The sequence below is a fragment of the Gordonia sp. NPDC003422 genome (assembly GCF_053588675.1).
The window spans coordinates 112,818-228,160 of the sequence record NZ_JBSFQL010000003.1 but is presented as its reverse complement, the minus strand read 5'-3'; the positions used below and the strand labels follow the sequence as shown (position 1 = coordinate 228,160).

Annotated in this window: 110 protein-coding genes and 4 tRNA genes (2 of these 114 cut by a window edge); 51 read left to right on the top strand and 63 right to left on the bottom strand. The window is 67.1% G+C overall.

The features are described from left to right. The 5 genes from ACWDTF_RS04485 to alaS form a co-directional block, all read right to left on the bottom strand. Positions 1–258, bottom strand: partial view of an A24 family peptidase gene (locus ACWDTF_RS04485; RefSeq protein ID WP_240858481.1) — the 5' portion only. The gene continues 126 nt to the left of window position 1, outside the view; only the first 258 of its 384 coding nucleotides appear in the window; its start codon is at positions 256–258; its stop codon lies beyond the left edge, outside the window. Positions 259–391: 133 nt separating this feature from the next. Continuing rightward, a complete protein-coding gene (locus tag ACWDTF_RS04480) occupies positions 392–1,261 on the bottom strand; it encodes a shikimate dehydrogenase (protein WP_374247080.1) in 870 nt (289 codons plus the stop codon). Positions 1,262–1,272: 11 nt separating this feature from the next. After that, positions 1,273–3,177, bottom strand: a complete 1,905-nt coding sequence (locus ACWDTF_RS04475; protein WP_449754006.1) for an endolytic transglycosylase MltG — start codon at positions 3,175–3,177, stop codon at positions 1,273–1,275. A gap of 19 nt (positions 3,178–3,196) precedes the next feature. Beyond that, complete coding sequence (gene ruvX, locus ACWDTF_RS04470; RefSeq protein ID WP_240858503.1) at positions 3,197–3,628, bottom strand: Holliday junction resolvase RuvX; 432 nt, start codon at positions 3,626–3,628, stop codon at positions 3,197–3,199. Further along, positions 3,625–6,303 (bottom strand): alanine--tRNA ligase, encoded by a 2,679-nt coding sequence (alaS, locus tag ACWDTF_RS04465; protein WP_240858518.1) that lies wholly within the window; start codon positions 6,301–6,303, stop codon positions 3,625–3,627. Before alaS ends, ruvX begins: the two co-directional genes overlap by 4 nt. 283 nt (positions 6,304–6,586) lie before the next feature. On the opposite strand from alaS, the gene ACWDTF_RS04460 reads away from it, so the two are divergent. Beyond that, positions 6,587–7,078 carry a hypothetical protein gene (locus ACWDTF_RS04460; RefSeq protein WP_355275181.1) on the top strand — a complete coding sequence of 164 codons (492 nt, stop codon included), beginning with the start codon at positions 6,587–6,589 and terminating at the stop codon, positions 7,076–7,078. Between the two features lie 12 nt (positions 7,079–7,090). On the opposite strand, the gene ACWDTF_RS04455 is transcribed toward ACWDTF_RS04460, so the two are convergent. The 6 genes from ACWDTF_RS04455 to aspS form a co-directional block, all read right to left on the bottom strand. Then, positions 7,091–8,464, bottom strand: a complete 1,374-nt coding sequence (locus ACWDTF_RS04455; protein WP_355275179.1) for a replication-associated recombination protein A — start codon at positions 8,462–8,464, stop codon at positions 7,091–7,093. An 11-nt stretch (positions 8,465–8,475) separates the two neighbouring features. After that, positions 8,476–9,615, bottom strand: a complete 1,140-nt coding sequence (locus tag ACWDTF_RS04450; RefSeq protein ID WP_240858548.1) for a phosphotransferase — start codon at positions 9,613–9,615, stop codon at positions 8,476–8,478. Positions 9,616–9,766: 151 nt separating this feature from the next. Continuing rightward, positions 9,767–10,684 (bottom strand): transglutaminase family protein, encoded by a 918-nt coding sequence (locus tag ACWDTF_RS04445; protein WP_240858550.1) that lies wholly within the window; start codon positions 10,682–10,684, stop codon positions 9,767–9,769. Continuing rightward, positions 10,681–13,392 carry a circularly permuted type 2 ATP-grasp protein gene (locus ACWDTF_RS04440; protein ID WP_355275214.1) on the bottom strand — a complete coding sequence of 904 codons (2,712 nt, stop codon included), beginning with the start codon at positions 13,390–13,392 and terminating at the stop codon, positions 10,681–10,683. Before ACWDTF_RS04440 ends, ACWDTF_RS04445 begins: the two co-directional genes overlap by 4 nt. A gap of 26 nt (positions 13,393–13,418) precedes the next feature. Next, positions 13,419–16,886 carry a transglutaminase family protein gene (locus ACWDTF_RS04435; protein ID WP_355275176.1) on the bottom strand — a complete coding sequence of 1,156 codons (3,468 nt, stop codon included), beginning with the start codon at positions 16,884–16,886 and terminating at the stop codon, positions 13,419–13,421. A 143-nt stretch (positions 16,887–17,029) separates the two neighbouring features. After that, a complete protein-coding gene (aspS, locus tag ACWDTF_RS04430; protein WP_240858556.1) occupies positions 17,030–18,874 on the bottom strand; it encodes an aspartate--tRNA ligase in 1,845 nt (614 codons plus the stop codon). 196 nt (positions 18,875–19,070) lie between these two features. On the opposite strand from aspS, the gene ypfJ reads away from it, so the two are divergent. Together ypfJ and ACWDTF_RS04420 are read left to right on the top strand one after the other, a co-directional pair. Then, positions 19,071–19,934, top strand: coding sequence for a KPN_02809 family neutral zinc metallopeptidase (gene ypfJ / locus ACWDTF_RS04425; RefSeq protein WP_355275174.1), 864 nt, complete (start codon positions 19,071–19,073; stop codon positions 19,932–19,934). Between the two features lie 5 nt (positions 19,935–19,939). Then, entirely contained in the window at positions 19,940–21,598 is a 1,659-nt protein-coding gene (locus ACWDTF_RS04420) for a DUF885 domain-containing protein (RefSeq protein ID WP_449754018.1), read from the top strand. 307 nt (positions 21,599–21,905) lie between these two features. Here the strand turns inward: ACWDTF_RS04420 and hisS are convergent, their stop codons facing one another. Together hisS and ACWDTF_RS04410 are read right to left on the bottom strand one after the other, a co-directional pair. Beyond that, positions 21,906–23,174 carry a histidine--tRNA ligase gene (gene hisS, locus ACWDTF_RS04415; protein ID WP_240858574.1) on the bottom strand — a complete coding sequence of 423 codons (1,269 nt, stop codon included), beginning with the start codon at positions 23,172–23,174 and terminating at the stop codon, positions 21,906–21,908. After that, positions 23,171–23,923, bottom strand: a complete 753-nt coding sequence (locus ACWDTF_RS04410; protein WP_240858579.1) for an MBL fold metallo-hydrolase — start codon at positions 23,921–23,923, stop codon at positions 23,171–23,173. The genes hisS and ACWDTF_RS04410 overlap by 4 nt, the downstream gene beginning before the upstream one ends. 120 nt (positions 23,924–24,043) lie before the next feature. On the opposite strand from ACWDTF_RS04410, the gene ACWDTF_RS04405 reads away from it, so the two are divergent. Next, positions 24,044–25,186: a peptidylprolyl isomerase gene (locus tag ACWDTF_RS04405; RefSeq protein WP_449754005.1), complete on the top strand. Its 1,143-nt coding sequence runs from the start codon at positions 24,044–24,046 to the stop codon at positions 25,184–25,186. A 21-nt stretch (positions 25,187–25,207) separates the two neighbouring features. On the opposite strand, the gene ACWDTF_RS04400 is transcribed toward ACWDTF_RS04405, so the two are convergent. The 25 genes from ACWDTF_RS04400 to ACWDTF_RS04280 form a co-directional block, all read right to left on the bottom strand. Further along, positions 25,208–27,583: a RelA/SpoT family protein gene (locus ACWDTF_RS04400; protein ID WP_449754017.1), complete on the bottom strand. Its 2,376-nt coding sequence runs from the start codon at positions 27,581–27,583 to the stop codon at positions 25,208–25,210. A gap of 333 nt (positions 27,584–27,916) precedes the next feature. Then, a complete protein-coding gene (locus ACWDTF_RS04395) occupies positions 27,917–28,492 on the bottom strand; it encodes an adenine phosphoribosyltransferase (RefSeq protein WP_355275167.1) in 576 nt (191 codons plus the stop codon). Between the two features lie 39 nt (positions 28,493–28,531). Further along, positions 28,532–30,199: an ABC transporter substrate-binding protein gene (locus ACWDTF_RS04390; protein ID WP_355275165.1), complete on the bottom strand. Its 1,668-nt coding sequence runs from the start codon at positions 30,197–30,199 to the stop codon at positions 28,532–28,534. Positions 30,200–30,208: 9 nt separating this feature from the next. Further along, positions 30,209–31,438, bottom strand: coding sequence for a protein translocase subunit SecF (gene secF / locus ACWDTF_RS04385; RefSeq protein ID WP_355275163.1), 1,230 nt, complete (start codon positions 31,436–31,438; stop codon positions 30,209–30,211). Further along, on the bottom strand, positions 31,435–33,114 hold the full coding sequence (gene secD / locus ACWDTF_RS04380) for a protein translocase subunit SecD (protein WP_355275161.1): 1,680 nt from the start codon (positions 33,112–33,114) through the stop codon (positions 31,435–31,437). The genes secF and secD overlap by 4 nt, the downstream gene beginning before the upstream one ends. 196 nt (positions 33,115–33,310) lie before the next feature. Beyond that, positions 33,311–33,733: a preprotein translocase subunit YajC gene (yajC, locus tag ACWDTF_RS04375; RefSeq protein ID WP_240858611.1), complete on the bottom strand. Its 423-nt coding sequence runs from the start codon at positions 33,731–33,733 to the stop codon at positions 33,311–33,313. A 163-nt stretch (positions 33,734–33,896) separates the two neighbouring features. Then, complete coding sequence (ruvB, locus tag ACWDTF_RS04370; protein WP_240858615.1) at positions 33,897–34,997, bottom strand: Holliday junction branch migration DNA helicase RuvB; 1,101 nt, start codon at positions 34,995–34,997, stop codon at positions 33,897–33,899. Further along, positions 34,998–35,591 carry a Holliday junction branch migration protein RuvA gene (ruvA, locus tag ACWDTF_RS04365; RefSeq protein WP_240858621.1) on the bottom strand — a complete coding sequence of 198 codons (594 nt, stop codon included), beginning with the start codon at positions 35,589–35,591 and terminating at the stop codon, positions 34,998–35,000. Beyond that, on the bottom strand, positions 35,588–36,157 hold the full coding sequence (ruvC, locus tag ACWDTF_RS04360; RefSeq protein ID WP_240858627.1) for a crossover junction endodeoxyribonuclease RuvC: 570 nt from the start codon (positions 36,155–36,157) through the stop codon (positions 35,588–35,590). Before ruvC ends, ruvA begins: the two co-directional genes overlap by 4 nt. 196 nt (positions 36,158–36,353) lie before the next feature. Further along, positions 36,354–36,980, bottom strand: coding sequence for a DUF5701 family protein (locus tag ACWDTF_RS04355; RefSeq protein WP_240858629.1), 627 nt, complete (start codon positions 36,978–36,980; stop codon positions 36,354–36,356). Between the two features lie 628 nt (positions 36,981–37,608). Continuing rightward, entirely contained in the window at positions 37,609–38,364 is a 756-nt protein-coding gene (locus ACWDTF_RS04350) for a YebC/PmpR family DNA-binding transcriptional regulator (protein ID WP_240862721.1), read from the bottom strand. Between the two features lie 117 nt (positions 38,365–38,481). Next, the gene (gene pdxT, locus ACWDTF_RS04345) at positions 38,482–39,096 is read right to left on the bottom strand and encodes a pyridoxal 5'-phosphate synthase glutaminase subunit PdxT (protein ID WP_240862720.1); all 615 of its coding nucleotides are present in this window, start codon (positions 39,094–39,096) and stop codon (positions 38,482–38,484) included. Then, positions 39,093–39,947 carry an acyl-CoA thioesterase gene (locus ACWDTF_RS04340; RefSeq protein WP_240862718.1) on the bottom strand — a complete coding sequence of 285 codons (855 nt, stop codon included), beginning with the start codon at positions 39,945–39,947 and terminating at the stop codon, positions 39,093–39,095. The genes pdxT and ACWDTF_RS04340 overlap by 4 nt, the downstream gene beginning before the upstream one ends. A 102-nt stretch (positions 39,948–40,049) precedes the next feature. Beyond that, the gene (locus ACWDTF_RS04335) at positions 40,050–40,532 is read right to left on the bottom strand and encodes a helix-turn-helix transcriptional regulator (RefSeq protein WP_240862716.1); all 483 of its coding nucleotides are present in this window, start codon (positions 40,530–40,532) and stop codon (positions 40,050–40,052) included. A 215-nt stretch (positions 40,533–40,747) separates the two neighbouring features. Further along, entirely contained in the window at positions 40,748–41,449 is a 702-nt protein-coding gene (locus tag ACWDTF_RS04330; RefSeq protein ID WP_240862725.1) for an FHA domain-containing protein, read from the bottom strand. A gap of 117 nt (positions 41,450–41,566) precedes the next feature. Further along, positions 41,567–42,520: a PP2C family protein-serine/threonine phosphatase gene (locus ACWDTF_RS04325; protein ID WP_240862714.1), complete on the bottom strand. Its 954-nt coding sequence runs from the start codon at positions 42,518–42,520 to the stop codon at positions 41,567–41,569. A 103-nt stretch (positions 42,521–42,623) separates the two neighbouring features. Continuing rightward, positions 42,624–43,541: a pyridoxal 5'-phosphate synthase lyase subunit PdxS gene (gene pdxS, locus ACWDTF_RS04320; RefSeq protein ID WP_240862712.1), complete on the bottom strand. Its 918-nt coding sequence runs from the start codon at positions 43,539–43,541 to the stop codon at positions 42,624–42,626. A 194-nt stretch (positions 43,542–43,735) separates the two neighbouring features. Then, entirely contained in the window at positions 43,736–44,263 is a 528-nt protein-coding gene (locus tag ACWDTF_RS04315) for a LemA family protein (RefSeq protein WP_240862710.1), read from the bottom strand. Further along, positions 44,263–45,387 carry a glycosyltransferase family 4 protein gene (locus ACWDTF_RS04310; RefSeq protein WP_240862709.1) on the bottom strand — a complete coding sequence of 375 codons (1,125 nt, stop codon included), beginning with the start codon at positions 45,385–45,387 and terminating at the stop codon, positions 44,263–44,265. The genes ACWDTF_RS04315 and ACWDTF_RS04310 overlap by 1 nt, the downstream gene beginning before the upstream one ends. Continuing rightward, positions 45,384–46,343: a phosphatidylinositol mannoside acyltransferase gene (locus tag ACWDTF_RS04305; protein ID WP_355277928.1), complete on the bottom strand. Its 960-nt coding sequence runs from the start codon at positions 46,341–46,343 to the stop codon at positions 45,384–45,386. The genes ACWDTF_RS04310 and ACWDTF_RS04305 overlap by 4 nt, the downstream gene beginning before the upstream one ends. Next, positions 46,343–47,011 (bottom strand): phosphatidylinositol phosphate synthase, encoded by a 669-nt coding sequence (pgsA, locus tag ACWDTF_RS04300; protein WP_355277925.1) that lies wholly within the window; start codon positions 47,009–47,011, stop codon positions 46,343–46,345. The genes ACWDTF_RS04305 and pgsA overlap by 1 nt, the downstream gene beginning before the upstream one ends. 33 nt (positions 47,012–47,044) lie before the next feature. After that, positions 47,045–47,596, bottom strand: coding sequence for an HIT family protein (locus tag ACWDTF_RS04295; protein ID WP_240862704.1), 552 nt, complete (start codon positions 47,594–47,596; stop codon positions 47,045–47,047). Next, positions 47,589–49,661, bottom strand: a complete 2,073-nt coding sequence (gene thrS / locus ACWDTF_RS04290) for a threonine--tRNA ligase (protein WP_240862702.1) — start codon at positions 49,659–49,661, stop codon at positions 47,589–47,591. The genes ACWDTF_RS04295 and thrS overlap by 8 nt, the downstream gene beginning before the upstream one ends. Positions 49,662–49,757: 96 nt before the next feature. Then, on the bottom strand, positions 49,758–50,171 hold the full coding sequence (locus ACWDTF_RS04285; protein WP_240862723.1) for a TIGR02611 family protein: 414 nt from the start codon (positions 50,169–50,171) through the stop codon (positions 49,758–49,760). A 60-nt stretch (positions 50,172–50,231) separates the two neighbouring features. Beyond that, the gene (locus tag ACWDTF_RS04280) at positions 50,232–51,635 is read right to left on the bottom strand and encodes a glycosyltransferase 87 family protein (RefSeq protein ID WP_355277921.1); all 1,404 of its coding nucleotides are present in this window, start codon (positions 51,633–51,635) and stop codon (positions 50,232–50,234) included. 252 nt (positions 51,636–51,887) lie between these two features. Here ACWDTF_RS04280 and ACWDTF_RS04275 point away from each other — a divergent pair, with 252 nt between their 5' ends. Then, complete coding sequence (locus ACWDTF_RS04275; RefSeq protein ID WP_240862698.1) at positions 51,888–52,481, top strand: recombinase family protein; 594 nt, start codon at positions 51,888–51,890, stop codon at positions 52,479–52,481. Then, entirely contained in the window at positions 52,478–52,744 is a 267-nt protein-coding gene (locus ACWDTF_RS04270) for a hypothetical protein (protein WP_240862696.1), read from the top strand. The genes ACWDTF_RS04275 and ACWDTF_RS04270 overlap by 4 nt, the downstream gene beginning before the upstream one ends. A 60-nt stretch (positions 52,745–52,804) precedes the next feature. On the opposite strand, the gene ACWDTF_RS04265 is transcribed toward ACWDTF_RS04270, so the two are convergent. From ACWDTF_RS04265 to ACWDTF_RS04255, 3 genes are all read right to left on the bottom strand, one after another. Then, on the bottom strand, positions 52,805–53,296 hold the full coding sequence (locus ACWDTF_RS04265; protein ID WP_240862694.1) for a hypothetical protein: 492 nt from the start codon (positions 53,294–53,296) through the stop codon (positions 52,805–52,807). Positions 53,297–53,392: 96 nt separating this feature from the next. Beyond that, positions 53,393–54,820, bottom strand: coding sequence for a carboxylesterase/lipase family protein (locus ACWDTF_RS04260; protein ID WP_355277918.1), 1,428 nt, complete (start codon positions 54,818–54,820; stop codon positions 53,393–53,395). A gap of 42 nt (positions 54,821–54,862) precedes the next feature. Next, positions 54,863–54,937, bottom strand: a tRNA-Val gene (locus ACWDTF_RS04255). A gap of 214 nt (positions 54,938–55,151) precedes the next feature. On the opposite strand from ACWDTF_RS04255, the gene ACWDTF_RS04250 reads away from it, so the two are divergent. The 6 genes from ACWDTF_RS04250 to ACWDTF_RS04225 all read left to right on the top strand — a co-directional run bounded on the left by ACWDTF_RS04250 (position 55,152) and on the right by ACWDTF_RS04225 (position 57,669). Beyond that, positions 55,152–55,224 (top strand) — tRNA-Gly (locus ACWDTF_RS04250). Between the two features lie 22 nt (positions 55,225–55,246). Beyond that, positions 55,247–55,320 (top strand) — tRNA-Cys (locus ACWDTF_RS04245). Positions 55,321–55,339: 19 nt separating this feature from the next. Continuing rightward, positions 55,340–55,414 (top strand) — tRNA-Val (locus tag ACWDTF_RS04240). Positions 55,415–55,486: 72 nt separating this feature from the next. Continuing rightward, complete coding sequence (locus ACWDTF_RS04235) at positions 55,487–55,678, top strand: hypothetical protein (protein WP_240862690.1); 192 nt, start codon at positions 55,487–55,489, stop codon at positions 55,676–55,678. Between the two features lie 69 nt (positions 55,679–55,747). Next, positions 55,748–56,317, top strand: a complete 570-nt coding sequence (locus ACWDTF_RS04230; protein WP_355277916.1) for a GNAT family N-acetyltransferase — start codon at positions 55,748–55,750, stop codon at positions 56,315–56,317. A gap of 119 nt (positions 56,318–56,436) precedes the next feature. Beyond that, the gene (locus tag ACWDTF_RS04225) at positions 56,437–57,669 is read left to right on the top strand and encodes a DUF222 domain-containing protein (protein WP_449754004.1); all 1,233 of its coding nucleotides are present in this window, start codon (positions 56,437–56,439) and stop codon (positions 57,667–57,669) included. 288 nt (positions 57,670–57,957) lie between these two features. On the opposite strand, the gene zapE is transcribed toward ACWDTF_RS04225, so the two are convergent. Beyond that, a complete protein-coding gene (gene zapE / locus ACWDTF_RS04220) occupies positions 57,958–58,971 on the bottom strand; it encodes a cell division protein ZapE (RefSeq protein WP_355279772.1) in 1,014 nt (337 codons plus the stop codon). Positions 58,972–59,006: 35 nt separating this feature from the next. On the opposite strand from zapE, the gene ACWDTF_RS04215 reads away from it, so the two are divergent. The 17 genes from ACWDTF_RS04215 to ACWDTF_RS04135 all read left to right on the top strand — a co-directional run bounded on the left by ACWDTF_RS04215 (position 59,007) and on the right by ACWDTF_RS04135 (position 71,848). Further along, entirely contained in the window at positions 59,007–59,798 is a 792-nt protein-coding gene (locus tag ACWDTF_RS04215) for a pyrimidine reductase family protein (RefSeq protein ID WP_240857045.1), read from the top strand. A gap of 155 nt (positions 59,799–59,953) precedes the next feature. Further along, positions 59,954–61,498: an alpha/beta hydrolase gene (locus ACWDTF_RS04210; RefSeq protein ID WP_355279775.1), complete on the top strand. Its 1,545-nt coding sequence runs from the start codon at positions 59,954–59,956 to the stop codon at positions 61,496–61,498. Positions 61,499–61,709: 211 nt separating this feature from the next. After that, positions 61,710–62,618: a tyrosine-type recombinase/integrase gene (locus ACWDTF_RS04205; protein WP_449754003.1), complete on the top strand. Its 909-nt coding sequence runs from the start codon at positions 61,710–61,712 to the stop codon at positions 62,616–62,618. Beyond that, positions 62,618–62,959: a hypothetical protein gene (locus ACWDTF_RS04200; protein WP_449754002.1), complete on the top strand. Its 342-nt coding sequence runs from the start codon at positions 62,618–62,620 to the stop codon at positions 62,957–62,959. Before ACWDTF_RS04205 ends, ACWDTF_RS04200 begins: the two co-directional genes overlap by 1 nt. Positions 62,960–63,104: 145 nt before the next feature. After that, positions 63,105–63,341 carry a hypothetical protein gene (locus tag ACWDTF_RS04195; RefSeq protein WP_449754001.1) on the top strand — a complete coding sequence of 79 codons (237 nt, stop codon included), beginning with the start codon at positions 63,105–63,107 and terminating at the stop codon, positions 63,339–63,341. A gap of 106 nt (positions 63,342–63,447) precedes the next feature. Then, entirely contained in the window at positions 63,448–65,271 is a 1,824-nt protein-coding gene (locus ACWDTF_RS04190; protein WP_449754000.1) for an AAA family ATPase, read from the top strand. Further along, positions 65,271–65,438 (top strand): hypothetical protein, encoded by a 168-nt coding sequence (locus ACWDTF_RS04185; protein WP_449753999.1) that lies wholly within the window; start codon positions 65,271–65,273, stop codon positions 65,436–65,438. Before ACWDTF_RS04190 ends, ACWDTF_RS04185 begins: the two co-directional genes overlap by 1 nt. Then, positions 65,435–65,602, top strand: a complete 168-nt coding sequence (locus tag ACWDTF_RS04180; RefSeq protein ID WP_449753998.1) for a hypothetical protein — start codon at positions 65,435–65,437, stop codon at positions 65,600–65,602. Before ACWDTF_RS04185 ends, ACWDTF_RS04180 begins: the two co-directional genes overlap by 4 nt. Then, on the top strand, positions 65,595–65,861 hold the full coding sequence (locus ACWDTF_RS04175) for a hypothetical protein (protein WP_449753997.1): 267 nt from the start codon (positions 65,595–65,597) through the stop codon (positions 65,859–65,861). The genes ACWDTF_RS04180 and ACWDTF_RS04175 overlap by 8 nt, the downstream gene beginning before the upstream one ends. Positions 65,862–66,309: 448 nt before the next feature. Further along, a complete protein-coding gene (locus tag ACWDTF_RS04170) occupies positions 66,310–67,779 on the top strand; it encodes a terminase large subunit domain-containing protein (protein WP_449753996.1) in 1,470 nt (489 codons plus the stop codon). After that, positions 67,776–69,113 carry a phage portal protein gene (locus ACWDTF_RS04165; protein WP_449753995.1) on the top strand — a complete coding sequence of 446 codons (1,338 nt, stop codon included), beginning with the start codon at positions 67,776–67,778 and terminating at the stop codon, positions 69,111–69,113. Before ACWDTF_RS04170 ends, ACWDTF_RS04165 begins: the two co-directional genes overlap by 4 nt. Beyond that, positions 69,110–69,643 (top strand): hypothetical protein, encoded by a 534-nt coding sequence (locus ACWDTF_RS04160; RefSeq protein WP_449753994.1) that lies wholly within the window; start codon positions 69,110–69,112, stop codon positions 69,641–69,643. Before ACWDTF_RS04165 ends, ACWDTF_RS04160 begins: the two co-directional genes overlap by 4 nt. Then, entirely contained in the window at positions 69,640–70,092 is a 453-nt protein-coding gene (locus ACWDTF_RS04155) for a hypothetical protein (protein ID WP_449753993.1), read from the top strand. The genes ACWDTF_RS04160 and ACWDTF_RS04155 overlap by 4 nt, the downstream gene beginning before the upstream one ends. A 17-nt stretch (positions 70,093–70,109) precedes the next feature. Beyond that, positions 70,110–70,274: a hypothetical protein gene (locus ACWDTF_RS04150; protein ID WP_449753992.1), complete on the top strand. Its 165-nt coding sequence runs from the start codon at positions 70,110–70,112 to the stop codon at positions 70,272–70,274. 121 nt (positions 70,275–70,395) lie between these two features. After that, positions 70,396–71,229, top strand: a complete 834-nt coding sequence (locus ACWDTF_RS04145; protein ID WP_449753991.1) for a phage major capsid protein — start codon at positions 70,396–70,398, stop codon at positions 71,227–71,229. After that, positions 71,229–71,543 carry a hypothetical protein gene (locus ACWDTF_RS04140; protein ID WP_449753990.1) on the top strand — a complete coding sequence of 105 codons (315 nt, stop codon included), beginning with the start codon at positions 71,229–71,231 and terminating at the stop codon, positions 71,541–71,543. The genes ACWDTF_RS04145 and ACWDTF_RS04140 overlap by 1 nt, the downstream gene beginning before the upstream one ends. Then, positions 71,540–71,848 (top strand): hypothetical protein, encoded by a 309-nt coding sequence (locus ACWDTF_RS04135; RefSeq protein ID WP_449753989.1) that lies wholly within the window; start codon positions 71,540–71,542, stop codon positions 71,846–71,848. The genes ACWDTF_RS04140 and ACWDTF_RS04135 overlap by 4 nt, the downstream gene beginning before the upstream one ends. Positions 71,849–71,927: 79 nt before the next feature. Here ACWDTF_RS04135 and ACWDTF_RS04130 read toward each other — a convergent pair whose 3' ends face one another. Continuing rightward, the gene (locus ACWDTF_RS04130) at positions 71,928–72,089 is read right to left on the bottom strand and encodes a hypothetical protein (protein WP_449753988.1); all 162 of its coding nucleotides are present in this window, start codon (positions 72,087–72,089) and stop codon (positions 71,928–71,930) included. Next, positions 72,086–72,268 (bottom strand): hypothetical protein, encoded by a 183-nt coding sequence (locus ACWDTF_RS04125; protein ID WP_449753987.1) that lies wholly within the window; start codon positions 72,266–72,268, stop codon positions 72,086–72,088. The genes ACWDTF_RS04130 and ACWDTF_RS04125 overlap by 4 nt, the downstream gene beginning before the upstream one ends. Positions 72,269–72,355: 87 nt before the next feature. Here ACWDTF_RS04125 and ACWDTF_RS04120 point away from each other — a divergent pair, with 87 nt between their 5' ends. Both ACWDTF_RS04120 and msrB read left to right on the top strand, forming a co-directional pair. After that, positions 72,356–73,612 (top strand): glycosyltransferase family 87 protein, encoded by a 1,257-nt coding sequence (locus tag ACWDTF_RS04120; RefSeq protein WP_449753986.1) that lies wholly within the window; start codon positions 72,356–72,358, stop codon positions 73,610–73,612. Positions 73,613–73,683: 71 nt separating this feature from the next. Further along, positions 73,684–74,106 (top strand): peptide-methionine (R)-S-oxide reductase MsrB, encoded by a 423-nt coding sequence (msrB, locus tag ACWDTF_RS04115; protein ID WP_240857018.1) that lies wholly within the window; start codon positions 73,684–73,686, stop codon positions 74,104–74,106. A gap of 30 nt (positions 74,107–74,136) precedes the next feature. Here msrB and hemQ read toward each other — a convergent pair whose 3' ends face one another. The 3 genes from hemQ to hemE form a co-directional block, all read right to left on the bottom strand. Continuing rightward, positions 74,137–74,829 carry a hydrogen peroxide-dependent heme synthase gene (hemQ, locus tag ACWDTF_RS04110; protein WP_355279780.1) on the bottom strand — a complete coding sequence of 231 codons (693 nt, stop codon included), beginning with the start codon at positions 74,827–74,829 and terminating at the stop codon, positions 74,137–74,139. A 63-nt stretch (positions 74,830–74,892) separates the two neighbouring features. Further along, positions 74,893–76,293 (bottom strand): protoporphyrinogen oxidase, encoded by a 1,401-nt coding sequence (gene hemG / locus ACWDTF_RS04105; protein WP_449753985.1) that lies wholly within the window; start codon positions 76,291–76,293, stop codon positions 74,893–74,895. After that, a complete protein-coding gene (gene hemE, locus ACWDTF_RS04100) occupies positions 76,293–77,357 on the bottom strand; it encodes a uroporphyrinogen decarboxylase (RefSeq protein WP_240857015.1) in 1,065 nt (354 codons plus the stop codon). Before hemE ends, hemG begins: the two co-directional genes overlap by 1 nt. Before the next feature lie 100 nt (positions 77,358–77,457). Between hemE and ACWDTF_RS04095 the strand changes: the two genes are divergently transcribed. After that, entirely contained in the window at positions 77,458–78,087 is a 630-nt protein-coding gene (locus ACWDTF_RS04095) for a DUF3000 domain-containing protein (protein WP_240857014.1), read from the top strand. Continuing rightward, complete coding sequence (locus tag ACWDTF_RS04090; protein WP_240857013.1) at positions 78,084–79,352, top strand: HRDC domain-containing protein; 1,269 nt, start codon at positions 78,084–78,086, stop codon at positions 79,350–79,352. The genes ACWDTF_RS04095 and ACWDTF_RS04090 overlap by 4 nt, the downstream gene beginning before the upstream one ends. Before the next feature lie 11 nt (positions 79,353–79,363). Here the strand turns inward: ACWDTF_RS04090 and dxs are convergent, their stop codons facing one another. The 3 genes from dxs to ACWDTF_RS04075 all read right to left on the bottom strand — a co-directional run bounded on the left by dxs (position 79,364) and on the right by ACWDTF_RS04075 (position 84,964). Beyond that, complete coding sequence (dxs, locus tag ACWDTF_RS04085; protein WP_433259186.1) at positions 79,364–81,403, bottom strand: 1-deoxy-D-xylulose-5-phosphate synthase; 2,040 nt, start codon at positions 81,401–81,403, stop codon at positions 79,364–79,366. 187 nt (positions 81,404–81,590) lie between these two features. Then, on the bottom strand, positions 81,591–82,949 hold the full coding sequence (locus ACWDTF_RS04080; protein WP_449753984.1) for a class I SAM-dependent RNA methyltransferase: 1,359 nt from the start codon (positions 82,947–82,949) through the stop codon (positions 81,591–81,593). Beyond that, positions 82,946–84,964, bottom strand: coding sequence for an APC family permease (locus ACWDTF_RS04075; RefSeq protein ID WP_355277529.1), 2,019 nt, complete (start codon positions 84,962–84,964; stop codon positions 82,946–82,948). Before ACWDTF_RS04075 ends, ACWDTF_RS04080 begins: the two co-directional genes overlap by 4 nt. A 148-nt stretch (positions 84,965–85,112) precedes the next feature. Here ACWDTF_RS04075 and ACWDTF_RS04070 point away from each other — a divergent pair, with 148 nt between their 5' ends. Both ACWDTF_RS04070 and ACWDTF_RS04065 read left to right on the top strand, forming a co-directional pair. Beyond that, on the top strand, positions 85,113–85,775 hold the full coding sequence (locus ACWDTF_RS04070; protein ID WP_240857009.1) for a potassium channel family protein: 663 nt from the start codon (positions 85,113–85,115) through the stop codon (positions 85,773–85,775). A gap of 61 nt (positions 85,776–85,836) precedes the next feature. Continuing rightward, positions 85,837–86,493: a potassium channel family protein gene (locus ACWDTF_RS04065; RefSeq protein WP_240857008.1), complete on the top strand. Its 657-nt coding sequence runs from the start codon at positions 85,837–85,839 to the stop codon at positions 86,491–86,493. Between the two features lie 16 nt (positions 86,494–86,509). On the opposite strand, the gene ACWDTF_RS04060 is transcribed toward ACWDTF_RS04065, so the two are convergent. Together ACWDTF_RS04060 and ACWDTF_RS04055 are read right to left on the bottom strand one after the other, a co-directional pair. Further along, on the bottom strand, positions 86,510–87,190 hold the full coding sequence (locus ACWDTF_RS04060; protein ID WP_240857007.1) for a DUF3159 domain-containing protein: 681 nt from the start codon (positions 87,188–87,190) through the stop codon (positions 86,510–86,512). Next, positions 87,174–87,548 carry an OB-fold nucleic acid binding domain-containing protein gene (locus ACWDTF_RS04055; RefSeq protein ID WP_240857006.1) on the bottom strand — a complete coding sequence of 125 codons (375 nt, stop codon included), beginning with the start codon at positions 87,546–87,548 and terminating at the stop codon, positions 87,174–87,176. Before ACWDTF_RS04055 ends, ACWDTF_RS04060 begins: the two co-directional genes overlap by 17 nt. A 123-nt stretch (positions 87,549–87,671) precedes the next feature. Between ACWDTF_RS04055 and ACWDTF_RS04050 the strand changes: the two genes are divergently transcribed. Beyond that, positions 87,672–88,400 (top strand): alpha/beta fold hydrolase, encoded by a 729-nt coding sequence (locus ACWDTF_RS04050; protein ID WP_240857005.1) that lies wholly within the window; start codon positions 87,672–87,674, stop codon positions 88,398–88,400. Positions 88,401–88,403: 3 nt separating this feature from the next. Here ACWDTF_RS04050 and ACWDTF_RS04045 read toward each other — a convergent pair whose 3' ends face one another. Next, entirely contained in the window at positions 88,404–89,282 is an 879-nt protein-coding gene (locus ACWDTF_RS04045) for a DUF3710 domain-containing protein (RefSeq protein ID WP_240857004.1), read from the bottom strand. 141 nt (positions 89,283–89,423) lie between these two features. Beyond that, positions 89,424–89,927: a dUTP diphosphatase gene (gene dut / locus ACWDTF_RS04040; RefSeq protein ID WP_240857003.1), complete on the bottom strand. Its 504-nt coding sequence runs from the start codon at positions 89,925–89,927 to the stop codon at positions 89,424–89,426. Positions 89,928–89,949: 22 nt separating this feature from the next. Here dut and ACWDTF_RS04035 point away from each other — a divergent pair, with 22 nt between their 5' ends. Further along, positions 89,950–90,483 carry a DUF3093 domain-containing protein gene (locus ACWDTF_RS04035; protein WP_374246669.1) on the top strand — a complete coding sequence of 178 codons (534 nt, stop codon included), beginning with the start codon at positions 89,950–89,952 and terminating at the stop codon, positions 90,481–90,483. A 71-nt stretch (positions 90,484–90,554) separates the two neighbouring features. On the opposite strand, the gene ACWDTF_RS04030 is transcribed toward ACWDTF_RS04035, so the two are convergent. Beyond that, a complete protein-coding gene (locus ACWDTF_RS04030; RefSeq protein ID WP_240857002.1) occupies positions 90,555–90,854 on the bottom strand; it encodes a DUF4193 domain-containing protein in 300 nt (99 codons plus the stop codon). A gap of 444 nt (positions 90,855–91,298) precedes the next feature. Here ACWDTF_RS04030 and cei point away from each other — a divergent pair, with 444 nt between their 5' ends. Further along, a complete protein-coding gene (cei, locus tag ACWDTF_RS04025) occupies positions 91,299–92,009 on the top strand; it encodes an envelope integrity protein Cei (protein WP_240857001.1) in 711 nt (236 codons plus the stop codon). A 43-nt stretch (positions 92,010–92,052) separates the two neighbouring features. Here the strand turns inward: cei and ACWDTF_RS04020 are convergent, their stop codons facing one another. Further along, positions 92,053–92,958, bottom strand: a complete 906-nt coding sequence (locus tag ACWDTF_RS04020; RefSeq protein ID WP_240857000.1) for an inositol monophosphatase family protein — start codon at positions 92,956–92,958, stop codon at positions 92,053–92,055. Positions 92,959–93,102: 144 nt separating this feature from the next. Between ACWDTF_RS04020 and ppgK the strand changes: the two genes are divergently transcribed. The 5 genes from ppgK (at position 93,103) to ACWDTF_RS03995 (ending at position 97,287) form a co-directional block, all read left to right on the top strand. Continuing rightward, on the top strand, positions 93,103–93,906 hold the full coding sequence (gene ppgK / locus ACWDTF_RS04015) for a polyphosphate--glucose phosphotransferase (RefSeq protein ID WP_240856999.1): 804 nt from the start codon (positions 93,103–93,105) through the stop codon (positions 93,904–93,906). Between the two features lie 191 nt (positions 93,907–94,097). Beyond that, a complete protein-coding gene (locus tag ACWDTF_RS04010; protein WP_355277540.1) occupies positions 94,098–95,546 on the top strand; it encodes an RNA polymerase sigma factor in 1,449 nt (482 codons plus the stop codon). Between the two features lie 126 nt (positions 95,547–95,672). Then, complete coding sequence (locus ACWDTF_RS04005) at positions 95,673–95,777, top strand: putative leader peptide (protein WP_355277543.1); 105 nt, start codon at positions 95,673–95,675, stop codon at positions 95,775–95,777. 96 nt (positions 95,778–95,873) lie between these two features. Next, positions 95,874–96,824: a sulfite exporter TauE/SafE family protein gene (locus ACWDTF_RS04000; protein WP_240856997.1), complete on the top strand. Its 951-nt coding sequence runs from the start codon at positions 95,874–95,876 to the stop codon at positions 96,822–96,824. A gap of 256 nt (positions 96,825–97,080) precedes the next feature. Further along, the gene (locus ACWDTF_RS03995) at positions 97,081–97,287 is read left to right on the top strand and encodes a DUF7455 domain-containing protein (protein ID WP_240856996.1); all 207 of its coding nucleotides are present in this window, start codon (positions 97,081–97,083) and stop codon (positions 97,285–97,287) included. Between the two features lie 82 nt (positions 97,288–97,369). On the opposite strand, the gene ACWDTF_RS03990 is transcribed toward ACWDTF_RS03995, so the two are convergent. After that, entirely contained in the window at positions 97,370–99,133 is a 1,764-nt protein-coding gene (locus ACWDTF_RS03990) for a DEAD/DEAH box helicase (RefSeq protein WP_449753983.1), read from the bottom strand. A gap of 346 nt (positions 99,134–99,479) precedes the next feature. On the opposite strand from ACWDTF_RS03990, the gene ACWDTF_RS03985 reads away from it, so the two are divergent. After that, positions 99,480–100,577 carry a YihY/virulence factor BrkB family protein gene (locus ACWDTF_RS03985; RefSeq protein WP_240857042.1) on the top strand — a complete coding sequence of 366 codons (1,098 nt, stop codon included), beginning with the start codon at positions 99,480–99,482 and terminating at the stop codon, positions 100,575–100,577. A 734-nt stretch (positions 100,578–101,311) separates the two neighbouring features. Here ACWDTF_RS03985 and ACWDTF_RS03980 read toward each other — a convergent pair. Continuing rightward, positions 101,312–101,587, bottom strand: a complete 276-nt coding sequence (locus ACWDTF_RS03980) for a DUF3039 domain-containing protein (protein WP_355277546.1) — start codon at positions 101,585–101,587, stop codon at positions 101,312–101,314. A gap of 121 nt (positions 101,588–101,708) precedes the next feature. Between ACWDTF_RS03980 and ACWDTF_RS03975 the strand changes: the two genes are divergently transcribed. Further along, complete coding sequence (locus ACWDTF_RS03975) at positions 101,709–102,191, top strand: DUF3099 domain-containing protein (protein ID WP_240856994.1); 483 nt, start codon at positions 101,709–101,711, stop codon at positions 102,189–102,191. A 166-nt stretch (positions 102,192–102,357) separates the two neighbouring features. Continuing rightward, positions 102,358–103,389 (top strand): sigma-70 family RNA polymerase sigma factor, encoded by a 1,032-nt coding sequence (locus tag ACWDTF_RS03970; protein ID WP_276614708.1) that lies wholly within the window; start codon positions 102,358–102,360, stop codon positions 103,387–103,389. A gap of 19 nt (positions 103,390–103,408) precedes the next feature. On the opposite strand, the gene ACWDTF_RS03965 is transcribed toward ACWDTF_RS03970, so the two are convergent. Further along, positions 103,409–106,234, bottom strand: a complete 2,826-nt coding sequence (locus tag ACWDTF_RS03965) for a bifunctional acetate--CoA ligase family protein/GNAT family N-acetyltransferase (protein WP_240856993.1) — start codon at positions 106,232–106,234, stop codon at positions 103,409–103,411. After that, positions 106,227–107,471, bottom strand: a complete 1,245-nt coding sequence (locus tag ACWDTF_RS03960; RefSeq protein WP_240856992.1) for an acetoin utilization protein AcuC — start codon at positions 107,469–107,471, stop codon at positions 106,227–106,229. Before ACWDTF_RS03960 ends, ACWDTF_RS03965 begins: the two co-directional genes overlap by 8 nt. Before the next feature lie 152 nt (positions 107,472–107,623). Between ACWDTF_RS03960 and ACWDTF_RS03955 the strand changes: the two genes are divergently transcribed. Continuing rightward, positions 107,624–108,307 (top strand): metal-dependent transcriptional regulator, encoded by a 684-nt coding sequence (locus ACWDTF_RS03955; RefSeq protein ID WP_240856991.1) that lies wholly within the window; start codon positions 107,624–107,626, stop codon positions 108,305–108,307. Between the two features lie 12 nt (positions 108,308–108,319). Here the strand turns inward: ACWDTF_RS03955 and ACWDTF_RS03950 are convergent, their stop codons facing one another. Both ACWDTF_RS03950 and ACWDTF_RS03945 read right to left on the bottom strand, forming a co-directional pair. Beyond that, positions 108,320–109,411 carry a DUF4192 domain-containing protein gene (locus tag ACWDTF_RS03950; protein WP_240856990.1) on the bottom strand — a complete coding sequence of 364 codons (1,092 nt, stop codon included), beginning with the start codon at positions 109,409–109,411 and terminating at the stop codon, positions 108,320–108,322. 123 nt (positions 109,412–109,534) lie between these two features. After that, a complete protein-coding gene (locus tag ACWDTF_RS03945) occupies positions 109,535–110,221 on the bottom strand; it encodes a hypothetical protein (RefSeq protein WP_240856989.1) in 687 nt (228 codons plus the stop codon). Positions 110,222–110,455: 234 nt separating this feature from the next. On the opposite strand from ACWDTF_RS03945, the gene ACWDTF_RS03940 reads away from it, so the two are divergent. Together ACWDTF_RS03940 and ACWDTF_RS03935 are read left to right on the top strand one after the other, a co-directional pair. After that, the gene (locus ACWDTF_RS03940; protein WP_240856988.1) at positions 110,456–111,484 is read left to right on the top strand and encodes a PAC2 family protein; all 1,029 of its coding nucleotides are present in this window, start codon (positions 110,456–110,458) and stop codon (positions 111,482–111,484) included. Then, positions 111,481–113,610 (top strand): DEAD/DEAH box helicase, encoded by a 2,130-nt coding sequence (locus tag ACWDTF_RS03935; protein WP_240856987.1) that lies wholly within the window; start codon positions 111,481–111,483, stop codon positions 113,608–113,610. The genes ACWDTF_RS03940 and ACWDTF_RS03935 overlap by 4 nt, the downstream gene beginning before the upstream one ends. On the opposite strand, the gene ACWDTF_RS03930 is transcribed toward ACWDTF_RS03935, so the two are convergent. Continuing rightward, entirely contained in the window at positions 113,572–114,513 is a 942-nt protein-coding gene (locus tag ACWDTF_RS03930; RefSeq protein ID WP_449753982.1) for a hydrogen peroxide-inducible genes activator, read from the bottom strand. The genes ACWDTF_RS03935 and ACWDTF_RS03930 overlap by 39 nt on opposite strands. Before the next feature lie 135 nt (positions 114,514–114,648). On the opposite strand from ACWDTF_RS03930, the gene ACWDTF_RS03925 reads away from it, so the two are divergent. Both ACWDTF_RS03925 and ACWDTF_RS03920 read left to right on the top strand, forming a co-directional pair. After that, positions 114,649–115,236, top strand: a complete 588-nt coding sequence (locus ACWDTF_RS03925; RefSeq protein ID WP_449753981.1) for a peroxiredoxin — start codon at positions 114,649–114,651, stop codon at positions 115,234–115,236. A gap of 11 nt (positions 115,237–115,247) precedes the next feature. Then, positions 115,248–115,343, top strand: the start of a protein-coding gene (locus tag ACWDTF_RS03920; protein WP_449753980.1) for an alkyl hydroperoxide reductase. The gene runs 438 nt beyond the window's last position; only the first 96 of its 534 coding nucleotides appear in the window; the start codon lies at positions 115,248–115,250; its stop codon lies off the right edge, out of view.

Below are 115,343 nucleotides of genomic sequence, written 5' to 3'. Positions count from 1 at the left end.
TGCGGCATCCCAGTGCGCCGCGAGGCCTCCACACACCAGGGCGAGCTTGACGTCTCCTCCCCCGCACCAGCCCGCGCGATGGCACCACAGGTACGGCGTCAGGGCGACCGCCGCCGCGACGCCGACCTGCGGGTGCACGACCGCGGTGGCCGATACCGCACAGATCCCCGGCCACACGAGAACATTCGGAATCCGACGAGTGCGGCGATCATGCTCGCCGATGCTCACCAGCCAGATCAGGACCGCCCAGGAAGCCATCGCCTCAGCATGGGGGCACGGTCGACCTCTGGCGTTCGACCATCCACAGGGTTCTCCCGACGCCGCGCACTCTGTGTTGAATCGGGCCATCTGTGTGCTGCAGCACACAGATTCTCCAACAGGACACAGAGTGTCAGGGGTCGAGCGCGGCGGTCATCGCCTCTCGTGGGGCGGGCAGGCCGGTGAACTGTTCCACCTGGCTGAAGGCCTGGTTCAGCAGCATCACCAGGCCCCCGACGACCTGCCCGCCCGCGGCGGTGACCGCCTGCGCCAACGGGGTCGGCCATGGGTCGTAGATGACGTCGACGACGCGGCTCGCATGCGCCACCGAGGTGGCCACGGTGGCCGCCCCCGAGGCCGGGACGGTCGACACCGCGACCCCCGCGTCGCGACACCGCTCATCCAGCGTCGGCGTCGGTTCGAAGGGCAACACCGTGGTCGCGATTCCCAGCCGATCGCACAACTCGATCACCGACCGGGCGCGGGCCGCGTCGCGCGCCACCACGGTGATCTCCTCGAAGCCCGTGGCAGCCAACGCGGCCACCGTCGGGAGTGCGGTGCCACCGGCGCCGACGAGTACCGCAGTAGGCTGCGCCGCATCGACATCCAGTGCGCGCAGCGCGCCCAGCATTCCGTCGATGTCGGTGCAGTCGGCACGCCAGCCGTCCGCGGTCCGCACCAGGGTGTTGGCCGAGCCGACCAGACGCGCGCGCTCGGTACTGACGTCGGCGTGGTCGAGCGCAGCCAGCTTGCCGGGCATCGTCACCGACAGGCCGACGAACTCGGCGTCGAGTGCGTCGACCAGAGCCGGCAATTGCTCCGCCGTGCACTCGATGCGCTCATAGGACCAGTCCGGCAGACCGAGAGCCCGATACGCGGCGAGGTGCAGATCGGGTGATCGCGAGTGCGAGACCGGTGATCCGAGCACCGCCGCACGACGAGCGGTGCGGCCGCCGGCCGGGTCGCTGAGGTCGGGACGCCCGAGTACCACCGCCGAGTCCATGTGTCGTCCGGTCAGTTGCACGTGATGAAACCGTTCGCGCAAGCGCGACCGATGTTGCGGCGATGCTGGTTGAAGTCCGCGGTGAACAGCGTGGTGCCGTTGGAATCGATGGTCACGAAGTAGAGCCAGTTTCCTTGTGCCGGACGCTCCATCGCCTCGAGCGCCTGCTCATCCACCGCGCCGATCGGCGTCGGCGGCAATCCCTTGTGCACGTAGGTGTTCCACGGCGTGTCGCCCTTGAGAACGTCGCTGTGCACATTCAGATCGGTGACCTTGGCCGCATAGTTGGCGGTCGAGTCGAACTGCAGCCGTTGGCCTTTGTCGAGGCGGTTGATGATGACGCGGGCGACCTTGGCGTAGTCGTCGGGCTGACTCACCTCACCCTGCACCAAGGACGCGGCGATCAGCGTGTCGTACGGCGAGAGGCCGGATTGGATCTGCCCCGGCAGACCCCACTGGGCGAACTGACGGGCGCTCTGCGTGATCATGTCGTGCAGGATCTGGAGCGCGGAATGAGACGGGTCGATCCGCTCCCAGGCGATCGGCACGATCAGACCCTCGATCCGCCGATGGTCGCCGGTGAGTGCGTTCACCGGTTCACGGGCCCAACTCGGCACGCCGAGGGCTTCCGGAGATGCGGTCGCCGCGGTCTGCTCGAGTTCCTCGACGGTCACACCCTCTTGCACTCCGTTGACCGTGACACCCGTTGCGGTGGCGATCATCTGGAAGATGCCCGGCGTCACCATGCCGTCGGCGCGGGTCTTCGTATCGAGTTGCCGGCCGGCGGGAATCACCACACGGCCGACCCGGTTCTGGGTGCCGTCGGTCAGCATGTCGACGGCGGTGGCGGCCGGGATCTCGGTGCGCAGCTTGTAGATTCCGCCCGAGATTGCTTGTCCGTCGGCGGCTTTCGTAAAAGCACGGACACTCCCGACAACATTCTTGTCGACGAGGATTTCTCCGAAGTCCTGCAGCGTCGAGTTGTCCGGGATGTCGACGATGACGTCCGCCGTGCCGGCCGCATTGGTGTAGTCCTTGCGCGAATCGAGCAGCCCGAAGCTGCGCGCTCCGACATAGCCCACGCCGATCACCAGGACCAGCATGCAGGCGAGCGCGAGAGCGATCACCACACGCCGACGCTTCCGCTTGCCCCGCCGACGCGGACGCCCTGCGAGCAACGTGTCGGCCTCTGCGACATCGAGATCAGCGGCGTCGAGATCAGCAGCGTCGGGTGTGGCGGCGTCGAACGTGTGAGTTGCGTGCGGATCTGCGTCCACATCGTCATGTCCGAAGTACTCGGTGTCATGTCCGAAGTACTCGGTGTCGAGCAGATCGGTGTCGTGCAGGTCGAGGTCATGCAGGTCGGTGTCGGTGACGTCGGCATAGACAGCACCGTTGCGAGGACCCGTCACGGTACGGGCGTGTGTGGCATCCACCTGTTCGGTGTCGGCGGCGACAACGTCTTCGGTACGCGGTTCGACAAGCGGCCGCGACCGCTCGCGCATGCTCGTCGTCTCCGGCGTCGCGATCCGGCCGGTTTCGGCGACGGGCACAACCGTGGGGCGGTTGTCGACCGGCCGGGTTTCGACAGTCTGGGTGTCGGCGGGCTGTGCCTGGGTGTCGAGCTGATCTGTGACCGCACTCGGCTCACGATCTCGACGCGGTTCGGGAGCGGACGGCTCGGCGGGAACGGGCGGCTCGACCGTCGGCGGCCGCGGCGGAATCCGCTGCGGCATGGCCCGCTCGGTGGGCCGTACCACCGGCACCGGACCGGTGGTGGCAGAGCCTCGCCTGCGCCGATGGCGCGTGTGGGACGTCCCGGCCGCCGGCTGGGTGAAATACCGCATCCGTTCGAGGTCCACGCCCTCCTGGTCGGCATGCTCGCGGTGTCGGCTGCGACGCCGCTCTTCGCTCACCGGATGGTCCCTCCCCCGATCATCGTCGCGCATCCAACCACCCCTGCAGAATAGCGACCGCCGCAGCCTGGTCAATCACCGCGCGAGACGATTTCGCATTTCGGCCGCTGGCCCGCATGGCCTGATGTGCGGTGACCGTGGTCAGCCGCTCATCGTGATATTCGACGCCGACCGGCGCGATACGGGCCGCGAGCCGGTCACCGAAGTCCTGTGCGGCGACGGCCGCGGCGCCGGTCTCGTTGCGCAGGGTCTTCGGCAGCCCGACCACCACCCCGACCGCCTCGTACTCGCCTGCCAACGCCGCTATCCGTGCCACATCTGCATCGCCGTCCGGGGTCCGCGCCACCGTCTCCACCGGGGTGGCCAGGATGCCGTCCGGGTCACACACGGCGACACCGATGCGGACGCTGCCCACATCGACGCCCAGGCGACGTCCGCGAGTCAAGGTCATCGGGCGATGAGCTCCCGCACCCGGGCAATGGCGGCGTCGATACCGCCCGGCTCGGTTCCGGAGCCCTGCGCGAGATCGGGCTTACCGCCGCCCCGTCCGCCGACCAGGGGCGCCGTCTCCCGCACCAGGTCGCCGGCCTTGATGCCCTTCTCGCGCGCGCCGGCCGTGGTCGCGATCGCGAACGGCACCTTGGCCGCAGCGGCGTCACCGTCGCCCGTCGCGGAGAACAGTGCGATCACCGCAGCACGATCACCGATCCGACCACGCAGATCCGTCGCGATGGTGCGCAATCCGTTGGCGTCGAGCCCATCCGGCAGCCGACCGCCCACCAGCAGCGTCGAACCGAGCGTCTCAGCGGTGTCGAGGAGTCCACCCGCCGCCGATCGTGCCGCCTCGGCACGAACCTTCTCGAGTTGCTTCTCCGCGTCCCGCAATCGGGTGACGAGTTGTTCGACCCGGCCCGGCACCTCCTCCGACGGCACCTTCAGCGACGACGCGAGGCCGGCGAGCAGGGCGCGTTCCTTGGACAGGAACCGGAACGAGTCCATGCCGACATAGGCTTCGACGCGGCGCACACCCGAACCGATCGACGACTCGCCGATCAGGGTCACCGGACCGATCTGCGCGGAGCTCGCGACATGGGTGCCACCACAGAGCTCCATCGAGAACGGACCGCCGATCTCGACCACACGCACCACATCGCCGTAGTTCTCGCCGAACAGTGCGAGCGCGCCCATCGCCTTGGCCTCGTCGAGGCCGGTCTCGAAGGTGTGCACCGGATGGTTGGCCTCCACTGCGGCGTTGGAGATCTCCTCGATCTCACGCTTCTGACTCTCGGACAGCGGCGACGCCTGGTGAAAGTCGAAGCGCAGGTAGCCCGGACGATTGAGCGAACCGGCCTGGGTGGCCCCGGGACCGAGTACTTGACGCAGGGCGGCATGCACCATGTGCGTGCCGGAATGGCCCTGTGTCGCACCGTGCCGCCAGTGCGCGTCGACAGCGGCGATGACCTCGTCGCCGACGGCGACCTCGCCCTCCTCGACGACCACCTTGTGCAGCCACACCGACTTGCCGAGCTTCTGCACGTCCTTGACGCTCAGCCGTACTCCGGAGCCCGTCGTGATGGTGCCGATGTCGGCGATCTGACCACCCGATTCGGCGTAGAGCGGAGTGCGGTCGAGGATGACCGTCAATTCCTGGCCCGGGGTCGCGACGGGCACCGTGACACCGTCCGAGACGAGGCCGAGAACCTTTGCCTCCGAGATCAATTCGTCGAAGCCGGTGAACTCGGTGGGTCCGCGGTCGAGGAACTCTCGGTACACGGCCGCGTCGGCGTGGCCGGTCTTGCGGGCGGTCGCGTCGGCCTTCGCGCGCTGCTTCTGCTCGGCCATGAGGTCGGTGAACCCGGCCTCGTCCACGTCGAGACCGGCCTCCGACGCCATCTCGAGCGTCAGGTCGATGGGGAATCCATAGGTGTCGTGCAGCGTGAACGCATCGCTGCCGCTGATCGTGGCCTTCTTGGCGGCCTTGGTGGCCGCCGCCGCGTCGGCGAAGAGTTTGGAGCCGGCCGCGAGAGTCTTGCCGAAGGTGTTCTCCTCACCCACCGCGACGTTCACGATGTGGTCACGCTGCGCGGCCAGTTCCGGGTACGACGGCGACATGAGCTCGATTGCCGCGCCGATGAACGCACCCATGGTGGGCTGGTCTGCCCCCAGAAGTCGGGCCGATCGCACGACGCGACGCAACAACCGCCGGAGAACGTAGCCGCGCCCGTCGTTGCCGGGCAGCACTCCGTCGCCGATGAGCATCGCCGCGGTCCGCGTGTGGTCGGCGATGACCCGGAACTTCACGTCATCATCGTGCTGTTTGCCGTAGGCGCGACCGGTCACCTCGGCGGCCAGGTCGATGATCGGTTTGAGCAGATCGGTCTCGTAGACGTTGTCGACGCCTTGCAGCAGGCACGCGACGCGTTCGATACCCATGCCGGTGTCGATGTTCTTCTTCGGCAGCGGGCCGAGGATCTCGTAGTCCTCCTTGCCGCCGCCTGCCCCGCGCTCGTTCTGCATGAACACGAGATTCCAGATCTCGATGTAGCGATCCTCGTCGGCCTCGGGACCACCCTCGACACCGTATTCGGGGCCGCGGTCGTAGAAGATCTCCGAACACGGACCGCACGGGCCGGGTACGCCCATCGACCAGTAGTTGTCCTTCATCCCGCGACGCTGGATCCGCTCGGCGGGCACACCGATCTCGTCACGCCAGATGGCCTCGGCCTCGTCGTCGTCGAGATAGACGGTCGGCCAGAGCTTCTCGGGGTCGATGCCGTAGCCGCCGTTCTCGACGCTGCCGGTCAGCAGGGTCCAGGCGAAGGTGATCGCCTCTCGTTTGAAGTAGTCACCGAACGAGAAGTTGCCGGCCATCTGGAAGAAGGTGTTGTGCCGGGTGGTGATGCCGACCTCGTCGATGTCGAGGGTGCGCACACACTTCTGCACGCTGGTGGCGCGGTCGAACGGCGGTGTCTGCTCGCCGAGGAAGTACGGCTTGAAGGGCACCATTCCGGCGTTCACGAACAGCAGGTTGGGATCGTCGAGCAGCAGCGATGCGCTCGGCACCTCGGTGTGACCGGCCTTGATGAAGTGATCCAGGAATCGCTTGCGGATGTCATGCGTCTGCACTGGGTTGTCTTCCTCGATCGGTGTGGTGCGTGTGGTCTCGTCGTCGGCTCGCCGGCTCGTTCACCAGCTTGAACACTTGATGTCGAACATGCATGCGGGCCGGGAACTGCGACTCACCAGAGTACCGCCACGCCGTCGATCCACCCACGACGCACCCGGCGTCGGCGCGGTCGACGTGGGCGTGACCGCCAACTTCGCGGCAAATCCCGTAAACGCTCGGCGAGGTACAGCGATACGGTTAGCAGAGCTAATAAGTCTCGTAGGCCGCAACGATAGGACTGCCATGACCCAGCGCAAACGACTTCTCACGTCCGTTCTCGCCGTTCTGTTCACCGTGACCGTCTCCGCACTCGGAGTCGGCGCCGCCACCGCCAAGACCTATTCGATGCCAAGCCCGCGCACGCTCTGGCAATACTCCACCAACCGCTGCAACGCACTGAGCCCCAACATCGTCGACAACACCTACTCCGGTGGCATCTCCACCACGCAGAACCTGCGTAATCGTGGAGTGATCGACATCTCCGTGACCGCCAGCCAGAGCTTCTGGGGGTACAACAACCGAGTCGCCCTGCGCTGGGACAACCTGAACACGCACCGGTCGGGCGTCCTGCGGACGTCCATGCGCACCACCGGGGCGTCCGGTGGTTCGATCCACGACTTCCGAAGAGTACGCACCGGCGCCGGCAAGGTGCGTATCGCACTGGCGCCCGTGAACCACGGCGCGTTCCTGACGCTGTCCGGCGGCAACTGCTCGGACGTCTTCATCGTGAGGTAACCGACCGGAGGCTCAGCGCCGCTTCGAGACACGCCGGATGATCGAGCGCAACTTCACCAACCGCGGACCGAGTTCACGCTCGAACCCGTGATCGGTTGGCCGGTAGTAGTCGATGCCGACGAGATCGTCGGGCGGATATTGCTGTGCCAGCACCCCATCGGGATCGTCGTGCGGATACCGATACCCGACCCCGCTGCCCATCTTGGTGGCGCCCGGGTAATGACTGTCGCGCAGGTGCGCAGGGACCGCGCCCGCCTTGCCGGCCTCGACGTCGGCAAGCGCGGCACCGATCGCGGACACGACCGCACCGGATTTGGGGGCCGTCGCGAGGTGAATGGTCGCCTGGGACAGCGCCAGTTTCGCCTCCGGCATCCCGACCAGCGCAACCACCTGGGCGGCCGCGACCGCGGTCTGCAGCGCGGTCGGATCGGCCATCCCGATGTCCTCGCTGGCGTGGATCATGAGCCGACGCGCGATGAATCTCGGGTCTTCGCCGGCCGCGATCATCCGGGCCAGGTAGTGCAGCGCCGCGTCGACATCCGATCCGCGAATCGACTTGATGAACGCACTCGTGACGTCGTAGTGCTGATCGCCGTCGCGGTCGTAGCGCACCGCGGCGCGGTCGATCGCGGCCTCGACGTCGGGCAGGTCGATGACGGCGGTTGCATCGCCCTCGGTCGACAGTTCGGCACCGTCCGCGCTCGCCTCGAGCGCCGTGAGCGCACGACGCGCGTCGCCCCCGGACACCGCGACCAGATGGTCATAGGCCGCGTCGGTCAGCTCGAATCGGCCGTCGAGCCCGCGCGGATCGGCGACAGCTCGCGCCAGGACCTCACGGACGTCGTCATCGGAGAGCGACCGCAGTTGCAGCACCAGCGACCGGGAAAGTAGCGGCGCGACGACCGAGAACGACGGGTTCTCCGTGGTCGCGGCCACGAGGAGCACGATCCGGTTCTCCACGGCGTCGAGCAGTGCGTCCTGCTGTGTCTTGGAGAATCGATGGACCTCGTCGATGAACAGCACCGTCTGCTGACCGTCGATCAGCCGCCGACGCGCGATGTCGATCACGCCGCGCACCTCTTTGACACCGGCGGACAGCGCCGACAACGCCTCGAAACGCCCTCCCGTCGCACGCGAGATCAGCGAGGCCATGGTGGTCTTACCGGTGCCGGGTGGTCCATACAACAGGACCGACGCCGCACCGGAACCGCTGATCAGACGCCGCAGCGGCGACCCGGGGCCCAGAAGGTGCTGCTGCCCGACGATCTCGTCCAGCGATTGCGGCCGCATCCGCACCGCCAGCGGGGCCGACGGTGAAACGACTCCTGGTTGCGCCGTCGCGCTGCCGTCCGCGGCGTCACCGGGCGGATCGAACAGTCCGTCCATGGCGGGTCCCGTCAGGACAGCCAGGTGCGCTGCAACGCAGACCCCACCGCCACGGAGAACGCCGCGATGGCCTCATCGCCGCCGCGTCCCGCTGCCGCGGCGAGGTCGGTCCATCGCGCGACGATGACGCGCGGGTCGTTGGTGTGCAGGGCCCAGTCGTGGGCGTAGCCGGGATCGGAGATCGACACCTCACCGGGCAGCATCCACACCGTGGACAGCCAGACCCAGAGCAGCCGGGCGATCAGCACCTTGTGCTGCATCTCGCGTTCGTGGCCCAGCGCAGGCCAGATGCCCATGACCTCCGACCGCCACGCGTCCACCATCGACACCTCGAGATCGGTGGCCCGGGCGACGCCGCTGGGCCCGAGCTGGGCGGTGAAGGTGACCAGTGCGTACGCGATGTCGAGCGTCGAGTCGCGGAAGCCACCCCACTCGTAGTCCATGAACTGCACGCCATCCTCGTTGAGCAGGATGTTCTCCGGACCGACATCCGACGGGCTGAAGGCACGGTGGTCGCCCTCGTCGAACAGGTCAGACGCACTGCGCAACGCTGCGACGACCGGGTCGGGCAAGTCGACGTCGATCAGCGCGGTGTCGCGGCCGACCTCGGACACGGCACGACGTGCGGTGTCTCGGACGATGTCGTGCTTGTCGGCGCCGGACGGTCCGCGACGCAGCAGGGCCAAGAAGTCGCCCTCACCGCCGACCGTCGCCGCGTGCATGCGGCCCAGCGCCTGACCCCACGCGCTCACCGCGCGAGACGTCTCGACCGGATCGACGCCCGAGAGCAGGCTCGTCATCGACTTGCCATGGCCCAGATCGGACAGCACCATCAGCCGGATGTCGGAATCGGAGGCGATGAGTTGCGGGCCCGGGCGGGATTCGTTGGGCAGCGCGGTGGCGTACTTGTAGGACGCGATCTCCCGGTGGAAGGCGTGCGGATCCTCGTGTTCGGGGAGCGCCTTGATGACCAGGGAACGGTCGAGGGAAAGCGGGTTCTGGGCCACTCGAACCCGAACCACCGTGGTTCGCCCGCTGCCGCCGAGATCCTCGGGATCGTCGAGTACAACCGCTGATCCGGCGCGATGTGACAGCAGCGCCTCTGCCGCCCGCACCACGCTCATGATGCGGCTTTCTGTTAGGACCGTCATGTCGCCTTCCAACCTACCCAATCGGTCCGACGGACGTCACGACTGTTGTCCCAACTGCAATATGGTTGCCGGTGGTAAAGCCCGGTCGGCACCGGAACCGCAACGCGCACAAAGCCGGTCATGTCCGTCGAACGATCGACAACCGCGCTGATCACCGGCTCTCGCCGAGTTCGACCACCCCTGCAGGGTCGTCCTGCGAAAGGGGGCTGACGTCGACGGAGACGTCGATTCGACTCTTCTTGGACTCGGTGTAGATGACACCGCGCAGGGGCGGCACATCGTCGTAGTCACGTCCCCACGCGAGGGTCACGTGTCGTTCGTCGACCAGCTTGTCGTTGGTCGGATCGAAGGCGATCCAGCGATCGCCGGGCAGCCACACGGCAGCCCACGCGTGACTCGCGTCGGCACCGAAGATGCGTTCGCGTCCCGGCGGCGGATCGGTGGCCAGGTAACCCGACTCGTACCGCGCGGCGAGGCCCACCGATCGCAGACAGGCGATGGCCACGCGAGCGAAGTCCTGACAGACGCCCTCGCGCCGTGCCATCACCGTGTCGACCTTGGTGCTGATGGCGGTAGAACCGGACCGGTAGGTGAAGTCGGTGAAGATACGGGTGGTGAGGTCGGTGATCGCCTCGATCAGCGGACGCCCCGGGGTGAACACCGATGCCGCGTAGGCGACCACGGCCGGGCTGATCTCCGGCGGGTCCAGATCCAGGACGAACTCGGCCGCGAGACCTCGCTCGGGACGCGCGGCCTCCCATGGTCCTCGGGCGGCGTCGGACAGCAGCAGCTGCGGATCCACCGGGTCCACGTCGACCAGTGATTCCGCGGTCACCTCCAACGCTCGATGCGGCGATCGGACGTGGAAGTAGGTGTCGTTGTTGCCGTACACGTCGACGCCGGTCGAGCGGTCGTCGGGCTCCGGATCGATCTTCACGCTGCTGGTGTGCACACGCTGATGCGGCAGCTCGCGCGGCGTCAGATAGCAGCGCCCGTACGACGAGGACACCTCGTCGTCGTAGGTGTAGCAGGTTCGGTGCAGTACGCGGTAGCGGCGGGGCGCGGTCACGATTCCCCACCACCCCAGATCGGCTGCGCCTGGCGAGGCGGCGCGAAGCGCGTCCGCGTCAGCAACTCGGACAGCTCCTTGGCACCGTCGCGCAGTGTCGTCATGAGCTCGACGAGATCGCCACGACGCCGCGCGGTGTCGACGTGCACCAGGTCGGCCGGGTCGCTGCGGCGCAATCCGGCGATCATCTCCTCCACCGACCGCTCACAGCCCGCCGAACGCAGGGTTTCGGGCACACCGGCCAGATCGCGTCGAATCCGGTCGAGCTGGTAGATCATCGACCGGGGGTTGGTCTCGTCGAACAGCAACAACTCGGCCACCGACGCCAACTGATACATACCGCGATTACGTCGCCGGTAGATCACCGACGACTCGCTCGCGGTGAGATACGACTCGAGCAGTGCCTGTTCGATGTCGATGTCGCGGGCCTGTCCGAACATTGCGACGGTCAGATCGGCGAGGGTGATGACACGCTCGATGCGCCGGCCGACGTCCATGAACATCCAGCCGGCGTCGTGCACCATCGACTCCGACTGCAGACCCGACAGCGCCAGCACGCCGTGCAGGATCTCCTCGTGGGTGCGGGCGAGGTCCGGGCCGAGATCGAGTGCGGCGTCGCCGAGAATGCCGCCCGGGGCGGTCGGCTCCGAGCGGGCACGCGTGACCTGACGCGTCAACGCCTCGACCGCCCGCTCCACCGGTGTGAGCACCATCCACGTGCTCGTCGACATCTGGTCGCGGACGGCGCGCACGGTCCCGACCAGCCGGTCCACCGAGTGGGCGACGGTGCCCGGGATCGCCCGGGCGATGGTGAGATCGGCGATCTTCACGATCGCCTCGTTGACCTGCTCCGGCGATGGCGGAGTGTCGGTCCCGGAGCTCAACAGATCCGCGGTTGCCAGGTAGCCGGCAGTGCCGGTCACCGTCGCGACCGCGTGCAGCAGCAGTGGTACGGCGGCGGTTCCGGTCATCCACGGGCGGTACTGGAAGTCCTGATAGCGCTCGCGCGACACCTTGGCCATCCGCGTGACCAGTTCGGTGCGTTCCCCGTACCGGCCGAACCAGAACAGGTCGGCGAGAACGCGCGGGCTCGCGGCGGCGGCCACGTCGGAGTAGCCGATGGCTGCCGGACGGTTGGTGCGGATGACCGCCATTTCCTCGGCCGGTTCGGTCCGCGACTCCGGTCGGCGCGACACGTGCCCACCGACCTCGGCGCTGGTCACCCAGACGTCCTTGGCGGCGACCGCTTGATGAGCGGCACCCGCCACACCGTCGGCGAGTACCGAACCGAGCCCGCCGGGCATCACCGCATAGCTCGGGCCCTGGGCGACGCTGAAGACGCGCAGCGAGACCGGCGCAGCCCGGACCGGGGACCCCGGAGGGCCGGGCAGGATTCCGGGCGTCATGGTCGGTGCCACCGAGTACTGCTCGAGCGCTCGGCCGACCCACTGCCAGGACTCGACGTCCAGGCGGGCGGCGAGGTCCTCCCGGGTGGCGTTGTCGGCATAGGCCCCGATGTGTTCTTCGCCGGTCCGGATGTTGGTGAGCACCAGGCCACCGAGATCGGCGAGCATCTTCGATCGTTCTCGGTCGTCGCCGGCCCAGTACGTGGTCACCGAGCCGAGCGCGAGTTCCTCGTCGATCAGTGCCGGCGCAATCCGCTCGAGCACGGTGTGCAACGCCGGATTCTCGAGCACACCACTGCCGAGCGTGTTGAGGACGGTCACATTTCCGCGGGAGATCGCCTCCACCAGACCGGTGACCCCCAGCCGGGAGTCGGTGCGCAGATCGAGCGGATCGGCGAACGCAGCGTCGAGGCGTCGGAGCAGGACGTCGACCCTCTTGTAGCGACCCATCGACCGCATGTACACGGCGCCGTCCCGGACGGTCAGGTCGGCGCCCTCCACCAGAGGGAAACCCAGCACGGAGGCGAGGTAGGCCTGATCGAAGGCCGTCTCGGACATGCTGCCCGGGCTCAGCACCGCCACGGTCGGGTCGTCCACCCCCGGCGGCGCGTAGTCGAACAGCGCCAACCGCAGGGTGCCCGCGAACGTCGTCATCGGGCGGGGCGCACACGACTGGAACAGCTGCGGATAGGTGCGCGACACCAGCCGGCGGTCGACGATGGCAAAGCCGATGCCCGACGGCGCCTGGGTGCGGTCGCCGTACACCACGAACCGGCCGTCGGAGGTGCGGGCGATGTCGGCAGCATGCATGAACAAGGCGTGCGGACCGGACACCTCGAGTCGGGCGGCCTTCCGGATGTACCCCGGATGACCGAAGACGATCTCCGGGGGGATCAGTCCGGTGCTGATCGTGCGCTGGTCACGGTAGAGATCACGCAGCAGCAGGTCGAGAAGCATCGACCGCTGCGTGAGGGCCTTCTCCAACTCGGCCCACTCGACACCGTCGATGATCAGCGGGACGGCGTCGACCTGCCAGTCGCGGGTGACCGTCTGCCGGCCGTCGAAATCGTTGTAGACGACACCGTCGTCGCTGACCGCGGTCGCCAGACGCGCCGCGGCAACCTGGAGTCGGGAATCTCCGCGCAGCCGATAGCCGGATGCCAGTTCTTCCCACGCGGGTCGCACACCGCCGGTCGGGTCCAGCATCTCGTCGTAGTGCCGGCCGCTCGTGCCCGATGCCGGCGCGCCGAACTGTTCGACGTCGAACAGGGTGCCGCCATCGGTGCGATACCGATCGAACACCCCGGGCGTCTCGCCCGACGAAACAGTCACCGGAGAACTGTACGTGCCCGCCGCAGATCAAGAATCCCGGGGACCCCGAAGTCGGTGGCCAGGCGTGCTTGTCGCTCACGGAGCAGTCCGGTGTCGACGGTGCCCGAGGTGTGTCCCGATGCCTCGAAACGCCCGTTGCGGCGCGATTCCGCCTCGACCGCGTTGACCGGCGGACGGTCGTAGGCGCGACCGCCGGGGTGGATCACGTGGTAGGTCGCGCCACCGATCGACCGGCCGTTGACCGTGTCGACCAGGTCGAAAGTCAACGGGGTGTCGATCGAGATCGTCGGATGCAGGGCACTCGGCGGCTGCCAAGCGCGGAACCGGATGCCCGCGACCCGCTCGCCGGTTCGCCCGGTGGAGCGCAGCGGGATGGGATATCCGTTGCAGGTCAACAGGAATCGGTCGTCCTCGCCACCGAGTACGCGCACCTGCACCCGCTCGATCGAGGAGTCCACGTATCGTGCGGTGCCGCTGCCGGTCGACTCCTCGCCCAGGGTGTTCCACGGCTCGATCGCACCGCGCAGCTCGACCTCCTGGTCGCGGATCTGCACGGTACCCAGCCGGGGGAACCGGAATTCGGTGAAGGGGTCGAGCCACGATGTGTCGAAGGCATAACCCGCGGCACGCAGTTCTTCGGCGACCGCGGCGATGTCGGCGATCACGTAGTGCGGCAGGAGATGTTTGCCGTGCAGGTCGGCGCCGTGCCGGATCAGCCGGCTGCGGTACGGGTTCTCCCAGAACCACGAGACCAGGCTGCGCACCAGCAGCGACTGCACCATCGCCATTTGGTGATGAGGCGGCATCTCGAACGCGCGCAACTCGAGCAATCCGAGTCGGCCACGAGCCGAATCCGGACTGTAGAGCTTGTCGATGCAGAACTCGGCGCGGTGCGTGTTGCCGGTGATGTCGGTGAGCAGGTGACGCAGCGCCCGGTCGGTGACCCACGGATTCGGCGGTGCCTCGGTCTCGCCGCCGAACGCGCCCTTCGCCGACAGCCGGTCGATCTCGGCGAAAGCGATCTCCAGCTCGTAGAGCGACGATTCCCGGCCTTCGTCGGCCCGGGGTGCCTGGGAGGTGGTGCCGACGAACTTGCCCGAGAACAGATAGGACAGCGAGGGGTGCCGCTGCCAGTACGTGAGCATCGAGACGAGCAGATCGGGGCGGCGCAGCATCGGTGAGTCGGCCGGGGTGGTGCCACCCAGGGTGATGTGGTTGCCGCCGCCGGTGCCGCCGTGGCTTCCGTCGAGGTCGAAGGTCTCGGTGCCCAGGCGAGCGTGCCTCGCGTGGTCGTAGAGCGATTCCAGCAACTCCGACTGCTCGGCGAAACTGCTGGTCGGCTGGATGTTGACCTCGATGACACCCGGATCGGGGGTCACGGTGAGACTCGTCAGTCGACCGTCTGCGGGTGGACCGTAGCCCTCGATGACGACCGGCGTGCCGGTGGCCTCGGCCGCCTCCTCGACGATGCCGATGATGGCGAGGAACTCCTCGAGTTCCGAGGTCGGCGGCATGAACACGTGCAACACGTCACCACGCACCTCGGCGACGAGCGCCGTCCGCGGAAGGAACTCCTTCGGGTCGGCCTCGACGACCTTGTGGCCGAGTGCCGCGGCGGGATCGGCAGGTAGATCGTCGGGGCGCGCGGTCGGATCGGCCTCGAAGAATGTCGGGGCCGGCCCCCACGAGAGCGAGTTCAGCGGCAGACGCAGGCCGGCCGGCGACGTGCCGGGGGTCAACACCACACGTCCGCGGCGGGTGGTCCACTTGGCGCTCTGCCATGCGGTTCCGTCCTCCGAACGGCTCAGCGGCAGGAGATATGCGGTGGGCTGATTGACCGCGGCGTCGAGCTTGGCCAGGAGCTCTTCTCGTGCGGCGGTCGAGTCGGCGGGTGGGTCGATGTCCTCGTCGTCCTCCGCCTCCGCTGCGGCCTCGGCCAGTGCGGCCGCACGGGCCGTCTGCACGGTCGGATCGGCGCTGGGCTTGCCCGGTGGCAGGGCGACGAGCTCCCCCATCCGGACAAGTGGGTCCTCGTAGGCGGCGAGCACCTGCTCGGTCGGCAGGCCGAGGGCTTTCGCGAACGCCGTCAGCAGCTTCTGCGCCGGTGTCGCGTCACCGGGCGAATCCGGCGACGGTCCACTGGTCTCCACGTCGATGCTGCGGGCGCAATCCTCGGCGGTCGCCCACGGATCGGCCAGCAGGTCGGGGTTGCGCCAGATCGGCTCGCCGTCCTCGCGCCACATCAACGCGATCTGCCAGCGCGGCAGGGGTTCACCCGGATACCACTTGCCCTGGCTGCGCTGGACGAGTCCGGACGGCGCGTATGCCTCGCGAAGTCGTTCGGACAGCCGCGAGGCCAGCAGGCGCTTGTGCGGACCGTCTGCGGCGGTGGTCCACTCCGGGTCCGTCTGGTTGTCGATCGATACGAACGTCGGTTCGCCGCCCATCGTCAGCCGGACATCCCGGCGTTTCATCAGCGCATCCACCTTGGCGCCGAGTTCCACCACCCGATCCCACTGATCGGGGGTGTAGGGCAAGGTGACCCGCGGATCCTCATGGAACCGGGTGACCGTGTTGGAGAAGTCGAGGGTGGCGTGGCACGGACCGGTCGCACCCGTGATCGGCGCCGCACCGCCCGGATTCGGTGTGGCGGCCAGCGGGATGTGGCCCTCACCGGCGAACAGACCCGACGTCGGATCCATGCCGACCCAACCGGCACCGGGCAGGTACACCTCGGTCCAGGCATGCAGATCGGTGAAGTCCGCGTCGGGACCCGACGGGCCGTCGAGGGATTTGACGTCGGAGGTCAGCTGGACCAGGTATCCCGAGACGAACCGGGCCGCCAGACCGAGCTCACGCAGCAGCGCGACCAGCAGCCAGGCCGAGTCGCGGCACGACCCGATGGCACTCGACAGCGTGAATTCCGGTGTCTGCACACCGGACTCGAGTCGAACGGTGTACCCGACAGCGTCGCGAACCGCCTGGTTGAGGGCGACCAGGAAGTCGATGATGCGGACCTTGCCGACCGGCTTGTGCTCGGCGGCGAACGCGGCTATCGACGGGTGGACGGGGGCCCCGGCGAACTCCCCTTCGGTCACGCCGACGGGCCTCAGGAAGATCTCGAGATCTGCGTGCAAGTCTTCGGGATACTCAAACCCGTAGTGCTCGGCCCAGTCTTCGATGAAGAAGTCGAACGGGTTGATGGCGGTCAGGTCGGCGACCAGACTCACGGTGATGCTCAGCGTCGTCGAGGGGTCCGGGAACACCAGGCGCGCCATGTAATTGCTGAACGCATCCTGCTGCCAGTTGAGGAAGTGATCGCCCGGTTCGACCTTGAGCGAGTAGGCCTCGATGGGCGTGCGCGAATGGGGTGCCGGCCGCAGCCGCACCACATGGGGGTGGATCGTCGTCGGGCGGTCGAATGCGTAGCTCGTCCGATGTTCCAACGCAACCTTGATCGTCACCTGATCGCCTCCCGACTCGAGCCCCGAAACCTACTACCCATGGTCTGAAATCTCATCACACATGAGACGCAGATGCCGAGTGGACAGGGTCCGGCTCGCGGCCGGGTGTACCCAAGATCACCGTCGAAGTCAGGAGCCCGACATCAGGCCGTCGGCTCGGCTCCAGGCGCCTTCTCCCCTGCCGCTGCACGGACCACCGGCTTGGCGTCGATGCCCGACTCCTTGCGCTGCTCCGGCGTGATGGGGGCCGGCGCGTCGGTGAGCGGGTCGACGCCACCGCCGGACTTGGGGAACGCGATCACCTCGCGAATCGACGATTCGCCGGCAAGCAGGGCGGTGATGCGGTCCCAGCCGAAGGCGATGCCGCCGTGCGGCGGCGCGCCGAACGCGAACGCGTCGAGCAGGAAGCCGAACTTCTCCTGCGCCTCGTCGTGGTCGATCCCCATGATCGCGAACACCCGTTCCTGGATGTCGCGACGATGGATACGAATGGAGCCGCCGCCGATCTCGTTGCCGTTGCACACGATGTCGTAGGCGTAGGCCAGCGCAGATCCGGGATCGGTCTCGAGCGCATCCACCGACTCCGGCTTGGGTGCGGTGAACGCGTGGTGCACCGCGGTCCACGCCCCCGAGCCCACCGCGACATCGCCGGATGCGGTGGCGTCGCCGGCCGGCTCGAACAGCGGCGCGTCGACGACCCACGTGAATGCCCAGGCCCCACTGTCCGTATTCGGCCCGCTCGCTTCGCTCCCGGCGCCGGGGATCAACCCCAGACGGGACGCGATCTCGCCGCGCGCGGCACCGAGCAACGCTCGCTGGGCATTGGCGGGGCCCGCTGCGAAGAACACACAGTCACCCGGGGCGGCGCCGACGTGGGCGAGGAGACCGTCGCGCTCCGCGTCGGACAGGTTCTTGGCCACCGGTCCGCCCAACGTGCCGTCCTCCTGCACGAGGACGTAGGCGAGCCCCTTGGCCCCACGTTGCTTGGCCCACTCCTGCCACGCGTCGAGCTGCCGGCGCGGTTGCGAGGCACCACCCGGCATGACGACCGCACCGACGTAGGGGGCCTGGAAGACGCGGAAAGGGGTGTCGGAGAAGAACTCCGTGCACTCGACCAACTCGATGCCGAAGCGGAGATCGGGCTTGTCCGAACCGAATCGGCGCATGGCGTCTGCGTAGGTCATGCGCGGGATGGGTGTGGTGATCTCCACCCCGATCAGCCGCCACAGCGCCACCAGGACGTCTTCGGCCAGCGCGATCACGTCGTCTTGGTCGACGAAGCTCATCTCGATGTCGAGCTGGGTGAACTCGGGTTGGCGGTCGGCGCGGAAGTCCTCGTCGCGGTAGCAGCGCGCGATCTGGAAGTAGCGTTCCATGCCCGCCACCATCAGCAACTGCTTGAACAGCTGCGGGCTCTGTGGCAGGGCGTAGAAAGTGCCGGGTTGCAGACGTGCGGGCACCAGGAAGTCGCGGGCGCCCTCCGGCGTCGACCGCGTCAGGGTGGGGGTCTCGATCTCCACGAAGTCGTGTGCAGCGAGCACGCCACGCGCGGCCGCATTCACCTTGGAGCGCAGACGGATCGCGGCACTGGGCCCCTCCCGGCGCAGATCCAGGTAGCGGTAGCGCAGGCGGGTCTCCTCACCGGGCGTCTCGTCGAGCTGGAACGGCAGCGGCGCCGACTCGTTGAGCACCTCGAGGGAGGCGGCGTTGATCTCGATCTCACCCGACGCGAGGTTGGGGTTCTCGCTGCCGTCGGGCCGCACCTCGACGACGCCGGTCACCGCGACACAGAACTCCGCACGCAGCCGGTGCGCCGCGGCGGCCACCGCCTCGTCGCGGAACACCACCTGCACGAGTCCGGTGGAATCGCGCAGATCGATGAACACCACACCGCCGTGGTCTCGACGCCGCGCCACCCAGCCGGCGACGGTGACGGTCTGCGTCGCGTCGGCGCGACGAAGCGAACCTGCGGAATGCGTGCGAAGCACTGAAGGGTCCTTCCCCAGAGAGATCAAAGCGGGCGCGGCGGCGCACGACACTCGTGCACCTGACCGGTAGTCCATGGTGCCCCATCCCCGCAGGCACGCCACACCCGGCCACCGGAAACGACGCTCGCCGCGGCGCGGGGAATCGGCGTCGCGACAATCTCCGGGGAAACCGAGTCGCACGTGCCAGAATCAGGAGGTGACCTTCCAAGGCAGTGGATCGATCGAGGGTGCCGACGTCTCCGGTGGCGGAGGTGGCGGCGGCGGTGGGCGCATCGCACTCGGCGGCGGCGCCGGCCTGATCATCACAATCGTCGCCCTGCTGTTCGGGGTGAACCCCGGACAGATCCTGGGCAACTCGACCAACGACCAGAGTTCGACCACGTCGTCGCAGACCGCGATCGATCAGCATCTGGCCTCCTGCACCTACGAGATGGCCAATCAGGGGGACGCGATCTGCCGGATCAAGGCGACCGCGGCCAGCCTCAACGTCGTGTGGCCGAACCTGATGGACGGCTACACCGCCCCGCGCACCAAGGTCTTCTCGGGCTCGGTGAACACCGGCTGCGGTGCCGCGACGTCGGCCACCGGTCCGTTCTACTGCCCGGCCGACCAGACCGTCTACGTCGATCCGACCTTCTTCGACGATGTTCTCGTCGGTCAACTCGGTGGCAGCAACGACGCCCTGTCCCAGGAATACGTGATCGCCCACGAGTTCGGACATCACGTCGAGAACCTGACCGGCGTGCTGACAAAGGGACAGCGGATGGGCAACAACGGGTCGGTACGCATCGAATTGCAGGCCGACTGTCTGGCCGGGGTCTGGGCCAACCACGCCGACGATGGCAGCGGAGATGCCTTGCTCAAGCCACTCACTCCGGCCGACATCCAGCGTGTCGGGCAGACCGCCAAGGCCATCGGCGACGATTCCATCCAGGGAGCCAACTCCAACCGAGAGGGCTGGACCCACGGGTCCGCCGAGCAACGGTCCCGCTGGTTCGGAATCGGTTACCAGTCCGGTGACCCACGCAAATGTGACACCTTCGCCACCAACGACCTGTGACGACGATCCCGGCTCCTGAGGATGCCAGACGCTCACCCACCGCGGTCGACGCCGTCGCCGAACGTCACCTGTACCGGCTGGCCACCCTGGATCCGCTGTTCGCCACCGAGGTCGGCATCGCCGAGCACGATCATCTACTCACCGATTTCTCTGCCGCCGCGCAGGCCGGCCGTCGGGCCGCGGCCGCCGACACCCTCGCAGCGCTGGGCGTGGCCCCGATCGCCGACCATGTCGACGCCGTGACCGTCGCCACGATGCGCGCGACCCTGACACGTGAGATCGCGCTGGCCGACGCCGGCGAGAGCACCGGGGTGTGCAATGTCATCGCGTCGCCGCTGCAGGCGATCCGCGACATCTTCGACCTCATGGCCACCGATACCGAGGAGCAACGCGAGGTGTTCGTCGAGCGCGTCGCAGGGATTCCGGCGTGCCTCGAATCCGTTGTCGACGGTCTCGAACACCGGCGCAGATTCGGGCCGCCGTTGGCCCGCAGACAGGTCGAACGAGTCGCCGAGCAGGCCGTCGGCGCCGCGCGGGCGATTGCCACGAACACGTCGTCGATCGCTGCTGATCCGGCGATGTCGCATTCCCTTCGCCGCGCACTCGACGCAGCCGACGATGCGTTCCACCGGTTTGCCGACCATCTTCGATCCGACGTATTGCACGATGCCCAGGTCGCCGACGGCGTCGGCCGCGACCGGTACCTGCTCCATCTCCCGGTCTATCTCGGCGCCGACATCGACCCGGACGAGGCGTATCACTGGGCGTTCGACCGGCTCGACGCGATCGTCGCCGAACAACGCACCATCGCAGCGGATCTCGTGACGAGCGGCGAGGTCGCCGAGGCGCTCGAGCACCTGGACACCTTGCCGCAGTACCAGATCAACGATCGTCACGCCTTCGTCGCGTGGATGCAGGAGACGTCGGACGCCGCGGTGGCGGGCCTCGCCGGACGTCATGTGGAGATACCCGAACGACTCACTCGGCTCGAATGCCGTCTCGCCCCGTCGGCAACCGGGATCATCTACTACACCCAGCCGACGGCCGACCTGTCACGCCCGGGCCGCATGTGGTGGTCGGTGCCCCCGGGTCAGACGGTCTTCCACACGTGGCGCGAGAAGACGACCGTCTACCACGAGGGTGTGCCCGGCCATCACCTGCAACTGGGTTCGTCGATTGTCGATCCCGATCTGAATTCCTGGCGCAAACTCGCGTCCTTCACCTCGGGCCACGGCGAGGGATGGGCACTCTATGCCGAACGTCTGATGGCCGAACTCGGCTGGCTCGACGATCCGGGCGACCGCATGGGCATGCTCGACGGTCAGCGGTTCCGTGCCGCCCGGGTTGTGGTGGACATCGGCGTGCACTGCGGACTACCGGCTCCCGCGTCGCTCGGCGGCGGTGTCTGGGATGCCGAGAAGGCATGGGTGTTCCTCAACAACTCGGTGGCGATGGACGCCGCGGTGCTCCGGTTCGAACTCGACCGCTACCTCGGGTGGCCCGGCCAGGCCCCGTCCTACGCACTCGGACAGCGGGTGTGGGAACAGGCCCGGACCGACGCACTCGCCGCCCACCCCGACTGGACGCTCAAGGACTTCCACACTCGCGCACTGGTATTGGGCGGCGTGACCCTCGACGTCCTGTCGGCCGAGATGGCCCGCTGACGGCCGCCCCCGGCGTCGTTCCGCCGCTTCGCTCGCACCTCGGCCCCGATCCGTGGAAGGCAGAGCTGAGCCCGAAATTCCGCTGCCTGAGGTGCGACGAGCGCTGGCGAGGAGCCTCGAAGGCCTGGTGACCGTCGCTACTTGGTCACCGAATTGCCCTGTCTCACCAGCCCTTCGAGGCTCTCGACTAGCGCCTCGAGCACCTCAGGGAGCGGAGGTGGGCCGGTCTGCGTCGTTGCGGACATCCTTCGAGACGCTTCCACGGATCCAGGCGCAGGGAGCGGGAGAGGCAGACGCGTTAGCGCGGTCAACCGGCGAGCGCGCCGACCACCTCGTCGACGATTCGGTCGAGCGACACCCGACGCTGCTCCCCGTTGGTGAGGTCCTTGACCTCGACCACCCGTTCCTCCAGTTCACGGTCCCCGAGCACCAGCGCCAATCGCGCACCGGAACGGTCCGCGGCCTTCATCGCGCCCTTGAGCCCGCGGTCGCCGTAGGCCAGGTCGACGCTGACTCCGGCGGCACGCAGTTGTCCTGCGACGCCGACCAATTCGGCCTTGGCGGCCGCTCCGAGCGGCACACCGAAGACCGCGCATCGCGCGGCCTCGACACCGGCCACACCTTCGGCCTCCAAAGCCAGCATGGTCCGGTCGACACCGAGACCGAAGCCGATCCCGGACAGGTCCTGTTTGCCGCCGAGTTGCTTCATCAAACCGTCGTAACGTCCGCCGCCACCGATGCCGGACTGCGCACCGAGTCCATCGTGGACGAACTCGAAGGTGGTCTTCGTGTAGTAGTCGAGGCCGCGCACCAGACGAGGGTTGAGTTCGTAGGGCACCCCGAGACGGTCGAGGTGGGCCAATACGAGGTCGAAGTGGGCCCGCGCGTCGTCGGTGAGGTAGTCGATCAGCAGCGGCGCGTCGGCGGTCGCGGCCTTGATCTCGGGCCGTTTGTCGTCGAGGACCCGCAACGGGTTGATCTGTGCCCGCTGCCGGGTCGGTTCGTCGAGGTCGAGCCCGAAGAGGAACTGCTGCAATGCTTCTCGATAACGAGGCCGACTCTCGTCGTCCCCCAGCGAGGTGATCTCCAGGCGGAAGCCCGACAACCCGAGCCGCCGGTACCCTTCGTCGGCGATCGCGATCACCTCGGCGTCCAGCGCCGGATCGTCGACGCCGATCGCCTCGACGCCCACCTGCTGCAGTTGCCGGTAACGACCGGTCTGCGGCTTCTCGTAGCGGAAGAACGGGCCGGCGTAGCTGAGTTTCACCGGCAGTTGCCCGCGGTCGAGGCCGTGCTGGATCACCGCGCGCATCACGCCGGCGGTGCCCTCGGGGCGCAGCGTCACCGAACGGTCGCCGCGGTCGGCGAAGGTGTACATCTCCTTGCTCACCACATCGGTGGACTCGCCGACGCCGCGGGCGAACAACGCGGTGTCCTCGAACACCGGCAGTTCGATGTGGCCGTATCCGGCACGACGCGCCGCGTCGGTGAGGGTGTCGCGCACGCGCCGGAAATCCGCGGATGCCGGCGGGTAGTAGTCGGGAATGCCCCGAGGCGCCTGAAAGCCTCCGCTCACAGTCCGAATCGTCCCTTCTTGATTGCCGCCGACGACGACGGGTCGCCCTGTGGTGCGAGATCGACCAGGAACGGGTTGGTGGCCCGTTCCGCACCGATCGACGTCTGGGGTCCGTGCCCGGGCAACACCTGGGTGTCATCGGGCAACGGCAGCAGCTTCGTCGCGATCGACGTCAGCAACTGCTGATGATCTCCCCCGGGCAGGTCGGTGCGCCCGATGGACCCCGCAAACAAGACGTCACCGGCGAAGCACACCCCGATCACTTCCGGGGTGGAGTCGGGCGCCGCGTCCTGCGCCACGACCGGCACATCGAGACCCAACAGGACCGAACCCTGTGTGTGGCCGGGCGCGAGGTCGACGGTGAAACGCAGGCCGGCCAATTCGACGGGCTCGCCGTCGACGAATTCGATCACCTTCTCCGGTTCGCGAAAACGCAGTGCACCGACCATCGGAGCCAGGGCGCGTCCGAGACCCTTGCCGGGATCGGCGAGCATCGGCCGATCGGCCGGATGGATGTAGGCCGGGATCGAATACTCGTCACACAACTCCTGCGCATTCCAGGTGTGGTCGAGATGCCCGTGAGTGAGCAGGACCGCGACGGGCGTGAGATCGTTCTCGGCGAGCAACTCGCGCACCCGGGCGGCCGCATCCTGGCCGGGGTCGACGATCACCGCGTCACTCCCCGGACCTGACGCGACGATGTAGCAGTTCGTCTGGAACATCCCCGCGGGGAATCCGGTGATCAGCATGTCGACCATTGTGTCATTCGACCCGGTGCGCGAAGTTCACAGGCAGTGCTGGCAGACTGCATGGGGTGTCCGGCGCCACTGCCCGGTCACCGTCGCAGCGCATCAGGAGGGCGTTAGAGCGTGTCGAGCAACAAAGAGCCGAGCGATCCGACCGATCCCAAGGACAAACTGGACCCCGACAGCGACACCCCGGACAGCGTCACCGACGATGACGCCACCACGGTCGACGTCAGTAAGAAGGACGTCAGCAAGAAAGACGGCGGGGACACCGACGGCGGGGATGACAAGAAGGACACGGCGGACGCCGACACCGTCGTCGCGGCGAGTACCCGCACGACGACCAACACCGAGCGTCGCGAGGCGGCCAAGCGCAAGCTGAAGGCACGCCTCGACGCCGAACAGCGGGCACGCAAGAAGCGCAAGATCATCATCTCGTCGGTGTCTGCTGCAGTGGTGATCGCGATCGTCGGCACCGCGACCTACTTCATCGTCGACAAGATCCAGACCGACCGGTTCAACGCCGCTCACAAGGACTGCACCTACACCGACAAGCCGAACAACCTGCAGACCGTCCCGGTGCAGCCGCCGCCGCAGGTGCAGCCGAATCAGTACGAGCTGTACCGCAAGTTCGCGACCGAGACCAACGAGGCCGTCCGGCTGGGCCAGGCCAAGATCCGCACGGTGCCGAAACCCGATGACAAGCAACCCAATTCGGGTACGACGCAGGGCTCGTTCAACACCAATCAAGGCGCCATCCCGGTCACCTTCGACCACGCGTCGGCACCGTGCAACACCGGTGCGGTCATCTCGCTGATCGACGACAAGTTCTACGACGGCACCCCGTGTCACCGCATGACCACCGGCGCATCGCTGAAGGTGTTGCAGTGCGGCGATCCCACCGCCACCGGGCAGAGCGGCCCAGGATGGGCGAGCCCCGACGAACCGCCGACGAACCTGCAGCCCGCAGGGCCCCCGAGCCCGTACGGCGGTGCCGGACCGGTGATCTACCCGCGCGGCACGATCGCGATCGCGAACAGCAACAACAGCGGACAGGCGTCCAACACCGGCTCCAGCCAGTTCTTCCTGGTGATCCAGGACAGCCAGCTCGCCGCGGATTACTCCGTCGTCGGCAAGGTCGACGAGGCGGGGCTGGCGGTGCTCGACAAGATCTACGCGGGCGGCATCACCCCGGGTCCGGCCGGTCAGGCACAGGACGGGCGACCCAAGTTGCCGGTCGAGATCCAGACCGCCACAGTCGACTGACGCCGCCGTCACCTCGGCCGTTCAGGCGGCCGAGGTGACCCGGTAGACGTCGTAGACACCCTCGACGTTGCGCACGACGTTGAGCACGTGACCGAGATGCTTGGGGTCGCCCATCTCGAAGGTGAACTTGCTGATGGCCACGCGATCGCGGCTGGTCGTGACCGAGGCCGACAGTATGTTCACCCGTTCGTCGGCGAGCACCTTGGTGACGTCGGAGAGCAGGCGGTGGCGGTCGAGGGCCTCGACCTGGATGGCCACCAGGAACACCGACTCAGGTGACGGCGCCCACGCGACGTCGATGATGCGTTCGGCCTGCTGGCGCAGCGATTCCGCATTGGTGCAGTCGGTCCGGTGCACGCTGATCCCGCCGCCGCGGGTCACGAATCCGAGGATTTCGTCGCCGGGGACCGGCGTGCAGCACTTGGCGAGCTTGATGACGACGTTGTCGACACCTTCGACGACGACGCCCGCGTCACCGCCCTGCCGCGCGCGTGTCGGCATGGTCGACGGGGTGGACCGTTCGGCGATCTCCTCGGCCGCGTCGTCGATCCCGCCGAGTGCCGCGACCAGCCGGTTGACCACGTGCCGTGCCGACACGTGGTTCTCCCCGACCGCCGTGTACAACGCGGTGACGTCGTTGTAGCGCAGTTCCTTGGCGATTGCGGCCATCGATTCGGCGCTCATCAATCGCTGCAGCGGAAGGCCACCGCGGCGGACCTCTTTGGCGATCGCGTCCTTGCCGGTCTCCAGGGCCTCTTCGCGACGCTCCTTGGCGAACCACTGCCGGATCTTGGCCTTGGCGCGTGGTGACACCACAAACGACTGCCAGTCCTTGGACGGTCCGGCGTTGGGCGCCTTGGAGGTGAAGACCTCCACCACCTCACCGTTCTCCAGCTGCCGCTCGAGGGCGACCAGACGACCGTTGACGCGGGCACCGATACAGCGATGACCCACCTCGGTGTGCACCGCGTAGGCGAAGTCGACCGGCGTGGAACCGGCAGGCAGCGTGATGACGTCGCCCTTGGGGGTGAAGACGAAGATCTCCCGCACCGCGAGGTCGTAGCGGAGCGACTCCAGGAACTCGCCCGGGTCGGCCGCCTCCCGCTGCCAGTCGAGCAGTTGCCGCATCCAGGCCATGTCGTCGATCTCGGTGATGTCGGAACGACGCTTGCGGTCTTTGTAACCGCCCTCCTTGTAGCGCCAGTGCGCGGCGATACCGAACTCTGCGGTGCGGTGCATCTCCTCGGTCCGGATCTGCACCTCGAGAGGTTTTCCCTCGGGTCCGATCACCGTGGTGTGCAGCGACTGGTACACGCCGAACCGCGGTTGGGCGATGTAGTCCTTGAACCGGCCGGCCATCGGCTGCCACAGCGAATGAACGACGCCGACGGCCGCGTAGCAGTCGCGTACCTCTTCGCACAGAATCCGCATGCCGACCAGGTCGTGGATGTCGTCGAAGTCGCGGCCCTTGACGATCATCTTCTGGTAGATCGACCAGTAGTGCTTGGGGCGACCTTCCACCGTCGCGTTGATCCGTGCCCCCGACAACGCGTTGTTGATGTCGGCGCGCACCCGCGCGAGATAGGTGTCCCGGGACGGGGCGCGATCGGCCACCAGACGCACGATCTCCTCGTACCGCTTGGGATGCAGGATCGCGAAGGACAAGTCCTCGAGTTCCCATTTGACGGTTGCCATCCCCAGCCGATGCGCAAGCGGCGCAATGACTTCCAGCGTTTCACGCGCCTTGCGCGCCTGCTTCTCGGGCGGCAGGAACCGCATCGTGCGCATGTTGTGCAGTCGATCGGCCACCTTGATGACGAGCACCCGCGGATCCCGCGCCATCGCGATGATCATCTTGCGGATGGTCTCGGCCTCGGCGGCGCTGCCGAGTGCCACCTTGTCGAGTTTGGTGACGCCGTCGACGAGGTGGGCGACCTCGGGCCCGAAGTCCTTCTCGAGTGCGTCGAGCGTGTAGCCGGTGTCCTCCACGGTGTCGTGGAGCAACGCCGCCACCAATGTGGTGGTGTCCATCCCGAGGTCGGCCAGGATGGTGGCGACGGCGAGCGGATGGGTGATGTACGGGTCGCCGGACTTGCGGCGCTGACCGCGGTGGCGTTCATCTGCGACGTCGTAGGCGTGCTGCAGCAGCGCGACATCGGCCTTCGGGTAGATCTCGCGATGCAGCGTCACCAGCGGTTCGAGGACCGGTCTTACCTGGCTGCGGGTCGCCGTCATCCGGCGGGCGAGTCGAGCGCGGACCCGCCTCGACGCCGACGACGTCTGCGACGCCTGCGGTCGCGCAGGCGGCGTGTCGGCGGTGTCGGCGCCCGGGGCCGTTGCCGGTGGCGACACGGGTGCCACAGCCTGGTCTGGCCCTGTCTTGTCCGGCCCTGTCATGTCCGGGCCTGTCTTGTCGGACTCGGTGGTCGTCGCGTCGTTCGACCGTCGGCCGTCACCGCCAGGTGTGTCCAGGCCAGAGTGGGCGCCGAGCTCGGTGTCGGCGGAAGCACCGTTGCGGACGACTGTTCCGGAGTCCCGCGCGACGATGTCGGGTTCGTCGGTCATCGGCTGCTCCTCCCGCTGCGGTCGTTGTCGATCGGTCCAGTCTATTCGCCATGTCACACCGTTGGATCTCTGTACCCCTCAGCCCGACCATGTGCACCATGCACGTGGTCGGGCTTCCAGGTACAGATTTCCGACGGCCGGCGGGTCGGTCACGCACTCCGGGGATCAGTCGACCGCGACCGAATGCACCGGGAGGTCGGTCCCCAGCCCGCGCGCGATGGTGCCGCGGCCGTCGAGCCCGCCGAGTTCCATGATCACCGCGACCCCGACGACACGAGCCCCGGAACCGTTCAGCAACTCCGCGGCGGCGACGGCCGTTCCGCCGGTCGCCAGGACGTCGTCGACCAGGAGCACTCGTAGTCCGCTGATGTCGATGCCGTCCGCCGGGATCTCCAGGGTTGCCGTGCCGTACTCGAGGGTGTAGCTCACCGACTTCACCGGAGGGGGAAGTTTGCCGCCCTTGCGAACGGCGAGGACACCGACACCGAGCTCACGAGCGACAGCGCCGCCGAGCAGGAACCCGCGCGCATCGATACCCGCGACGAGCTCGATGTCACGGCAGCCGTGGGTCAACGCGGTGACGATCGACGACAAGCCGGCGGCGTCGGCGAGTACCGGTGTGAGGTCCTTGAACGCGATGCCCGGGCTCGGGAAGTCGGCCACCCGTCGGGCGTGACGATCGATGGCCGCACGCGCCCGGGTGAGCGCAGGCCCGGTCGTATCCGGAGATGACGTGCCCATCAACGAACCCCCGCGCATTGATCACTCATCATCGATCACTCACCGCAGAAACCACCGATCCATATTCCAGCCGGTACCCGAACGTCCGAGCCCGGCAACCACATTGCCCACCCGATCATTCCACCGGTACACGCGGGGAGCAGCGAACAGCGGGATCGACGGGAGGGCCGTCCACGCAGCGTTCTCGATCGCCCGGATCAGTGGCAGACGCTCGGTGACCGAGTCCGACACCGCGAGTTGGTCGACGGCCCGACTCACCTGCGGGTCACGGAAGTCGGACAGGTTGAGCGGGTCACCGCCGCGCAGGGCATAGGCGTCGCGTGTCGGATCTGCGGCTCCGGCCGCAGCCGACGTCGCTCCCGACGCGACGAGCAAAGCGTCCGCGGTTCGACCGAGTTCCGTCGGACCCATCTGGGGTGTCGACACATCCTCGACGGTGATGTTGGCTCGTGCACAGGAGTCGGCGATCACCCGAACCATCTGCTGCCACCGGGCCGTCGGGCCGAGATAGCCGATCCGCACCCGCACCGCCCCTGCGCCCTGCCGACGCTGCTCGAGAAGGTTGCGGGCGCGAGGAAGGTCGGGCCGCTGGTAGGCGCGGCCGAATTCGTTGTTTATCTGGCCGGCGAGATTGTCGGCGGGTGCGAGGATCCGCTGATTCCACATCCGTGCACCTGCCCCGAACTGTCGCGCCAACCCATCGCGCGGGACGCACGACGCGAATGCCCGACGGACACGCACGTCGGCGAAGACTCCGCGATCGGCCAGGACCAGTTGTTCCACGGCGAGCGCTCGAGCGGGATTCGTCGGACTCGACCCGGACACCTCCGCGTCGACCATGCCCGTGGTGATGTCGGCGATGTCGAATCGGCCGTCGGGGAGCCTCCGCGTGGCGTCCGTTCCGCGGCCCCACACGACGATGCGCCCGGCTTTGGGGCGATCCCCCCACCATTTCTCGTTGGGGACGAGCACCAACCCGTCGGTCCGCGAGTACCGGTCGACCCGGAAAGGTCCAGACGCAGGCAGGCGGGCCGCGTCGATCGGCCCTGGCACGAGCGGGAATCCGTTGTTCCACGCACCGGCGATCCGCCGGATGACGTCGTCGTTGCCCGCTCGGATGGGGTCGACGATGTCGGCGATGCCGGCGTCGCTCGCAACCACATGGGCGGGCATCATCGTGCCGGCACCGAACAGCGCCGCCCAGTCCTGGTACTCACGACCGGGCTTGAAGGTGACGGTCGCGGTCCGCTCCCCGGCCGCGCAGTCGACCGATTCGATGTCGCGATAACCCGCGGTGGTGGCGGGGGTGAAGCCGTCGAACCGCCCGCTCATCGCCGCCCACGCCAGCAGCAGGTCGTCACAGTCGAGAGCGACGCCGTCGGAGAACGCCGCCTCGGGGTCGAACTCGTAGCGCAGCGTCAGACGAGAGCCGGGTACGCGGGTCACCACGCCGACATCGCGGTCGGGCACCACCTGCCCCTGCGGGCCGAGCAGACTGAACCCGGGCAAGAGACGACCGGTCACCATGAGGGCGCCGTCGGAGTTGCCCGACACCGTGTTGGCGTTGTAGGTGATCACCCGCGCGTCGACGACGTAGTTGATGGACGGCGGCCCGTCGTCGCCACATGCCGAGACCAATCCGGCAAGGAGCGACAGGCCGAAAAGCACCGAAACCGCGCGCACCAACGACCTGGACCTCGTCACCACGAGCCGAGACTAGCGCGCGCGCCGGCGTTTTCCGGTGGGCCGCGCGTCGTCCGTGTCGCCCGCGCCCGATCTGGCCTTCGCGCCGGCCCGGCCCGGCGCACCCGAAACCTTGCTGGTGCTGACCCGACCAGCACGTCCGCTGCGCGGACGGAACTCCTCTGCAGGTTCCACCCCGGCACGACGGTCGAGCACCTTCTTGGTGTGCCGGGCGATCTCGGGGCGACGCTCCTTCAGCGTCACCAGCAGGGGCGCGGCGAGGAAGATCGACGAGTAGGCGCCGACGACCACGCCCACGAGCTGGATGAGGGCGAGGTCTTTCAGCGTGCCGACGCCGAGCAGCCACACCGCGATCACCATGAGCGCGATGATCGGCAGCACGGAGATGACGGTGGTGTTGATCGAACGCATCAGGGTCTGGTTGATCGCCAGGTTCGCCTGTTCGCCGTAGGTGCGACGCGTGGTCTGCAGCACCGACCGCGTGTTCTCGGACACCTTGTCGAACACGACGACGGTGTCGTACAGCGAGAAACCGAGAATCGTGAGCAGTCCGATCACGGTGGCGGGCGTGACCTCCCAGCCGACCAGCGAGTACACACCGGCGGTGCAGAGGATGTCGAAGAACAGCGACGCCATCGCCGCTATCGACATCTCTCGATCGAAGCGCACCGCGATGTAGACGAACACGATGACCAGGAACACCGCGAGCGCGATCAGCATCTTCTCGGTGATCTCGCGACCCCAGGTGGAACTCACGTCCGAGATGCTGATCTCCTCGGTGGTGAGTTCGGGCCCGAACTCCGCCACGAGAGCCTGATTGACGGCCTCGGCCTGCTGCAAGGACAGCGTCTCGGTCCGAACCTGCACCGTCTCGCTGCTCCCCGAACCCGCGGTCTGCACCGACTCCGGCGCACCCCCGAGGGTGTCGCCGACGATCTTCTCGACCGAGTCGGCATTGACCCCGGTCGACACCGGGATCGAGATCTGGGTGCCACCCTCGAAGTCGATGCCCAGGCTGAACCCGCGCACACCGATGGACAGCGCACAGATCAGCAGGATGCCGGCGGTGATGCCGTACCACATGCGGCGTCGGCTGACGATCTCGAACGCACCGGTTCCGGTGTAGAGCCGGGACAGGAAGGAGCGGCGAGTGTCGGCGACGAAGTCGGCGTCACTGCCTGCCGCCGGCTCGATCACATCGGTCTTGCCGTCGCCCGCGGAACGGTCGGTGGGTTTGGTCATTTCGCCGATCCTTTCGCCGCGGTGGTCGTGTCCTGCCTGCCGTCACTGGTCTGATCCGTCGCACGGGTGGAGACCCGACGCTGGCGGGCGACCTCGGCCACCGCGCCCAGACCGTTCACGCTCGGCTTGGACAGGAAGCTGTTCCGCGAGGCCAGCACCACCAGCGGGTGGGTGACCAGGAACACGACCACCACGTCCAGGATCGTGGTCAGACCCAAGGTGAACGCGAAGCCACGGACCTCACCGACGGCAAGGATGTAGATCACCGCGGCTGCGATGAAGCTGACCGCGTTACCCGACCAGATGGTGCGTCGAGCACTCGCCCAACCCCGCGGGACCGCGGACCGGAAACTTCGGCCCTCGCGCATCTCGTCTTTTATTCGTTCGAAGTAGACGACGAACGAGTCCGCGGTCATACCGATACCGATGATCAGACCGGCGATGCCCGCGAGATCAAGGGTGAAGCCGATCCAACGCCCGAGCAGCACGATGATGCCGTAGACCATCAGCCCCGAGAGCACCAGCGACGCGAACGTGAGGATGCCGAGCATCCGGTAGTAGGCCAGCGCGTAGATGAGCACCGCCAGCAGACCGATGGCACCGGCCAGCAGGCCCGCCTTCAGCGACGACAAACCGAGTGTCGCAGAGACGGTTTCGGCGTTCGACGCGGTGAACGACAGCGGTAGCGAACCGTATTTCAGCACGTTCGCGAGGTCGCCTGCGGACGCCTCGGTGAACGGGTCGGCGGTGCCGCCGCTGATCCGGGTCGACCCGCCGGGGATGGCGTCCTGGATCACCGGTGCCGAGACGACGCGGGTGTCGAGGGTGAACGCGGTCGCCGTGCCCCGATGGGTTGCGGTGTACTGCGGCCAGAACTTGGCGGCGTCGCCCTTGAACTCGAGGGTGACGATCCACTCACCGGTTTGCGGGTCGGTCGACGCGCTCGCTTCCTTGATGTCGCGGCCGTCGATGATCTCCGGACCCAGCAGATAGACCTGGGTGCCGTCCTGGGAGCACGCCACCAGGTACTGGTCGGGCAGATCGTTACCCATCAGCGGGTCCGACGTCGTCTTCGAGCAGTCCATCTTGGCCATCTGCGCCTGGAGCGCGGCGATGGTCTTCTGGTCGGCGTTGCCAGGGGCCTGGCGGAGCTTGCGCTGCTCGGCGATCGCGGCCTGCACCTGCTGAGATTGCGGTGTGTTCGCCGGGTTCTGGTTCTGATCGTCGGGCTTGCGCGGCTGCGGCGTGGCCGGCACCGGTTGACCGACGACGGGCCGGACGTAGAGGCGCGCGGTCTGCCCCAGCGACTTGGCCTGCGAGCCGTCCTTGCCGGGGACGGTGATGATCAGGTTGTCACCGTTGATGACAACCTCTGATCCGGACACGCCCAGGCCGTTGACGCGCTGCTCGATGATCTGCTTTGCCCGATCGAGCTGTTCGCGGTTGGGTTGTTGACCGTTCTCGGTGCGAGCGGTCAGCGTGACGCGGGTGCCGCCCTGCAGGTCGATACCCAGCTTGGGTTCCAGGGTTTTGGCACCGGTGAAGAAGATGAGGCCGTACACGACGGCCAGCAATCCGAGGAAGACGACAAGCGGCTGCCACGGCGGGATCTCACGGCTGGGTCCCGACCGCTTCGCCCGCCGTGAACCTGTCGCTGCGCGGCGAGTTGTTGTCACTGCTCTTCGAGTCTCCTTTGACTGCACGGCCAACCGGCCGGGTGGACAGTCGCTAACGTATCCGGGGGCCAACTTATCGGGGGCCGACGTACCGGGGGCCAACCGTACCGGCCCATACCACCGCGGGTTATATCCGACCTCGCAGTGGTGTCCGTGTCGTGCTGTTTGTCAGGTGAGCCGGGGATGGCTCGCCGGGCTACTTGTCGCCGTCGCGCTTCTGATCGGCGGTGTCCGGGGCGGCGTCGGCGTCGTCGACGTTCTTCTCGAGGTCGATGCCCTCGGCCTCGAAGTCGTCTGCGTCAAAGTCGTCTGGATCGGCCTCGGGCTCGATGTAACCCGCGTAGGTCGCCGCGGCCTCATCGGTCGGGACGACGCGCATGATCGCGAGCCGGTTCCAGCGCGTCACCACGCCGGTCGCGATCTCGACGTCCACGGTGTCCGAGGAGGTCGCGTCGATCACGGTGCCGAACAGACCGGAGGTCAGCTGGACACGGGTGCCGGTGGCAACGGCGCTCTGCATCTCCTGCATCTCGGACATGCGCTTCTTCTGCTTGCGCATGGTCATGAACATGAAGACCGCCAGCATGGCCAGCAGCAAGGGGAAGAGCAGAGACTCCATGGTGAAACGTCAGTCCTTTGTCGGTGTGGTGGCCGACGGGCGTACCCGGCGGTCTTGTTGCGTCGACCTCGGTGGACTGCGCCCACAACACGGACGCGCTGGTCGACGGCGCTCCTCCCAGTGTGCCATGCCGCCCGGGATGCCCGATCTCGCAGGTCACCGATCAGAGGTCGTCGAAGAGGGTGCCGTTCCCCAGATCACGTGGACGAACCCCGAATGTCGCGTTGAGGGCGCCCGCAGGCGGGGTCAGCCCGAGATGGTGCCAGGCAGCGGCGGTGGCCACTCGACCGCGAGGTGTACGCGCGACCATGCCCGCACGGACCAGGAACGGCTCGCACACTTCCTCCACCGTCGCCGGTTCCTCGCCGACGGCGACCGCCAGCGTCGACACCCCCACCGGACCGCCGCCGAATGCCCTGATCAACGCATTGAGAACGGCGCGGTCGAGGCGGTCGAAGCCCAGTTCGTCGACGTCGTACACGGCAAGGGCGGCGCGTGCGATGTCGACGGTGATCGTGCCGTCGCCACGCACCTCCGCGTAGTCGCGGACCCGGCGCAACAGCCGGTTGGCGATGCGCGGGGTGCCGCGGGACCGGCTTGCGATCTCCGACGCGGCGTCGTCGCGCAACACGATCCCGAGAATCCCCGCCGACCGGCGCAGCACGAGGACCAGTTCGGATGTGTCGTAGAACTCCATGTGTGCGGTGAAGCCGAATCGGTCGCGCAGCGGGCCGGTCAGCGATCCGGAGCGGGTGGTCGCGCCGACCAGGGTGAAGGGCGCGACGTCGAGCGGGATCGAGGTGGCACCCGGCCCCTTGCCGACCACGACGTCGACCCGGAAGTCCTCCATGGCGAGGTACAGCATCTCCTCGGCGGGTCGTGCGATGCGGTGAATCTCGTCGATGAACAGCACGTCGCCCTCGACCAGGTTGGACAGCATCGCGGCCAGGTCACCGGCCCGCTCGAGGGCGGGGCCGGAGGTGACGCGGATGGCTGCCCCCATCTCGGCGGCGATGATCATCGCGAGAGAGGTCTTGCCCAGACCGGGTGGTCCGGACAGCAGGATGTGGTCGGGCGTGCCGCCGCGGCCCTTCGCTCCGTGCAGAACGAGTTCGAGTTGCTCACAGACCCTCGGCTGCCCGATGAAGTCGGCCAGCGAGCGGGGCCGCAGTCCGGCGTCGAGATCGCCGTCGGACCGCACGGGCAGTGCGCTGACCTCCCGCTCCTGCTCCTCGGACGAATACCCGCCGTCTCGATCCGTCATCTACGACGCCTTCCCGAGCATCGCCAACGATCGGCGAAGCGCTGTGGATGCGTCGGCGTCGGGGGTGTCGGCGAGCACCGCGGCGACCGCCTTCTCCGCAGGCCCCGCGGTGAAACCGAGTCCCACAAGGGCGTCTGCGACCTGCTCTCGAATCCCACCGACCACTGCGACCGCCGCCGTGTTGTCGCCGGTTGGGCGGTCCACCTTGTCGCGCAACTCGACGACGAGGCGTTCGGCCACCCGTTTGCCGATCCCCGGCACCGAGGTCAGCGCCTTGGTGTCGGACTCGGCGAGCGCACGACGCAGCGACTCGGGTTCCAGAACGGCCAGGGTGGCCATCGCCAGCCGCGGTCCGACGCCGGTCACGGTCTGCAGCAGCGCGAAGAGCGCTCGTGCGTCGGGTTCGGTGAAGCCGTACAGGGTCATCGAGTCCTCTCGCACGATCATCGATGTGAGCAGCGTCGACTCGTCGCCGCGATGCAGCCTCGACAGCGTCGCCGGCGTGGCCAGCACCCGGTAACCCACACCGCCGCAATCGATCACGGCGTGGTCGAGGGCAATCTCGAGGACCGGACCCCGAACTGATGCGATCATGCGTCCCTTCCTGCGCGCGCGGCCGCCACGCGTCGGCGGTGCCGTGCGGCAACCTCGTCGGCCTGCCGTTGTGCGGCCGCCATACGTTCCATCATCGGTCCGCGCCAGCAGTGACAGATCGCCAGCGCGAGTGCGTCGGCGGCGTCGGCCGGGCGCGGTTTGGTCTGCATTCCGAGAATCCGCGTCACCATCGCCGTCACCTGCGCCTTGTCGGCCCGGCCACTCCCGGTCACCGCGGCCTTGACCTCCGACGGTGTGTGAAACCGGACTGGCACGTCCCGTTGCCCGGCGGCCAGCGCGATCACTCCACCCGCCTGAGCGGTGCCCATCGCGGTGGACACCTGATTCTGCGCGAAGACCCGTTCGATCGCGACCACGTCGGGCTGATGGACATCGAGCCAATGGCACGCCGCGGTGTACACGGCGAGCAGCCGATCGGCCAGGTCCATGTCACCGGGCGTGCGGACCACGTCGACGTCGAGTGCCGTCACCGCGCGGCCACGCCCCGATTCGACCAAGGCGATGCCGCACCGGGTCAGTCCCGGATCGACCCCCATGACACGCACACAACCTCCCGGAATACTGCCGAACAGTTGTTCGAGATTCTAGCGGCGGCGACGGACATTTCCGCGGACCAACACGGCGTCGGTCCCCTCCCGCGAGCCTCGTAGCCCCGTTCGGTCGTCATCAGGTGGTCATCGATAGCGGCGAGCGCGATCCGTGTGACGTTGAGTCCGGAATCCGGACACAACTTCATACGGATCAACCCACCGCTAGTCGTGCGGTACCCGACGCGAATCCGAGCCAGGTGTGCCGGTTGCCCGCCCAACACCAGCCCACTTTCGGGGCGTCGCGCCGCTGGGTCCCGTCGCGCCCGGTGCCTCCGGAGATCCAGATGCCCGGCGTTCGTGCATCGAGTTTCCCGTTCGGCTTGACGCGCCGCGAACCGATCGTCATGAAGCAGTGGTTGGGTTCGAGCAGTTCGGGCTGCTGCAGCAACCAGCAGATCCCCTCGCTCAAGGTCAGCGGGGTGCGCCCAACCCGCTCGAATTCGACGATGGCCTCGTTGGGCGAGGCGTTTCGGAGGTGATCGCCGCGGTCGAGATCGGTCACCAGGTAGAGCGCTGTGTCCGGCAACTCGACGGGAGCAACCGGTGCGAACAGGTCCACGTCGGTCATGTCCTCGACCACGAAACCGGGCTTGTCGGCGCGGCGCAAGAACCCGGACAGGACCGACGCCGGCACCACATCGGGACTCAGCGCGAGCAGCGAGCCCGGTGGAGTCGGGCCCGCCAGGGTCAACTCCGCAGGCATGCCCGGAACACCGAGGTCGGCGAGGCGGCGAAACTGTGTCTGCAGATCAGGGAGCGTCGTCGTCGCGATGGTCATGCGGGGCCTCCTCGGTTGGGTGCCACGCAGTAACGGTCGAGCGGCGTCGTTGGTTCCCGTCGCCCCTCACCCGACGCCCTCCCCTCAACCGTCACAGAGACCTCGCTTCTGGTCAGAAACCGTCGCCAGTTCCGAAGGTCTCTGACCAGAAATGAGGTGCCTGTCGCAGTACACGTCCTCGGACCTCGGGGTCCGGCGCGGGTGCGAGCCCCGAAGCCCAGGCGAGACGACACCGTCGTCTCACCAGCAGTACTCCTCGGATCAGCGGCCCACCCCGCCGACGGCGTCGGCGATCGTGGAGGCGGGAAGGCGGGTCGGGCCGGTGGCCAAGATCGGGCCCCTGAGGGTGGTCCTCCGGGAATGTCCCGGAAGCGGACGCTGACGGGCCCGATCTCAGTCACCGCTTGTCGGTCGTCGCGTTCCGCCGAACTCGATGCCAGGCACACGCGCCCACAAAAAGTAGGGGAAGAACTCTCTTCCCCTACCCTTGGTGTCCTCCCCGCGAAGATTCTCGCGGAAGACTACGAACCTCGCGGAAGAAACTTCCTCCCCTATTTTTGGTGGAACGACCACGGCTGGTTCCTCGGCATCTACCCAGGTCAGAGCGGCGGTCACCAGACTCTTCGGATCAGTCCGCGTCGAGCTCCGCAAGAACCTCGTCGCTGATGTCGACGTTGCTGTACACGTTCTGCACGTCGTCGGAATCCTCGAGCGCATCGATGAGTTTGAAGACCTTGCGGGCCCCGTCGGCGTCGACCGCGACCTCGACGGACGCACGGAAACTGGCCTCGGCGGAGTCGTAGTCGATGCCGGCGTCCTGGAGTGCCGCGCGCACCGCGACGAGATCGGTGGGTTCGCTGACCACCTCGAACGACTCACCGAGGTCGGTGACCTCCTCGGCGCCGGCGTCGAGGACCGCCATCAGGACGTCGTCCTCGCTCTGACCGTTCTTCTCGAGGGTCACCACGCCCTTGCGTGTGAACAGGTAGGCCACCGATCCCGGGTCGGCCATGTTGCCGCCGTTGCGGGTCATCGCGGTACGGACCTCACCGGCCGCGCGATTGCGGTTGTCGGTGAGACATTCGATGAGCACGGCCACCCCGTTGGGGCCGTAGCCCTCGTACATGATGGTCTGCCAGTCGGCGCCGCCGGCCTCTTCGCCACCGCCGCGCTTGCGAGCGCGTTCGATGTTGTCGTTGGGCACCGACGACTTCTTTGCCTTCTGGATGGCATCGAACAGCGTCGGGTTGCCGGCCGGGTCACCACCGCCGGTCCGGGCGGCCACCTCGATGTTCTTGATGAGCTTCGCGAACATCTTGCCGCGCTTGGCGTCGATGACCGCCTTCTTGTGCTTGGTGGTGGCCCATTTGGAGTGGCCGCTCATGACCTGGTGATCCTTTCCACACGCCCGGTGCCGCCGCGGGTGTCATCACCCGCGCCGACGATGATCCCACGGCGCCGTTCGTTGTCGAGTGCACTTGCACCTGTCGCTCGATCGATCTTACCGACGCACCATCGTCACGAAATATTCGTGTACGCGACGATCGCCGGTGACCTCGGGATGAAACGACGTCGCGAGCACGTCGCCCTGCCGAACCGCGACGATACGGCCGGCCGCCGGACCGTCGGGTACGCGGGCCAGCACTTCGACCTCCGGTGACACCGACTCCACCCAGGGCGCGCGGATGAAGACGGCACGCATGGGTTCGGCCGTCGCGACATCGGTGATCCCGCGGAACTCCAGGTCGGTCTCGAAACTCTCCACCTGACGCCCGAAAGCGTTGCGGCGCACGGTGATATCAAGGGCATCGAGATGGCGCGCATCGGGCCGAGTGTCCAAGATGGTGGTGGCGAGCATGATCATGCCCGCGCACGACCCGTATGCGGGCAACCCGTCGGCGAGCGCCTCCTGGAGCGGATCGAACAGGTCGAACACACCCAGCAGTCTGCTCATCGTCGTCGACTCGCCACCCGGGATGACGAGACCGTCGATCTGGCCGAGTTCGGCGGCTCGACGCACCGGGGCCGCCCGCGCGCCCGCCGCCTCGAGCGCATACACATGCTCGCGAACGTCGCCCTGCAGGGCGAGCACACCGATGCGCGGGGCCGCGTTCACCGATCGCGCCGGGCGTGCTGATCCTCGGGCATCTCGCGACCCGTTCGCGCGAGACCCTCCTGCGTCACTGCCGCCACAAGGGTTCCCGACCGGTCGAAGATCCGTCCCTGGGTCAGGGCTCGACCCGCGTCGGCCGACGGCGAGGTCTGGTCGTACAGCAGCCAGTCATCGGCGCGGAACTCGCGCATGAACCACATGGCATGGTCCAGCGACGCCACCTGCGGATTGGACTCCTGATGCGGCACGCGCGACGAACCGAGCAGCGTCATGTCGCTCATGTAGGCCAGGGTGCCGACGTGGAAGACCTGGTCGTCGGGCAACGGATGCCGATACCGGAACCACACGCGTTGCTGGGCGGCGAAGTAGTCCGACGTGACCATCTGCGCGCGCGGGACGACCCGGATGTCGAAGTTCTTCCACTCCTTGAAGACCGCGCGTTCTTCCGGGGAGAACTCGTCGAGGCGATCAGGAAGCTCGGTCGGCGCGGGCACCGGTGGCATCTTGTCCTGGTGGGAATAGCCCTGGTCGGTGCGCACGTGGAACGAGGCCGACATCGTGAAGATGGCCTCGCCGTTCTGGATCCCGGTGACACGCCGGGTCACAAACGACCGACCGTCCCGAATCCGGTCGACCAGGAAGACGGCCGGAAGGTCCGGGTTGCCGGGCCGCAGGAAGTATCCGTGGAGCGAATGCACCCCGAACTCGTCGTCGACTGTCCGCGTGGCCGACATCAGCGCCTGCCCCGCCACCTGCCCACCAAACGTGCGCTGCAGATGGCTCGGGAATGCCGGGCCGCGATAGATGTCGGTCTCGATGCGCTCGACCTGAAGGATGTCCTCGATGGCTGCCACGCCGTCAAGTATCGCCTACCAACGCGTGCCCGGGTTTCCGCGGCCCCGACCGCCGCGGAAACCCGACACACAAATCAAGTCGAATCGTTGGACCGGCCGGCTTCACAGCTCGTCGAGGGTCATCAGGCCGTCCTGCACGGCGCGCGCCACGAGCGACGCCTTGGTCGGGGCCGGACGACCGATCTCCGCGTACTTCGCACGGATGCGGGTCAGGTGGGTGTTGACCGTGCCCAACGAGATGAAGAGCTGTTGTGCGACAGCCGGCTTGGAGTCCACCAGCATCCAGGTGCGCAGAACCTCGACCTCGCGGCCGGTGAGGCTCGGACGGGGCAGTTCGGGACGCTGCGGCTCCTCGCGGCCCGCGTTCTGCTCCTCGAGCCCGGGCACGATCGCCATCAGTCGCCCCTGCGGCCGATCGGCCGCGGCCATGCCGGCCACCGGCTGACCGGGCAGCGGCATCCGGCGGGCGGCCAGACGAGCCAGCGCCTCCTGGCGGCGGGCGGCAGCAGCAGCCTGACGGCGGGCGTCGGAACGGGGGGCATCGGCGGGACGGTACTGCGGGATGTGATGGGCGATTGCAGTCATTTCGATGTCCTCTTCACTCACTGGTCTCTGTCGTCGGACGGGGTTTCCGTCGCTTGTGAGTTAGAGATTATGAGCGTTCCCAAGTCCGGTCGATGGGGAGAACTCCCCTCGGCATGGGGAGAACTACCCATGCCATAGCCGCAGGTCAGAAGGGGTAAGAACCCGGCCGGTCCGGTCGGTACCCAACCACTACCCATCCGGGCGGGCACACCGGCTCAAGTGGCGGCGTTGCGCGCGGCTTCCTCGTCGATCATCGGGAGGTCCTCGCGGGTCACGATCCGTGACGCAACCGCGTACTCGACGAGCTTGGTGCGTCGGTTGCTGGCCAGTTTGCCGCCACCGGCCCGCATCCCGCTCACGCCGAGCTGATCGAGCTTGTCGCAGACGTTGTCCAGCTTGCGGTTGAACTTGGTGAGGGGCCACCCCAGACGTCCGGCGGCCTGCGCCGAAGACGGGATCGCACTCGAACCGGTGCCCTCACGTCGCAGGATCTCTTCGGCGAGAACGACGATCAGCAGTTTCTGGCTCTCCGTCAGCGTGGGCACACCCTGGGTAGTCCGACCGCCGTCGAACTCCGGGCGCGTCACCGACCGCACCTGTGGGGCGCGCGCGAACACGCTCACCTCGTAGGTGGTCGGACCTGCGGTGAAGACCACGGTCGTCTCCCCGAACACCAGCGGCATACGCGCACCGGGCCCCAGCGTCGCCGAGAACCCGACATCACCCGCCGACACACTCGCCGACAGATGCGTGCCCAGATTGGTGAGCCACCACAGTCCGTTCTCGTTGTGCAGGACCAGGAATCGGCGATGCAGGTAGGGGTTGTCGTCGATCGACAGGTCGGCCTCGCGACCGATGAAGAATCGGTGGTCGGCTTCCAGCGGAAAGCGTTCGCCGCAGTACTCGACATAGGTCATCGACCCGTCGTCGGGCGGACCCGCCAGTGCGTCGGCACGGGAATCGGCACCACCGGCCAGGTTGTCCCCTGACGGCCGATCGTGACCTGAAATCGTCATTCCCGCATTCCCCCCGGGTCAGTCTGCGTCTGCGGCGCTCGGCCCGTGTCCGTCGAGCTGCCCGTCAGTTCCGTCCACCGCAGCACCATCCACTCCGGCGCCATCCACTCCGGCGCCGTCCACTCCGGCACCGTCGACGGTCGTCGGTTGATCCTCGACCACGATGGCCGGGTTCTCGAGTGTCGAGACGGAATCGTGGGCGGTCACCACGATCACGGTGACGTTGTCGTGGGCACCGAGCGCCAGTGCCGCATCGACGAGCCGTTGCGCGGCCTGTTCGGAATTGCCCGCCTCACGCAGGATGTCGGCGATCTCCTCGTCCGGTAGCTCGCCGGTCAGACCGTCGCTGCAGATGAGGAGGACATCACCGGGATACGCCGGCGTACTGCGGAAATCGGCGATCGGATCGATCATTCCCGCGCCGAGGGCACGGGTGATCACGTTGCGGCGTGGATCGGTGCGCGCCTGCTCCGGGGTCAGGAAGCCCGCCTCGATGAACTCCTGCACCTGCGAGTGATCCGTCGTGAGCTGATTGAGGGTGCCGTTCTGGTACCGGTAGGTGCGCGAATCGCCGATGTTGACCACCAGCCAGTGCGGACGGCCCTCGTCGGTGACGAGAACGACGCCGGTTGCCGTCGTTCCGGCACGACGATCACTCTCGGTGTCGATCGCGCCGATTCGCTGCTGCGCCAGCGCGAGCAGGTCGTTCAGCGCGACCTGGGTGTCGTTGATGTCACCGGCGGCGGGCGCCTCGGACAGCGTCAACAGGGCGGCCTCGCTGGCCAGTTCACCGCTGTCGTGTCCGCCCATCCCGTCGGCGAGCAGATAGATACCCGGCATGGCGAGCGCGGCATCCTCGTTGGTCTCGCGCACCCGACCGACGTTGCACGCCGCCGCCCATTCGAGCCGCAGCTCGCCCACGAAGTCCGTACCCGACCGTGTGTCGTCCCGGACGATTGTCGCCGCATCCATGGTCAGCAGATCCTACCGGTGGACCGACCGAAAACAGCTCCGGACGTCGGCTGTTCGGCGGCAATTGTGCACTCGCACCGGTATTCGCCCACGATCACCTCGGTTACCAGCCCCGCTCGGCAAGCCGGTGCGGCGCCGGGATCTCGTCGACGTTGATCCCGACCATGGCCTCACCGAGGCCGCGGGACACCTTCGCCAGCACATCGGGATCGTCGTGGAACGTGGTGGCGGCCACGATGGCGGCCGCCCGCTGTGCGGGGTTGCCGGACTTGAAGATTCCGGATCCGACGAACACGCCCTCGGCTCCGAGCTGCATCATCATCGCAGCGTCGGCCGGAGTCGCGATACCGCCGGCGGTGAACAGCGTCACCGGCAGTTTGCCGGCCTCGGCGACCTCGGCGACGAGCTCGTAGGGAGCCTGCAATTCCTTTGCCGCAACGTAGAGTTCGTCCTTCGGCAGCGAGGTCAGGCGGCGGATCTCGTCGCGGATCTTGCGCATGTGAGTGGTCGCGTTGGAGACGTCGCCCGTGCCGGCCTCCCCCTTCGACCGGATCATCGCAGCGCCTTCGGTGATCCTGCGCAGCGCCTCCCCGAGGTTGGTGGCACCGCAGACGAAGGGCACGGTGAACTGCCACTTGTCGATGTGGTTCGCATAGTCGGCGGGGGTCAGCACCTCCGACTCGTCGATGTAGTCGACACCGAGGCTCTGCAGGACCTGCGCCTCGACGAAATGTCCGATGCGGGCCTTGGCCATCACCGGGATGCTGACCGCGGCGATGATGCCGTCGATCATGTCGGGGTCACTCATCCGCGACACGCCGCCCTGGGCGCGGATGTCGGCAGGCACCCGCTCGAGCGCCATGACCGCGACCGCCCCGGCGTCCTCGGCGATCTTCGCCTGCTCGGGGGTGACCACATCCATGATCACGCCGCCCTTGAGCATCTCGGCCATTCCACGCTTGACCCGCGCCGTACCCTGGCCGACCTCGGGAACGGTCGCGCCGTTGTGACTCACTGCCATGTCTCCTCAGTTGTTGCTCGCTGATGTGCGGTGTCGGGTCGGTGCACAGCCATCACGCCGGCCCCGCCCGCGAACGCCGCGGCGCACCGGAACCACGACACATCCGACCTCCAGTCTAGGTGAGTGCGATCGGGGGGCCGACGGGGCGGCGGTCCACCGTGGCTCGACCCATCCACGCCGCACCCGCACATGGGTCACGGACCGCCCGGGACGCCGCGCTCGATGATCTCGAAGTAGTCGGGCAACGGGGCCCGACCGCCGAGCCGGAGCCACCGCACCGGCCGGCGTTCGGCCAGGTTGCGGGTGTCGCGCACGGCGTCGTTGTAGAAGCGGCGCGCCATCATCACGCGGGTCTCGGCGTCGGCGAGTTCGGCCACCAGTCCGGGCGGTCGAGACTGCGGGTCGGCGCGCGCCAATGCCGCCGAGACCGCGTTCTCCGCGGCCTCCCGCGTCGCGGGGTCGGCGCGTTCGGCATGATCTGCGACCGCAGCCAGGTCACGCGCCGATGTCACGACCTCCGGGGTGCCCGATGCCGCCATGTCGGTTGCGATGGCCCGGGCCACCACCGATCGCCGGTCCAGCGAGGCATGGAGGGCTTGGCGCGCGAGGTCCACGCGCACATTGAGCCGGTCGAGGCGATTGGCGGTCTGCACGGCCCAGCCGACCAGAAGGACGATCGCCACGATCGCGACCAGCAGAATCAGCGTCGTCGTGGGAGACATCAGTCCGACACCACCACCGGGCCGGCGCCAACCGTGACCGTGTCGTACACGCGCAGAATCTGGTCGGCGACCCGCGACCAGTCGTACCGGTCCGCGCGCACCCGACCGGCCCGCACCAACTCGGCCCGCGCTTGCGTGTCGGACAGCAGATCGACGACCCCCTCGGCCAGTTCCTCCGGCGATCCGGTGGTCACGAGTCGTCCGGCCCGACCGTCGTCGAGAACACGCCGAAAAGCGTTGAGGCTGCTGGCGATCACCGCGGCGCCGGCCGCCATTGCCTCCACGAGGACGATGCCGAAGCTCTCGCCGCCGAGGTTCGGCGCGCAGTAGACATCCACCGAACGCAGGGCCCGGGCCTTGGTGGCGTCGTCGACCTGGCCGAGGAACACGAGGTGGTCGGCGAGATCGCCCGCGCGCCGCCGCAGCGCTCGTTGGTTTCCGCCGCCCACCACCAGGATGCGGACGTCGGGGAATTGCTCGACGATCGCGGGCAGTGCGCGCATCAGGATGTCGATACCCTTGCGCGGTTCGTCGAAACGACCCAGGAACAGGACCGAGCCGCCCGGCCACGGATAACCGTCGAGCGGCTCGGCATCGGCGAATGCGGACACGTTGATTCCGTTGGGTATCTCGACCGCGTCGGACCCGAGCGACTCCATCTGCCAGCGACGTGCGAGTTCGCTCACCGCGATCTTGCCCGCGATGCGTTCGTGGTAGGGCCGCAGGATTCCCTGAAAGGTGCTCAGCCACAACGACCGTGAGGTGGCGGTGTGGAAGGTCGTGACAATCGGGCCGGAACCCACCATCAGCGACAACATGGAAATGCTGGGTGCGTTCGGCTCGTGCACGTGGAGTACGTCGAAGGCGTTCTCGGCAATCCAGCGACGCAACCGCAGGTATCCCTTGGGGCTGAAGTTCACCCGAGAGACCGAGCCGTTGTACGGGATCGCCAGCGCCGGTCCCGCGCGGACGACGTAGTCCGGCAGCTCGGTGTCGTCGGCGGCCGGCGCGAGCACGCTGACCTCGTGTCCGCGTTCGATGAACACCTGGGCGAGTTCCATTACGTGGGCCTGCACGCCACCGGGCACGTCGAACGAGTAGGGGCACACCATGCCGATTCTCACGACGCCTCCCCGTCCGCATGTTGTGCCGCACCGGGATTGCCCGCCACTCGGGCGCGTTGCCCTTCGGTCCAGTCGGCCTCCCAGAACGGTTGCAACATGTGCCAGTCCTGGGGGTGTGCGGCGATGTTGGTGGCGAAGGCGTCCGCGAGGCGCTGAGTGGTCGCTGCGACGCCGCCCTCGGTATCGATGCGCGGACCGCATTGCAGCCGCGAGGTGGCGCCCTCGGTGAACCAGTGGTGCGCGGGCATCAGCGCAGCGCCGGTGTCGATGGCGAGTTTCGCGGGCCCGGCCGGCATCCGGGTCCGCTCCCCGAACATGGTCACCGGAACACCGGTGTGGTTGAGATCGCGTTCACCCATGAGACAGATGATCTTTCCCGCTCGCAGACGGTCGGCGAGCTGTTCGTACGGCGGGCGCTCACCACCGGTCAGCGGGAAGATCTCGAAGCCGAGGCTCTCGCGATAGTCGACGAATCGACGGAACAAGGATTCGGGTTTGAGCCGTTCGGCGACGGTCGCGAATGTCCCGTTGTGCTGAACCAGCCACACCCCGGCCATGTCGTAGTTGCCGCTGTGCGGCAGCGCGAAGATCAGGCCCTTGCCCTTCGCGAGCTCGGCCTCGAACAACTCGATCTGGTCATCCGAGAGGTAGACGTTGGCCGCCGCCTCCTGAAAGTCCATGGACGGCAACCGGAATGCCTCGTACCAGTAGCGGGCGTAGGACGCCATCGCCTGCCCCATCAGCTCGCTCGGAACATCGCGCGGCTCGACGCCGAGCACCCGGGCCAGGTTGCGACGCAGCTGATCGTTGTCGTCGATACGCCCCACGAGTCGGCCCGCGGTGTCGAATCCCTGTCGTGCGAGGCCGTCGGGAGCGTAGCGGATCGCGGCCCATCCCGCACGGTAGGCGTTGGCGGACAAGGATTCCCGCACGCGCCCGAGTCCTGGGACGCGCATCAGTGCCCCTCGTTCTCGTCTGCCTGCTCCCCGTCGGGCGGCGTCTTCTCCGTCGGGATGAGGTCGCGGGCCCCCGGAGAACGCGAGATCGACCACATGCGTTGCCCGACGGTGATCACGCTGCCCGCCGCGAGCAGCCACATGGCGACATGGATCGCCCAATCGAGGCCCAGCCCGGTCAGACCCGATCCCACCAGGACGATGATGAGGCGGTCGGGACGTTCGATGAGGCCACCGTCGCCGTACAGTCCACTGGCCTCGGCACGTGCCTTCGCATACGAGATCACCTGCGAGGTGACCAGGCAGATCAGTGTCGCGACGAGCAGCAGGTCGTGTGGTTCGGTGACTGCGCACCACCAGGCCAGACCAGCGAAAATGGCTCCGTCGGCGATGCGGTCACAGGTGGCGTCGAGCACCGCCCCGAATCGTGTGCCGCCACCACGAGCCCGAGCCATCGCACCGTCGAGCATGTCGAACATGACGAACAGCCAGATGACGATGGTCCCCCAGAAGAGGTGGCCCATGGGGAACAGGGTCAACGCCGCGGCGATGGTCGCGACCGTCCCGATCAGTGTCATACCGTCCGGGGTGAGACCGGTACGCAGCAGACCGCGTCCGATCGGCAGCGTGACCTTCGAGACCGAAGCCCGGCCCAGGATGCTCAGCACCCGCGCACTCCCTTCGACAAGATCGTCACCAGGTCAGTCACCGAGCCGCTGCCAGGCCTGCGCCAGCAGTGCGCGGGTGTCGCGCAGCAACTGTGGCATGATCTTGGTCTCGCCGACAACGGTGATGAAGTTGGCATCCCCGACCCACCGGGGCACGATGTGCTGGTGCAGGTGCTCGGCCAACGAGCCGCCCGCCGCGTAGCCGAGATTGAGTCCGACGTTGAACGCGTTGGGATTCGACACCGACTTGATCGTCCGGATGATGCGCTGGGTGAATCCCATCAGCTCCGACGACTCCGCCGGGCTCAGGTCCTCGAGGTCCGCGACCTGCCGATACGGCACGATCATGGTGTGACCGGGGTTGTACGGGTACAGGTTCAGCACCGCGTACACGGTCTCGCCCCGAGCGACGATCAATCCGTCCTCGTCGGACATGTGCGGGATGTCCAGGAAGGGATGCCCGCTACTCGTCTTCTCCGGCGGGTCGGACGTGATGTAGGTCATCCGGTGCGGACTCCACAGCCGCTGCAGCCGGTCCGGGTCGCCGGTGCCGCAGTCGCGGATCACGCCGTCCGGTTCAGCCATCGGCCGGATCCGCACTCGTGGTCCCGGCGATGAGATCGGCGGTCGGCGATTCGTTGCGTCGGGCCGAAACCCACGCGTCGACGAGGTCGACGGCCTGCCCGACCGGCACCCCGTTGACCTGGGTGCCGTCGCGGAACCGGAAGCTCACCGCGCCCGCCTCGACGTCGCGCTCCCCCGCCAGCAGCATGAACGGCACCTTGCCGGTGGTGTGATTGCGGATCTTCTTCTGCATGCGATCGTCGGAGTGGTCCACTTCGGCACGAATCCCACGCGTGCGCAGTTCGCCGACGACGCCCTGCAGGTGATCGGCGAACGCTTCCGCCACCGGAATCCCGACCACCTGCACGGGTGACAACCAGGCCGGGAACGCCCCCGCGTAGTGCTCGGTGAGGACACCGAAGAAGCGCTCGATGGAGCCGAAGAGTGCGCGGTGGATCATCACCGGCTGATGCTTGGCACCGTCGGCGCCGGTGTACTCCAGGTCGAACCGGGCCGGTTGGTTGAAGTCCAGCTGGATCGTCGACATCTGCCAGTTTCGGCCGAGCGCGTCACGGACCTGCACGGAGATCTTCGGACCGTAGAACGCCGCCCCGCCCGGGTCCGGCACCAGATCCAGGCCCGACTCCTGCGCGACCTCGGCGAGGGTGTTGGTGGCGATCTCCCACGACTCGTCGTCACCGACGAACTTCTTCGGGTCCTTGGTGGACAGCTCGAGGTAGTAATCGTCGAGCCCGTAGTCGGCGAGCACGTCGAGCACGAACGTCAGCAACGAGCGCAGCTCGTCGCGCATCTGTTCCCGCGTGCAGTAGATGTGCGCGTCGTCCTGCGTCATGCCGCGCACGCGGGTCAGCCCGTGGATGACACCCGACTTCTCGTACCGGTAGACCGATCCGAATTCGAAGAGCCGCAACGGGAGTTCACGGTACGAACGCCCGCGCGACCGGAAGATCAGGTTGTGCATCGGGCAGTTCATCGGCTTGAGGTAGTAGTCCTGGGCCGGCTTGCGCACACTGCCGTCGTCGTTGAACTCGGCGTCGATCTGCATCGGCGGGAACATGCCGTCGGCATACCAGTCCAGGTGGCCCGACACCTCGTAGAGATGCCCCTTGGTGATGTGGGGCGTGTTCACGAACTCGTAGCCGGCGGCGATGTGCCGACGCCGCGAGTAGTCCTCCATCTCGGTACGGATGATCCCGCCCTTGGGATGGAACACCGGAAGCCCCGACCCGAGTTCGTCGGGGAAACTGAACAGGTCCAGCTCGGCACCGAGCTTGCGGTGATCGCGGCGTTCGGCCTCGGCCAGAAGTTCGAGATATGCCTCCTGCGCCTCGGCCGATTCCCACGCGGTCCCGTAGATCCGCTGCAGGTCGGCATTGTCCTGGTCGCCGCGCCAGTACGCCGCCGAGCTGCGAGTGAGTTTGAACGCGGCGATGTACTTGGTGGTCGGCACATGCGGGCCGCGACACAGGTCGCACCAGATGAGATCGCCGGTGCGGGGATTGAGGTTGTCGTAGGCGGTGAGCTCTGCGCCGCCGACCTCCATGACCTCCGAGTCGGCCGCCGCACCTTTGTCATCGATGAGCTCGAGCTTGTAGGGCTCGTTCGCCAGCTCGAGTCTCGCCTCGTCCTTGGACTGGTAGACACGACGGGAGAACCTCTGCCCCGACTTGATGATCTGCTTCATCTTCTTCTCGAGCTTCGCGAGATCCTCCGGGGTGAAGGGATCGGCGACGTCGAAGTCGTAGTAGAAGCCGTCCTTGATCGGCGGTCCGATGCCGAGTTTTGCCTGCGGGAACAGTTCCTGCACCGCCTGCGCGAGGACATGTGCACACGAGTGACGGATCACGCTGCGCCCGGCCTCGGTGTGGGCGGCGACGGGCTCGACGTCGGTGTCGAGTTCGGGCACCCACGACAGATCCCGCAGCTCACCGGCGGCGTCGCGTACGACGACGATCGCGTCGGGCCCCTTGTTCGGCAGGTCGTGCTCGCGCAGCGCCGTGCCCGCGGTAGTCCCAGCTGGCACACGGATCGTGGCGGGGCTGGTCACCAACACTTCATCGGGCACGTCGAGCGCTCCTTGGTTCGGATTCGGTTCGGGAGTTCTTGCACCGATGATCGTATCCGCGTGGCCACCGTGTTCTCCCACCCGCCGGGTCAGAGATCAGAAAATCGGGCTGGCAAGCCACTGCGCGTCGATGTTCAGCCAGCCCGCGAAGGTGCCGAGGGCACCGAGCACCCAGAGCGAACCGAGCACCACCGCGCAGGTCCCGAGCGCAAACACCCCCTGCAACGACCAGTGCTGACGCTTCATCCACTCTGCCCAGTCGTCGTACTTCCCACGTGCGAACCGGAGCAGGCGATGCGCCCAGTCGAACTCGGACGCGAGGATGCCGAGCCCCAGGAACACGATGAGCCAGCCAGGTCCGGGGTACGGGATGGCGACGATACCGCCGGCGAGAACCAGTGCGCCGATCACGCCGACCGCGATCCGATACGCAAGATTCAGATGCCGGTTGCGGCGAATGACATACCTGCCTTTGCGATGCCACATGCGCACCCTCATCGCCGCCGACATCATCCCCCATCCGTTCCACGCTGCCTTTCGGTATGTCCGAAATGCCAGATACCCAACAGGTTACGCGGCCACCGGCCGGTCCGGACCGTCGACAACGATCACCGATGTGGCCGTGGTGGCCTCCGTGACCGTTGCCGGACGACGGCGGGCACCCGCCACGAGGGTCACGACGATGGTGATCAGCAGCACGAGCGGATAGCAGCCCGCGTACAGCACCACCAGCGGGTAGTCGAACCACTGCGGGTCGGGCCAGCGCGGCATCATGAACAGCCCCAAGGCAATCGCATGGTCCGCAGTCCAGCGAGGGCCGCTGTCCCACCAGTTGTACCAATAGGTGAACGACAGAGCCACGATGCCGGCGGGCGCCAACCAGACCCACAGCGTGCGCGAACGGTAGGCCTCGTCGAAGGCAATAACCAGCAGTGGCACGAACCACACCCAGTGGTGTCCCCAGGAGAACGGCGACACGGTCGACCCGGTCATCCCGACGATTGTCACCGCCAGCAGCGCGCGCCCGTTGCGCTGCGCCACGACCGCCGCCCACAGTCCGAGTGCGGCGGCCACCAGCGCCACCGGCAACCACATCCACAGCGGCGCCTCGAAGACAGGTCCGCCCGGCATCGGATGGGCGAAACGCCGGATGTCGAAGTAGGCAAGCAACTGCGAGATGAATCCGTTGATCGATTGATTCGCGGGTGAGTCGACGCGACCGATCCGCGCGGGCGCCCCACTCGCGTCGACCGTCCAGAACCGCCACGAATCCGATGGGATGACGACGAACGCGAGCGCCACCGTGCATCCGAAGGCGACGACGGCGGTCGCCGCGGCCCGCCAGCGGCGCACGAACAGTAGATAGACGACGAAGAACGCCGGGGTCAGCTTGATGCCGGCCGCGATGCCCACTCCGATCCCGCGCAACCGGCTCCCCGGTCGGATCATGTCCAGGAGCACAAGGTCGGCCAGCACCAACAGCATCAGGAAGATGTTGACCTGGCCGAGCCACACGGTGGTTCGCACGGGTTCGAGTGCTGTCGCCGCCACCGTCGCGAACACCGAGAAGATCAGCAGACTCCGGTCGATCCGGTATCCCAGGCTGCGGAAACTCAGCACGATCACCGCGCACAACGCGACGAATGTCGCCGCAAACCAGACCGCCTTGGCGGTGGCGACCTCCAGGAGGGCAAAGGGGGTCATCACCAGCGCGGCGAACGGCGGGTAGGTGAAGTCGAGATTCCACAACACGCTGTTCGTGTACAGCGGTCGGCCGTCGAGGACCGTGCGGGCTCCGGCCCGGTAGACGCGCAGGTCGGTGGCGTTCTGAAACAGTCCGTAGAACGGGTCGCCGAACGGCAGAACCTTTGCCTGCCACCAGATTACCAACACGGCAAGAATCGCGACCACGATCACCGGACGCCGCCCGATCGTCATCGACGAGCGTCGCGACAGCGCACTCGTCTCCGGCATGAGTCAGACGGTACTGGAGAGTCGCCGCAGGCCAGAGGGCGAAACGCCAATGGTGGCGAAATCGTAAGGCGTGCAAACCGATGCCCTACCCACCGGACCAGGCATCTCAGTTGTCGCAAATTAGATTGTCTCGTATCTAAAGTCTCATCTCGCTGTTACTTGCTGCTATGCGCACGACTTGGGCGTCACGTCTCACAACACTCTGGGGAGACCTCGCACATCTCGAAACTATTTCGAGATAGCATGCAGAACATGTCGCTCGATTCACCGGAGACTCCGGCCGGCCTGGAACTCGGCTATGCACGTGGCCATGCGGCGGCCGCCGGCCTCGAGTCGCAGATCGACGCCCTTCTGTCGACCGGCCTCGATGCCAACCGCATCTACACAGACGATCATTCGACGGGCCCACCGGCCAGGTCGCGTCCGGGGTTCGATGCCCTCCTCGACTACGCGCGAGCTGGTGACACCGTCGTCGTACCGAGCATCGACAGTCTCGGGCAGACGAGGACCGAGATCCTCAGCACGACACGCCTGCTCACCGAGCGCGGGATCGCGCTGCGCGCGCTGCGCGAACGAGTAGACAGCGGTGACGAGACCGGCTCGATGATCATCGGGGTTCTCGCCTCCCTGGGCGCGGTCGACGATTCCTCGACCCGACAGCCACCCGTTCGTCGACCCACCGGGAGTGCCACCCTGGGCCGGCCACGAGTTCTCAACGACGAGCAGATCGAGCTCGCAGAACGCATGCGCGCCAACGGAGATCGCGTCCCCACCATCGCCGACGCACTCGGAGTGAGTCGCGCCACCCTCTATCGGACACTTGCAGAAAGGCGGTCTACGTCATGACCACTTCGGACTCCCGCGTCATCGCTCTCCCCCACGCCATCCCGCCCGAATCTGCAATCTGCGACGCGTCGCTGGATCACGAGCGCTTCGAGTCCGGATTCGACGACGCATCAGCGCATCTGGCGTCGCTGCCACGTGCCTGGGCCTCACACCACGCGTCAACCATGCTGGCCGACGGTCGAATCCCCGACGAGAAGGAAGCGTACGAACGCGGCTACCGCGCCGCGCTGTACGGGTACCTCCGCCAGCCCCGGAAGAAGTGATCGTGGTCCAGACGGGACCACATCGCTGGCGTTTCGGCAACGAGACTCTGGCTCACAGCGTTAGAGGTGCTGTCCACTCGCCAGTCGGCCCGCGACGTCCTTGATGAACGTCCGAACCCGATCGGCCAGCCACAACAACTGACGGTCAACGGGATCGAGCGGGTCCATCGAACTCGGCGTGTCCGCCGGTTCGAGGAGGATTCCGTGTTCGATGGCACGCACCACCTTGCTGAAACAGATGTCCTCGGCGTCAGGGTGGTCGACGGTGGTGATGCTCATGCCGCTGAGCGCTCGAGCCGCCATCTGTCGCCGCCACGGTGCAACGTCACGGCGGGTGTTGGGAACAAGCCTGTTCAGTTCGTGCTCCGCCGCGGCGCACAGCAGCGCGGCCGGGCACGCCACGCAGAACTCACGGTCGGCCAACCGGTCGAAGCCCCGGCTAAGGAACACGACGGCTTGCTCGCTCAGGTACGCCTCGGCGTTGGCGCCGAGGATCATCTCGTACTCGCTGAGCGGGCCTGCGGGCTCGTACTCGCCGTCGTGCAACGCCATAGTCAATTGTCGTTGCGTCACGCGACCGGCGTCAACGCTGCCCGTCGGAAAACGGACTTTCGCCGTGCTCCATCACTTTCACCGTGCGCAGAAAGATCAGACGAAACGCTGCACATCGTCGGCGCTTCGATGTGCTGCCCACCCCGGATCACCGGTGGCCGCGAAGCTCACCCACGCGTGATGCATCTCGTCGGCGACGCGTTGGTCGGGTTCGGGCCCCACCAACGCATGAGCGGACTCCAGATGGTCGAAGACGAACGGGATCTCCACGGCGTGACCGGCCTGGATATCCGCCTGCGGACTGCGGTACCCGAATTCGTACACGTGCGTCGTGCCGGTCGTCCGAGACTCGGCGATCGCGGTGGTGGGTGACGAGAACGCTCGTGCAGTGAGCGCCTCGCTGACCGCCTCACCCGGGCTCGCGCCCGCATCGAGCCGACTGCGCAGGTAATCGAGGCCGCCGGGACCGCGTCCGAGGATGCCGGCCGCGGCTTCCTCGGTGACGGCCTGCGCACCGCCGGTCGCGACCAGGAAGAACCGGAACTCATCGGCATTCCAGCCGGCGAGCAGCGGTGTGTCAGCACCGGCACCAGCCGAAATCGCCTCGTGCGGAAGCGCCGTGAGCACCTTCCCATCGACCACCGGGAACTGCGACATGATCCCCATGCCGACATCGACGACCGTGCGTCCCCACACCTCCGGGTTCGGATCCAGCATCAACTCCAACGCCACCGTCGATTGCGCCTGCAGCATGTCTTCCACGCCGAGCTTGCCGAAGGCCTCCACGGTGGCCTCGATCTCGAGGATCTGCGCCATGCGGGCGGTGACCTTGCGAGCGTCGGCGGGATCGGCAGCGGCAGAGCCGTTGCCGCTCTGCATGACGGCGCGCTGGAACAGGCCGGCGGCGAGCGGAGACGCCAACAGTGACGCGACGCTCATCGCGCCCGCAGACTCGCCGAAGACGGTCACGTTGTCGGGGTCGCCGCCGAACGCCGCGATGTTGTCGTGCACCCAGTGCAGCGCGGCGATCTGATCGAGTAGCCCGCGGTTGTCCGGCGCCCGCTCGATCGACGCGAAACCTGCTGTGCCAAGCCGATAGTTGATCCCGACGCAGACAACGCCGTCCCGCGCGAACGTGTCCCCGGCATACATCTCGATGCGGTTGGAACCTCTCGTGAACGCACCGCCGTGAATCCACACCATCACCGGCAGTCGGCCGCCTGCGCTCGGGTCCGGGGTCCACACGTTGAGGTTCAGGTAGTCGTCGCCGAGCACGATCACGTTGTCGAGCAGCGCCGCGACCGGAGCGGGATAGCCGACCTGTGGGGCTGTGGGCCCGTACTCCGTGGCCGGCCGGACGCCATCCCATGCAGCGGGAGGAGCGGGAGCGGCAAAGGCCGCCTCGCCTATGGGCGGTGCCGCGTAAGGGATTCCGAGGTAGGCGAAGATCCCATCGGCATTCAGGCCGGACACCCGGCCGCCCGTGGTGGACACCGCAGGGGCCGTCACGTCTGTGTGCGTCATCGGATCGACGGTACGCGAGAGCAGTCGTCACCGGCTGATACTTGGTGGTCCCGGCTGGGATCGAACCAGCGACCTTCCCGGTGTGAACGGGACGCTCTTCCACTGAGCCACGGGACCGTGCGTGCGACGCGCGTTGGCGCTGTGCACGAGGCAGAAGACTACACGCTGGCACCGCTGCATCCCAAATCCCTTCGCGCCGATGCGCCGTGTTGCCGCCGTGCCGCCGAGCTACGCCTCTGACCAGGCGATTTGGCTACTGCGTGTTGGTCGGATAATGTTCACCATCGCGTCGTGAGCAACAAAACGGTCCACAAGATCAGCTCACGAGCATGCGGATGTAGCGCAGCTGGTAGCGCATCACCTTGCCAAGGTGAGGGTCGCGGGTTCGAATCCCGTCATCCGCTCGGCGCGAGTCGACTCGCATCTGGTGGTGTGGCCGAGTGGTGAGGCAACGGCCTGCAAAGCCGTGTACACGGGTTCGATTCCCGTCGCCACCTCCAGACCATCAATTTCATACCCGCGCGATTAGCTCAGCGGGAGAGCGCTTCCCTGACACGGAAGAGGTCACTGGTTCAATCCCAGTATCGCGCACCAATCGGACCCGTTGCCCGCAGCGGGTCCGAAATGCTGTAACCCCCAACCAACAGCCCACCCCCAGGATCTGTCATGACCGCTGATCGCGATGCCCTCCAGTTCACTCTCGAATGGGTGAAGACCAACGGATTCGCCGTCAGCGGCACCGACGTCGTCACCGAACTGCTGCCGATCACGCGTCACGTCGACGACATCGTCGACCGTGAAGATCGTCTGCGCGCCGCCGTTGCGCGCGTCGAATCGCGCCGCCTCGCACTGGTGTGAGGGCGGGCAAGTAGCCGCCGACGCGGCCGCACCCCTCTGCGACACTCCTCTCTGGGATACTTTCGGATCGTGGAATCCACAGCACACCTGAGTGTCGAGGCGGTTACCGACCGCAGTCTCGCCGACGACGTGTCCGCGGTGGCACAAGTGACTTTCCCGCTGGCGTGCCCGCCGCACTCCACACCGGAGGACATTGCGGGCTTCCTGGCAACCAACCTGCGACCGAACGACTTTCGCGGGTACATCGACGACCCCGACTGTGACGTGCTGGTCGCACGGCAGGAACCGGGCGGACCAATTCTCGGATACTCCCTCGTGTTCCACACCGAACCGCAGAACCCGCAAGTGCGCGAGGTGATCGCCACCCGACCGGTCTCCGAGGTCTCGAAGATGTACGTGCTGCCCGACCATCACGCGCGCGGCCGGGCCCAGTCGGCGTCTCGAGCGTTGATGACGGCCGCGATCGAGTCGGCACGTGCGCACGGCAGTGTGCAGATCTGGCTCGGCGTCAACGAGGAGAACTTCCGGGCTCAGCGGTTCTACACGAAGATGGGCTTCCGCCGGGTCGGCACCAAGACCTTCGACCTCAACGGCTCAATCGAACACGACCATGTGATGGTGCAGGATGTCGATGTCTGATTTGTGACTGGAGTGGCTCCTGTTCACCACGGTTCACTGCAGTTCACTGAAGAGATTTATGGTCCCTGAGCTGCGAAAATAGTTCTTGACTCGCATACGTGTTCGAGTATTCTGGACGCATGCCCCACATCGAACACCTTTGCGACCAACTCGCCGAGTTCGCACCACCCGACACCGGCCGTGAGGTGCACGACGCCCTGTCGGCGCTGCTGCGGCTACGAAACCTGGTCGACCACCACGCCGCGGTGTTGGTTGGTGCTGTCGAACGCCTGGGGCTCGCGAAGAAGCAGGGTCGCACCACCCGCGAACTGTTGATCGTCATGGGCGCCGCGCCCGCGGTCGCCACTCGGTTGCTGCGTATCGGTGTTGCTTTGGCCGGTACGCCGCGGTTGGCCGGTCACACCGCTGACGGGTCTGTCTCCGGCGAGCACGCGGATGCGATCGCCCGCGGACTGTCCCATATCGGTGTGCGGGCGAGGGAACCGCTGTCGGAGTCGCAGCGTCAAACCTGTGTGACCGATCTTCTGGCCCAAGCCTTCTCCGGCGCCACCCCCGCCGACATCGACCGCCGTGCCCGCACCCTGGGTAACCAGGTCGCCGACGATGCTCCCGCCGCGGTACCCGCTCGCGATGACCGCGACATCAACACCTTTGATGTTGCCACCGACGGTGACGGTCGGGTCGTGGTGCGTGGGGATGTGGATGCGGTGATCGGGGAGAAACTGCACACCATGATCGACGCCCTGGCCGCACCCCGTCCCGAACCCGACGGCTCTCCGGATGCCCGCTCGCCCGGGCGTCGCCGCTCCGAAGCGTTGGAACGCATCCTTGATGCCGCCGCCCACGGGGATGACGGGTTGGTGGGCATGCCGAAACATCAAGTGCTGCTCACGTTGCCGGCGGACAATCCGGATCTGGCGTCGATGGCGTTCACCGGACCCGTCACCCTGGACACCGCCCGGTTGTTGACCTGTGATGCGACGGTCACCGGGATCACCGTCGACAAGGACGGGGTGCCGGTGGCGATGACCGACAACCTACGCCTGTTCCCACCACACCTGCGTCGAGCGTTGATCGTGCGTGACGGAGGGTGCTGCATCAAATGCGGCGCGCCGGCGTCCTGGGCCCACGCACACCACATCAGACATCACGCCGATGGCGGCAGAACCGTCCTGGACAACGGGTGTCTGCTGTGCCCGTCCTGCCACACCGATGTGCACCACAACGGGTGGGACGTCGTCCTCGGGGCTGACCGCCACCCCTGGCTGATCCCGCCGGCCTCCGTCGATCCGGAAAGGAGACCACTACCGGCCTACAACCGACGCACCATGCGACTCGACAACGCCGCCTGAACCCGACCACGTGATCTCGCGCCCCTGCCGCTGATCGAGCCGGTACCGACCCCAGGGGCGAGGCACCGTGTCGAGATCCGCCGGTGACCATCCCGATCAGCGGAGTTCGCTCCGCGCACGACCTTTGAGAACTCCATAGTGTGAACCGCGACGCCACGGGAAACCGTTGCCGCGCAGTCGAAGCCCCCCACCCCGGAAACCTCCGAGGCCACACCAGCTGGCCCACGCCCGGGAGATGTGATGACTTCGGCAGCGCGACAGCGAACCAACCGCGTCCGAGAGCTGTTGTCAGGCAGCGGCTTCCGCGAAGCGCGACAGCGCGAGCAATCGTGACGTCGCTCGCAGGTACTTCTTTCGGTAGCCGCCGGACAGCATCTCATCGGTGAAGATCTGGTCGAGCTTGCTACCGGAGACGGTCACCGGCACGTTCGCGTCGTACAGACGGTCGGCGAGCACCACCAGGCGCAATGCAACCGACTGATCGCGAGCGGGATGGACTCCCCGGATGCAGACCAGCGAGACGTCCTCGATGAGGTCCTTGTATTTCGAGGGGTGCAGGGTGCTGAGGTGATCGCAGAGCGCGTCGAAGTCGTCGAGGGTCGCGCCCGGCGTGGACTCGGCGACCTCGAGCAGCTCGTCGTCGGTGCGCGGTTCCGGGGCCGGCGGCAGGTCGCGGTGACGGTAGTCGGGACCGTCGACTCGGATGGTCTCGAACACGGATGAGAGTTTGCGGATCTCGCGCAGGAAGTCCTGAGCGGCGAACCGGCCCTCCCCCAACTGGCCGGGCAGGGTGTTCGAGGTGGCGGCTATCGACACGCCCTGCGCGGTGAGTTCGGTGAGCAGTCGCGACACCAACATGGTGTCGCCGGGATCGTCGAGTTCGAACTCGTCGATACACAGGACTGTGTGCTCCGAGAGTCGCTCGACGGCGTTCATGAAGCCGAGCGCGCCCACCACGTGCGTCACCTCGACGAAGGTCGCGAACGACTTCGGCTCGGGCATCGAGTGGTAGATCGAGGCCAAGAGGTGCGTCTTGCCGACACCGAAGCCGCCATCGAGGTACAGACCGATACCCTGACTCGGCCCCTTGCGCGAGAAGAAGCCGCGCTTGCCCGACCGCACCTTGGACGCCCGCTCCACAAAGTCGCGGGCCTTGCTCACCGCTTGGGCCTGCGACGGTTCGTTGGGATCGGGGATATAGCTGTCGAAGCTCACCTCGTCGAAGGTCGACGGGGGCACCATCTCGTCGATGAGCGCATCGGGAGATACCGACGGGTTGCGATCGCAGAGTCGTGCCACCATATGGGGAGCCTAGCCACATGCAACATGAGGGAGTCATGTTCCACCTACAGAAAGCGACCCAGGTCACATCCGGAACCGACGACACCTCGACCCTGCGCCGGCTCGCCGACGCCTATCCGTACCCGCAGGTACCGGCGTCACCGCCCTGCCTGACCCGGCCTTATGTGCGAGCGAACTTCGTCAGTTCGATCGATGGGGCGGTCACTCACAACGGAAAGTCGGCCGATCTCGCCGGACCGGGTGACAAGGCAATCTTCCGGGTACTGCGCGCGCTGGCCGATGTCGTCCTGGTGGGTGCGCGCACCGCGACCGTCGAGGACTACGGTCAGCCGTCGCCGGACGATGTGTTCGCACACGCACGCAACCGTGCCGAACAGACACCTGCACCGGCACTTGCGCTCGTGTCGCGAACGCTCGCGATCCCGGCCGACTATCCGCCACTCGCCCACCCCGACACCGTGGTCTTGACCTGCCGAGATGCGCCCGCGGACACACGCCGGGAACTCGTCGCCGCCGGTGCCACCCTGATCGACTGCGGCGACGACACCGTCGACCTGCAGATCGTCCTCGATCGATGTGCCGAACGCGGCTGGCACCGCGTTCTCTGTGAAGGTGGGCCCAGCCTCCTCGGGTCGCTGGTGACCGAGGATCTGGTCGACGAGGTGTGCCTCACGACGAGTCCCCACCTGGTGGCCGGCGACGCGAGTCGCATCGCGCACGGCCGCCGGCCGGCCGTACTTCGCGACATGCACACCGAACTGATCCTCACCGACGACGACGGATTCATGTTCACCCGATGGGTCAGGACCGGTCGAACATCGGATTGAGACGCACAGGTCGGGACGGCCATTCGACAGCCGACCGACGACCATTGACTACGCTCGCGGACATGCGAGTTGCGCGGGGCGGCCGGACTCGGGACAACGGTGGCCGATGGACGACGAGTGGCCGAAGGACGACGAGGTACCGAAGGACACGGGTGATGGCGGGTGCCCTCGGCGCCGCCACCATGCTGATCGTGTCGGCGTGCGCGGTCGGACCGGATCGTGGACCCGGCCTCATCGCCGGCGAGCACGGCGACGAGCCGGCGTCGACGTCCTCGGCGCCACCCCCACCGCCGACCCTCACCGCGCCACGACAGGATCTGTCGTGGCGGGAGTGTGCGCAGACAACGGCCAATCGTCTCGAGGTCGCCGTACCGGCCGGAGTGGTCATCGAGTGTGCGACTTTCAGTTCGCCCGTGGACCCCGCCAAGCCCGACGACGAAACCATCACGATCGCCGCAACCCGGCTCCGCACTGCCCAGACGCCGGCCAATGCGGCGCCGCTGGTGCTGACCGCCGGGTCCGACATGCCATCGACACGCGCACTGTTGCTGACCGCCCGGGGTCAGGGGCGCGAACTCCTGCGCACCCACCCGATCGTCGCGATCGACCGCCGCGGCCTGCCGCAGAGCAACCCGCTCGACTGCATGACCCGTGCCGAACGCGCGGCTATCACCGACAACGGGCTCTCCGGCGGAACCTCGCAGGCCAACCGGATCACCGAACTGGCGACCAGCGCGTCGTCCGCCTCAGACGGTTGCACCGAGACCCTCACGCCCTACCAACTGGACTTCTCCATCGGCTTTGCGGCATCCGACCTCGAAACGCTGCGAACCAGATGGGGTGTCGAGCATCTCGGCCTGATCGGAGTGGGCGAAGGTTCCGACGTCACCCTGGCCTACGCCTCGATACACGGCAAACGCGTCGGACGCCTCATCCTCGACACTCCCACCCCGTTCGGTGCGACGGCACGTGATCGCGCCCAGAGCCGATCCACCGGGGTCCAAGCCGGTCTGCAGGCGTTCGCTCAGCGCTGCGCGAACCTGCCGAACTGCGCCTTCGGCGCCGACGGCGTCGCGACCATGAAACGAGTGATCGACAAGGGCGCGCAGGGACGCCTGCGCGGGCTCTCCGACACGCAGGTGCTCTCGGCGATCACCACCGCGGTCGCGCTCGCGCCCGACGAACCGGGTGCGCTGCCCGCCATCGCCAGTGCGATCACCGCCGCAGACCGCGGTGACGTCACCGCCCTGACGGCTCTCGCCGATCAGGCCGCAGACCTACGCCTGAACGACGGCGCGCTGGTGTCCAGATGCAACGACGTGATCGGACCCGTCGGCCAGAACGAGATACCCGGGCTCATCGACACGTGGTCGCGCCAGAGTCCCCTCACCGGCAGCGACAGTGCGCTGTCGCTGATGCGCTGCAACGGCTGGGCCGCCGGTGAGCCCACTGCGGCACCGCAATCGTTCGTGACCCCTCCCCTGGTGCTCAACGGCAGCAACGACACCATCAACGGCGGCAACGGTGCGAGCGCCCTCCGGGCCACCTTCCTCAACGCCGGGGTCGATCCGGTCACCGTGACCTGGCCGGGGATCGGCTACTCGGTGCTCGCGCACAGCGCATGTGCGGCGCAGACGGTCGCCGAGTACGTCGACCGGGCCCCGCTCCCGGCACCGATCGAGCGCGGCTGCCCCGCCTGATCGGCTCCGGACATTTCGGCCGGCCCGCAAAAGCCGACCCGCACGGGGTTGTCCCGAATCGCGCTTCGCGTTCGTAGTACGGTTCGCGGGTGGCCATTCTCGACAGGTATCTCTACTGGTGATCTATGCCGATTAGCGCTCTGATCTGCGATGTTGGTGACACTGCCCCATAAGATTGACATGCACAGCGCTGCCAGTCAAGATAATGGGTGTGGCGCGTCGCGACTCCGAAACCCTGCCCCTGCCCGAGCTGGTCGACTCGTGGCTGCTGTCGCTGCGCGCCGAACGCAAGTCACCGAACACGATCGACACCTACCGAGCAGGCGTCGAACAGTTCCTCGACCACTGCAGTGACAACGGCCTACCGGCTGTCCTCGACCGGCCGACCGTCAACGCGTTCATCGCCGCTCTGCTCGACCGAGGCGCTGAGGCCTCGACGGCCGCGGCCCGCCAGCGCGCGGTGCGCCGGTTTTCGTCCTGGCTCGCCGACGAGGGCGAGATCGACCGCGACGACCTGCTCGGCCTCAAGCCTCCGAAGATCGACTCAAAGGTGATCCCGTCGCTGAGCGAGGAACAGGCCCGCGCGCTCGTCAAGGCGTGCAAGGGGAAGGATCTGCGCGACCGGCGCGACGAGGCGATCGTCCGACTGATGCTCGAAACCGGCACCCGAGCTGGCGAAGCGGTGGCGATGACGACCGCCGACGTCGACCTGGCGTCGCTGACCGTCATCATCCGGCGCGGCAAAGGTGGCAAGGCGCGATCGGTTCCCGTCTCGGCGACCACAGGCCAGGCGATCGACCGATACCTGCGCGCACGACGAACCCACCGGCTGGCTAACACACCCACCTTGTGGCTCGGCGAAGGCGGAAAAACGTTCGGCTACAACGCTTTATATAAGACACTCGGCTGGCGAGCCAATGTCGCCGGTATCCCCGAGTTCCATCCGCACATGCTGCGGCACACCGCCGCGTCACGGTGGCTGGCCGCTGGCGGTTCCGAGGGCGGCCTGATGGCGGTGGCGGGCTGGTCCACGCGGGCCATGGTCGACCGTTACGTTGCCGACACCGCGGCTGCACGTGCTGCCGACGAAGCCCGCTCACTCGGACTAGGAGACCTGTGATGCACTCGATCTCGCTCTACTGCGACCGCGGCCACGATCGGACCGAATTGGGCCGCTTGGTTCATCACGACTCGCTTGGCCCGTCGTGGACGCTTGAAGGCAACCGCAAAGCGGTGCAGATCCTCGACGAGAACAACACCCGAACCTCGGTCGCCACTGCTCGGCCCGACGAGGTACTCAGCCGGCGATACCGGATCTGCTGCGACTGCGGCCAGCGTGTCGTCGTCCGTGATGACCACCGGCTCTGGTCATGCCTCGCACAGCTCGCCGACAACAACGTCGCCGAGCTGCGACTCGCCGAGCTGCACAGCGCACTAAGGTTCAGTCGCGCACAGTGCTAGTCTGCCGCTAAGCGTTCCACGCGGATATGGATTCAAGGCCTTGTGCTATCGGAATCCGCGGTTCGTCCGAAAGCCTCCCAGCAGAGGGTAATTCACCCTTGCTCGGAGGCTTCTGTTGTCTTCCCCCTCCCCAGCTGAGCGCTCGATGCGCGCTCAGATCGCCGCCCACGAATCGTGGGCCAAAACCCCTGACCGTGCCGCGCGCACAGCCGCAGCTCGTCGTGGCCTAGAAGCGAAGTTCGAGCGCGAAGTCGACCCCGACGGCGTGCTCTCCCCTGTCGAGCGCGCCAAGCGCGTCGAGAACGCCCGCAAGGCCTACTACGCGCGACTGGCCCTGAAGTCCGCTCAGGCGCGCAAGGCCCGCAAAGGCGGTCGCGCATGAGCCCAGGACATGGGAACGGCCCCGAGATCACCACTCCCGAGGCCGTCCAAGAATCAGTAGCCACCAAGCCAACCGACTATGACCAGTCTATCGCCGGTGGTGGCCGATGACCACCGCATACGAGCGTGTCCTCGACGCGTTTCAAGGCCATGGGCTGATCGTCGACGACCACGGCAATTCGGCAGACTGTCAGGCACCAAACCATTCGTCGGCCGACCGATCGGTGAGCGTCAAAGCCATTGCGGGCAAGGTGCTTCTGCACTCTCACAGCGATCCGACCGACGAAGTCCTCGAGGCTCTCGGCCTGACACTGGCCGACCTGTTCGACAAGCCGACTACCCGATTCGACTATCCCGACGGCCGTTGGATGGAACGGACCCAGCACGGCAACGATCCGAAGCGCATCAAGCAGTCGCAAGGGCCGCGCCGCGACACTGCGCTCTACCGCACCCAGCTCGACGCCGAGCATGTGTGGATCGTCGAGGGTGAGTTCGGTGTCCACGCCGCCGAGGCAGAGGGGCTGGTCGCAACGTGCAGTCTCGGCGGGAGTGACAGCGCAGACAAGGCGGACTGGTCGCCGGTGTTCGGCAAGCACATCACGATCGTCCGTGACAAGGACAAGGCCGGCATGAAGTATGCCCGCAAGGTGACCGAAGCACTGGCCGGTCAGTGTCTATCGATTCGGATCGTCGAGTCGGCCACCGGCGACCCCGGCAGCAAACACGACATCGAGGACCACCTTGCGGCCGGATTCTCGGTCGACGAACTGGTCGAGGTCGAGGTCGTCGGCGATGAGGACCCGATCGACAGTCGGTTTCCGGCCATCGACTGGACGCGGCTACTCGACAGCCAGCGCGAACCCGTCGAATGGTTGGTGCCGAGCGTCATCGCCGCAGGCCGTTCCTACGCACTGGCCGCAACCGCCAAGGGCGGGAAATCGCTCACGGTGCTCGATCTGCTGATTCAGCACCGCGTGCGATGTGTGTACCTCGACTGGGAACAAACCGAGGACGACCTACGATCCCGCGCGCTGGCGATGGCGGTCACACCCGAGGATCTGGCGAACCTCACCTATCTGCTCTACCCGCCGATCCATCCCCTCGACACCGCGGCCGGAGGTGCCCAGCTCGCCGAGATCGTCGCACGGCACAAGCCCGATCTCGTGGTGCTCGACACCGTGTCCCGAGCGGTGAGCGGAGACGAGAACGAGTCCGCCACCTACCAGGCCCTCTACCGGCACTCGCTGCTTCATCTCAAGCGCGAAGGCGTCGCGGTCCTGCGCCTCGACCACCTCGGCAAGGATGCGGCCAAGGGTCAGCGCGGAAGCTCAGCCAAGAATGACGACGTCGACTGCGTATGGATGCTCGTCGAGAAAGTTGCCGGCCGGCACTACACCTTGCGCTGTGAACGGCAACGCTCCGCAGACCATCCAACGCACATCGAGATCGAACGCACGACCGACCCGCTGCGCCACGAACTTGCGGTCGGTCCAACCCTCGACGTGACCCGCCAGGGCCCGGTCGAGGCGGTCATGCGGGAACTCGACGAACTCGACGTGCCGACCGAATGGGGTCGCCCGAAGGTCCGCAAAGCGTACGCGGGCAAGTGCTCAAACAGCGTTCTCGACGAGGCGATCAAGAGGCGTCGAGAGGGCGAAAAGCTGACCGGGACAGGTCCGGTCAGGTCGGACCGCGAAAACCTGACCGAAATATCCCGGTCAGCTTCGGCACAATGGGACGAAACCGCAGGTCAGACCTGTCCCGGTCAGGTTTCGGTCAACCCTACCGCCGTCGACGTGTCCGACCTGACCGCCGTTTCCGCACCTATAGGTGCGGACAGGTCGGCACAGACCTGCTCGGTCTGCGGTGAATCCATGTCGTATCCGCCCGACATCGAGGCCGGACAGCACCCCGGATGTGATGCGTCGTGATGGAGACCAGACGCCTACCTCACGGCCTCGTCGCGCTCATCTACCTCCGCGACGAACGCACCGACCTCGACCCCGAGACCCGCGAACGCCTCGACCACATCACCACCGCCGCACTGTCCGAGGCCGAGTACCTCGCGCGGTGCGAGCAGACAGGCAGGCAGTCGTGAGCGCACCTGACCCGACCAAGACCCGCCGCCGCCTCACCCGCCGCGTGTACGCCCTCGCGGCCAAGGTGCACCATCGCCGCCTCAACGAGGCACAGCTCGCCTACCTCGACGCCGTGCTCGACCACTACCACGAATCCATCAAGGAGATGACCACCGATGACTGAGCACACCGACCTCGACAGTCGAGACAGCATCAACCACTACCTGACCGTCGCGGCCCTCGTCGCCGAGGCACGACAGCATGATGCGCTCGCCTACATCACGAGCCTCGACGCGACCGAACAGATCGACATGTGGATTGCAGGCTGCTCGATCACCATTGCGTTCGCCGACGACTGCCGACAGTTCCATGGCGTCCCGGTCGACCTGCCGGCCTGGTTCCGGACCATGGTCGCCCTCGCCGACGAGGACGGCGACCAGTGATGCCGTGCCTAGGCTGCGGAGAACCCAGCGACGCCACCCGCTGCGCCGACTGCGCACCCGAGCACGAGTCTGTGCGCCGCGCTGACACCCGCACCGACCGCCCCGCCACCAGCCCACGCCAGCGTGGCTACACGACCGCCTGGGACAAGCTGAGCCGCCGCGCACGCAAGCTGCAGCCCTTCTGCACCGACTGCGGCACCCGCGAGGATCTCACCGCCGACCACAGCCCCGAGGCATGGCGCAGGCACGAGGCAGGCAAACCGATCCGCCTGCAAGACATCGACGTCGTGTGTCGCCCCTGCAACGCCCGACGCGGCCGCGCCAAGCCCTCAACGGACGCCTCAACCCCAGGGGGAGCACCCCTGCGAGGGGGGACAGGACTCGGCGGGGGGGAGGCGCGAAACGCCTTACACACCCCCGGGGGTATGCCGGTGGGCGGTGATGCGGCGTGAAGGCCGGGCCCAAGGCCGCGGTGAACCCGGAGCCGCTGCCGTGGGCGCCGAGGGTGACCGGCTCGGCGCGCTTCGCGAAGTTCTGTGAGCGGTTCGTCAAGGTGCCCAAGGGCACCAATGCGCTCAAGGCGCTGCGCCTGCGCACCTGGCAGCGCGACCTGATCGGCAGTGTGGAGGACGCGACCCCGACGCCCAGGACGGCCGGCTGGATGCTGCCGCGAGGTCAGGGAAAGAGCACCCTGGTGGCCGCGTACGGCCTCTATCGGTTCTTCACCGACGGTGAGGGTGCCGTGGTGTGTGTGGTGGCCGTGGATGAGCGCCAGGCCGGGATCGTGTTCGGCATCGCCCGGCGCATGGTCGAGCTCGACGACGACCTCGCGAGCCGGGTGCAGGTGTTCAAAGAGCGGCTCTACAACCCGACGACCGACAGCTACTTCCATTGCCTGCCGGCCGAACCGAAACGCTTGGAGGGCTTGGACTACACCCTGGCGATCCTCGACGAGGCCGGCGTGGCGAACCGGGACTCATACGAGGTGCTGACGCTGGCCCAAGGTAAGCGGGAGCGCTCGACGCTGGTCTGTATCGGCACACCGGGCCCGGACCCGAACGATCAGGTGCTCGCGGATCTGCGCAACTATGCCGACGAGCACCCCGAGGACACGAGCCTGGTGTGGCGTGAGCACTCGGCGGCCGGTTTCGAGGATCACCCGGTGGACTGCGAACACTGCTGGGAGCTGGCCAACCCGGCGCTCGACGACTTCCTGCACCGCGACGCGCTCATCGCGCTGCTGCCACCGAAGACGCGGGAGGCGACGTTTCGGCGAGCACGGTTGTGTCAGTTCGCTTCTGACACAGATGGTGCGTTCCTGCCGGCCGGTGTGTGGGCGGACCTGTCGACGGGTCATCCGGTGCCCAAGGGTGCGCGGGTGGTCCTCGCCCTCGACGGGTCGTTCTCCGATGACACCACCGCGCTGCTGGTGGCCACGGTCTCGATCGAGCCGCACGTGGACAAGGTCAAGGTCTGGCAGCGCCCGGAGCGTGACGACACGAGTTGGCGGGTGCCGATCGCTGAGGTCGAGGATGAGATCCGCAAGGCGTGCCGGTACTGGCAGGTGGTCGAGATCATCGCCGACCCGTTCCGGTGGACTCGCACGCTGCAGGCGTTGGAGGCTGAGCGGCTGCCGGTGGTCGAGTTTCCGCACTCCCCTGCCCGGCTGACCGCCGCGACCGGCGACCTGTACAACGCGTGTCTCAACGGCCGGCTGACGCACTCCGGTGACCGGACGCTGGCCGAGCATGTGAGCGCCGCGGTGATCGTCGAGGACGCCCGCGGTATCCGGCTGTCCAAGGCGTCGCGGTCCAGGGCTGCCCGAAAGGTCGATTTGGCCGCGTGCCTGGTCATGGCGCATTCGCGTGCCACCTGGCGCGCATCCAAGAAGAAGAAACGAGCAAGGAGCTTCAAATGAGTAACCCAAATCCGTTGCAAACCAGACTGTTACAGCGCATCGACGAACCACTCGCCCGGTACGCCGTGCTCGATCGCTACTACCGCGGTCAGCAGCCGCTCGCATTCCTGGCACCCGAGGCGCGCACCGCACTCGGTGACCGGTTCGGCCGGATCGCCTCGAACCTGCCGAGACTGGCAGTGACGAGCATCGCCGAACGCCTGCGGGTCACCGGATTCTCCGGTGTCGACGTCTGGTCGGACTGGCTGCGCAACGACCTCGACCAGCTCGCCCCGGTGGCCCACCGCGAGGCGCTGCTGCTCGGTCCGTCCTACGTCATCGTGTGGGCCGGACCCGATGGCCGGCCTCAGGTGTCCATCGAATCGGCACACCAGATGAGCGTGATCCTCGACCCCGGCACCCGCCGGATCGTCGCGGCGTGCAAACGGTGGACCACCGACACCACCACTGAGGCAACGATTTTCGAGGCCGACACCATCACCCGGTTGCGGGCCAACACGACCGGCGCGACGACGGCCGGATTCGACACGGTGGCAGTGCTCGACAATCCGCTCGGTCAGGTGCCGGTGGTGCGGCTGGCCAACACCGACCGGATCCTCGGTGACCCGGTGTCGGAGATCGACGACCTGATCCCGCTGGTGGACGCGCTCAACAAGAGCCTGCACGACATGATGACGGGCTCGGAGTTCTTCGCCCGGCCGCGTCGGTGGGCCACCGGTGTCGAGTTGGTCGAGGAACCGGTTGTCGACGACGAGGGCAACCCGGTGCTCGACGAGGACGGCGACCCCGAGATGACCGAGGTCAACCCGTACCCGGAAGAGAACCGCATGATGATCGCCGAGCAGGCCGAGGCCAAGTTCGGTCAGCTCGAGGCCGCATCGCTGAGCGGCTACGAGACCTCGGTCAAGGTGCTGCTCGAGCAGATCATGGCGGTTTCGGCGCTGCCCGCGCACTACGTCGGCATCACGAGCGCGAACCCCGCGTCAGCGGACGCGATGCGGGCTGCCGAGGCCGCGCTGACTGCCCGCGCTGAATCCAAACAGGCACTGTTCGGCCGAGCCTGGGAGCAGGTGGCGCGGTTGATCGTCGCGGTGCGTGACGGTGCCGACCCCGCCGAGGTGCAGGCGTCGGTGGTGTGGGCTGATCCGAGTACCCGGTCGGTCGCGGCCGAGGCCGACGCGGTGGTCAAACTCCATCAGGCCGGACTACTGCCAGCCACCTACGCGCTCAAGCGCCTCGGCTACGACGACACCGAGATCGCCGAGATTCGTGCGGCGCGGCGCATCGAGGCACTCGACACCGCGGGCACCGACCTGGCCGCACTCGTGCCATGAGCTACACCGACACGATGGCGGCGCTCGCCGACTCGACAGACGCCAGGGTGCAGGCCCTCTACGCCCGCCACGAGCGCGGCGAGATCACCGAGGAACAGTTCGTCGCGCTGGCCACTGCCGTTGTCTCCCAAGGCGAGTCACGAGCCGTCAGCTTGGCCGACGTCGCGCTGGCCGCCACGCTGACTGCGGCGACCTCGGCCCTGAGGGTCCCCGTCGGCATGCTGCCCACCGTGAACGACGCATCGACCTCGGTCGCTGAGGTGATCCGCGAGGCCCTGGCCGATCCTGATCCGCCGGTCAAGCTCACGATCAACGTGCGTGACCGCGTGCTCGACACGGCGCAGCGCAGCTACGGCACCGCGATGCGACGCCAAGGCGTGCGGCACTGGACCCGGCGCCTGAACTCCGGCGCCTGCGAACTGTGCCGCGACCTCGCCGGCGACGTACTGCCCACCGAGGCCGACATGTACCGACACAAGGGCTGCGGATGCAGCCAGAAACCCATCACGGAGGAGAAGACACCAGCATGAGCACCGACACCACCCGCGAGACCGAGACCGAGGCCGTCGAACCAGGCGAGCCGGTCACCGATGAGCAGGAGCCCGCCACCGACGAGGCACCCGAGCAGGCCGAAAACAGCCCAGAGACCGAACCTGACGTGTTCCCGCGGGCCTACGTCGAGGAGCTGCGCCAGGAGAACGCCGACTACCGCACTCGCGCGAAGACCGCCGACGACCTCGCGAAGCGTCTGCACACCGAGCTGGTGCGCGCCACCGGCCGCCTCGCCGACCCTACCGACATGCCGTTCGACGCCGAACACCTCGACGACCCGGACAAGCTGGCCGCCGCGGTCGACGACCTGCTCGCCCGCAAGCCACACCTGAAAGCACGCCGAATTGTCGGTGCGGTCGGGCAAGGTGAATCCGACACCGCGTCGGGTGGTGTCAACCTGCTCGGCATCATGCAAGGCCGAGCCTGACACAGGAGGCAAAGGGATTGTCAGCGAACAAGCACTCACGCCAGGCTTACGCGCACCTCGCGAGCGTCTCGGTGCTGCCGGGAGAGAAGGAATTGGTGATCGCCGCCGCACAGGTCGAGGCCACCCTTGCGGTTGCCGAAGAGATACGCCAACTACGAAACACCGGACTCCCCAAGAAGTAATCGGTAATCGTTGTCATCTGGCCTGCATCCTGTCATCATGGGTGCAGGCCAGATGCCTGCCCAGAGACGTTGCGAGCCGGGCGCTCGACGTGAACCGATCCCTTTCACGTAGGAGCCCCACATGGCCACTCAGACCACCGCAACCCTGTCGACGCTGCAGCACACCGAGATTCAGCAGCTACTCGTCGCGCCTCTCGAATCCGAAAGCGTGTTCCTCGCCTCCGGTCCGAAGATCATCGACACCAACGGCCCGATCCGCATCCCGCGTATCAGCTCGGGCCTGACTGTCGGATTCGTCGCCGAAGGCGCAACGATCCCCGAATCGAGTGTCGGCCTCGACGAAGTGTCGATGCTGCCGAGCACCCTCAAGAGCCTCAAGGTGCTCTCCCGCGTCACCTCCGAAGTGCTGCGGTCCTCGGCGCAGGCCCTCGACTCGATCCTCAAGCAGCGCCTCGTCACCGACACCGCCAAGGCGCTCGACGTCGCACTGTTCTCCGGTGCCGGTACCTCGAACACGATCAAGGGTCTGCTCAACCAGACGGGTGTCGCGACCGGCACCCTCGACGCCGACGACCCCGACACCCTGCTCGACGGCATCGGCGTGGCCCGCGCCAACGAGGTCAAGCCGAATCGCTGGTTCCTGTCGCCGGCCGACTACCTCTCGATCCGGAAGGTGAAGGACAACGAGGGCCGCTACGTGCTGCAGCCCGACATCACCCAGGCCGGCCAAGAGGTGCTGTTCGGTATCCCGGTGACCGTCACAGCCCAGATCGCCACCGGCAAGGCGGCGCTCGCCGACATGAACCTGGTGGCCGTCGCCCGCGACATGGCACCCTCGGTGACCGTCGACCAATCGCGCTACTTCGACACCGACGAGGTGGCGCTGCGCGTGGTGGCCCGCTACGACCTGGCGCTGCTGCAGCCCAAGGCCGTCACCGTCCTCACCGCGGCCTGATGGCCAACGTCCCTGATGTGGTGGCCCTGCTCGGCCGTGACGGTGACACACAACTCGCCACGATCGCCGAGCAGGCCATCACCATCGCGACTGCCCAGGTGCGCGGCTACACCCGTGGCCGCGGATTCTCCGGCGACCAACCCGATCCCGAGCTGGATACGGTGATCCTCACCTCGGCTGCCCGGTTGGCCGCCAACCCGGAGAACCTGCGCAGTGAGAAGATCGGCGAATACGAGGTGCAGCGCCAGGTGATCGACGGGTGGACGCTGCCCGAGCTGGCGATCCTCAACCGGCATCGGAGGCGTGCGCGGTGATCCCGACACGCCTACTGCCCCAACAGCTCACCTACAAGCCGGTGACCGGCTACACGAGCGCGGGAGCGGTGTACGGTGCGCCGCTCACGGTGCCGGCGCGCGTCGAGTTCGTCAGCAAGGTCGTGCTCAACGACATCGGCGACCAGGTGGTCACCTCGGCCACCATCTACCTACAGCCCTCCGACGACCTGCCGAGCCTTGGTGATCTGGTGAGCCTGCCCGATGGCAGTGTGCGCCCGGTCATCGCGGTCAACGAGCATGTCGGGGCCCGAACTGTCGAGGTGGTGTCCCTCGACGTGTCCTGAGGAGCTGGGCCCCAGGACACAGAACGACCCCGGACCGCATGTACGGACATGGATGCAGACCGGGGTCGTTCGCCGTTTCTCAGACCAAATACAGCTTCGGGCGCTGCGGCTGACCGTGCGTGCCGTTGAGCGTCTCGATCTGCACCGCGAGCGCGGCGAGCTGCTCGGTGGATTGCGAGGATGCCCTGAACTCTTCGAGTGCCGTGCAGAGGCGATCGACCCACTGTTCGCGATCGGTCATCGTGTCGCCTCCTGACGCAGATCCTCGGGGTGTACCTCGTCGCGGGTGCCGTCGAGCCAGACGACGAGCACACAGTCACGCTTGAACCGGACGATCCGGCAGGGGATCGACTGCCGGCCGTGGATGCCGACGTAGGTGGCGGGACCGGTGTGCAGTCCCCAGGTGGTGATAGAAGGCATCGGGATGACTCGCTCTCAGTGAAGGATATTTCGACCTACAGCGGTGTCCGTTCACGTCGCGATATACGCCTCATGCACAATGCTGAGGTGGCCTTAATCGACAGGTATCTCTACCCGCAGGTGAGCGTGCAGCGGATCGTCCCGATGATCCTGTGGCCCATCAGCGTCATGATGGTGATCCAGCGTTCGCTGATCCTGGGTGTGAACGGCTCGAGGACCGACGACTTCAAACCTGTCTACGCCGCGGCATACAACTTCCTCAACAACCTGCCCGTCTACGGCGAGAACTACGACACGGTCAGCCCCCACTATCTGTATCCGCCGTCGGGCACGCTGCTGATGGCACCCGTCGCGGTCCTCGACTACGAACGCGCCCGGTGGCTGTTCATCGCGGTGAGCGCCATTGCCCTGGTCGGGTGCGCGTATCTGCTCACCCGCATGTTCGGATACTCGGCGTCGACCTGGGTGTTCCCGACCGTCCTGTTCGTGTTCTTCAGCACCGAAACCGTGGCCAACACGCTGATCTTCACGAACTTCAACGCGTTCGTCCTGCTCGGGATGCTCGGCTTCATGTTGCTGATGATCAGACGGCACGACTTGTGGGCCGGTGTGCCACTCGGACTCACCCTGGCGGTCAAGCCGGTGCTGGCACCGCTGCTGTTGCTGGCCCTGCTCAATCGGCAGTGGAAGGTGCTCATCACGGCGATTGCCATCCCGGCCGCACTGACCGTCGTCGCCTGGCCGCTGAGCACCGACGCCAAGGCATTCGTGACCGAGACCGCGCCCTATCTGTTCGAGTCGCGCGACTACTACAACAGCTCGATTTCGGGGAACGGCGCGTACTTCGGCGTCGCCCCGTGGCTCATTCTGCTGCTGCGGGTCGCATTCGTCGCGATGGCCGTGTTCTCCCTGTGGTTCCTCTACCGGTACTACCGCAAGAACAACGAACTGCTCTGGCTGACCACCTCGTCGGGAGTTCTGCTCGTGACGACCTTCCTGGTCGGTTCCCTGGGCCAGGGTTACTACTCCATGCTCCTGTTCCCGCTGCTGATGTCGGTGGTGCTGCCCGGCTCGCCGATGCGTAACTGGCCCGCCTGGCTCGGCGTGTACGGATGCATGGCGTTCGACAGTTTTTACTCCGAACGCTGGAATGCCTTCGGCTGGATCCTCGAATACGGCAAGGTGACCTGGGGCTGGTCACTGCTGATGATCGCGGTGTTCTGTTCGCTGCTGTTCCGATATCTCGACATCCGATCGGTCTCCGAGACACCGGCCGGTGAGACGGTCGAATCCGCAGCGTCGGTGGACGATACGACGACTCGGTCGGTGTCCGCGACCTCCTGATACGGCACCCCGACGTCACATGGTGGTGCGTGGCGTGGCACCGGAGGACGAGGTGTCGCTACCGTGGTGCCATGACCTCCGAAACCCCAGCCGAACTCGCCGATCTGACCGACGAACAGTGGAAGGAACGGCTGACGCCCGCCGAATATCGGGTCCTGCGTCAAGCCGGCACCGAGGCACCGTTCACCGGCGAGTACACCGACACCAAGACCGTCGGTGTCTATCGGTGCCGGGCGTGCGACGCAGAATTGTTCCGCAGCACCCAGAAATTCGAATCCCATTGCGGCTGGCCGTCGTTCTTCTCCCCGCTCGCCGGTGACGCCATCATCGAGCGCGCCGACGACTCGATGGGCATGCGTCGCACCGAGGTGCTGTGTGCCAACTGCGGCAGCCACCTGGGTCACGTGTTCGCCGGCGAGGGCTACGACACCCCGACCGACCTGCGCTACTGCATCAATTCGATCAGCCTGACGCTCGACCCCAACCAGGACTGAGCAGCCAGGCGCGGCGAGAAAGTCGCGGCATTACGGCAGAGCGTCGATCAGTGCCTCTACCTCGACGCGCGGACCGGTGAAGAACGGGGTTTCCTCGCGCACGTGCATTCGCGCCTCGGTGGCGCGCAGATCACGCATCAGGTCGACGATGCGATGCAGTTCGGGCGCCTCGAAGGCCAGCAGCCACTCGTAGTCGCCCAGCGCAAAGGACGACACCGTGTTCGCCCGCACATCCTTGTAGCCGCGTGCGGCCTTGCCGTGATCGGCGAGCATCTTGCGCCGCTCCTCGTCGGGCAGCAGGTACCACTCGTAGGAGCGAACGAAGGGGTACACACAGATGTAGTTGCCCGCTTCCTCACCGGCGAGGAAGGCCGGCACGTGGCTCTTGTTGAATTCGGCGGGCCGGTGGAGTGCGACGTTGCTCCACACCGCATTACACGCCCGGCCCAACTCGGTCTCGCGGCGGAACCGCGCGTAGGCCGCCTGCAGTGCCTCCACGTTCTCGGCGTGCCACCAGATCATGAAGTCGGCGTCGGCGCGCAAGCCCGCGACGTCGTAGACGCCACGCACGACGACCCCGCTGTCGAGGGTCTTGAAGAAGTCGGCGGCATCGGACCGAACCTGCGCACGATCGGCCGGCAGTTCGCCGGGACGCACGGCGAACACCGAGAACATCAAGTAGCGGACGGTGGCGTTCAGTTCTGCATAGTCCAGGCGGCTCATGACATTCATCGTGCCACCGGGCCGGTGCGGGCGGTCAGTCAGGTCGGTCAGTGAGGTGCCGTCTCACCCCAGGTCGGCAAGTACTTCGGCTGCCGCACGGCCGGCCTGCGCGATACAGGCCGGGACACCGACTCCGCCATAGGCCGAACCGGCGAGCGCCAGCCGCCGCGGCCGACCGGCCAGCACTTCGGCCATCCGTGCCAGGTGACCGGGCGCGTACACCGGCAGACCGCCGGTCCACCGCTGCACCACCACGTCGGTGATCTGCGACGACAGCGCTCCGACCCCGGCCGCGTCGCACACCTCGTCCAGATCTGCGAGCGCCTCGGCAACCAACCGATCGTCGACGCCGGGTTCCTCGAGTTCCGACGGCACGGGCGCCCCGAATCGCCCGAACGACGCCCGAACCGAGACCGGCGCGCAACGATCGGCCAGATGCTCCCACTTCTGCGAACTGAAGGTGAAGGCCTTGGCGCGCAACTGTTCTCCGGTGGCGACCAGAACGCCGGAGTGATCCGGCAACCGTGTGGCGGGAGCCAACGCGAGCGAGACGACCACCGACGACGCGCCCGAGACCTCGGCGAGCGGACCGGCCATTCCTGGACACTCCGACGCCAGCAGTGCCGCGGCCACCTGGGCGGGGACCGCCAGGATCACCGCGTCGTACTCCTGTGGATCGTCGTCGACCCCGATCGCCCACGAATCGCGCTCGTGGCGCAGCCCGGTGATGGTTCCACCGAGTCGAACGTTCGCCGACGCCGCCTCGACGAGTGCGTCGACCAGCACGCGATATCCGCCGACCAGGGTGCCGAAGACAGGTCCCGACGCCCCGGCCCCGGCCCCGATCACCTCGTTGACCGCGGTCGTCAGCGACGGTGCGCCCGCGTCGAGTCGCGTCGCGAGTGCCGGTAGCGCCTCCCGAACGCCGATGTCGGCGGCCAGACTGGAATACACCCCACCCAGCATCGGATCGACGCTGCGGGCGACGACCGACGGGCCAAAGCGGTCGGCGACGAAGTCACCGACAGACGGGTCTGTGCCCGCACGCCACCGGAGTTCGCGATCCGCCTCGGCCGACATCCGCGTCAGATCATCCGAATCAACAAGGTCTGCAACCGATTCCACCGAAGCGGGGATACCCATCAACGCGGGCGCAGGTAATGGGTACAGACCTCCACCCGACCAGATCGCCGGCCGCATCGCCGTCGGCGACACCACACGGTCACCCAGCCCGAGTTCGCGCACCAGCTCGAGCGCTTCGGGACGCCGCACGATGAATGCCTCGGCGCCGACGTCCACCTGGCGCCCGCCGACCTCGGTGGTGTGCAGAATGCCACCGAGCCGGTCTCCCGCGTCGAAGACGTCGATGTGCGCATCCGGCCCGAGCCCTTGCCGGAGGCGCAGTGCCGCAGTCAGACCCGAGATCCCACCGCCGATCACCGCGACGCGCGCCCGGTGCGCCATCAGAGGCTGTGAATCCGTTCGACCACGCGGGTGAGGACATCAGGGTCGGTGCCGGGCAATACGCCGTGACCGAGGTTGAAGATGTGGCCGGTCGCACCCGCGGCGATCGCGCGGTCGCCATCGGCGACCACCCGGCGCACCTCGCGGTCGACGACCGCGTCACCCGCGAACAGCAGGGTCGGATCCAGGTTCCCCTGCACGGCTTTTCCCGGACCGACGCGGCGCGCGGCCTCGTCGAGGGGCACCCGCCAGTCCACGCCGATGACGTCGGCCCCGGCGTGGGCCATCGACGCGAGCAGTTCCCCGGTACCGACGCCGAAATGGATTCGCGGAACACCGTATTCGGCGACCTCGGCGAGCACACGGGTGCTGTGCGGTGCCACGAAGCGCTGATAGTCGGCGACCGAGAGCATGCCCGCCCAGGAATCGAACAACTGGATGGCGTCGACACCGGCGTCGAGCTGGACCCGCAGGAAAGCGATCGTGATGTCGGCAAGACGGCCCATCAGATCGTTCCAGAGCTCCGGCGAACCATGCATCATCGCCTTGGTGCGCTCGTAGTTGCGGCTGGGCCCGCCTTCGATGAGGTAGGACGCCAGTGTGAACGGCGCACCGGCGAAACCGATCAGCGCGGTGTGTTCCCCGAGTTCACCCAGGATCAGTTCGACGGCCCGGCCGATCGCGCCGACCGATTCCGGCTCCAATCGGGGTATCGCGCGGACCGCCGACTCCGAACGCACCGGCGCGGCGATCACGGGTCCGGTGCCGGCAACGATGTCGAGGTCGATGCCTGCAGCCTTCAGCGGAACCACGATGTCGGAGAACAGGATGGCGGCGTCGACGTCGTGTCGGCGGACCGGCTGCAGAGTGATCTCACAGACCATCGCGGCGTCGAAACACGACTCCAACATTCCGTGTTCGGCCCTGATGGCCCGGTACTCGGGCAGCGAGCGTCCCGCCTGTCTCATGAACCACACCGGACGGCGAGCGGGTGTGAGCCCGGTCGCTGCCGCCACCAGCGGCAGATGCGACCGGTCGGCGCGGATTCGAGGTGTGTGCGACATCGTTGTTCACTCTGCCACGCGACCCACCGGCGACAGGCCCCAGGTCTGCCGTACGGCGCGCCTCCGCCGCTGCTCGCCACCGCCGACCTACCGTCGAACGGTGACGTCTTCGGGAGCTGAAAGCGAGCCGGCTGATTTCCGCGCTGCGGTCGAGTCGCTGCACGCCGCTCGGATACGGCGGGAAATCGAAGTCGGCCCGATCCGGCCACCACAGCGGCTCGCACCGTACAGCTATGCGATCGGCACCGAGGTGCGCGCACCCGACGATGTCGCACCCGACGAGGTCCCGGTCGACTCCCCGGGCAGCGCCTTCGGACGCCTGATCCTGCTCTATGACCCGGCCGGTCAGGACGCCTGGAACGGGACCATGCGCCTGGTCGCCTACATCCAGGCCGAGGTCGAGGCCGCGCTCGCGATGGATCCGTTGTTGCCGGAAGTGACTTGGAGCTGGCTCAGTGAGGCGCTGGGCGTGCCCGTCGGGTCGACCGCGACTCCTGACGACAGCGCGGGTGTAGCGGTCACCGCCCTGGGCGGCACGGTCACCTCGACCACGTCGGTTCGCTACGGCGACATCGCCGGCCCGCCACGTGCCCATCAACTGGAGCTGCGCGCGTCGTGGACGGCCGTGACCGCCGACGGCCTGGGCAGCCACCTCGAAGCCTTTTGCGAGGTGCTCGCGTCCGCTGCGGGGCTGCCGCCGGTCGGGGTCACCGAACTCGGCCCCTCATGAGCGAAGCGGACACGCCCGAGAGCGGGTCCCCCACCGACTCCGAGCCGGTCGAGACCACCCCGTTGCTCTCGCCTGCCGACGGGGTTCCGCCGGTGCTGACGTCCGCGCAGCAGTTCGCCGAGACCGCCGCCAAACTGCTCGCCGGATCGGGACCGATCGCACTCGACACCGAGCGCGCTTCGGGCTACCGGTATTCGCAGCGTGCCTACCTGATCCAGATCCGACGCCGCGGTTCCGGGTCGTTCCTGCTGGACCCGATCGCCGAACCCGAGGCGCTGGCCCCGGTGATCGCCGTGCTCGACGGTCCAGAATGGGTCCTACACGCCGCCGACCAGGATCTGCCCTGTCTTCGTGAGCTCGGCTTCCGGTGCGCGGAGCTCTATGACACCGAACTGGCCGGACGGCTCCTTGGCCTGGCCAAGGTCAACCTTGCGGCGATGGTGGCGCACTTTCTGGGTCTGGGGCTGCAGAAGGGCCACGGTGCGGCCGACTGGTCGCGCCGCCCACTCCCCGACGAGTGGCTCAACTACGCGGCCCTCGATGTCGAGGTACTCGTCGAACTGCGCGACGCGATGGACGCCGCTCTCGTCGACGCCGGCAAAGACCGTTGGGCGCGTGAGGAATTCGCCTACGTCCTCGAACGCCCACCGGCGCCGCCGCGTGAGGATCGGTGGCGCCGCACCTCGAGTATCCATACGGTCAAGAGCGCTCGGGCACTGGCTGCGGTCCGCGAATTGTGGTCAGCCCGTGAGCACATCGCCGAGCGGCGTGACGTGGCGCCCGGGCGCGTGTTGCCGGACTCGGCAATCATCAATGCGGCCACGGTCAGCCCCAAGACCACGGCCGAACTCACCCGCCTCCCGGTGTTCGGTGGACCTCGTCAGCGCAGGCAGGCCGGTACTTGGCTGGCCGCGTTGCAACGCGCGCGAGAGCTTCCCGACGACGAACTGCCGCCCCGCAAGGCGCCGGCGACGGGCGGACTGCCACCGACCAACCGGTGGGAGCAACGCAACCCCGAGGCCGCCGCTCGGCTGGCCGAGGTCCGGTCCGCGCTGGCGACGATCGCAGAGGAACATTCGGTGCCGGCGGAGAACCTGCTCGCACCGGATGTCATGCGGCAGCTGTGCTGGGACGGACTCCCGGAAGCCGCACCGACGGCCGAACAGGTGGATCAGCGTTTGGCGTCGGACGGTGCCCGCGCCTGGCAACGCGCCCTGTGCGCGGAACCGTTCGCGGCGGCCTTCGCCAAAGCAGCGGTCTCCTAGGAGATCTGCGCTCAGCGCTGGTCGTCGACCTGAGGTTCGACGGCGTCGTCGGTGTCGAGGCCTGTGGCGTCGAGTTCTGGGGCGTCGAGTTCTGGGGCGTCGAGTTCTGAGGCGTCGAGTTCTGGGCCGTCGGCAAGGGGCCGGTCGAGTCCCGGTGCGCTGTGCATCCCGGCAACGGTCGCGGTGATCGAACGCGCGAGATCCTGTGCGGTCAAACCGAACTCGGCAAGGATCTGGCCGCGCGACGCGTGCGGGACGAACTGCTGCGGAATTCCGCGGATCTGCACGGGAACCAGGATGTCGGCGGCCGCGACCGCTTCGGCGATGGCAGCGCCCACTCCCCCGCTGACACCGTTGTCCTCCAGCGTGACCACCAACCGATGACGCCGGGCGGCATCCACGATCGAACCGGCCACAGGCAGGATCCAGCGCGGATCGACCACCGTGGCGTCGATACCCTGCCGGGCGAGGCGCTCGGCGGTGTCGACGGCCAGACCGCAGAAGGCCCCGATCGCCACGATGAGGACGTCGCCACTCGCCTCGCCGAGACCGGCGGCCGCGCGGTGCAGGACGTCCACGCCGTCGTGGAGTCGTTCGACGGCTCGAATGTCCTCGGGCACAGCACCTTTCGAGAAGCGCAGGGCCGTGGGTCCGGTGGTGGTCGCCAACGCCTCGTCAAACTCCTCGCGCAGCCGGACCGCGTCACGAGGTGCCGCCACCCGCAAGCCGGGCACCATCGCCATCAGGGACAGATCCCACATGCCGTGGTGGCTGGGCCCGTCGGGACCGGTGATCCCGGACCGGTCGAGCACGAGGGTCACCGGAAGTTTGAGGAGGGAGACGTCCATCAAGAGCTGGTCGAAGGCCCGGTTGAGGAAGGTCGAGTAGATCGCGACCACCGGATGCAGACCACCGAGGGCCAGTCCGGCCGCCGACGTCATGGCGTGCTGTTCGGCGATCCCGACGTCGAACATGCGGTCCGGGTACTTCTCACCGAACGGCGTGAGACCGGTGGGTCCCGGCATCGCCGCGGTGATGGCGACGACGTCGTCGCGCGCGGCGCCCGCGTCGAGCAGCGCCGCGGAGAACACCGATGTCCAATCCTGTGGGGCCACGCTGGTGGCGCGGCCGGTCACGGGATCGATGATGCCGGTCGCATGCATCTGATCGGCCTCGTGGTTCTCGGCCGGCGCGTAGCCCATGCCCTTGCGGGTGACGACATGAACGATGACCGGTCCACCGAAGTCGCGGGCCGACCGGAGCGCCGACTCGACCGCGTCGACGTCGTGCCCGTCGACGGGGCCGACGTACTTCAGGCCCAGGTCGGTGAACATCGCCTGCGGCGAGAGCAAGTCTTTCAGTCCGCTCTTCATGCCGTGCAAGACGGCGTAGGCGGGTTCTCCGACCACGGGCAGCTGCTTGACGGCCTTCCGGCTCTCGTCGAGGAAGCGCTCGTAACCCGGCTGCAGCCGCAGGCCCGACAGGTGACTGGCAAGCCCGCCGATCGTTGGTGCGTACGACCGTCCGTTGTCGTTGACGACGATCACCATCGGCCGGTCGGCGGCCGCGATGTTGTTCATCGCTTCCCAGCACATACCGCCGGTGAGCGCTCCGTCGCCGACGATCGTGACGACGGTGCGGTCGGGCTGGCCGGTCAGGGCGAAGGCTTTGGTCAGTCCGTCGGCGTAGGACAGCGCCGCGGAGGCGTGCGACGACTCGACCCAGTCATGCGGGCTCTCCGACCGTTCTTGGTAGCCGGTGAGTCCGCCCTTCTGCCGCAGGTGGTCGAAGTCGTCTTTGCGCCCGGTCAGGATCTTGTGCACGTAGCACTGGTGGCCGGTGTCGAAGATCACCGGATCGTGGGGCGAGTCGAACACCCGATGCACCGCGATGGTCAGCTCGACCACACCCAGATTCGGACCCAGATGGCCGCCGGTCGCCGACACCTTGGCGATCAGGAACTGCCGGATCTCCGCGGCCAGTGTCTCGAGTTCGGCGGGCGAGCACGCCTGCAGATCGGCCGGTGAATCGATCCGGTCGAGCACGCTCATCGTTTCCTCCATCCGGACCCGGCCATGGTGTCTGGGGCTGCTGTCGGCGACTGTTGTCTGTGACTGTCGTCGGGGGCTGTGTGCGGGGAGGGCGGCAGGCCCGACCCCTGTCTGGAACAGTCTACGGACTTCGCCACCCACACCCGAGCCCCGCGGTTCGGTGAACCCGACGAAAACCCACGCGACGTCACGCGGTTGAACGGTTGCGAACGAGGCAGGCAATCGCCTCGACATGGTGCGTCAGGACAAACGCGTCGAAACCCCGCAGCCCCACCACGGAGTAGCCGTGTCCGGCAAAGAGGCCAAGATCACGCGCGAACCTGGCGGCGTCGCAGCCGACGTGCACCACCACGTCGGGTTCGGCGGCGGCGATCGCGCCGATCACGCGTTCACCGGCACCGGTCCGTGGCGGATCCAGGACCACCAGGTCGGGGTGAGGCAGCGAACCGATCTGTGCCGCAACCTCACCGGCGTGGATGACGACCCGGTCATCGCCGTCGAAGGTCTTCTCCGCCGCCGCCAGTGCCCGGGTGTCGGAATCGACCACATGCACTGCCCCGACTCCCAGATCACCGACTCCCAGATCACCGACTCCCAGATCACCGACCCCCAGATCGCCGTCGAGTAGTGCAGCGGCGAACACCCCGGCACCGCCGTACAGATCCCAGGCCACCCTCGGGGGTGTCGATGCGTGCGCGCGGGCGAACTCGACGATGGTGTTCGCATAGGTTTCCGGAGCATTCCGATGCGCCTGCCAGAAACCGGTGACCGGAATCTGCCACGACCGAGCGCCCACCCGGTGTTCGGCGACATCGGTGCCCTCCAGTAGTCGTTCGGCGCGGGGCGCGCGAAGACGGTGCCGGCGCTGCTGCACCTGCTTCCGTGAGCGGCCGGAACGGCCCGGCCGGGGTGTGGCGACGGGCGCCAGTTCGGTGACGTGGCGTCGGCCCGCATCGTCGAGCACGATCACCAGTTCGGCATGCGGGGTGAATCCACCGTCGATTCCCGCCGGTATCCGGGGGTCTGGCTGGGCGCAGCTCACCCTGGTGATCACCTCGTCGGCGCGGAAGCCGAGTTGTCCGGCGAACCCAGCGTCGTCGACGGCCAGTCGGGTTCGAATCCGCCAGCCGGTGGGGACATCGGCCAGTGCCCTGACGCCCGAGTCCAGGTCGGTGTCGGCCACCACCGTGTCGGGCAGGTGGCCGACGCGGCGCAGTACGTCCACCAGGACGTCGCGCTTGAGGCCACGAGCGTGGACCGGGTCGATGAACGCCAGATCGCAGCACCCAGCGCCCGCGGCGGCCGCCGCACACACACTTGGCACTCGGTGCGGCGAGGCGTCGAGGATCTCGACCGTCTCGGCCCGCCAGAACGATGGATGCGAGTCATCGGTGATGCGGGCCCGCACCCGCTCGCCCGGCACGGCGCCTCGAACGAAGACCACCCGGCCGTCCGTTCGGCCCACGGCCGCCCCGCCGTTGGCGAGCGCGTCCACGGTGATCTCGAGAGTCGTCGAACCGGGGTCCTGCGGGTCCGTCGGACTCACCGACGTTCCGGGTCGCCACCGAGCGCACGCCGGGTCTCCCCCGGTGCCCAGTAGCTCGGGTCGGCCTTGCGGCGGTCCGACGAGGTCAACTGCCACGGCACCGAGGTCACCATCACGCCCGGTTCGAACAGCAGGCGCCCCTTGAGACGCAGCGCCGACTGGTTGTGCAGAATCTGCTCCCACCAATGCCCGACAACGTACTCGGGGATGAACACGGTGATGACATCGCGCGGATTCTCCCGCCGCACGCGACGCACGTAATCGATGACCGGCCGGGTGATCTCACGGTACGGCGACGCGATCACCTTGAGCGGGACCGTGATGTCGCTGGCCTCCCATTGCGACACCAGCTTGCGGGTGTCGCGGTCGTCGACGTTGACGGTGATCGCCTCGAGCACGTCGGGACGGGTGGCACGTGCATAGAGAAGTGCGCGCTTGGTGGCCAGGTGCAGGGTGGAGACCAACACCACCGAGTGCGTGCGACTGGGCAACACCGTTTCCTCGTCGTTCTCCTGCGCGCGTTCGAGTTCGGTCTGTACCGAGGCGTAGTGGTGATGGATCAGCTTCATCAGGATGAAGATCGCGACCATCGCCAGGATCGCGATCCAGGCGCCCGCGGTGAACTTGGTGATGAGGACGACGATGAGAACGGTCGCCGTCATGACGAGGCCGACGCTGTTGATCACGCGCGACTGCATCATGCGTCGGCGTGCCCGAGGGTCGGTCTCGGTGCGCAACAGCCGGGTCCAGTGCCGCACCATGCCGGTCTGGCTGAGGGTGAACGACACGAACACGCCCACGATATAGAGCTGGATCAGGGCCGTCACCTGAGCGCCGAAGGCGACCACGAAGACGATCGCGGCGAGCGCGAGGAACACGATTCCGTTGCTGAATGCGAGCCGGTCACCCCGGGTGTGCAACTGGCGGGGCAGGTAACGATCCTGCGCGAGCACCGATCCCAGCACCGGGAATCCGTTGAACGCCGTGTTGGCCGCCAGCATCAGAATCAGGGCGGTGACGGTGGCGACGAAATAGAAGCCGGGTGTGAAGGTGTCGAAGACCGCGTGCGCCAGCTGCGCGATCATCGCCTTCTGCTGGTAGCCCTCGGGTGCCCCGATCAAGTCTTGCTCGGGGTCCATCACGTATTTCGCGCCGATCTTCTGCGCCAGCATCACGATCCCGAGCAGCAGGATGATCGCGAAGGTTCCCAGCATCAGGAGTGTGGTGGCCGCGTTGCGCGACTTGGGTTTCCGGAAGGCCGGCACACCGTTGCTGATCGCCTCGACACCGGTCAGGGCCGCACAGCCCGACGAGAAGGCCCGGGCGATCAGGAAGACGAAGGCGATTCCGACGAGGTGGTTGTCCTCGGCCTTGATCTCGAAGCCTGCGGTCTCGGACTGGACATTCTCGCCGAGGACGTAGATCTCGAAGAATCCCCAGATCAACATCGCGAGAACGCCGATGATGAAGGCGTAGGTGGGAGTTGCGAGGAACGCGCCGGATTCCTTGATGCCACGCAGGTTCACCGCCGCGAGGAGCACGATCGCGGCGACGCAGAACCACACCTTGTGTTCTTCCACGAACGGGATCGCCGACCCGATGTTCTCCGCCGCCGACGAGATGGACACCGCGACCGTCAGCACGTAGTCGACCAGCAGTGCGCTGCCTACCGTCAGACCCGCATTGGGACCGAGATTGACCGTCGCGACCTCGTAGTCGCCGCCACCGGACGGGTAGGCGTGCACGTTCTGGCGATAGCTGGCCACCACCACCACCATGACGACGGCGACCGCGACGGCCACCCACGGTGTGTAGGCGAGCGCGCTGACACCGGCCACCGACAGGACCAGGAAGATCTCCTGCGGCGCGTACGCCACCGACGACATGGCATCGGACGCGAATACGGGCAGCGCAATCCGCTTCGGCAGGAGCGTGTGACCCAACGTGTCACTGCGGAATGGCCGCCCCAGAAGCAGGCGCTTGGTCGCGACGGACACCTTCGACACGGTGGACACCAGGCAACATTAGAGCCTGTGATATCCATTGGCCACCAAGGGCCGGGTCGGCACCCGAAGGATGGTGTGTGCGGGTAGGTTCAAGGTCGGCCCGGGCCTGGATGCAGCTCGGCCGGACGATGAACGTGTGGTCGACGGAAGGAACGTCGTGCGGGTTGTGATCATGGGTTGCGGACGGGTCGGTTCGGCGCTCGCAATGGCGATGCAGAAACGTGGTCACGAGGTCGCGATCATCGACCGCGATGCGTCGGCCTTCTCGCGTCTGAGCCCCGATTTCACAGGTGTGACCATCGCCGGCGTCGGCTTCGACCGTGACGTCCTCGAACGCGCGGGCATCGAGAACGCCGACGCGTTCGCGGCGGTGTCCTCGGGCGACAACTCGAACATCATCTCGGCCCGCGTCGCGCGGGAGACCTTCGCCGTGGAGCGTGTCGTCGCCCGCATCTACGACGCGAAACGTGCCGAGGTGTACGAGCGTCTGGGCATCCCGACCGTTGCGACCGTGCCGTGGACCACCGAGCGGTTCGTCTCGGCCCTCGGTGAGACGTCCACGACCACGGAGTGGCGCGACCCCTCCGGATCTCTGGCGGTGGCCCAACTCGACATCCACGAGTCGTGGATCGGAACCACTGTCGGCAAGTTCCAGGAACTGACCGGCGCACGTGTGGCATTCCTCAACCGGGTCGGACACCCGGTCCTGCCGGACGTGAAAACCGTGCTGCAGCAAGACGATGTGGTGTTCGCAGCCTGCCTGCTCGACAACCTCGACAATGCCCGGGCGACCGCATCCGGCCCGGCCACACACGACTAGGGCAGGCTCCGCAGATGCTCCGCACTTCCAGTCCCACCACCTCTGACCGAGGAGTTCAGCCATGAGAGTCGCCATCGCCGGTGCCGGTGCGGTCGGTCGGTCCATCGCCCGAGAGCTGCTCACCAATGCCCACGAGGTGACGCTTTTCGAACGTCAGATGGGTCATATCGACGAGAAGGCGGTCCCCGGAGCCACCTGGGTCCTGGCCGACGCCTGCGAGCTGTCGAATCTCGAACAGGCCGATCTGCACACCTTCGACGTCATGATCGCCGCGACCGGCGACGACAAGGCCAACCTGGTGGTCAGCCTCCTCGCCAAGACCGAGTTCGCGGTCAATCGGGTCGTCGCACGGGTGAATGATCCGCGCAACGAATGGCTCTTCGACGAGGACTGGGGCGTGGACGTCGCGGTCTCCACCCCCCGGCTGCTCGCCTCGCTGGTCGAGGAGGCCGTCTCGGTCGGTGATCTGGTGCGGCTGATGACCTTTCGACAGGGTCAGGCCAACCTGGTCGAACTGACGCTCCCGGCCAACACGCCACTGGCCGGTAAACCCGTGCGCAAGCTCACCCTGCCGCGCGATGCGGCGCTGGTCGCGATCCTGCGCGGCGGCCGGGTGATCGTCCCGCAGTCCGACGACCCGATCGAAGGCGGCGACGAGTTGATCTTCATCGCGCCCGACGACGTGGAACCGGCGCTGCGCGACGCCATGCAGGTCTGACCCGCTGCTGCAGCGATCAGTTGCGGGACTGTTCGGGCCCGAGCCGGTCGGTGGAAGACTGCTCGATTTTCTGCTCGGACTCGCCGTGTTCGGACTGGGTGGCCCGTCGCACCAGGTACACGGTCGCGAGTACCGCGATTGCCGTGAGTGGCCAACCCATGGCGATGCGGGCAACCGCGAGCCACCCGGTCTGGTCGTGGTCGTAGAGCTGCGACTGCAGCACGTAGCGCGCCACGAACACGAGTGCCCAGACCGCGGTTGCCAGGTCGTAGGCCCGCAATGTGGCGCGGCTGCGCCGCCACCCGGTGCCCTGTCCGTTCACGAGATGCCAGGCCACTCCCACGAGCGGCCACCGCACGACGATGGAGATGACGAACACCACCGCGTACACGAGCGTCGTCCAGATGCCGAACAAGAAGTAGCCCTTGGCATCTCCGACCCGATGGGCGATGAACACACAGATGGCCACGCCGAGCAGACCCGATACCGCGGGGGTGAGCGCCTCCCGGCGCACCAACCTCAGCACGAAGATGGCGACGGCGGTCGTCAGTGCCGCGATGATCGCAGCGCGTAACCCGAAGAACGAGTTCACCGGCACAAAGACGACGACCGGCACGGTCGAATAGATCAGTCCGGACACACCGCCGAGTTGTTCGAGAACCGACGGGCTTTCGGAGGACTCAGTCCTCTGTGCCATGCAACTCGTAATACGGGTTGTAGATCACCTTGTTGCCCTCGTGCAGTCCCAGACGTCCGCGAACAGTCAGCTTCCGGCCGGGCTCGATACCGGGAATGCGATTGCGTCCCAGCCATTTCAGGGTGACGACATCGCTGCCGTCGAAGAATTCCGCCTTGACGCCCGCCTTCGCGGTACGTGAGCAGGTCTCCACCGATCGCAACTCACCGTGCATCGTCACCTCGTCGCCGCGACAACACTCCGAGGCCCGCTGGGCACCCGTTGCGCGCGACTCCTCGGCGATCTTCTCCGCGTCGGCGTCACCGAGATCCTCGGTCAGCCGGCGCGTCAGTCGCTTCAGGTAACCGGCTGTGGGCATCACAACCTCCAGGCTTTCTCTTCGCTTGTGGAGTCTGGCTGTTTCGGGCTGGCGAACGACTCCATTTCTCGCCAGCGTAGACCTGTCCGTCTACTGGTGACAACGCCGGAGCATGATCATTCCATGCCACTGAATGACCGGCTTGTTTCGCCCTCGCCGAGAGTCCTGGTTGCCATCCCCGGCACCGGATCCGACGGCGACCACATCGGCCGCGCATTCGGCCCCGCGGCCACCTGGCTCGGCGTCGAACTCATCGCGCTGGAACCGGAAAACGACCTGGTGGCAGGCTATCTACGCAGGCTCGATCAGCTGAGCGCCACGGCAGGCAGGCTGCTGGTGGGCGGGGTGTCGATCGGGGCCGCGATCGCGCTCGAGTGGGCTCTGAAAGCGAGCGCCGAGAAGTGTGCCGGGGTGCTTGGTGCGCTGCCCGCGTGGTGTGGGGTGCCGTCGTCGGCACCGGCCGCCCACAGCGCGCTGGCCACTGCCGAATCACTGCGTACCGCGGGCCTGGACGCCACGGTCGCCACCATGGCGGCCTCGAGCCCGACCTGGCTCGCCGAAGAACTGTCCCGATCGTGGCGCGCGCTGTCCGGCGGGCTGGAAGCCCAGTTGCGTGCGGCCGCCGCCTACACGGCGCCCGAGGCGGAGGCGTTGACCACACTCGAGGTCCCGCTGGCGATCACCGCCGCGACCGACGACCCGGTCCATCCCATCGACGTCGCTCGCCGGTGGTGTTCCGCCGCGCCGCGGGCGAGGCTGGTCGAGGTGACCCTCACCGAATGGGGTGAGCATCCCGCAATCCTCGGCAACGGCTGCGCCCGCGCGTACGCGCAGATGCTCACTGCCGATTAGGGATCAGCGCCGGCCGCGCCGCCGGAACCGCTGCATGGCCGAACCCGACGACGGGGCCGGCGGCGGCTCGTCGTCGGCCGGCCCCGCGGCCGTACCCGCGGAGTCATCGTCCTCGGCGACATCCTCGCCGGCGTCGGTCCAGACGGTGGCCGCAGCGAGCTGATCGATCGCGCCACCGGGAACCGGTGCATCCGCATCTGTCGCATCCGACGCGGGGGCAGCCGAACCAGCAGCTGGGCCGGACGGGGCGATGAGCGGGCCAGGCCCTTCTTCTGCGGCAGCCATCTCCTCCATCATCTGCTGCTGCGCTGCCGCAACCTGCTCGGCGAGTACCGGCGGCAGCGTGATGGGCAGTGGATCACGAGGAGGGTATGGCTCGGTACCCCGTCGGACGACGGTTTCGGCGAGCACCGCACGCGCGAGCTGGGCCATCTCCGACGCCGACGTCGTCGGGCCACTCGCGACGCAGCGCACCATCCAGCGGGGGCCGTCGACGCCGATGAAGCGGTGGGTCGCGCCGTCGAGTTCCCCCACCACTTCGCGGCCCCAATGGCCGTCGGAGATGCTTGCCTGGGCGCCGTCGTCACGCAACGATTCGGCAAGTTCCCGGACCACCTCGCGCCAGAGTCCCGGCGATTTGGGAGCGGCATAGGCCGACACCGTGATTCGGCCGTGCGGGGTCACCAGGTAGACCGACTGCGGTTCATGATCCGCCGACATCTCCACGGTGACCTGGCCGCCTTCGACAACCGGCACGAGCACCGAGCCGAGGTCGAGATGTGAGTTCTCGAGCTCGTGGGGATCGGTCGCGAGATTCTCGATGTCGTAGGGACCGCGTGCCTCGCCGATCCGTGGTGCATCGGTCTGTGATTCATCGGCCATGGATGCTCCTCGTGCCCGCCCCCATGGTGTGCGTCCCGCCCGTCGGCGTTGAATCCCTCAGCGCCCAAAACCTCAGCGGCCCCGTGACCCCCGTCGTGTCGACCATGAACGCACAGTATCCGAACGCGCACCGGATCGGACTCAGGTGCGCGACTCCGGTGTGGCAGGCGGTGGATCCTGCAAGACTGCGTGGCCACCGCTCGAGCCGTATCCGCCGGCACCCCGGCTGGTGTCGTCGAGTTCGGTCACCTCCATGAACTCCGGCAACTCGACCCGCTGCACGACGAGCTGCGCGATCCGATCGCCACGAGAGATCGAGATCGACTGTTCGGGATCGAGATTGATCAGACACACCTTGATCTCGCCGCGATAGCCGGCGTCGATGGTGCCCGGCGAGTTGACGATCGACAGCCCGGCGCGCGCGGCCAGGCCCGAGCGAGGGTGGATCAATCCGACGGTGCCCACCGGAAGCGCGACCGCGATCCCGGTGCCGACGAGTTGTCGTCGGCCCGCGGGCAATTCGAGGTCGATGGTGGAATAGAGGTCCACGCCCGCGTCGCCCGGATGGGCACGCACCGGTAGTGGCAACTCAGGGTCGAGGCGTCGGATCGGAATAGGTGCGAGAGGGGTGGGTTCTGCGCTCACGCAGGCAGACTACGCTGGTCGCGTGATCGAACCCCACTCACCCGACAACGCGACCGGCCCGTCGGAGGGCGGGCTGATGCCGTATGACGAACGTCTCCACGTCCCTTGGTGGTGGTGGCTGGCGGCCCTGGTCGTCGTCGGTGTCGTAGGTCACGAGATCGAGTTGGCGGCGCATGAATCCGCCTGGGGTTTGCTGGCCTACCCGGTGGTGGCGCTGTTGTGCGCGGCCGTGCTGTGGTCGATGGGGCGGGTGCGGATCAGTGTCACCGCCGACGGTGAACTGCACGCCAACCGAGCCCGGCTGCCCCGATCGGTGATCGCTCGCGGCGCGAGCATTCCGGCGACCGCGAAGAGCGCCGCACTCGGGCGGCAGCTCGATCCGGCCGCATATCTGGTGCACCGGTTCTGGGTGAAGACGATGGTGCTGGTCGTGCTCGACGACCCCGACGACCCCACGCCGTATTGGCTGGTGTCGACTCGACATCCCGCCCGGTTGCTCGCCGCGCTGGACATTCCGGACGCCGCGGCCGAGAAGTCGGACGACCGGCAACAATAGGCCGCTGCTGGACCCACTGTGCCGGCGGACTCACCGCGTCGATGCGGTGAGTCGATCTGTTCACCTGCCGGTCAGGCGCAGTCCACGCAGATCATCGTGGTGCCGTTCTCCCGCGCCAGCCGGCTGCGGTGGTAGACGAGAAAGCAGCTAGTACAAGTGAATTCGTCTGCCTGCTTGGGGATCACCCGCACGGACAGTTCCTCACCCGACAGATCTGCACCGGGCAGTTCGAAGGACTCAGCGGTGTCACTCTCGTCGACATCGACGGCAGCGGCTTGCGCCTCGCTGCGCCGAGCCTTCAGTTCCTCGAGCGAGTCCTCGTTCAGGTCCTCGGTCTCCGTGCGTCGTGGCGCGTCGTAATCAGTAGCCATTGTGTGCCTTACGTGGTTGAGAGTCTCAAAGGGCGCTCTCGGCTGCCCGGCTTGTGGCCGAGAAGCCCGTGGATGCGCGCAGCCCCGCCGGGATTGTCTTGCCGGCGGCGTCACTACAACGTCATGACCGGTGCAATTCGTTACCCGTAACCGTTCAGACCGCTGTGAGTTTCATCACATTTGGTCCTTTGCTCCCCCTGGGCCGTGGAGAGCAGGCGCCCGAAGAATAGTGGACCGGATTGCTTGGGTCAACAATTACCGCAAACGAGTTTCGCGGCGTGTTTCTTCCCGGCATCGGCAACCGAGGAGGTGGCACACCGTGCCCATTACGGACTCCACCGCCGTCCACCCTCTACAGTGAGCGAGACCCAGACCGATGGACCGACTCCAACGTCGGCTCCATCACCGGCCTGGGCCCCCGATCGGGAGAGGAGCCCGTCCGCCGTGGTGTCGCAGATTACGACCGGCTACCCGACCGACGAGAACGGTCGGGCCTACCGGCGCCGACGCTACGTGCCGGCGATCGTCACCGTCGTGGTCCTGCTTGTGGTGGGCCTGATCGTCTGGGCCACCGCCTTGGCCGACAGCGACAACCAGAGCGCCCCGACGGACTGCAATCAGCCGACTCCGGCTTCCTCGACGGCCCCGGCCCCGGATGCCGGCAATCCCGCGCCGGCCACCACCACACCCCCGCATCTGAACGCCGTGAGCCGCACCGACATGCTCGAGGTGGCACCGGCACCACTGTCGACCTTCCAGGTGCGCGTATTGAATGCGTCCGCCGAGCGCGGCGCTGCACGTACCGTGTCCGACGACCTGGCCGGTCAAGGATTCAGTCCGGCAACCGACACAGCGTACGGCGACGACGCCCTCTACCCGAACCGCGACCTCAACTGTGTCGCGCAGATCCGGTTCGGTCCGGCCGGACGCGCTGGTGCAGCGTCGGTCTGGCTGGCCTTCCCCTGCGCGCAACTCGTGGACGACGGCCGACGCGGAAGTACGGTCGACGTCGCCCTCGGCGAGTACTACAAGAACACCGAACTCTCGCAGGACACCCAAGCGGCCCTCGAGGTCCTGCGCTCGGCCGACCCGAAGAAGCCCGAGACCGGTGTCGACCCGGCACTGCTCTCTGCGGTCCATTCCGCCGGCTGCTGACCCGAGGTTTTTCGCCCCGCCCGCCACCGCTCCTGTGACCGGCTCACACAACGCGCGCCCGCGCGCCGACGTCGTCGAGGATCTCGGACAGTTCGGTGGCGATCCCGGGCGCCATGGCCACCGTCAGATGCCCTTCCGACGACCGCGATTCCGGCGGTGGAGTCGACACCACCGCACCCGCCTCGGCGGCGATCAGCGATCCGGCGGCCCAATCCCACGGGCTCAAACCGTGCTCGTAGTGGGCGTCGACGGCCCCGCTGGCCACCATGCAGAGATCGAGCGCCGCGGCGCCGATCCTCCTGATGTCACGAACCCTGGGCAGCAGACGCGCGACGATGTCGCCCTGCGCCTGCCTGCGGTGTGCGTCGTAGCCGAAGCCGGTGGCGACGAGCGCGAGTTCGGCCCGGTCGATCGTGTTGCAGGACAGCCGTAACCGACTGCCGTCGGCACCGTGGACATGCGCGCCCCGACCCAGGGCGGCGGTGTAGGTGAGCCCGCGGGCCACGTCGACGACCGCTCCCGCGACCGACTGCCCGTCGATCTGCGCTGCCACCGACACCGCGTACGCAGGAATTCCGTACATGAAGTTGACCGTGCCGTCGATCGGATCCACGACCCACCGGACACCGGAGGGCACGGCGACGGTTCCGCCCGCCTCCTCACCGAGGATCTCGTCGTCCGGGCGTGCCTTGTGCAGCAACGCACGCACCAGTTGCTCGGTCTCGGTGTCGGCCACGGTGACCGGATCGGTTTCGGTCGACTTCGTCGACACGACCGAACTGTCGGCGCCGGAATCGGTCTGGCCGAACAATTCTGGCCTGCGTAGACGGACATGGTCGGCGGCAGCTTGTGCCACCGACCGCGCAATCGTCTCGAGGTCGTGCGCCTCGTCTGGTGGGTATGCGTCCGTGCACCGCGGATCGGTAGGTCCATTCGCCACAGGCTCCATTGAACAGCACGCGAATCGGTCGGCGGTCCGCGGAACCGCACCGGCGGAAACCGCGGGCGGCGCAGCATCGTCGGCAACCAAGCGATCCGCGCCCCGGCTGGATAGCCTGAACTTGTATTCGTCGCCGCCGGAGAGGACGTCGTAATGGCCGAGTCAGCACCGACCGAGTCACCCGAACCTGATATCGCCACCACCTCAACCAATCTCGGGTTCGGAGTGGATGTCGGCGGTTCGGGCATCAAAGGCGGCGTGGTGGATCTCGACACCGGCGAACTCGTCGGCGAACGGTTCAAGGTGCTGACCCCCAAACCCTCGACGCCGAACGCGGTCGCCGGCGGTGTCGCCGAGGTCGTCGAACACTTCGACTGGGACGGACCGGTCGGCATCACCCTGCCGGGCGTGATCACCGAAGGTGTCATGCGCACTGCGGCCAACATCGACAAGGGCTGGATCGGGACCGACGTCTACGCCCTGTTCAGTGAGTACCTCGGCGGCCGGCAGGTGTCGGTACTGAACGACGCCGACGCCGCCGGCATGGCCGAGGACGCATACGGCGCGGGCAAGGGCGTCGACGGTGTGGTGATGCTGCTGACCTTCGGCACCGGCATCGGCTCGGCGATCCTCATCAACGGCACGCTGGTGCCCAACACCGAGCTCGGGCACATGTACGTCGGCAAGAAGGAAGCCGAACATCAGGCGTCGTCGCGGATCAAGGAGGAGAAGGGGTGGTCGTATGAGAAATGGACCGAGCATGTCTCCACAGTCCTCGAGGCCTACGAGGCGCTGTTCTGGCCCAAGGTGTTCATCGCCGGCGGCGGTATCAGCCGCAAGTCCGCGAAGTGGATCCCATTGCTCACCAACTCGACCCCGGTGGTGCCGGCCACCCTGCTGAACACCGCAGGCATCGTCGGTGCGGCCATGGCCGTGTCGCAGGGACTCAAGACCTGACCGGGGAAACGTAGCGCGACACCGGTTGCGCACGACCTCGGCGATGCCGTGTGACCTGGCCTTTGACACATCCTTGAACCCGATGTCGTTACAATGGTCGTCACCGGTCATGTTGCACCGAGTACCAAGCCCTCACCCGCGGTGGCCCGTGCTGCCGCGACGCGTCAAAAGTCAGTTTCGAAAGGTTGTACGTGGCAGCCACCAAGACCGTTCACTCGGACGCCGAGGTCGACGAGACAACGGATTCGTCCACCGACGGCTCGAGCGAGCAGACACCCGCCAAGCGCCCGGCCAAGAAGGCGGCCAAGAAGGCAGCCCGCAAGGCCCCCGCCAAGAAGGCCGCGCGTAAGGCTCCCGCCAAGAAAGCGGCCAAGAAGGCTGCGGCCGGGCCCGACGCCGGCGGCGACACCGATGCCGAACCCGATGACAGTCCGGATTCCATCGACGACATCGACGGCCCCGACGCCGAACTCGATGAGGACGTCGAGATCGACGACCTCGACGTCGATGACGAGGACGACGCCACCGACGACGACTCGGACGACGACGAGGAGGAGGGCGACGCCGAAGAGCCGGCGGCCGCCACCTCGAAGCCCACTCCCGCCACCGACAAGGCCAATGCCGCCAAGGACGTGCCGGAGAAGTCGGCAGGTGACTTCGTCTGGGACGAGGAAGAGTCCGAGGCACTGCGTCAGGCCCGCAAGGACGCCGAGCTCACCGCCTCGGCCGACTCCGTGCGCGCCTACCTCAAGCAGATCGGCAAGGTCGCACTCCTCAACGCCGAGGAGGAGGTCGAACTCGCCAAACGCATCGAGGCCGGCCTGTTCGCCACCGAGCGCCTGCGTCGGATCATGGCGTCCGGCGAGAAGATCAGCACCGCCCAGAAGCGCGATCTCAACTGGATCTCGCGAGACGGCAACCGCGCCAAGAACCACCTCCTCGAAGCGAACCTCCGTCTGGTCGTGTCCCTCGCCAAGCGCTACACCGGCCGCGGCATGGCCTTCCTGGATCTCATCCAGGAAGGCAACCTGGGTCTGATCCGCGCCGTCGAGAAGTTCGACTACACCAAGGGCTACAAGTTCTCGACATACGCCACCTGGTGGATTCGGCAGGCGATCACCCGCGCGATGGCCGACCAGGCGCGCACCATCCGCATCCCGGTGCACATGGTCGAGGTCATCAACAAGCTCGGCCGTATCCAGCGCGAACTTCTTCAGGACCTGGGCCGCGAGCCCACTCCGGAGGAACTCGCGAAGGAGATGGACATCACGCCCGAGAAGGTCCTCGAGATCCAGCAGTACGCGCGTGAGCCGATCTCCCTCGACCAGACCATCGGCGACGAGGGCGATAGCCAGCTCGGTGACTTCATCGAGGATTCGGAAGCCGTCGTCGCAGTCGACGCGGTCAGTTTCACCTTGCTGCAGGATCAGCTGCAGTCCGTGCTCGAGACGCTGTCGGAGCGCGAGGCAGGAGTGGTCCGGCTGCGGTTCGGCCTGACCGACGGTCAGCCGCGCACGCTGGATGAGATCGGGCAGGTGTACGGCGTCACGCGCGAACGTATCCGGCAGATCGAGTCCAAGACGATGTCGAAGCTGCGCCATCCGTCGCGTTCGCAGGTGCTGCGCGACTACCTCGACTAGTCGAGCTCCCTCTCACGCCACGTCTGGCAACCCATCTTCGGGTGGTCTTGTCAACCTTGCGTTCACGGCGATTCCGACGGACGTCTGAATGCGGGGATTGGTGTCGCGCGTTCGTACGATGTCGGAATGTCGGATTCTCTGAGGCAGGCGGTCGTGCTGCCGTCTACCCCGATGCTGGTCACCAGAAGGGCGGTCGACCTGCTCCGGGTTGCCTCGATGCTGTGTAGGTAGCGGCCCGCGCATCAATGCGCAACGAAGCCCCCGATTCGTTTCCCCGCGCCCACCTCGTGATCTCCACGGCGCGCCTGCATCGAAAGCACCCTGCACATGCCAACCATCGTTCTCATTGCCCTGGTCGGATTCGCCGCCCAACTCGTCGACGGCAGCCTCGGCATGGCCTACGGCGTCACGACCACCACACTGCTCTTGGCGATCGGGACCAACCCGGCCGCCGCGTCGGCCACCGTGCACCTCGCGGAGATCGGCACCACCCTGGTCTCGGGTGTCTCGCACTGGAAGTTCGGCAACGTCGACTGGCGCGTGGTCCGCCGGATCGCGATCCCGGGTGCCATCGGCGCTTTCCTCGGCGCGACGATCCTGTCGAAGCTGTCCACCGAGGCGGCCGCTCCCGTGATGGCCGCGATCCTGCTGGCCCTTGGTCTCTACATCCTGCTTCGCTTCACCTTCCAGGGCATTCCGCGCCACAACCTCGGCAAGCCGCTGCGCAAGCGTTTCCTGGGTCCACTCGGCTTTGTCGCCGGCTTCGTCGACGCCACCGGCGGCGGTGGCTGGGGACCGGTCGGCACGCCCGCGATCCTGGCGAGTGGACGTCTGGAGCCCCGGAAGGTCATTGGTTCGATCGACACCAGCGAATTCATCATCGCGCTCGCTGCGAGCCTCGGATTCCTGTTCAGCCTGGGCTCGCAGGGCATCAACTTCGCGTGGGTCGGGGCAATCCTCATCGGTGGTGTTCTGGCCGCCCCGATCGCGGCCTGGCTGGTCCGGCACGTGCCTCCGCGTCTGCTCGGTTCGTCGGTGGGCGGTCTCATCGTGCTCACCAACACCCGCAGCCTGCTCAAGAGCGATCTCATCGACGCATCGGCATCGGTGCGTACGGCGTTCTACCTGGTCATCGCCGTTGCGTGGGCGGCAGCGTTCGCCTACTCGCTGCGCGAGTACCTGCGTGACCGCGAGAACGAATCCTCGGATGCGGTGTCGGAGTTGCGGGAGCAGCGCGAGTCCGAGGAGTCGGTGGGCGCCGCGTCCCCAACCGCATGACGGGCGTTGCGATCCACCTGCGCGCAACGATCACTCCCGAAACTGTGACCCCGGTCGCACCCTGCGTAACGTCGTCTTTTACCGGTGTTGCCGACGATGTTCGCGGTGTTAACGGTGAGTGACGACACACCGACCCGCCCTGCGGAACAATACGAAACCCCCAAGCGTCTGACAGAGTGAGGTTGACGCATCGCCCGGATGTGTCGGCTCACGAAGGGAAGGCGACCGACAGGCGCCGGACCGGGACGGAGGAATCATGAATGACATTGCCACCACAACCCCGATCTCCATGTCGCTCACTGCCGCCGACCGCTGCGATCGCTGCGGCGCCGCGGCAAAGGTACGCGCCGTCCTCCCCAAGGGGGGCGAGCTTCTCTTCTGCCGTCATCACTTCAACGAGCACGAGGCCCGACTCGTCGAGCTGAGCGCGACCGTCGTGGAGTCCGCGGGCGAACTCGTCTGACCCAGCAAACCTCAGACCTGATTCAGGCCCGGCCGGTTCTTCCGGCCGGGCCTGAATCGTGTCGGGTGTCGACGGACTCTGCTCAGCGCCACTCACGCAGCGCGTTGATCCGTTCCCGAAGCTGATCCGCGCTCGCCATCGCTGTCGGCGGACCGCCGAGTTTGGTGCGGAGTTCGTTGTGCACCATGCCGTGCGGCTTCCCCGTCCTGTGGTGGTGCATGGCGACCAGACTGTTCAGTTCTTTTCGGAGCGCATGCAGGTTCTCCCCCGTGCTCCGCGGCGCGGTTGCGGCCGCCCCGACATCCGGCACCGCGGCCGACCGTGCCGTCACCTGTTCGTCCTGCCTGCGCCGCAGTAGTGCGCGGACCTGGTCCGCATCGAGCAGGCCGGGCAATCCGAGGTAGTCCGACTCCTCGTCGGAACCCGCGAAGGTGGCGGTCCCGAACGACGAACCGTCGAAGATCACCTGGTCGAGTTCGGCGTCGGCATGCAGCGACTGAAAGCCCTTCTCCTCCTCGCCGGGCTCGTCCTTCTGCTTGTTCGCATCGGTCAGCAACGCGTCATCGAGGCCGTCGCTGTCGCGGTGCGGTTTGCCGAGCACGTGGTCGCGTTCGGCTTCCATCTGGCTCGCGAGGTCGAGGAGCACCGGCACCGACGGCAGAAACACGCTGGCCGTCTCCCCCGGCCGACGAGACCGGACGAATCGGCCGATCGCCTGCGCGAAATACAGCGGTGTCGACGCACTCGTCGCATAGACCCCGACCGCCAGCCGCGGCACGTCCACACCCTCCGACACCATGCGGACCGCGACCATCCACTCGTCGTCCGACGCGGCGAACTCCGCGATGCGCGACGACGACTTCGGGTCGTCGGACAGCACCACGGTCGGCTTCTTGCCGGTGATGGACGCCAGCAGTTCGGCGTAGTCACGCGCCGAGGTCTGATCGGTGGCGATCACCAGTCCGCCCGCGTCGGGCACACCACCGGCGCGCAGCTGCCCCAGCCTGGTGTGTGCAGCGGTCAGGACCGCCGGAATCCAGTCGCCGTGTGCATCGAGGGCCGTGCGCCACGCGCGCGCCGTGTGCTCGGCGGACAGCGGCTCGCCGAGGCGGGCGGTGAACTCCTCACCCGCACTCGTTCGCCAGCTGGCCTGACCGGAATACGCCAGGAAGACCACCGGACGCACCACGCCGTCGGCGAGCGCGTCGGCGTAGCCGTAGGTGTGATCGGCGCGTGAGCGCTGCACGCCCCCGGGTTCCGGCTCGTAGGTGACGAACGGGATCGGCGAGTCGTCGGACCGGAAGGGTGTCCCGGTCAGCGCCAGCCTGCGGGTCGCGTCGGAGAAGGCCTCCCGGATCGCCTCACCCCACGACTTCGCGTCGCCGCCGTGGTGAATCTCGTCGAGGATCACCAGCGTCCGCCGGTTCTCGGTCCGAACGCGGTGTCGCGCGGGGTGAGCCGCGATCTGCGCGTAGGTCACCACGACACCGTGATAGTCGCTACTCGTCTGTCCGGCGGAGTTGCTGAACCGTGAATCCAGGGCGATGCCGACTCGCGCCGCCGCCTCACTCCACTGGTGCTTGAGGTGCTCGGTGGGTGCGACCACGGTGACCTGATCGACCGTGCGGTCGTCGAGCAGTTCGCGAGCGATGCGCAGGCCGAAGGTGGTCTTGCCCGCGCCCGGGGTCGCGACCGCGAGGAAGTCGCGCGGACGCTTCGTCAGATACTTGGTCAGCGCGCGACGCTGCCAGGCGCGCAGCGGCATCGACGAAGCGGGCACCGCGGACGGTGCCGCGGCGTCCCCGGCCAGTGTGGGGTTCGCGACAGACGGATCGGCAGAGGTCACCGGTGTGCTGCTCCTGACTGCAAGTGAAACGTCACCGTGCCGACCAGCAACGATGACTGGTCATCCCTGGTGGGAGGCACAAAACGACCCCTCAGTGTGGGTGTCACACATGCCAAGGGGACGGGCCAATGCTACCGCTGCGCGGCGTGCCGTCGCGCACCGCGACACGTTCCACGGGGGCGATACCGGTCACCCGGGCGGTCATGATCCGACGCACCGCAGGTCAGCGGAATACCCATTTGCCGCCGCGATCAGGAATGCTGAGGGAATAGCCGGCAGAAATCGAAACCCCGCCCCCCTCGCCGACGACGAACCGTCGCCGGGCGAGTCGGCTTTGCCGGAGTCGATACCGTCGGAGCCGGCCGGCGATCCCACGGCCCCCACAGAACCCATCCGGGCGCCCCGGCGGCCGGGACACGATCACCCCTTCGACGACAACCCCGACTCCGGGCAGCGGCGGCCCGTGTTCCGCAACCTGCATGTGCTGGCGTGGCGCACGACCGTGAACGCCTGGGACCACGGCATCGTCGGATGGTCGGCCCAGGCAGCCTTCTGGCAGGCGCTGTCCTTGCCGCCGTTGCTCCTCGGCTTGCTGGGCAGCGTCGGCTACGTCGCCGGGTGGTTCGGTCCCGACACCGTCGACGTCGTCTACGACCGGATCATCGCTTTCGCCAACCGCACGTTCTCCGACAGCGTCGTCAGCGACCTGATCACCCCGACCGTCGACAACGTCCTCAACCGCGGGCGCGTCGGTGTGGTGTCCCTCGGCTTCATCCTGTCACTGTGGGCGGGGTCGTCGGCCGTGTCGTGTTTCATCGCGTCGATCGTGCACGCCCACGACCAGCACGAAGTCCGAAACCCCGTGTGGCAGCGAATCTTCGCGCTACTGCTCTACGTCGGCTTCCTCTGCGTGGCGGTGTTGCTGCTCCCGCTCGTCGCCCTCGGACCGAACTATCTACACGACATCGTGCCCGACTCGTGGGACCCGATCATCACCACGCTCATCGACTACGGGTACTTCCCGTTCGTCGCCGCTCTGCTGCTGCTGGTGCTGACGACGCTCTACCATCTGGCGTTGCCCCATCCGCTGCCGTGGCACCGGCTCGTCGGCGGAGCGGTCCTCGCCGGCATGGTGTTCTGGATCGCCAGCTTCATCCTGCGCATCTACCTGACTGCGGTCACGCGCGCCGGTTACTCCTACGGCGCACTCGCCACACCCATCGCGTTCCTGCTGTTCACGTTCTTCCTCGGGTTCGCGATCGTGCTAGGCGCAGAGTTCAACGCCGCGGTACAGGCCCTGTGGCCGGCGAAGGCGTCCACCACGACGCAGGTTCGCGAGTGGGTCAATTCGCAGACCTCCGACATCACCGGACAGCTCCGCAATCTGCCGGATCGGTTGTCCTCGGGCCCGATCCGGCGATCACGGCCGCCGTCTGATCGGTGAACGCCAATCCGAACTAGTCGAGTCAGCGACTCACCGTCGGCGTTGCCGACGATCATGGAGGCGGGAAGAGCGCGGCCTCGTCGCAGAAACCGCATTGGTCGCCAGGAACCGCTGATGTGGCCAGAAACCGCTGGTGCGCCTCGGGTTTCTGACCAGACACGCGGTTTCTGAAACCACGACACGCCGACGACGCGCCTCGGGTCGGCGAAGCGGCCGTCACGGACCACCCATCACAGAGACCTCACTTGTGGTCAGGGACCGTCGGCAGTTCCGAAGGTCTCTGACCAGAAACGAGGTCCCTGTCGACGCGCGGTCTTCCCGGCCCCGACGCCACGTAACCCCAGGTCAGAGAGTGGGTCGCCGAACTCTCCGGATCAGCGTTTCCCCGTCGTTGTTGCCGACGATCGTGGAGGCGGGGAGGGTTGGAGGTTGGGCCGGTGGCCAGGATCGGGCCCCTGACGGTGGTCCTCCGGGTATATCCCGGAAGCGGACGCTGACGGGCCCGATCTCAGTCACCGATTGCCGGTCGCCGCGTTCCGCCGACGGCGACGCCAGGAACATGCGCCCACAAAAAGTCGGGGAAGAAACTTCGTCCCCGACCCTTGGTGTCTTCCCCCAGAAATTTGTAGGGGACGACTGTGAACCTCGGGGAAGAAACTTCTTCCCCGAGATTTTGCGGGCACGACAGTATCGTGTTTCCCCAGGTCACGACGCTGGTCACTGAACTCTTCGGATCAGCTCTTACGCATGCGTGCGTAGATCTTCTTGCACTTGGGACACACCGGTGACCCCGGTTTGGCCGACCGGGTGACGGGGAAGGTCTCCCCGCAAAGCGCGACGACGTAGGTGCCCATCACCGCACTCTCGGCGATCTTTTCCTTCTTCACGTAGTGGAAGAACTTCGGCCGGTCGTCGTCGCCGGAATCTGTGGCGTCGGCGTCGGGACGCTCGTCGGTCTTGGTGTCGGACCACTCATCGAGGTCCGGTCGTTCGATGGTTTCGGTTCCCATCCGTCCATTGTGCGCTGTGGCGGTTGTGCACGACGACCCGATGGTGCATTCACGTGCCGAAAGTGGGATGGTGGAAGGGGGGTTCGGCACGTTTCGGTGGCCGGTGGCGCGAAGGGAATTCATGGGTGAGTCGACGGCGCAGGGCGGTCGTGCACCATTTGATGACGGGCGCGGCAGCGGCGTGACCTCCGAGACGTTCCTGATCACCGACGCCGCGGAGTCCTACGAGGCCCAGCACCGGGCCCGGGTCCGGAAGTACCTGACGTTGATGGCATTTCGAGTGCCCGCTCTGGTGATCGCCGGCATCGTCTACAGCGCCACCGGGAACGGTCTGCTGGCGCTCGGCATCGTTGCCCTGTCCATTCCGCTGCCCTGGGTCGCCGTCCTCGTCGCCAACGACCGGCCACCCCGCAAACGCGGCGCCGTGCCGCACTATCTGCACGGTGCCGACCACTCGGTGATCGGACCGGCCGAACTGCATTCATCCGCCGTCGACTCAGATTCGGCGGACACCACGACGACCGCGGCACCGAAACCCGGCCCGGACTCGCGGACCATCGACTCGCGGACCATCGACTCCCACACCGTCGACCCCGACTCCTGATCCCACCCGAGCGCACATCTCAGCAACTTCTCAGACCTGGCGGCGCGACAACACCAGTTTGCCCAGGTCAGATACGCAACGGCCGCCAACGACGCTCGAGTAGCCGGGAACTTTCCCGATGCTCGACGCGTTGCACTCTGTGAACGCACTCAATTCAGGAGGCCGCATGTCACGCTCGACAGTTGCACGTTCAACCACGACCACTGGATTCACCAGCGCTGTCGGCGCAGACCCTGCCGCCACGCGCACCCGCCCGGCGATGACCGAGCAGGATCTCGACGCTCAGTCGCCCGCCGCCGACCTCGTCCGCGTCTACCTCAACGGCATCGGGCGCACTGCGCTGCTCAACGCCGAGCAAGAGGTCGAACTCGCGAAGCAGATCGAGGTGGGCCTGTACGCAAAGCATGTCCTCGCGAATCGCAAGCGGCTGTCGGCGACCAAGAAGCGTGATCTCGCTCAGATCATCCGCGAGGGTGAGGCTGCCCGCGCTCATCTGCTGGAAGCCAACCTCCGCCTGGTGGTATCGCTCGCCAAGCGCTACACCGGCCGTGGCATGCCCCTGCTCGATCTCATCCAGGAAGGCAACCTGGGACTGATCCGCGCAATGGAGAAGTTCGACTACGCAAAGGGATTCAAGTTCTCCACGTATGCGACCTGGTGGATTCGCCAGGCCATCACCCGCGGCATGGCCGACCAGTCACGCACCATCCGGCTCCCCGTCCACCTCGTCGAGCAGGTCAACAAGCTGGCCCGCATCAAGCGTGAGCTCCATCAGCAACTGGGCCGTGAGGCAACCGACGAGGAACTCGCCAACGAGTCCGGTATCCCGGCGGAGAAGATCGCCGATCTCCTCGACCACAGCCGCGACCCGGTGAGCCTCGACATGCCGGTCGGCAGCGACGAAGAAGCCCCACTGGGCGACTTCATCGAGGACGCGGAGGCCACCTCGGCCGAGAGCGCCGTCATCGCCGGGCTCATGCACACCGACGTCCGCGCCGTGCTGGCCACCCTCGACGAGCGTGAGCAGCAGGTCATCCGGATGCGCTACGGCCTCGACGACGGTCAGCCGCGCACCCTCGACCAGATCGGCCGCATGTTCGGGCTGTCCCGCGAGCGGGTCCGTCAGATCGAGCGTGAGGTCATGGGCAAGCTCCGCCAGGGCGACCGCGCCGAGCGGTTGCGCGCCTACGCGAGCTGAGATCTGCGCCCAATCTCCCCTAACCCAATCTTCTCGGTCCGGTGTCCGCACGTGTGGGCACCGGACCGATCCGTATCTGCGCGGTGAGCACCGCCGCCCCCTCCGGCGAGGCGAGGATCGGATCGCACAGCACCTCGCGCACCTCGGGAATGTCGTCGACGAGCGTGGAGATCCGCAACAGCGTGTCGATCAACGCGGCTTTGTCCACGGCCGCCTCTCCGCCGTAGCCCGACAGCAACGGTGCCGAACGCGGCTCGTCGATCAGTTCGGCGGCATCGAGTTCTGACAACGGGACGGCACGGTAGCCGTGGTCGCCGAGCAGCTCGAAGGTGCGGCCCGACAGCCCGAACGACACCAGCGATCCGAACGATGGGTCGTCGCGCACCCGGATGACCGTGCCGACCCCCTTGGGTGCCATTTTCTGCACATGCAGCACGTCGTCGCCGGTGAGACCGCTCAATTCGGCGAACGCCGTCACGACGGCGGTGGCGTCGGGCAGATCCAGACGCGCGCCCTCCCGGTCCAGACGGCCACGCCACGCCGCCGAGGTTGCCTTCACGGCCACCGGGAAGCCGAGCTCGCGAGCCGCGGCCGACGCCTCGTGCAGGGTGCTCACCTCCCGGAACGGGACAACGGAGATCCCGTACCACCCGAGCACCTGTGCGCTGGCCAGATGATCGAGAACCATGCCCTGGTCGGTGTCGACTGCGACGTCGGCCAATGCCTCGCGCACGAACATCCGGGCGGCCTCGGGGTCGGTGCCGTCGGGACGCGCGACCACCGCTTCCGGACGTTGCCGCCATCGGGCGTACTGCCAGGCCCGCGCGAGGGCCGACGCGGCACGCTCGGGACTGGCGTACGACGGGATCGACCCACGATCGGGTAGCCCGTTGGCGCCGGGCTTCTTGAGTCCGGGCGGGATGCCGTCGACCGCGAGAAAGGTTGTCACGATCGGCTTCTTGCCGTCGGCGTCGGGAGTGTTCGCCGCCGCCATGAGGGCACGGGCATGCCAGTCGGCGTCGACCGCCACCGGCGGGACGAACACGACGAGGATCGCATCGACGCCCGGGTCGGCCATCGCCTCGGCAACCGCCGACTCGAACTGCTCCTCGGACGCGCCGGCCCCGAGATCGATCGCATCGAGAACCTCGAGCCCACCGCCGCGGGCGGTGTCGGCAGCGAGGCTGCCCAGCACCGACGAGTTGCCGATGATGCGCACCCGCGGACCGCGGGGCAACGGCTGAAACGCGAATGTCGTGGCACAGTCGAACAATTCGGGGATCGTGTCGACCTGGATCACACCGGCCTGTTCGAGGACCATCCGCGCGATCTGATCGTCGAGGCTCGCACCCCCCGACCGCGCGGCGCGCACCGGGGTCATCGCCCCTTTGCCCGACTTCACCGCGACGATCGGCTTGGACCGCGACACCCGACGAGCGATCCGGGAGAACTTGCGCGGATTACCGAAACTCTCCAGATACAGCAGCACGACGTCGGTGGCCGTGTCGGTGTCCCAGTACTGCAGCAGGTCGTTGCCGGAGACGTCGGCGCGATTGCCCGCCGAGACAAAGGTCGACAGCCCGATCTGCCTGCGGGCCGCGGTGTCGAGGATCGCGATGCCGAGGGCGCCGGACTGGCAGAAGAACCCGACGCGACCGGCAGCGGGAATGCGTGGGGCGAGAGTCGCATTCAGCGCGACAGCCGGATCGTTGTTGGCCACCCCGAGCGCGTTCGGACCCACCAGACGCATGCCGTGTTCGCGCACCTGTTCCACCAGTCGGTGTTCGCTGAGCAGGCCCTCCTCCCCGCTGTCGCCGAATCCCGACGACACCACCACGAGCGTGCGAACCCCCTTCACAAGGCAGTCGTCGAGCACGTCGGGCACCCGTTCGGCGGGTACCGCCACCACCGCCAGGTCCACCGGATCGGGGATGTCGCGCACCGTCTCGTAGGCCCGGATGCCACGCACCGACGGCGGCCGCTCCCGGGTGCGCCGACCGGGGACCGAGCGACCCGGCGCGGATCGGCCTGGGGCGGTGGCGTCGTCCTCGTGCGCGGTCGGGTCGTCGGGACCGTGTCCGGGCCCGTTGACCGGGAACACCGGGCCGGTGAAACCACCCGCAATGATGTTGGACAGCAGCGCGTTTCCGACTTTCTTGGGGTCGGTCGACGCACCGATCACCGCAACCGAACCCGGACGCAGCAGGTTGGCCACACTGCGTGCCTCCGACGCGCGTTCCCGCGCGTTTCGCACCGACAGCAAAGCCTCGGTGGGGTCGATGAGGAACTCGACGTGCACCGTCGATCCGTCGAAACTGCGCGACAGTTGGTAACCCGCATCGCGGAACACCGCGACCATGTTCGGGTTCTCGCTGAGCACCTCGGCCTCGAAGCGCGTGAAGCCGTTCTCGGCAGCCGCACCCGCGAGATGCTCCAACAAGATCGGGCCGAGACCGCGACCCTGATGCTCGTCGGCGACGACGAAGGCGACCTCCGCCGATTCCGGCTTGCCGTCGAGGGCGAGCCCTTCGTAGAGGCCCACCGCGATGATCTCGCCGCCGAGAACGGCGACCAGCGCGACTCGTTTCTGGTGATCCACCGTCGTCATCCGTGCGACCTCGCGGGGCGGAAGCGTCGGCGTTGGCCCGAAATACCGCATGTAGCGGGTCCGTTCGGACAGTTTGGAGTGGAATTCGACGATGCGGTCGGCGTCGTCGGGGACGATGGGGCGCAGGTGCACGACCCCACCGTCGGACGCCAGCACGTCGGCGATCCAATGCCGCGGATAGTCCCAAGGCCCACGCGGCTCCGGACGATCGGCAACGGTCGTGGGCTGCTCAGTCACGAGGATCCTCCGGGTCGAGTCCGTGGAGCGGATAGACCGCACGGCGGGTGGCGAGGATGGCACGGTCGGCCTGGCGTTGGGCGGACTCGCTGATTCCGTCGAGGGGTGCCTGTCCGGTGTCCCCGTCCCAGGCCGCGAAGGCCACATCACCGCCGTCGCCCATCACCCCCACCGGTGGCTGCGAGTAGTCGCTGTACACCTTGCTCGCCACCTGTTCGGCTGTGGCACGCCACGATTCGTCAATCTCCCGGGTCACGTCGACATCGCGGTCGAGTGCCACCCCGAGCAGGTGGGTCCAGCTGCGTGGAACCACGTTGACCACGCCGTAGCCGCCGCCACCGACCGCCACCCACCGGCCTTCGCAGTACCGGTCCGCGAGTTCACGCATCGCGATCATCGCGGCACGCTGTCCGTCGACCGTCAGCGACAGGTCGGTCAGCGGGTCGGCCCGATGGCTGTCGACGCCGCACTGCGAGATCAGGATCTGCGGCCGGAACTCGGCGATGAGCGACGGCACCACCGCGTGGAACGCGCGCAGCCACAGCCGATCCTGCGTGTCCGGCATGAGTGCGAGGTTGACCGCCGACCCGGCCGCCGCGTCGTTGCCGACCTCGGTGGGCCAGCCCGTACCGGGCCACAGCGTCGCCGGATGCTGATGCACCGACACCGTCATGACCCGGGGATCGTCGACGAAGGCTGCCTGGACCCCATCACCGTGGTGGGCGTCGATGTCGATGTAGGCGATCCGGTCGAAACCGTTCTCCAGCAACCAGTGGATGGCCACCGCGCAGTCGTTGTAGATGCAGAACCCGGCTGCCCGCGAACGCATCGCATGGTGCATGCCGCCGCCGATGTTGACCGCCCGGTTCACCGAGCCGGACGCCACCGCCTGCGCCGCTGCCAAGGTGCCGCCGACGAGGAGTCGGGCCGCCTCGTGCATGCCGTCGAACACCGGGTTGTCCGCGTCACCCAGGCCGAACAGGCGCTCGAGCAGAGGTCCCGACAGCGACGCCGTTCCCGACCCGACAGCGCGCACCGCATCGATGTAGTCGGAGGTGTGCACCACCTTCAGCACGTCGTCGTCGATGGACAGCGGCGGAGCGGGCTCGACGCCGTCGAGAACACCGAGGCTGCCCGCGAGGGTCATGGTGAGCGCGAGCCGCACCGGATTCATCGGGTGGGTATCTGCCCATCGGTAGGACAAGAAGTCCTCACTCCAGATGACGGTCGCACTCATTGCGCACTCGCTCGATCGGCCACGCCTCAAGGCTAGTGCCATGTCTCGACGCTGCGGTACCAGTCCGGCGGACACGCCTTGCCGAGGTCGGCCGAAGGTGTTCGCGCCGCAGGTCAAGGTACTCTGGAGGGGGACGAAAGGGACTGCGCACAGTGAACGATCTGGTTGACACCACCGAGATGTACTTGCGGACGATCTACGACCTCGAAGAGGAAGGCATCGTGCCACTGCGGGCACGTATCGCCGAGCGTTTGGAACAGAGCGGACCGACCGTGTCCCAGACCGTTGCGCGCATGGAACGCGACGGCCTGCTCCGCGTGGCAGGCGACCGCCACCTCGAACTCACCGACAAGGGCCGCGGACTCGCGATCGCCGTCATGCGCAAGCACCGGCTGGCCGAACGACTGCTGGTCGACGTCATCGGCATGCCGTGGGACGAGGTTCACGAAGAGGCGTGCCGCTGGGAACACGTCATGAGTGAGAACGTCGAGCGCCGTTTGCTCTCCGTACTCAAGAATCCGACGACCTCGCCGTACGGCAACCCGATTCCGGGTCTCGAAGCGCTCGGCGCCGAGCCCGTCGGCAGCGAGGCGCCTGCGACTCGACTGTCCGACCTCCCGCAGGGCGACAAGGTCGCGGTGATCGTGCGACGCCTGTCCGAGCATGCGCAGTCCGACACAGCACTCATCGGCCAGCTGCGTGAGGCCGGAGTGGTGCCGAACGCCCGCGTCACCGTCACCTGCTCGGGGAGCACCGTCACCATCGACACGCCCGGGCACGAAGGCCTGAACCTGTCGAACGAGATGGCGCACTCGGTCTTCGTCGACAAGGTGTGAGGCGACGGGCATTCAACCCACGGCACGCAGAGTCGGATTCGGGATGACCACACCCAACTCCGCTGCGGCACGGTAAGAGTCGTCGATCATCTCCCACAGTGTGTTGGGCCGCATGCCGTTCCGGAGCGCACGATCGAGCAGACCGGCCAACGACCACGAGGGATCGGCGGCCAGCGCCGCGTCGAGGGCAACACCGGCATAGGCACCCTCACCCCCGATGTAGTGCAGATGGGCGAGCATCGTGGCCGCGCTCGCCCGGCCCTGCTTCTGCAGACGCCGGGTCAGTTCGCGCCAGAGCAGCTCGGCACCGTCGCGCAGGTCGGTCACGGCGAGCGCCAACGCCGCATCACGCACCGGCAGTGTGAGGATGGCACGTTCGAGCTCGTTCAGCGTCGAGCAGTCGAGTTTCGGCGGACCGGCCTGCACCCGGTCGACGATCAGAGCGAGCAGTCTCCGATGTTCGGCAGTGTCCTGCGCGCCGACACCGTCGAGCGGCTCGTTCGGTGCGTCGAGGTGGTTGCAGACGGGCTCGGCACACCGAGGCGACGGGACAAGCATCTGCTGCATCTCCGAGCGGCTCGAGAGCAGGCGCCTGCCCGTCGACACGGCCGTGGCTATCGCGGTCGGGCAGGTGCGCGGATCGGCGAGGACGCCGGCACCGGCCTTCGGCACCGCGATCGGGGCCGGCCGGTTCGCTCGTGGCCGCCACGCCACCGACCACGCTGCACCACAGTCGAATTCGTTGAGGACGAAACCGATCGACACTCCTCCCGATGCCGAGAACTCCCGATTGGCGAGGGCCAGTACGCGCCGATGGCACGGATCGTCGAGCGCGAACCTGTCGTCGACGATGGCCACCAACAGATCGCGCGCACCGTACCGCGCGCAGATCGAGCCCAACTCCGCGAACACCCGGAGCAGCGCCGGCTGCGGCGTCCCGTCGTCGTCGACGGCCAGATCGTGGCGCATCGTCGCCCGGACCGTGCGCCCGGGGCCTACGCACAAGATGATGATCGACCGTTCGGGGATGAACCCGAGCAGAGCCGGGATCGCGGTCAGGAGCGATGCCGCGTCGAGGCGCGAGCGTGATTTCGATGAGGACATGCCGTCATCATCACTGCGGCCTACGCCCTCATCGGCCGTTCGCCGCGGTCCGGGATCGGCTGTCCACAAACGAGATTCGGTCCACAGCGCCAATCAACCAAGCGCCAATCAACCAACTGCCGATCAACCAAAGGCCGCGTCGACCGCCTTGGTGAACAGCGCGTCGAGTCCGCTGCCGGCGTCGGGCGGCAACGGTCCGGCCGATGGCCAGCGATACTCGGCGTACACGCGTACATCATCGCGCTGACCGATCAGCGTGACCGTGCTGGTCACCAGGATGTTGGGAATCGCGCCGGTCACCATTGTCCTGCGCACCGCGAGGGTCTCGACTCCGTCCGGCGCCGAAGGAGCGGGCAGCACCTCGGCGGTGACGCGTGTCGACGCGGTCGCGGTTCCGGTCGTCCAGCGCCGACACTCATCGAGCTGGGTGCCCAGTTGCGCGAGATCGGCCGGCGAGTAGACGATCGCGGCGGTGTAGGTGGACCGCTCCTGCGCACCGGGCGCGAGCAGCACCACGGCACCGCTCGAGATGACCGCACCGGGTCGGCACGAGGCAGGAACCACCGACGCCGATCCCGGATGACCGGTGATGTCGGCCAGCACGTCGGGAAGTGCCGGGTCCGGAACGCGACTGGCACCGCCCGCCGGGAAATCGCCCGGATTGACCGCACGGTCAGACAGGTCGGGCATCCCCGCCACCGGCTCACCGCTCACCGCACACGCGCCGAGGAGGAGGCACGCACCCAGCGCTGCGATGGCCGGTAACCGCACTCGCCATCGGAGTGCCGATGCGCCGCGCCGTTTGTTCACAACGCTCTACTGTGCCAAACCACGCGCCCGGCGACGCTCATCGACACTCCGCAGTGTCCGACGCAATGTCGGCGAATTGTCGCCGGCCGGGAATCCGGGACCACACCCACGGGTTGTTGATTCTAAAAGCACATAATGACCAGCACAATTGGCCCTGGCCGAGGCCGGTGGGCGACAATGGGAAGACCACGCGGGGAAGACCACGCGCGGCGAGGTGACGAGAGGAGGGTGACCATGGACGAGCGACAAGAACGCAAGGACCAACACGGCGACGGTGCTCCCGGCCCGGACGACACGGCCAACGCGCTGTACGAGCTGGCGTTTCCGGCCCCTCAACTGGGCACCGGCGACACCGGACCGGTGCTGATCCACGCCCTCGAGGGGTTCGCCGATGCCGGACATGCCGTCGCGCTGGCCGCGACACACCTGCGCGACAGCCTCGAATCCGAACTCGTCGCCACCTTCACCTCCGACGAACTGATGGACTACCGGTCGCGACGGCCGACGATCAGTTTCAGCGGCGAGACCTTCACCGACGTGCAGATGCCCGAGCTGACCATCCACGCCATCCGCGACACCAACGGCAAGGGCTTTCTGCTGCTGTCCGGCTCGGAGCCCGACCTGCGGTGGGAACAGTTCGTCGACGCGGTCCGCCGCCTGTCCGATCATTTCGGAGTCACCGACGTGGTCGGTCTCAACGCGATCCCGATGGCCGTTCCGCACACCCGTCCGCCGTCGATCACCGCGCACGGCAGCGACCCCGACGCGCTGGGCGACCTGCCGCGTTGGGGTTCGGCGATGAAGCTCCCGGCGAGCGCCTCGATGCTGCTGGAACTGCGCATGGGTCAGCACGACTACCGGGCGGCCGGGCTGTCCGTCCATGTCCCCCATTACTTGGCGCAGACGAACTATCCGGCGGCCTCGGCCCGACTGTTGACCGCGGTCACCGAGCTCACCGGCCTCCAGCTGCCGATCGCGGCCCTGCAGAGCGCTGCGGAGAAGGTGCGCGACCAGATCGACAACGAGGTCTCCGGGAACTCCGAGATCGAGTCGGTGGTCGCCGCGCTGGAAACCCAGTACGACTCGTTCACCCAGGCACAGGAGGAACGCGCGTCGCTCCTCGCCGCGGAGGAGTCGCTGCCCAGTGGTGACGAACTCGGCGCCGAACTCGAGCGGTTCCTGGCCGAGCAGGCCGGCACCGATCATGGCAACCTCGACACCGACTCGGATGACGGAAACGAGGGACCGCGATCTCCGATGTGATCGGGGCCCCGGCAACCCCAGCGTTTCTGGAGCCGGTCGCCGACGAGGATGCGGCACTGGAACGATTCATCGGTTGGTGGGCCGAGGGTGGGCTCGACCTCTATGAGCATCAGGAAGAGTCGCTGTTCGAGTTGGCCGCCGGCAGCAACGTCATCCTGGCCACGCCGACCGGATCCGGGAAGTCCCTGGTCGCCGTCGGCGCGATCTACTTCGCGCGGTGCGCAGGTCGGCGCGCCTTCTACACGGCACCGATCAAGGCGCTGGTGAGCGAGAAATTCTTCGACCTGTGCAGCATGTTCGGCGCCGACTCCGTGGGCCTGATGACCGGCGATGCCTCGGTCAACTCCGATGCGCCGATCATCTGCGCGACCGCCGAGATCGTGGCAAATCTTGCGCTGTCCGACGGCGAAGACAGCGACATCGGCACTCTGGTCGCCGACGAATTCCATTACTACGGCGAGTCGGATCGTGGCTGGGCGTGGCAGGTTCCGCTGATCGAGTTGCCGCACACGCAGTTCCTGCTGATGTCGGCGACACTCGGTGACATCTCCTTCTTCGTCGACGACCTCACCCGCCGGACCGGTCGAGAGACCGCCGCCATCACCGGAACCCACCGGCCGGTCCCGCTCGAGTACGCGTATTCGATGACTCCGATCCACGAGACTATCGAGGACCTCGTCTCCCGTGGACGCGCGCCCGTCTACGTCGTGCATTTCACGCAGGCGGCGGCGGTCGAGCGTGCGCAGGCATTGCTGTCGGTCCGCCTGTGCGACAAGGAACAACGTGCGGCCATCGCTGCCGCGATCGGCGATTTCCGTTTCCACACCGGATTCGGCAACACCCTCTCCAAGCTGCTCCGCGCGGGCATCGGCGTCCATCACGCCGGTATGCTGCCGCGCTACCGCAGACTCGTGGAAAGGCTTGCCCAGCAAGGGTTGCTGCAGGTCATCGCCGGGACCGACACCCTGGGCGTCGGGATCAACGTGCCCATCCGCACAGTGCTGTTCGCCGGTCTCAGCAAGTTCGACGGCAATCGTGTGCGTCGGCTGCGCGCCCGCGAGTTCCACCAGATCGCGGGCCGTGCCGGCCGCGCCGGCTTCGACTCGGTCGGATACGTCGTCGCCCAGGCGCCCGAGCACGACGTGGAGAATGCGCGCGCCGTCGCCAAGGCAGGTGACGACCCCAAGAAGCTGCGCAAACTCGTCCGCAAGAAGCCGCCCGAGGGATTCGTGTCCTGGGGCGAGAAGACCTTCACGGCTCTCGTCGACGCGCCCGACGAACCGCTGCGATCACACTTCCGGATGACCATCGCCATGCTGCTGGAGGTCCTCAACCGACCCGGTGACTGTTTCTCCGCGGTGCGCCACCTCCTCGAGGCCAACCACGAACCCCGCGATCGCCAGCTGCGGCACATCCGGCACACCATCGCTCTTTATCGTGGCCTGCGTGACGCGGGCATCGTGGTGCAACTCGACGAGCCCGACGCCACCGGCAGATACGTGGCCTTCAACGTGGACATGCCGAAGAACTTCGCGCTCACCAATCCGCTGTCGGCCTTCGCGCTGGCCGCCTTCGAACTCCTCGACACAGACTCACCTGACCACGCACTCGACGTCGTCTCGGTGCTCGAATCGACCCTGGAGGATCCTCGCCCGGTGCTGATCGCACAGCGAAAGGTCGCGCGCGACAAGGCCATCGCCGAGATGAAGGCCGACGGCGTCGAGTACGAGGAGCGCATGACCCGGCTGGAGGAGATCACCTGGCCGCAACCGCTCGCCGAGGAGATCGGTTATGCCTTCGAGGTGTATCGGGCCGGAGCGCCGTGGGTGGGTTCCACACCACCGTCGCCGAAATCGGTGCTGCGCGAGATGCTCGAACGGTCGATGACCTTCACCGAACTCATCTCGGTGTACGGACTCACCCGCAGCGAGGGCGTCGTGCTGCGCTACCTGTCCGATTGCTATCGCGTACTGCGCCACGGTGTTCCGACATCGGTGATCACCGATGACGTCGCGTCGATCGTGACCCGACTGGGCACCATGGTCCGCGATGTCGACTCCAGTCTCGTCGACGAGTGGGAGGCCCTGTCAGCCGGCGAACTCCCTGCGGACAGCACCAGCGGCTGACACGACGTCGGCGATGATGCCGGCGAGTTCGCGGTAAGCGTCCTCCCGGTGGGCCGATCGGCGGAAGACGAGGCCGATGCGCCGTCCCGGCCGCGGCGAGGCAAACGTGGCGGTGGCCAGACCGCCCCCGGCCGTCTCCGAGGCCACCGCCGTCTGCGGTATCAAGGTCACACCGAGACCGCCGGTGACGCAATGCACCGCCGTTGCGAGGGAGGCGGCCCGCGTGTGCCCGAGATCGGGCCGCACGCCGGCGATCCGGCACACCTCCAAGGCTTGATCGCGCAGACAGTGACCTTCGTCGAGCAGCAACAAGGGCAGGTCGGCGAGCGCGGCCGGATCCACCCGCTTACGGCCTGCGAGTGCGTGGTCGGCCGGCAGCGCGAGGACGAAATCCTCGTGGTACATCGGAATCTCGGCCATTCCGGGGATCTCGGCGGGCAGCGCGAGAACCGCCGCGTCGAGGCTGCCCTCGCGTAGCTGATCCACCAGTCGTGCCGTCTGGTCTTCGACGACGCGAAGGGTCAGTTCGGGTCGCTGCTGTGCCAACCCCCGGAGAACGGTCGGCAACACGTAGGGCGCAACGGTCGGGATGAATCCGAGTCGCACAGTGCCGCTGAGCGTTTCGCCGACGCCGGACACCTCGACCAAGAAGTCGTCGACGGATTCGATCACCGCAATCGCTTTCGGAAGGAGTCGCTCCCCCTCGGTGGTGACGAACACTCGCCGCGTGGTCCGCTCGATCAGAGTGACCCCGAGACCGGTCTCCAATGCAGCCAGCGCCTGCGACAGTGAGGGCTGGCTCACGCCCAGATCGCCTGCGGCCGCACCGAAGTGGCGGCGCCGGGCCAAAGCCGCAAACGCTCGCAGCCCGGCCACCGACGGCTGATAAGTTCGATCGGTCATGCCTATTAGTCTAGTGCTACTCATCACGTTTCGCTTTCACTGAAATTCCGGCACGATGGTACTCGTCAGTAACACGTAACGACTTCGCTCGTGGGGCCGAGCATGTGCGCCACGACACAGGAGGAGCGAAAGACCATGGCATTGCTCACAATCGGAGATCAATTTCCGGCCTACAATCTGACGGCCGTGATCGGGGGCGATCTCTCGAAGGTGAACGCCTCGGCACCCGACGACTACTTCACCACCGTTTCCAGCGACGATCATCCCGGCAAGTGGCGGATCGTCTTCTTCTGGCCCAAGGACTTCACCTTCGTCTGCCCGACCGAGATCGCCGCGTTCGGAAAGCTGAACGACGAGTTCGCCGACCGTGACGCCCAGGTACTCGGCGCATCGGTGGACAACGAGTTCGTCCACTTCCAGTGGCGTGCCCAGCACGAGGACCTCAAGACGCTGCCGTTCCCGATGCTGTCCGACCTCAAGCGCGAACTCGCCACCGCAGCAGGCGTTCTCAACGCCGATGGTGTCGCCGACCGGGCCACCTTCATCATCGACCCGAACAACGAGATCCAGTTCGTCTCGGTCACGGCGGGTTCGGTGGGCCGCAACGTCGACGAGGTGCTGCGCGTGCTCGACGCCCTGCAGTCCGACGAACTCTGCGCCTGCAACTGGCGCAAGGGCGATCCCACCATCGACGCCGGCGAACTGCTCGCCGCAGGCGTCTGAGAGGAGACGACATGAGTATCGATAATCTCAAGGAAGCCCTGCCCGAGTACGCGAAGGACCTCAAGCTCAACCTCGGATCGATCAGCCGCACCACTGTGCTGAACGAG

Excerpts from the sequence above, each read along its gene's own strand:
- ACWDTF_RS04160 (WP_449753994.1), top strand. The coding sequence starts at position 69,110 with ATGAGCTACACCGACACGATGGCGGCGCTCGCCGACTCGACAGACGCC.
- ruvX (WP_240858503.1), bottom strand. The coding sequence starts at position 3,628 with ATGACCTTGACTCGCGGACGTCGCCTGGGCGTCGATGTGGGCAGCGTC.
- ACWDTF_RS04460 (WP_355275181.1), top strand. The coding sequence starts at position 6,587 with ATGACCCAGCGCAAACGACTTCTCACGTCCGTTCTCGCCGTTCTGTTC.
- ACWDTF_RS04195 (WP_449754001.1), top strand. The coding sequence starts at position 63,105 with ATGCGCGCTCAGATCGCCGCCCACGAATCGTGGGCCAAAACCCCTGAC.
- ACWDTF_RS04275 (WP_240862698.1), top strand. The coding sequence starts at position 51,888 with ATGTCGCTCGATTCACCGGAGACTCCGGCCGGCCTGGAACTCGGCTAT.
- ACWDTF_RS04410 (WP_240858579.1), bottom strand. The coding sequence starts at position 23,923 with ATGCTGATCACCGGATTCCCCGCGGGGATGTTCCAGACGAACTGCTAC.
- ACWDTF_RS04350 (WP_240862721.1), bottom strand. The coding sequence starts at position 38,364 with ATGAGCGGCCACTCCAAATGGGCCACCACCAAGCACAAGAAGGCGGTC.
- ACWDTF_RS04280 (WP_355277921.1), bottom strand. The coding sequence starts at position 51,635 with ATGCCGGAGACGAGTGCGCTGTCGCGACGCTCGTCGATGACGATCGGG.
- ACWDTF_RS04215 (WP_240857045.1), top strand. The coding sequence starts at position 59,007 with ATGTTCCACCTACAGAAAGCGACCCAGGTCACATCCGGAACCGACGAC.
- ACWDTF_RS04480 (WP_374247080.1), bottom strand. The coding sequence starts at position 1,261 with ATGGACTCGGCGGTGGTACTCGGGCGTCCCGACCTCAGCGACCCGGCC.
- ACWDTF_RS03940 (WP_240856988.1), top strand. The coding sequence starts at position 110,456 with ATGGACGAGCGACAAGAACGCAAGGACCAACACGGCGACGGTGCTCCC.
- ACWDTF_RS04285 (WP_240862723.1), bottom strand. The coding sequence starts at position 50,171 with ATGTCGGCGGCGATGAGGGTGCGCATGTGGCATCGCAAAGGCAGGTAT.
- ACWDTF_RS04295 (WP_240862704.1), bottom strand. The coding sequence starts at position 47,596 with ATGGCTGAACCGGACGGCGTGATCCGCGACTGCGGCACCGGCGACCCG.
- ACWDTF_RS03995 (WP_240856996.1), top strand. The coding sequence starts at position 97,081 with ATGAATGACATTGCCACCACAACCCCGATCTCCATGTCGCTCACTGCC.
- ACWDTF_RS03925 (WP_449753981.1), top strand. The coding sequence starts at position 114,649 with ATGGCATTGCTCACAATCGGAGATCAATTTCCGGCCTACAATCTGACG.
- hemE (WP_240857015.1), bottom strand. The coding sequence starts at position 77,357 with ATGTCGCACACACCTCGAATCCGCGCCGACCGGTCGCATCTGCCGCTG.
- ACWDTF_RS04395 (WP_355275167.1), bottom strand. The coding sequence starts at position 28,492 with ATGGGCACGTCATCTCCGGATACGACCGGGCCTGCGCTCACCCGGGCG.
- ACWDTF_RS03980 (WP_355277546.1), bottom strand. The coding sequence starts at position 101,587 with ATGGGAACCGAAACCATCGAACGACCGGACCTCGATGAGTGGTCCGAC.
- ACWDTF_RS04325 (WP_240862714.1), bottom strand. The coding sequence starts at position 42,520 with ATGGATGCGGCGACAATCGTCCGGGACGACACACGGTCGGGTACGGAC.
- zapE (WP_355279772.1), bottom strand. The coding sequence starts at position 58,971 with ATGGTGGCACGACTCTGCGATCGCAACCCGTCGGTATCTCCCGATGCG.
- ACWDTF_RS04260 (WP_355277918.1), bottom strand. The coding sequence starts at position 54,820 with ATGACGCACACAGACGTGACGGCCCCTGCGGTGTCCACCACGGGCGGC.
- ACWDTF_RS04270 (WP_240862696.1), top strand. The coding sequence starts at position 52,478 with ATGACCACTTCGGACTCCCGCGTCATCGCTCTCCCCCACGCCATCCCG.
- ACWDTF_RS03970 (WP_276614708.1), top strand. The coding sequence starts at position 102,358 with ATGTCACGCTCGACAGTTGCACGTTCAACCACGACCACTGGATTCACC.
- ACWDTF_RS04005 (WP_355277543.1), top strand. The coding sequence starts at position 95,673 with ATGTCGGATTCTCTGAGGCAGGCGGTCGTGCTGCCGTCTACCCCGATG.
- ACWDTF_RS04200 (WP_449754002.1), top strand. The coding sequence starts at position 62,618 with ATGCACTCGATCTCGCTCTACTGCGACCGCGGCCACGATCGGACCGAA.
- ACWDTF_RS04000 (WP_240856997.1), top strand. The coding sequence starts at position 95,874 with ATGCCAACCATCGTTCTCATTGCCCTGGTCGGATTCGCCGCCCAACTC.
- ruvB (WP_240858615.1), bottom strand. The coding sequence starts at position 34,997 with ATGACGGATCGAGACGGCGGGTATTCGTCCGAGGAGCAGGAGCGGGAG.
- yajC (WP_240858611.1), bottom strand. The coding sequence starts at position 33,733 with ATGGAGTCTCTGCTCTTCCCCTTGCTGCTGGCCATGCTGGCGGTCTTC.
- hemG (WP_449753985.1), bottom strand. The coding sequence starts at position 76,293 with ATGGCGCACCGGGCGCGCGTCGCGGTGATCGGCGGTGGGATCTCGGGT.
- ACWDTF_RS04125 (WP_449753987.1), bottom strand. The coding sequence starts at position 72,268 with ATGCCTTCTATCACCACCTGGGGACTGCACACCGGTCCCGCCACCTAC.
- secF (WP_355275163.1), bottom strand. The coding sequence starts at position 31,438 with ATGACCAAACCCACCGACCGTTCCGCGGGCGACGGCAAGACCGATGTG.
- ACWDTF_RS03975 (WP_240856994.1), top strand. The coding sequence starts at position 101,709 with ATGGGTGAGTCGACGGCGCAGGGCGGTCGTGCACCATTTGATGACGGG.
- dxs (WP_433259186.1), bottom strand. The coding sequence starts at position 81,403 with ATGAGCGTGCTCGACCGGATCGATTCACCGGCCGATCTGCAGGCGTGC.
- ACWDTF_RS04140 (WP_449753990.1), top strand. The coding sequence starts at position 71,229 with ATGGCCAACGTCCCTGATGTGGTGGCCCTGCTCGGCCGTGACGGTGAC.
- ACWDTF_RS04090 (WP_240857013.1), top strand. The coding sequence starts at position 78,084 with ATGAGCGAAGCGGACACGCCCGAGAGCGGGTCCCCCACCGACTCCGAG.
- ACWDTF_RS04305 (WP_355277928.1), bottom strand. The coding sequence starts at position 46,343 with ATGCGCGTCCCAGGACTCGGGCGCGTGCGGGAATCCTTGTCCGCCAAC.
- ACWDTF_RS03960 (WP_240856992.1), bottom strand. The coding sequence starts at position 107,471 with ATGAGTGCGACCGTCATCTGGAGTGAGGACTTCTTGTCCTACCGATGG.
- ACWDTF_RS04055 (WP_240857006.1), bottom strand. The coding sequence starts at position 87,548 with ATGCCCACAGCCGGTTACCTGAAGCGACTGACGCGCCGGCTGACCGAG.
- ACWDTF_RS04190 (WP_449754000.1), top strand. The coding sequence starts at position 63,448 with ATGACCACCGCATACGAGCGTGTCCTCGACGCGTTTCAAGGCCATGGG.
- ruvA (WP_240858621.1), bottom strand. The coding sequence starts at position 35,591 with ATGATCGCATCAGTTCGGGGTCCGGTCCTCGAGATTGCCCTCGACCAC.
- ACWDTF_RS04400 (WP_449754017.1), bottom strand. The coding sequence starts at position 27,583 with ATGACAGGGCCGGACAAGACAGGGCCAGACCAGGCTGTGGCACCCGTG.
- ACWDTF_RS04165 (WP_449753995.1), top strand. The coding sequence starts at position 67,776 with ATGAGTAACCCAAATCCGTTGCAAACCAGACTGTTACAGCGCATCGAC.
- ACWDTF_RS03950 (WP_240856990.1), bottom strand. The coding sequence starts at position 109,411 with ATGTCCTCATCGAAATCACGCTCGCGCCTCGACGCGGCATCGCTCCTG.
- ACWDTF_RS04355 (WP_240858629.1), bottom strand. The coding sequence starts at position 36,980 with ATGACCATCGCGACGACGACGCTCCCTGATCTGCAGACACAGTTTCGC.
- hemQ (WP_355279780.1), bottom strand. The coding sequence starts at position 74,829 with ATGAGCCGCCTGGACTATGCAGAACTGAACGCCACCGTCCGCTACTTG.
- ACWDTF_RS04210 (WP_355279775.1), top strand. The coding sequence starts at position 59,954 with ATGGCGGGTGCCCTCGGCGCCGCCACCATGCTGATCGTGTCGGCGTGC.
- ACWDTF_RS04155 (WP_449753993.1), top strand. The coding sequence starts at position 69,640 with ATGAGCACCGACACCACCCGCGAGACCGAGACCGAGGCCGTCGAACCA.
- ACWDTF_RS04045 (WP_240857004.1), bottom strand. The coding sequence starts at position 89,282 with ATGGCCGATGAATCACAGACCGATGCACCACGGATCGGCGAGGCACGC.
- ACWDTF_RS04185 (WP_449753999.1), top strand. The coding sequence starts at position 65,271 with ATGGAGACCAGACGCCTACCTCACGGCCTCGTCGCGCTCATCTACCTC.
- ACWDTF_RS04020 (WP_240857000.1), bottom strand. The coding sequence starts at position 92,958 with ATGGAGCCTGTGGCGAATGGACCTACCGATCCGCGGTGCACGGACGCA.
- ACWDTF_RS03930 (WP_449753982.1), bottom strand. The coding sequence starts at position 114,513 with ATGACCGATCGAACTTATCAGCCGTCGGTGGCCGGGCTGCGAGCGTTT.
- ACWDTF_RS04130 (WP_449753988.1), bottom strand. The coding sequence starts at position 72,089 with ATGACCGATCGCGAACAGTGGGTCGATCGCCTCTGCACGGCACTCGAA.
- ACWDTF_RS04315 (WP_240862710.1), bottom strand. The coding sequence starts at position 44,263 with ATGTCTCCCACGACGACGCTGATTCTGCTGGTCGCGATCGTGGCGATC.
- ACWDTF_RS04450 (WP_240858548.1), bottom strand. The coding sequence starts at position 9,615 with ATGACGGTCCTAACAGAAAGCCGCATCATGAGCGTGGTGCGGGCGGCA.
- msrB (WP_240857018.1), top strand. The coding sequence starts at position 73,684 with ATGACCTCCGAAACCCCAGCCGAACTCGCCGATCTGACCGACGAACAG.
- ACWDTF_RS04060 (WP_240857007.1), bottom strand. The coding sequence starts at position 87,190 with ATGGCACAGAGGACTGAGTCCTCCGAAAGCCCGTCGGTTCTCGAACAA.
- ACWDTF_RS04065 (WP_240857008.1), top strand. The coding sequence starts at position 85,837 with ATGAGAGTCGCCATCGCCGGTGCCGGTGCGGTCGGTCGGTCCATCGCC.
- ACWDTF_RS04455 (WP_355275179.1), bottom strand. The coding sequence starts at position 8,464 with ATGGACGGACTGTTCGATCCGCCCGGTGACGCCGCGGACGGCAGCGCG.
- ACWDTF_RS04225 (WP_449754004.1), top strand. The coding sequence starts at position 56,437 with ATGCCCCACATCGAACACCTTTGCGACCAACTCGCCGAGTTCGCACCA.
- ACWDTF_RS04175 (WP_449753997.1), top strand. The coding sequence starts at position 65,595 with ATGACTGAGCACACCGACCTCGACAGTCGAGACAGCATCAACCACTAC.
- ACWDTF_RS04330 (WP_240862725.1), bottom strand. The coding sequence starts at position 41,449 with ATGACCTATGTCGAGTACTGCGGCGAACGCTTTCCGCTGGAAGCCGAC.
- ACWDTF_RS04030 (WP_240857002.1), bottom strand. The coding sequence starts at position 90,854 with ATGGCTACTGATTACGACGCGCCACGACGCACGGAGACCGAGGACCTG.
- ACWDTF_RS04265 (WP_240862694.1), bottom strand. The coding sequence starts at position 53,296 with ATGGCGTTGCACGACGGCGAGTACGAGCCCGCAGGCCCGCTCAGCGAG.
- ACWDTF_RS04050 (WP_240857005.1), top strand. The coding sequence starts at position 87,672 with ATGCCACTGAATGACCGGCTTGTTTCGCCCTCGCCGAGAGTCCTGGTT.
- ACWDTF_RS04335 (WP_240862716.1), bottom strand. The coding sequence starts at position 40,532 with ATGACTGCAATCGCCCATCACATCCCGCAGTACCGTCCCGCCGATGCC.
- ppgK (WP_240856999.1), top strand. The coding sequence starts at position 93,103 with ATGGCCGAGTCAGCACCGACCGAGTCACCCGAACCTGATATCGCCACC.
- pdxS (WP_240862712.1), bottom strand. The coding sequence starts at position 43,541 with ATGGCAGTGAGTCACAACGGCGCGACCGTTCCCGAGGTCGGCCAGGGT.
- ACWDTF_RS04145 (WP_449753991.1), top strand. The coding sequence starts at position 70,396 with ATGGCCACTCAGACCACCGCAACCCTGTCGACGCTGCAGCACACCGAG.
- ACWDTF_RS04235 (WP_240862690.1), top strand. The coding sequence starts at position 55,487 with ATGACCGCTGATCGCGATGCCCTCCAGTTCACTCTCGAATGGGTGAAG.